This window comes from Streptomyces sp. CB02959 (genome assembly GCF_002803155.1).
Lineage (GTDB): Bacteria > Actinomycetota > Actinomycetes > Streptomycetales > Streptomycetaceae > Streptomyces.
The window spans coordinates 282,468-374,752 of the sequence record NZ_NNBP01000005.1 but is presented as its reverse complement, the minus strand read 5'-3'; the positions used below and the strand labels follow the sequence as shown (position 1 = coordinate 374,752).

Annotated in this window: 81 protein-coding genes, 1 other RNA gene and 2 pseudogenes (1 of these 84 only partly in view); 43 read left to right on the top strand and 41 right to left on the bottom strand. The window is 73.7% G+C overall.

The annotated features are described in order from the left end of the window. The 4 genes from sucB to CG747_RS11520 all read left to right on the top strand — a co-directional run. Positions 1 to 1,012: 2-oxoglutarate dehydrogenase, E2 component, dihydrolipoamide succinyltransferase (gene sucB, locus CG747_RS11535; RefSeq protein WP_180985484.1), on the top strand; the 1,012-nt coding region annotated here is incomplete at its 5' end. Between the two features lie 152 nt (positions 1,013 to 1,164). Next, positions 1,165 to 1,788 (top strand): GntR family transcriptional regulator, encoded by a 624-nt coding sequence (locus CG747_RS11530; protein ID WP_100601573.1) that lies wholly within the window; start codon positions 1,165 to 1,167, stop codon positions 1,786 to 1,788. A 378-nt stretch (positions 1,789 to 2,166) separates the two neighbouring features. Continuing rightward, complete coding sequence (gene aceE, locus CG747_RS11525) at positions 2,167 to 4,842, top strand: pyruvate dehydrogenase (acetyl-transferring), homodimeric type (protein WP_100601572.1); 2,676 nt, start codon at positions 2,167 to 2,169, stop codon at positions 4,840 to 4,842. A gap of 186 nt (positions 4,843 to 5,028) precedes the next feature. After that, complete coding sequence (locus tag CG747_RS11520; protein ID WP_100601571.1) at positions 5,029 to 6,168, top strand: YafY family protein; 1,140 nt, start codon at positions 5,029 to 5,031, stop codon at positions 6,166 to 6,168. Here CG747_RS11520 and CG747_RS11515 read toward each other — a convergent pair. Then, entirely contained in the window at positions 6,129 to 7,061 is a 933-nt protein-coding gene (locus CG747_RS11515) for an SDR family oxidoreductase (protein WP_100601605.1), read from the bottom strand. The genes CG747_RS11520 and CG747_RS11515 overlap by 40 nt on opposite strands. Before the next feature lie 241 nt (positions 7,062 to 7,302). Then, the gene (locus CG747_RS11510) at positions 7,303 to 9,213 is read right to left on the bottom strand and encodes a hypothetical protein (RefSeq protein ID WP_100601570.1); all 1,911 of its coding nucleotides are present in this window, start codon (positions 9,211 to 9,213) and stop codon (positions 7,303 to 7,305) included. 246 nt (positions 9,214 to 9,459) lie between these two features. Here CG747_RS11510 and CG747_RS11505 point away from each other — a divergent pair, with 246 nt between their 5' ends. The 3 genes from CG747_RS11505 (at position 9,460) to CG747_RS11495 (ending at position 12,439) form a co-directional block, all read left to right on the top strand. Beyond that, the gene (locus CG747_RS11505; RefSeq protein WP_100601569.1) at positions 9,460 to 9,978 is read left to right on the top strand and encodes a DUF4240 domain-containing protein; all 519 of its coding nucleotides are present in this window, start codon (positions 9,460 to 9,462) and stop codon (positions 9,976 to 9,978) included. A 136-nt stretch (positions 9,979 to 10,114) separates the two neighbouring features. Beyond that, positions 10,115 to 11,008 (top strand): TIGR01777 family oxidoreductase, encoded by an 894-nt coding sequence (locus tag CG747_RS11500; protein WP_100601568.1) that lies wholly within the window; start codon positions 10,115 to 10,117, stop codon positions 11,006 to 11,008. A 174-nt stretch (positions 11,009 to 11,182) separates the two neighbouring features. Then, entirely contained in the window at positions 11,183 to 12,439 is a 1,257-nt protein-coding gene (locus CG747_RS11495) for an FAD-dependent oxidoreductase (protein WP_100601567.1), read from the top strand. A gap of 28 nt (positions 12,440 to 12,467) precedes the next feature. Here CG747_RS11495 and CG747_RS11490 read toward each other — a convergent pair whose 3' ends face one another. Then, positions 12,468 to 13,925 carry a regulator gene (locus tag CG747_RS11490; protein WP_100601566.1) on the bottom strand — a complete coding sequence of 486 codons (1,458 nt, stop codon included), beginning with the start codon at positions 13,923 to 13,925 and terminating at the stop codon, positions 12,468 to 12,470. A gap of 311 nt (positions 13,926 to 14,236) precedes the next feature. Between CG747_RS11490 and lipB the strand changes: the two genes are divergently transcribed. The 4 genes from lipB to CG747_RS11470 all read left to right on the top strand — a co-directional run bounded on the left by lipB (position 14,237) and on the right by CG747_RS11470 (position 17,323). After that, positions 14,237 to 15,052 (top strand): lipoyl(octanoyl) transferase LipB, encoded by an 816-nt coding sequence (lipB, locus tag CG747_RS11485; RefSeq protein WP_100601565.1) that lies wholly within the window; start codon positions 14,237 to 14,239, stop codon positions 15,050 to 15,052. Between the two features lie 161 nt (positions 15,053 to 15,213). Then, positions 15,214 to 16,164: a lipoyl synthase gene (lipA, locus tag CG747_RS11480; RefSeq protein ID WP_100601564.1), complete on the top strand. Its 951-nt coding sequence runs from the start codon at positions 15,214 to 15,216 to the stop codon at positions 16,162 to 16,164. 222 nt (positions 16,165 to 16,386) lie between these two features. Beyond that, positions 16,387 to 16,602 carry a hypothetical protein gene (locus CG747_RS11475; protein WP_100601563.1) on the top strand — a complete coding sequence of 72 codons (216 nt, stop codon included), beginning with the start codon at positions 16,387 to 16,389 and terminating at the stop codon, positions 16,600 to 16,602. A gap of 10 nt (positions 16,603 to 16,612) precedes the next feature. Further along, positions 16,613 to 17,323 carry a DUF4191 domain-containing protein gene (locus CG747_RS11470; protein WP_100601562.1) on the top strand — a complete coding sequence of 237 codons (711 nt, stop codon included), beginning with the start codon at positions 16,613 to 16,615 and terminating at the stop codon, positions 17,321 to 17,323. A gap of 214 nt (positions 17,324 to 17,537) precedes the next feature. On the opposite strand, the gene CG747_RS11465 is transcribed toward CG747_RS11470, so the two are convergent. Beyond that, positions 17,538 to 18,005 (bottom strand): RDD family protein, encoded by a 468-nt coding sequence (locus tag CG747_RS11465; RefSeq protein WP_180985483.1) that lies wholly within the window; start codon positions 18,003 to 18,005, stop codon positions 17,538 to 17,540. 303 nt (positions 18,006 to 18,308) lie between these two features. Between CG747_RS11465 and glnA (CG747_RS11460) the strand changes: the two genes are divergently transcribed. After that, a complete protein-coding gene (gene glnA, locus CG747_RS11460; protein ID WP_100601560.1) occupies positions 18,309 to 19,718 on the top strand; it encodes a type I glutamate--ammonia ligase in 1,410 nt (469 codons plus the stop codon). Positions 19,719 to 19,876: 158 nt separating this feature from the next. Here the strand turns inward: glnA (CG747_RS11460) and CG747_RS11455 are convergent, their stop codons facing one another. Further along, positions 19,877 to 21,328 carry an amidase gene (locus CG747_RS11455; RefSeq protein WP_100601559.1) on the bottom strand — a complete coding sequence of 484 codons (1,452 nt, stop codon included), beginning with the start codon at positions 21,326 to 21,328 and terminating at the stop codon, positions 19,877 to 19,879. A 128-nt stretch (positions 21,329 to 21,456) separates the two neighbouring features. Here CG747_RS11455 and CG747_RS11450 point away from each other — a divergent pair, with 128 nt between their 5' ends. Next, positions 21,457 to 22,068: a TetR/AcrR family transcriptional regulator gene (locus tag CG747_RS11450; RefSeq protein WP_100601558.1), complete on the top strand. Its 612-nt coding sequence runs from the start codon at positions 21,457 to 21,459 to the stop codon at positions 22,066 to 22,068. Positions 22,069 to 22,257: 189 nt separating this feature from the next. On the opposite strand, the gene CG747_RS11445 is transcribed toward CG747_RS11450, so the two are convergent. Beyond that, positions 22,258 to 22,530 (bottom strand): hypothetical protein, encoded by a 273-nt coding sequence (locus tag CG747_RS11445; RefSeq protein ID WP_100601557.1) that lies wholly within the window; start codon positions 22,528 to 22,530, stop codon positions 22,258 to 22,260. A gap of 150 nt (positions 22,531 to 22,680) precedes the next feature. Beyond that, positions 22,681 to 24,294, bottom strand: a complete 1,614-nt coding sequence (locus tag CG747_RS11440; protein WP_257980334.1) for an AMP-binding protein — start codon at positions 24,292 to 24,294, stop codon at positions 22,681 to 22,683. 83 nt (positions 24,295 to 24,377) lie between these two features. Here CG747_RS11440 and CG747_RS11435 point away from each other — a divergent pair, with 83 nt between their 5' ends. The 5 genes from CG747_RS11435 to CG747_RS11415 all read left to right on the top strand — a co-directional run bounded on the left by CG747_RS11435 (position 24,378) and on the right by CG747_RS11415 (position 27,928). Then, complete coding sequence (locus CG747_RS11435) at positions 24,378 to 24,731, top strand: hypothetical protein (RefSeq protein ID WP_100601555.1); 354 nt, start codon at positions 24,378 to 24,380, stop codon at positions 24,729 to 24,731. Between the two features lie 137 nt (positions 24,732 to 24,868). Then, positions 24,869 to 25,891, top strand: coding sequence for a glutamine synthetase (glnII, locus tag CG747_RS11430; protein WP_100601554.1), 1,023 nt, complete (start codon positions 24,869 to 24,871; stop codon positions 25,889 to 25,891). 139 nt (positions 25,892 to 26,030) lie between these two features. Continuing rightward, positions 26,031 to 26,237: a hypothetical protein gene (locus CG747_RS11425; RefSeq protein WP_180985482.1), complete on the top strand. Its 207-nt coding sequence runs from the start codon at positions 26,031 to 26,033 to the stop codon at positions 26,235 to 26,237. Positions 26,238 to 26,263: 26 nt separating this feature from the next. Continuing rightward, positions 26,264 to 27,067, top strand: coding sequence for a rhomboid-like protein (locus tag CG747_RS11420; protein ID WP_257980333.1), 804 nt, complete (start codon positions 26,264 to 26,266; stop codon positions 27,065 to 27,067). Between the two features lie 246 nt (positions 27,068 to 27,313). After that, a complete protein-coding gene (locus tag CG747_RS11415) occupies positions 27,314 to 27,928 on the top strand; it encodes a winged helix-turn-helix domain-containing protein (RefSeq protein ID WP_100601553.1) in 615 nt (204 codons plus the stop codon). On the opposite strand, the gene CG747_RS11410 is transcribed toward CG747_RS11415, so the two are convergent. Together CG747_RS11410 and CG747_RS11405 are read right to left on the bottom strand one after the other, a co-directional pair. After that, entirely contained in the window at positions 27,904 to 28,794 is an 891-nt protein-coding gene (locus CG747_RS11410) for a 1-acyl-sn-glycerol-3-phosphate acyltransferase (protein WP_100601552.1), read from the bottom strand. The two genes, CG747_RS11415 and CG747_RS11410, sit on opposite strands and share 25 nt — an antisense overlap. Next, positions 28,791 to 29,579: a GNAT family N-acetyltransferase gene (locus tag CG747_RS11405; protein WP_100601551.1), complete on the bottom strand. Its 789-nt coding sequence runs from the start codon at positions 29,577 to 29,579 to the stop codon at positions 28,791 to 28,793. The genes CG747_RS11410 and CG747_RS11405 overlap by 4 nt, the downstream gene beginning before the upstream one ends. A 129-nt stretch (positions 29,580 to 29,708) precedes the next feature. Between CG747_RS11405 and CG747_RS11400 the strand changes: the two genes are divergently transcribed. The 8 genes from CG747_RS11400 to CG747_RS11365 all read left to right on the top strand — a co-directional run bounded on the left by CG747_RS11400 (position 29,709) and on the right by CG747_RS11365 (position 38,055). Continuing rightward, positions 29,709 to 30,980, top strand: coding sequence for a sensor histidine kinase (locus tag CG747_RS11400; RefSeq protein WP_100601550.1), 1,272 nt, complete (start codon positions 29,709 to 29,711; stop codon positions 30,978 to 30,980). Beyond that, positions 30,971 to 31,618, top strand: a complete 648-nt coding sequence (locus CG747_RS11395; RefSeq protein WP_100601549.1) for a response regulator transcription factor — start codon at positions 30,971 to 30,973, stop codon at positions 31,616 to 31,618. The genes CG747_RS11400 and CG747_RS11395 overlap by 10 nt, the downstream gene beginning before the upstream one ends. 251 nt (positions 31,619 to 31,869) lie before the next feature. Further along, positions 31,870 to 32,115, top strand: coding sequence for a DUF397 domain-containing protein (locus CG747_RS11390; protein WP_100601548.1), 246 nt, complete (start codon positions 31,870 to 31,872; stop codon positions 32,113 to 32,115). Between the two features lie 89 nt (positions 32,116 to 32,204). Then, on the top strand, positions 32,205 to 34,205 hold the full coding sequence (locus CG747_RS11385) for a hypothetical protein (RefSeq protein WP_100601547.1): 2,001 nt from the start codon (positions 32,205 to 32,207) through the stop codon (positions 34,203 to 34,205). Positions 34,206 to 34,357: 152 nt separating this feature from the next. After that, positions 34,358 to 35,266 (top strand): metal-dependent hydrolase, encoded by a 909-nt coding sequence (locus CG747_RS11380; protein WP_100601546.1) that lies wholly within the window; start codon positions 34,358 to 34,360, stop codon positions 35,264 to 35,266. 1 nt (position 35,267) lies between these two features. Beyond that, a complete protein-coding gene (locus tag CG747_RS11375; protein ID WP_100601545.1) occupies positions 35,268 to 36,599 on the top strand; it encodes a PDR/VanB family oxidoreductase in 1,332 nt (443 codons plus the stop codon). Between the two features lie 198 nt (positions 36,600 to 36,797). Further along, positions 36,798 to 37,493: a TetR/AcrR family transcriptional regulator gene (locus CG747_RS11370; protein ID WP_100601544.1), complete on the top strand. Its 696-nt coding sequence runs from the start codon at positions 36,798 to 36,800 to the stop codon at positions 37,491 to 37,493. A 49-nt stretch (positions 37,494 to 37,542) separates the two neighbouring features. Then, positions 37,543 to 38,055, top strand: coding sequence for a GNAT family N-acetyltransferase (locus CG747_RS11365; RefSeq protein ID WP_100601543.1), 513 nt, complete (start codon positions 37,543 to 37,545; stop codon positions 38,053 to 38,055). 35 nt (positions 38,056 to 38,090) lie between these two features. Here the strand turns inward: CG747_RS11365 and CG747_RS11360 are convergent. From CG747_RS11360 to CG747_RS11330, 7 genes and pseudogenes are all read right to left on the bottom strand, one after another. Continuing rightward, positions 38,091 to 38,315 (bottom strand): annotated as a pseudogene (locus CG747_RS11360) (alpha-1,6-glucosidase domain-containing protein); the annotation flags it as partial. Beyond that, positions 38,315 to 38,443: a hypothetical protein gene (locus CG747_RS49250; RefSeq protein WP_257980341.1), complete on the bottom strand. Its 129-nt coding sequence runs from the start codon at positions 38,441 to 38,443 to the stop codon at positions 38,315 to 38,317. The gene CG747_RS49250 and the pseudogene CG747_RS11360, both read right to left, overlap by 1 nt. A 171-nt stretch (positions 38,444 to 38,614) precedes the next feature. Further along, the gene (locus CG747_RS11350; RefSeq protein ID WP_374701760.1) at positions 38,615 to 39,661 is read right to left on the bottom strand and encodes a LacI family DNA-binding transcriptional regulator; all 1,047 of its coding nucleotides are present in this window, start codon (positions 39,659 to 39,661) and stop codon (positions 38,615 to 38,617) included. Continuing rightward, entirely contained in the window at positions 39,649 to 41,391 is a 1,743-nt protein-coding gene (locus tag CG747_RS11345; RefSeq protein WP_100601540.1) for a glycoside hydrolase family 13 protein, read from the bottom strand. The genes CG747_RS11350 and CG747_RS11345 overlap by 13 nt, the downstream gene beginning before the upstream one ends. Before the next feature lies 1 nt (position 41,392). Further along, entirely contained in the window at positions 41,393 to 42,229 is an 837-nt protein-coding gene (locus tag CG747_RS11340) for a sugar ABC transporter permease (RefSeq protein WP_100601604.1), read from the bottom strand. Between the two features lie 2 nt (positions 42,230 to 42,231). Next, entirely contained in the window at positions 42,232 to 43,167 is a 936-nt protein-coding gene (locus CG747_RS11335) for a carbohydrate ABC transporter permease (protein ID WP_100601539.1), read from the bottom strand. Then, a complete protein-coding gene (locus tag CG747_RS11330; RefSeq protein WP_100601538.1) occupies positions 43,164 to 44,438 on the bottom strand; it encodes an extracellular solute-binding protein in 1,275 nt (424 codons plus the stop codon). Before CG747_RS11330 ends, CG747_RS11335 begins: the two co-directional genes overlap by 4 nt. A 222-nt stretch (positions 44,439 to 44,660) precedes the next feature. Here CG747_RS11330 and CG747_RS11325 point away from each other — a divergent pair, with 222 nt between their 5' ends. From CG747_RS11325 to CG747_RS11315, 3 genes are all read left to right on the top strand, one after another. Next, complete coding sequence (locus CG747_RS11325; RefSeq protein ID WP_100601537.1) at positions 44,661 to 46,310, top strand: glycoside hydrolase family 13 protein; 1,650 nt, start codon at positions 44,661 to 44,663, stop codon at positions 46,308 to 46,310. A 24-nt stretch (positions 46,311 to 46,334) separates the two neighbouring features. Continuing rightward, positions 46,335 to 47,399 carry a LacI family DNA-binding transcriptional regulator gene (locus tag CG747_RS11320; RefSeq protein WP_100601536.1) on the top strand — a complete coding sequence of 355 codons (1,065 nt, stop codon included), beginning with the start codon at positions 46,335 to 46,337 and terminating at the stop codon, positions 47,397 to 47,399. A 150-nt stretch (positions 47,400 to 47,549) separates the two neighbouring features. After that, positions 47,550 to 48,407 carry a phosphatase PAP2 family protein gene (locus tag CG747_RS11315; RefSeq protein ID WP_100601535.1) on the top strand — a complete coding sequence of 286 codons (858 nt, stop codon included), beginning with the start codon at positions 47,550 to 47,552 and terminating at the stop codon, positions 48,405 to 48,407. A gap of 451 nt (positions 48,408 to 48,858) precedes the next feature. Here the strand turns inward: CG747_RS11315 and CG747_RS11305 are convergent, their stop codons facing one another. From CG747_RS11305 to CG747_RS11290, 4 genes are all read right to left on the bottom strand, one after another. Next, positions 48,859 to 51,882: a bifunctional [glutamine synthetase] adenylyltransferase/[glutamine synthetase]-adenylyl-L-tyrosine phosphorylase gene (locus CG747_RS11305; RefSeq protein ID WP_100601534.1), complete on the bottom strand. Its 3,024-nt coding sequence runs from the start codon at positions 51,880 to 51,882 to the stop codon at positions 48,859 to 48,861. Positions 51,883 to 51,936: 54 nt separating this feature from the next. After that, the gene (gene glnA / locus CG747_RS11300) at positions 51,937 to 53,298 is read right to left on the bottom strand and encodes a type I glutamate--ammonia ligase (protein WP_100601533.1); all 1,362 of its coding nucleotides are present in this window, start codon (positions 53,296 to 53,298) and stop codon (positions 51,937 to 51,939) included. 311 nt (positions 53,299 to 53,609) lie between these two features. Continuing rightward, positions 53,610 to 54,461, bottom strand: a complete 852-nt coding sequence (locus tag CG747_RS11295; protein ID WP_100601532.1) for an alpha/beta fold hydrolase — start codon at positions 54,459 to 54,461, stop codon at positions 53,610 to 53,612. Further along, the gene (locus CG747_RS11290) at positions 54,458 to 55,270 is read right to left on the bottom strand and encodes a DUF998 domain-containing protein (protein WP_374701759.1); all 813 of its coding nucleotides are present in this window, start codon (positions 55,268 to 55,270) and stop codon (positions 54,458 to 54,460) included. The genes CG747_RS11295 and CG747_RS11290 overlap by 4 nt, the downstream gene beginning before the upstream one ends. Positions 55,271 to 55,786: 516 nt before the next feature. On the opposite strand from CG747_RS11290, the gene CG747_RS11285 reads away from it, so the two are divergent. Both CG747_RS11285 and CG747_RS11280 read left to right on the top strand, forming a co-directional pair. Further along, entirely contained in the window at positions 55,787 to 57,859 is a 2,073-nt protein-coding gene (locus tag CG747_RS11285) for a multicopper oxidase family protein (RefSeq protein ID WP_100601530.1), read from the top strand. 146 nt (positions 57,860 to 58,005) lie between these two features. Continuing rightward, positions 58,006 to 59,760 (top strand): NAD+ synthase, encoded by a 1,755-nt coding sequence (locus CG747_RS11280; protein ID WP_100601529.1) that lies wholly within the window; start codon positions 58,006 to 58,008, stop codon positions 59,758 to 59,760. A gap of 99 nt (positions 59,761 to 59,859) precedes the next feature. On the opposite strand, the gene CG747_RS11275 is transcribed toward CG747_RS11280, so the two are convergent. The 4 genes from CG747_RS11275 to CG747_RS11260 all read right to left on the bottom strand — a co-directional run bounded on the left by CG747_RS11275 (position 59,860) and on the right by CG747_RS11260 (position 64,841). Beyond that, positions 59,860 to 61,092 carry an MFS transporter gene (locus tag CG747_RS11275; protein ID WP_100601528.1) on the bottom strand — a complete coding sequence of 411 codons (1,233 nt, stop codon included), beginning with the start codon at positions 61,090 to 61,092 and terminating at the stop codon, positions 59,860 to 59,862. 193 nt (positions 61,093 to 61,285) lie between these two features. Further along, positions 61,286 to 62,206 carry an endonuclease/exonuclease/phosphatase family protein gene (locus tag CG747_RS11270; protein ID WP_374701761.1) on the bottom strand — a complete coding sequence of 307 codons (921 nt, stop codon included), beginning with the start codon at positions 62,204 to 62,206 and terminating at the stop codon, positions 61,286 to 61,288. Between the two features lie 338 nt (positions 62,207 to 62,544). Further along, positions 62,545 to 63,213: a TetR/AcrR family transcriptional regulator gene (locus CG747_RS11265; protein ID WP_100601526.1), complete on the bottom strand. Its 669-nt coding sequence runs from the start codon at positions 63,211 to 63,213 to the stop codon at positions 62,545 to 62,547. Beyond that, entirely contained in the window at positions 63,210 to 64,841 is a 1,632-nt protein-coding gene (locus CG747_RS11260) for an MFS transporter (protein WP_100601525.1), read from the bottom strand. The genes CG747_RS11265 and CG747_RS11260 overlap by 4 nt, the downstream gene beginning before the upstream one ends. A gap of 305 nt (positions 64,842 to 65,146) precedes the next feature. Between CG747_RS11260 and panB the strand changes: the two genes are divergently transcribed. From panB to CG747_RS11240, 3 genes are all read left to right on the top strand, one after another. Next, positions 65,147 to 66,052: a 3-methyl-2-oxobutanoate hydroxymethyltransferase gene (panB, locus tag CG747_RS11250; RefSeq protein WP_100601524.1), complete on the top strand. Its 906-nt coding sequence runs from the start codon at positions 65,147 to 65,149 to the stop codon at positions 66,050 to 66,052. A gap of 91 nt (positions 66,053 to 66,143) precedes the next feature. Continuing rightward, entirely contained in the window at positions 66,144 to 67,193 is a 1,050-nt protein-coding gene (locus CG747_RS11245) for an ATP-binding cassette domain-containing protein (protein ID WP_100601523.1), read from the top strand. Next, entirely contained in the window at positions 67,190 to 68,020 is an 831-nt protein-coding gene (locus tag CG747_RS11240) for an ABC transporter permease (protein WP_100601522.1), read from the top strand. Before CG747_RS11245 ends, CG747_RS11240 begins: the two co-directional genes overlap by 4 nt. A 53-nt stretch (positions 68,021 to 68,073) precedes the next feature. On the opposite strand, the gene CG747_RS11235 is transcribed toward CG747_RS11240, so the two are convergent. Next, complete coding sequence (locus CG747_RS11235; protein WP_100601603.1) at positions 68,074 to 71,505, bottom strand: BTAD domain-containing putative transcriptional regulator; 3,432 nt, start codon at positions 71,503 to 71,505, stop codon at positions 68,074 to 68,076. 215 nt (positions 71,506 to 71,720) lie between these two features. Here CG747_RS11235 and CG747_RS11230 point away from each other — a divergent pair, with 215 nt between their 5' ends. Then, positions 71,721 to 72,527, top strand: coding sequence for a site-2 protease family protein (locus tag CG747_RS11230; protein ID WP_100601521.1), 807 nt, complete (start codon positions 71,721 to 71,723; stop codon positions 72,525 to 72,527). Between the two features lie 28 nt (positions 72,528 to 72,555). On the opposite strand, the gene CG747_RS11225 is transcribed toward CG747_RS11230, so the two are convergent. From CG747_RS11225 to CG747_RS11200, 6 genes are all read right to left on the bottom strand, one after another. After that, entirely contained in the window at positions 72,556 to 72,774 is a 219-nt protein-coding gene (locus tag CG747_RS11225) for a hypothetical protein (RefSeq protein ID WP_100601520.1), read from the bottom strand. Between the two features lie 95 nt (positions 72,775 to 72,869). Further along, entirely contained in the window at positions 72,870 to 73,616 is a 747-nt protein-coding gene (npdG, locus tag CG747_RS11220; protein ID WP_180985481.1) for an NADPH-dependent F420 reductase, read from the bottom strand. Positions 73,617 to 73,659: 43 nt separating this feature from the next. Then, positions 73,660 to 74,553, bottom strand: coding sequence for a carbohydrate ABC transporter permease (locus CG747_RS11215; protein WP_100601519.1), 894 nt, complete (start codon positions 74,551 to 74,553; stop codon positions 73,660 to 73,662). Then, positions 74,550 to 75,485: a carbohydrate ABC transporter permease gene (locus tag CG747_RS11210; protein ID WP_100601518.1), complete on the bottom strand. Its 936-nt coding sequence runs from the start codon at positions 75,483 to 75,485 to the stop codon at positions 74,550 to 74,552. The genes CG747_RS11215 and CG747_RS11210 overlap by 4 nt, the downstream gene beginning before the upstream one ends. Beyond that, positions 75,482 to 76,813 (bottom strand): ABC transporter substrate-binding protein, encoded by a 1,332-nt coding sequence (locus tag CG747_RS11205; protein WP_100601517.1) that lies wholly within the window; start codon positions 76,811 to 76,813, stop codon positions 75,482 to 75,484. The genes CG747_RS11210 and CG747_RS11205 overlap by 4 nt, the downstream gene beginning before the upstream one ends. A 367-nt stretch (positions 76,814 to 77,180) precedes the next feature. Further along, complete coding sequence (locus CG747_RS11200; RefSeq protein WP_100601601.1) at positions 77,181 to 77,864, bottom strand: FadR/GntR family transcriptional regulator; 684 nt, start codon at positions 77,862 to 77,864, stop codon at positions 77,181 to 77,183. A 171-nt stretch (positions 77,865 to 78,035) separates the two neighbouring features. Between CG747_RS11200 and CG747_RS11195 the strand changes: the two genes are divergently transcribed. After that, a complete protein-coding gene (locus tag CG747_RS11195; protein ID WP_100601516.1) occupies positions 78,036 to 78,995 on the top strand; it encodes a dihydrodipicolinate synthase family protein in 960 nt (319 codons plus the stop codon). Positions 78,996 to 79,098: 103 nt separating this feature from the next. Then, the gene (locus CG747_RS11190; protein ID WP_100601515.1) at positions 79,099 to 79,761 is read left to right on the top strand and encodes a hypothetical protein; all 663 of its coding nucleotides are present in this window, start codon (positions 79,099 to 79,101) and stop codon (positions 79,759 to 79,761) included. A gap of 17 nt (positions 79,762 to 79,778) precedes the next feature. Here CG747_RS11190 and CG747_RS11185 read toward each other — a convergent pair whose 3' ends face one another. Next, positions 79,779 to 80,036 carry a hypothetical protein gene (locus CG747_RS11185; protein ID WP_100601514.1) on the bottom strand — a complete coding sequence of 86 codons (258 nt, stop codon included), beginning with the start codon at positions 80,034 to 80,036 and terminating at the stop codon, positions 79,779 to 79,781. 68 nt (positions 80,037 to 80,104) lie between these two features. Here CG747_RS11185 and map point away from each other — a divergent pair, with 68 nt between their 5' ends. The 3 genes and pseudogenes from map to CG747_RS11165 all read left to right on the top strand — a co-directional run bounded on the left by map (position 80,105) and on the right by CG747_RS11165 (position 82,888). Then, positions 80,105 to 80,962, top strand: a complete 858-nt coding sequence (gene map, locus CG747_RS11180; RefSeq protein WP_100601513.1) for a type I methionyl aminopeptidase — start codon at positions 80,105 to 80,107, stop codon at positions 80,960 to 80,962. A 134-nt stretch (positions 80,963 to 81,096) separates the two neighbouring features. Further along, a pseudogene (locus tag CG747_RS11175) lies at positions 81,097 to 81,597 on the top strand (heme oxygenase (biliverdin-producing)); the annotation flags it as partial. Between the two features lie 301 nt (positions 81,598 to 81,898). Beyond that, entirely contained in the window at positions 81,899 to 82,888 is a 990-nt protein-coding gene (locus CG747_RS11165) for a hypothetical protein (RefSeq protein WP_257980332.1), read from the top strand. 62 nt (positions 82,889 to 82,950) lie between these two features. Here the strand turns inward: CG747_RS11165 and CG747_RS11160 are convergent, their stop codons facing one another. Both CG747_RS11160 and CG747_RS11155 read right to left on the bottom strand, forming a co-directional pair. Further along, the gene (locus CG747_RS11160; RefSeq protein WP_100601511.1) at positions 82,951 to 83,691 is read right to left on the bottom strand and encodes a bifunctional DNA primase/polymerase; all 741 of its coding nucleotides are present in this window, start codon (positions 83,689 to 83,691) and stop codon (positions 82,951 to 82,953) included. A gap of 143 nt (positions 83,692 to 83,834) precedes the next feature. After that, positions 83,835 to 84,434, bottom strand: coding sequence for a TetR/AcrR family transcriptional regulator (locus tag CG747_RS11155; RefSeq protein WP_100601510.1), 600 nt, complete (start codon positions 84,432 to 84,434; stop codon positions 83,835 to 83,837). 179 nt (positions 84,435 to 84,613) lie between these two features. Here CG747_RS11155 and CG747_RS11150 point away from each other — a divergent pair, with 179 nt between their 5' ends. Further along, positions 84,614 to 84,793: a DUF6243 family protein gene (locus tag CG747_RS11150; RefSeq protein WP_100601509.1), complete on the top strand. Its 180-nt coding sequence runs from the start codon at positions 84,614 to 84,616 to the stop codon at positions 84,791 to 84,793. 51 nt (positions 84,794 to 84,844) lie between these two features. On the opposite strand, the gene CG747_RS11145 is transcribed toward CG747_RS11150, so the two are convergent. The 3 genes from CG747_RS11145 to CG747_RS11135 all read right to left on the bottom strand — a co-directional run bounded on the left by CG747_RS11145 (position 84,845) and on the right by CG747_RS11135 (position 88,320). Then, positions 84,845 to 85,798, bottom strand: a complete 954-nt coding sequence (locus CG747_RS11145) for a small ribosomal subunit Rsm22 family protein (protein WP_100601508.1) — start codon at positions 85,796 to 85,798, stop codon at positions 84,845 to 84,847. A gap of 57 nt (positions 85,799 to 85,855) precedes the next feature. Then, the gene (locus CG747_RS11140; protein WP_257980331.1) at positions 85,856 to 86,929 is read right to left on the bottom strand and encodes a serine hydrolase; all 1,074 of its coding nucleotides are present in this window, start codon (positions 86,927 to 86,929) and stop codon (positions 85,856 to 85,858) included. Positions 86,930 to 86,994: 65 nt separating this feature from the next. Continuing rightward, positions 86,995 to 88,320, bottom strand: a complete 1,326-nt coding sequence (locus CG747_RS11135) for a multidrug effflux MFS transporter (RefSeq protein WP_100601506.1) — start codon at positions 88,318 to 88,320, stop codon at positions 86,995 to 86,997. 216 nt (positions 88,321 to 88,536) lie between these two features. Here CG747_RS11135 and CG747_RS11130 point away from each other — a divergent pair, with 216 nt between their 5' ends. Together CG747_RS11130 and CG747_RS11125 are read left to right on the top strand one after the other, a co-directional pair. Beyond that, a complete protein-coding gene (locus CG747_RS11130) occupies positions 88,537 to 89,469 on the top strand; it encodes an SDR family oxidoreductase (RefSeq protein ID WP_257980330.1) in 933 nt (310 codons plus the stop codon). Positions 89,470 to 89,522: 53 nt separating this feature from the next. Beyond that, positions 89,523 to 90,425, top strand: a complete 903-nt coding sequence (locus tag CG747_RS11125; RefSeq protein ID WP_100601505.1) for a PhzF family phenazine biosynthesis protein — start codon at positions 89,523 to 89,525, stop codon at positions 90,423 to 90,425. Positions 90,426 to 90,590: 165 nt separating this feature from the next. On the opposite strand, the gene CG747_RS11120 is transcribed toward CG747_RS11125, so the two are convergent. From CG747_RS11120 to rnpB, 4 genes are all read right to left on the bottom strand, one after another. Further along, positions 90,591 to 90,980 carry a hypothetical protein gene (locus CG747_RS11120; RefSeq protein ID WP_100601504.1) on the bottom strand — a complete coding sequence of 130 codons (390 nt, stop codon included), beginning with the start codon at positions 90,978 to 90,980 and terminating at the stop codon, positions 90,591 to 90,593. A 138-nt stretch (positions 90,981 to 91,118) separates the two neighbouring features. Further along, positions 91,119 to 91,370 (bottom strand): hypothetical protein, encoded by a 252-nt coding sequence (locus CG747_RS11115; protein WP_100601503.1) that lies wholly within the window; start codon positions 91,368 to 91,370, stop codon positions 91,119 to 91,121. A 273-nt stretch (positions 91,371 to 91,643) separates the two neighbouring features. After that, entirely contained in the window at positions 91,644 to 92,171 is a 528-nt protein-coding gene (locus CG747_RS11110; protein WP_257980329.1) for a hypothetical protein, read from the bottom strand. 106 nt (positions 92,172 to 92,277) lie between these two features. Beyond that, positions 92,278 to 92,285: RNase P RNA component class A (gene rnpB, locus CG747_RS11105), an RNA gene on the bottom strand (it continues 393 nt past the right edge of the window).

Below are 92,285 nucleotides of genomic sequence, written 5' to 3'. Positions count from 1 at the left end.
CGCCCCGGCACCGGCCCCCGCGCCGGCTCCGGCCCCGGTCGCCGCCCCCGTCACCCCCGCCCCGGCGGCCGGTGAGGCGGACGGCGCCTACGTCACCCCGCTGGTCCGCAAGCTCGCGGCGGAGAACGGCGTGAACCTCGCCACGGTCAAGGGCACCGGTGTCGGTGGCCGGATCCGCAAGCAGGACGTCATCGCCGCCGCCGAGGCCCTCAAGGCCGCCGTGCCGGCTCCGGCCGCGCCGGCCGCCGCCCCGGCCAAGGCGGGCGCCCCGGTCATCGAGGTGTCGCCGCTGCGCGGTCAGACCGTCAAGATGCCGCGGATGCGCAAGGTCATCGGCGACAACATGATGAAGGCCCTGCACGGCCAGGCGCAGCTGACCTCCGTGGTCGAGGTGGACATCACCGCGATCATGCGGATGCGCAACAAGGCCAAGGACGCCTTCGCGCAGCGTGAGGGCGTCAAGCTCTCCCCGATGCCGTTCTTCGTCAAGGCCGCTGTCCAGGCGCTGAAGGCCCACCCGGTCGTCAACGCCCGGATCAACGAGGACGAGGGCACCATCACCTACTTCGACACCGAGAACGTCGGTATCGCGGTGGACGCGGAGAAGGGCCTGATGACCCCGGTCATCAAGGGTGCGGGCGACCTGAACATCGCCGGTATCGCCCGTAAGACGGCGGAGCTGGCGGGCAAGGTCCGCGGCAACAAGATCACCCCGGACGAGCTGTCCGGCGCGACCTTCACCATCAGCAACACCGGTTCGCGCGGCGCCCTGTTCGACACCGTGATCGTGCCCCCGAACCAGGTCGGCATCCTGGGCATCGGTGCCACCGTCAAGCGCCCGGTGGTCATCAACCACCCGGACCTCGGCGAGACCATCGCGGTGCGCGACATGACCTACCTCGCGCTCTCCTACGACCACCGTCTGGTGGACGGCGCCGACGCGGCCCGTTACCTGACCACGGTCAAGCAGATCCTGGAGGCCGCGGAGTTCGAGACCGAGATCGGTCTCTGATTCCGACTCCCGTCAGGGAAGCGGTAGTTGTGCACAGGGGCCGGCCCCGACTCGTTCCGACGAGCCGGGGCCGGCCCTTTTGTCCGCCCGCCTCCGGCGATAATGGCCCCGCACCACGCCTCGCGGCCCCACCCGCTCTGAAGGAGCACCTCATGACCCCGCCCGTCGTCCACTCGCTGCGCGAACAGATCCGCGAGCACATCCTGGAGGGGATCGTCAGCGGCCGCTGGCAGCCGGGCGAGCGGATCGTGGAGCGGCGGATCGCGGTGGAGCTGGAGGTCAGCCAGACGCCGGTGCGGGAGGCGCTGCGGGAGCTGGAGTCGCTCCAACTGATCGAGTCGGCGCCGAACAAGGGCGTACGGGTGCGGAACCTCACCGCGGACGACCTCAAGGAGAGCTACCCGGTCCGGGCCGGGCTGGAGCAGGTGGCCGCGGAGCTGGCGGCGGAGCGGCTGGCGGAGGACACCGCGGCGCTGGAGCGCGAGGTGGCGGCGCTGCGGGAGGCGGACGCGGCGGGCGACGGCGAGGCGCAGGTGCGGCACACGGTGGCCTTCCATCGGGAGATCGTCCGGGCGGCCGGGAACGCCGTGCTGCTGCACACCTGGGAGTCGCTGGGCGTGGAGGTCTGGACGACGCTGTCGATCCGCTGGTTCAGCCCGGAGCCGCGGTCGCACGCCCAGGACCACCAGGAGCTGGTGGACGCGTTCCGGCGGCGCGATCCGCGGATCGGGGCGCTGCTGAAGGCGCATGTGCTGAGCTGCGCGCCGCGGGTCTAGGGCCTGGCCGGTGGATCAGGACGGGAACCGGCCATGATCCACCGGACACGACCCAGGGCCCGGCGGACGTACCGGACTGCGGTCGGGCGGCCTCGCGGAGCTTGTGCGGGGCCGCTTCGCCATGCCGGGGCGGAGGCGCGCGGAGGCACTGATTCCGGGGCGTACCGGAGGCGCTCCGGGGCGTAACGGAGGGGGACTCCGGAGCTGGCACGCGGTGCCCTGTATTGCGGCACCCCGTGCCTACCTGCGGTTTTTCCTCCGTTCAGCGTTGATCGATCATCGATCAGAGAGTTATCGTCGATGACTGGGGCGCGACACCCCTGCCTGCCGAATGCCTGCCGAACTCGCATTCCCCACCCGTCCGGAAAGGGGCCACCCATGCCCGACCCCGTGCGCCTGCCGTACAGCCAGCTCGACCAGCTCCCGGACCGCGACCCCGAGGAGACGGCCGAATGGCGCGAGTCGCTGGACGCCGTCACCAAGGCAGCGGGCCCGCATCGCGCCGCATACCTGATGCGCCGCGCCCTGGAGCACACCGCCCACACCGAGGGCACCGACCTGCCCTCGCTGCTGGAGACGGACTACGTCAACACCATCCCGACCTCCGCCGAGCCCGCGTTCCCGGGTGACGAGGCGCTGGAGGCCCGGATCACCGCCTGGAACCGCTGGAACGCCGCCGCCATGGTCACCCGCGGCTCCAAGCTCGGCCTCGGCGGCCACATCGCCACCTTCGCCTCGGCGGCCTGGCTCTACGAGACCGGCTTCCAGCACTTCTTCCGCGGCAAGGAGGGCGACGGCTCCGGCGACCAGCTCTACATCCAGGGCCACGCCTCCCCCGGTGTCTACGCCCGCGCCTTCCTCGAAGGCCGGCTCACCGAGGAACAGCTCGACCACTTCCGCCAGGAGGCCGGCGGCGAGGGCCTGCCCTCGTACCCGCACCCGCGGCGGCTGCCCTGGCTGTGGGAGTTCCCCACCGTCTCCATGGGCCTCGGCCCGCTCTCCGCGATCTACCAGGCGCGCTTCAACCGCTACCTGGAGCACCGCGGCATCAAGGACACCAGCAACTCGCACGTCTGGGCCTTCCTGGGCGACGGCGAGATGGACGAGCCGGAGTCGACCGCGGCCCTGGCCCTGGCCGGCCGCGAGGGCCTGGACAACCTGACCTTCGTCATCAACTGCAACCTGCAGCGCCTCGACGGTCCGGTCCGCCCGAACTTCAAGATCGTGCAGGAGCTGGAGGCGCAGTTCCGCGCCGCCGGCTGGAACGTCGTCAAGGCCCTGTGGGGCCAGGCGTGGGACGAGATCTTCGCGCTCGACGCCGACGGCGCGGTGATCCAGCGCCTCCGTGAGACGCCGGACGCGCAGTTCCAGACGTACGCCACCCGGGACGCCGCCTACCTGCGCGAGCACTTCTTCGGCGCCAACGACGCCCTCAAGGCGATCGGCGCGCAGCTCTCCGACGCCAAGCTGCTGGAACTGTTCCAGACCTCCCGCGCCGGCCACGAGCCGCGCAAGGTGTACGCCGCGTACAAGGCCGCCGCCGAGTACAAGGGCGCGCCGACGGTCATCCTCGCGCAGACCGTCAAGGGCTACACCCTCGGCACGGGCTTCGAGTCCCGCAACGCCAACCACCAGATGAAGAAGCTGACGATGGCGGAGTTCCGCACCATGCGGGACCTGCTCGAACTCCCCATCCCGGACAGCGCGCTGGAAGGCGACACGGTGCCGTACTGGCGCCCGGCCGAGGACTCGCCGGAGATGCAGTACCTGCGCACCCGGCGCGCCGCCCTCGACGGCCCGGCCCCGGCCCGCCAGGTCGTGGCCAAGCCGCTGCCGATCCCCGCGGACAAGGCGTTCGACGCCCTGAAGAAGGGGTCGGGCAGCCAGGAGATCGCCACCACCATGGCGTTCGTCCGGCTGATCAAGGACCTGATGCGGGACAAGGAGACCGGCAAGCGCTGGGTCCCGATCGTCCCGGACGAGGCCCGCACCTTCGGCATGGAGTCGCTCTTCCCGACCGCCGGCCTCTACTCCCCCAAGGGCGCGACCTACGACCCGGTCGACCGGGACCAGCTGCTCTGGTACAAGGAAGCCAAGAACGGCCAGATCCTCAACGAGGGCATCACCGAGGCCGGTTCGCTGGCCGACTTCACCGCCGCCGCGACGTCGTACGCGACGCACGGCGAACCGATGATCCCGTTCTACATCTTCTACTCGATGTTCGGCTGGCAGCGGACCGCCGACCAGTTCTGGGCGCTCGCCGACCAGCTGGGCCGCGGCTTCGTGATCGGCGCCACCGCCGGCCGCACGACGATGACCGGTGAGGGCCTCCAGCACGCCGACGGCCACTCGCACCTGATCGCCTCGACCAACCCGGCGGCGCTCTCGTACGACCCGGCGTTCGCCTACGAGGTGGCGGTGATCGTCAAGGAGGGTCTGCGCCGGATGTACGGTCCGGACGCCGAGGACGTCTTCTACTACCTGACGGTCTACAACGAGACCAAGGTGCAGCCGGCGATGCCGGAGGGCGTCGAGGAGGGCATCCTCAAGGGCCTCTACCGCTTCAAGGAGGCCACCGCCATCGAGGGCGCCGAGATCCCGCGGCTCCAGCTGCTGGCCTCCGGCACCGCGATCCACTGGATCCTGGAGGCGCAGCAACTGCTGGCCGCCGACTGGGGCGTGGCCGCCGACGTGTGGTCCGCGCCGTCCTGGACGGAGCTCCGCCGCGACGCCCTGGAGTGCGACGCGGCCCGCCTGGAGGGCGAGGACCGGGTGCCCTACGTCACCCGTGCGCTGGCCGGCGCGCCCGGCCCGGTCGTCGCGGTGAGCGACTGGATGCGGGCGGTTCCGGACCAGATCGCCCCGTGGGTCGAGCAGGACTGGACCTCCGTCGGGACGGACGGCTTCGGCCTGTCCGACACCCGGGACGCGGCCCGCCGCCACTTCGGGGTCGACCCGCAGTCGGTGGTCGTCCAGGCGCTGGCGGCCCTCGCCCGGCGCGGGGACGTCAAGCCGGAGACCGTCAAGGAAGCCCGGGAGCGCTACGGGCTGTGACACCGGGCCCTCGGCGGTGCGTGCACCGCGGGGCCCCTGGGACGCGGGCGGCCTCGGCCGACACCGGGCGCCGCCCGCCCGCAAACTCCCGTGCGAAGACCACCCACCGCGCCCGGGGTCTTCGCACGGGATCCTCCCGTCCCGCGTCCGCGGGGCGTTGTCAGTGCCGCCCCGCATGATGGATCCATGCGTGCCGCACGGCTGATCAAGATGGTGTTGCTGCTCCAGTCCCGGCCGTCGATGACGGCCGGCGAGCTGGCGCGGGAGCTGGAGGTCTCGGAGCGCACGGTCGCCCGGGACGTGCTGTCGCTCTCGGAGGCCGGTGTGCCGGTCTACGCCGACCGCGGCCGGTCCGGGGGCTACCGCCTGATAGGCGGGTACCGCACCCGGCTGACCGGGCTCGGCCGCAGCGAGGCGGAGGCGCTCTTCCTGTCCGGAGTGCCCTCCGCGCTGCGCGAGATGGGCCTGGCCGACGTCGCCTCCGCGGCCCGGCTGAAGGTCTCCGCCGCGCTGCTGCCCGAGCTGCGGGACGCCGCGTCGGGCGCCGCCCAGCGGTTCCACCTGGACGCGCCGCGCTGGTACCACGATCCCGAGACGCCCGAGCTGCTGCCGGTGCTCGCCGACGCGGTGTGGGACGACCGCCGGCTGACGGTCCGCTATCTCCGCCGGGACCGCGAGGTGGTCCGGGAGCTGGAGCCGTACGGTCTCGTGCTGAAGGCGGGCGTCTGGTACGTGGCGGCCCGCGCGGCACCGGAGCGGTCCGCAGCGCCGCCCGCCGCGGCGGCGGCCGATCCGGTGGGACCGGTGGGACCGGCTGCCGGCGGCGGCGAGCGGACCGGCTTCCGGGTCTACCGCGTCGACCGCTTCACCGCGGCGGAGCCCGCCGTCCCGCCCGCGGGCCTGCGGAGCGTCCCGCCCGGCGGGGCCGCGGCGGACGCCGGGCGCTTCGTCCGCGACCCGGAGTTCGACCTGCCCGCGTTCTGGGCCGAGCGGGCCGCGCAGTTCCGGCGGTCGCTGCTGCGCGAGGAGGTGGTGGTCCGGCTCTCCCCGCTCGGGGTCCGGCAGCTGCCCCACGTCACCGAGCCGGTCGCGGCCCGGGAGGCCGTCGAGCGGGCGACGGCCGCGGGCGCACCGGACGCGCAGGGCTGGTTGACGGTCACCCTGGCCGTGGAGTCCGAGGAGGTCGCCTACGCCCAGCTGCTGGCGCTCGGCCCGGAGTGCGAGGTGCGCTCGCCCTCCGGGCTGCGGGAGCGGTTCGCGGCGGCCGCCCGCCGCGCCGCCGCGCGCTATTCCCCGGCGGAGGAAGGCACCGCCGGCTCGCGGTAGTCCTCGGGACCGGCGTCCTTGCCGCCCTGCACCACGTCCGTGAAGTAGCCGAAGCAGTCGGGCCGGGTGCCGTCCGCGTCGGTGAAGTCGTACTCCTTCGCCAGCCGGCCGCTGGAGAGCGACCGGCCGGTCCAGCGCGCCTTGTCCGGATCGGTGGCCAGGGCCCGCACCGCGCGGCCGATGAGGACCGGGGATTCGGCGATGGCGAAGTGCGGTTCCCGGGCGATCGCGTCGCGCCAGGTCTCCTCGGTGACACCGAAGTGGTCCAGCATCTCCTCGGACCGCAGGAAGCCCGGGGTGAGCGAGACCGCCGTGCCGCCGTACTCCTTCAGCTCGGCGGCGAGTCCGAAGGCGATCCGGTGGGGGACGTTCTTGGTGACGTCGAAGCAGAGGCTGTCGCGGTAGACGCGGTTGAACTCCGCGGTGCCGTCGGTGACCTCGACGACCAGCCCGCCGGGCCGCCGGATCAGCAACGGCAGCGCGAAGTGGCCGGTGATGATGTGGCTGTCGATGCCGAGCCGGAACATCCGCAGCCCGCCGGCCAGGTCCAGGTCCCACAGCTTGGTGTCGAACTGGATCAGGCGGTCGCCGCCCCAGACGCTGTTCACCAGGACGTCCAGCCGTCCCTGCTCCCGGTCGATGCGCTCGACCAGCTCCTCGACCTGGTCCGGCACCAGATGGTCGGTGGGCACCGCGATCCCGGTGCCACCCGCCGCGGTCACCCGCTCCGCCGTCTCCTCGATGGTCTCCGAGGGCCGCCCGACCTCGCTGACCGAGTCCCGGGTCGTGCGGCCGGTGACGTAGACCACCGCGCCGGCCCGGCCCAGTTCCACCGCCATCGCCCGGCCCGCGCCCCGGGTGGCCCCGGCGACCAGCGCCACCCGGCCGGTCAGGTCGCCCGCGGGCGCCCGTCCGCCGGGCGCCGCGGCCGCCGTCCGCCGGTCCGTCGCCCGCCCCGCCACGTTCTCCTGCGCCGTCACGTGTCTCTCCTCGCTGCTGTCTGCCGTGCGGTCGTACACGGCGACCCTGACAGCCAATCCCGACACCTTCTGTCGGGATTTCACGGCCGGTGGATCGCGCTCCCCCGCGAGCCCGTCCGGGGGCCTTCCCACGGCGTCCCGGGGCCGCCCGCGGCTACGGCCGCAGCGCCCGCAGGCTCCGGCCGTCCCGCAGCCGCCCCTCGACCTGCGCCGGGGCGTTCTGCGCGGCCGGTACCGCCAGCGTCGCCGCCTCCGCACCGGCCCGTACCCCGCCGGCCACGTCGATCCCGGCCACCTCGCTGCTGCCCGCCGCGAGCAGGTACCACTTCCCGGACTTCGCCTGCCAGTGGACGTCGCCGAGCACATGCCGGCCGAACGGGCTGCACACCGCGGTCCCGTCGGCCCGGCCGGCGATCCGCCCCGGGTCGACGGGACCGGCGGCGGGCGGCTGGAACTGCACCACGGCCCGGCCGGGTCCGCGCCAGGTCTCGGCCCGGTTGCACACCCAGGTCGCGGTGCCGCCGCCCTCCGGGAGGTCCTGCTGGGCGTAGGCCCAGTTGTTGACGGACCGTACGCCGGTGCCGCGCAGCGACCGCAGGGAGCACGCGGTGCGCGCCCAGCTGTGCAGGGCAGGTGCACCGGTCGCCTCGACCGGGCCGCCCGGTCCGCCCGACCCGGGCGGCGGCAGGTACGTCAGGTGCGCCGGCGCCAGGTCACCGAGGTCGGCGACCAGGAAGGAGCGCCGGTCGTCGATCCGCGGCGAGGAGCGGAACGCGGTCACCGGCCAGTGCCCGCAGCCGGCGCCGTCCGCGGGCGGGATCGGGATGCGGTCGGTGACCCCGTCCGGGGCCAGGTGCAGTCCGTGCGGCGGGGCGTCGGGGGCGAGCAGGTCCCGTACGGCGACATCGGAGACCCAGGGGGCGATCAGGTACCGCAGCCAGCCGTTGCCGCGGCCGATGACCAGCCCGCCGGCGGTGGTGAGGTCGGCGTTGTCGACCCGGGCGAAGTGCAGGGTGGGCGTGGCCCCTTCGGGTTCGGCGTAGCGCACCAGCCGCTCGCCGTCGTGGAAGACCACCACCATCACGTTGTCGATCAGGCCCGCGTACAGCAACCGGGGCGGGGCGGCGGGCGGGCGGGTGGAGGTGTCCGCCGCGGCGACGATCCGGGTGCCGGCGGGCGGGGCGGCCCAGACCCGCAGCGCCCGTGCCAGCAGCTGCCGGTCGCCGGCCTGGCGGCCGCGCGGCGGCCAGGCGGTGAAGTCCACCCTGGAGGTCTCCGCCCACTGCTCGTGGGGCGTCCGCAGCAGCCGGCCGGGGTCGAGGGCCTGCTGGGCGGCGGTGGGGACGGGCCCGGCCGCCCCGTCCGGGGATCCGCCGAAGGGCAGGGCCACCGCGGCCGCCCCGAGCGCCAGCACCGCCGCCAGCACCGCCGCCGCCCGCACCCGCTGCCGGCGGCGCAGCAGGTCCGTCGGCCGGGCCTGGACGGTGCAGGGATCGAACTCCCCGGAGTTCAGCAGCGCCGCGGCGCCGGCCCCGGTCCGCCGGTCCAGCTGGCCGGCCGCCCGCTGTGGCATGTCGGGGTCGGCGACCCCGGCCCGTACCAGGACGGCGCGCGCCGCATCCGGGTCCAGCCCCTCCAGGTGCCACAGCCCCAGGGCGGCCCGCACGGTGGCCGGGACCGCCGACAGGGCCTGGTCCAGGGCGAGTTCGTCGGCGCCGCCGGCGCGCGGGAAGAGCCGCAGCCCCCAGACGAACGGGACCGTCGGCAGCAGGACCGCGGGGCGCTGCCGCTCCTCGTAGGCCAGCGCCAGCTCCACCGTGCGCTGGCGGACCAGGTCGTAGCCGGCGCCGGTGTCCGAGCCGCGCTGGGCGGGCAGCGCGCCGGCCGGCCGGCGCGGCCCGCGCCACGGCAGCGCCCGCTGCACCAGGCCGTGCGCGGTGAGGACCTTGCGGTGGCGGCCCATCGACGGGGGCAGGACGAGGTAGGCGAGGCGGACCAGCCGCGGGTAGTGCTCGACGAGGGCCGCCTCGGCGCGTTCGACCTCGGCCCGGCTTCGTTCGTCCATGGGCATGGCGGGATGCGCCCTTCACGGAGTGGGAGTGCGGCAGGGGACGCCGGGGCGTTGCGGGAGGGGGTGCGGTGGGGGATCCGCGCTGCCGTCGTTGCATGCCGCACAACGAGGGAATCCCGACGCGGTCACCCGCCGGTACGCCACCCCTGACGCCCCGGCGCACCGGCCCGGGAAGCGCGCCGCCGCATCCGGGGCACTCCGCGTGCGGGCCGCGGCGGCAGGACGGATCCTGGAGCGGTGATGGACGAGACGGAGTTCTGGGAGCTGGTCGACGGCTCCCGCGCGGCCGCCGGGGGTGACCCCGAGGAACAGGCCGACGCGCTGGTCGAGCGGCTGCTCGGGCTCGATCCGGAGCGCGTCGCCGACTTCGCCCGCCACTTCGAGGCCCGCTACAACCGGGCGTACACCTGGGACCTGTGGGCGGCCGCCGCGCTGATGCTGGACGGCGCGAGCGACGACGCCTTCGACTACTTCCGCTGCTGGCTGATCGGCCAGGGCCGGCACGTCTTCGAGGGTGCGCTGCACGACCCGGACCAGTTGGCGCGTCTGCTGCGCGACTTCGACGAGGAGACCGACGGCGACGCCGAGGAGCTGGGCTACGCGGCCGACGAGGCGTACGAGCAGCTGACCGGCGCCGTCATGCCCGACCTGGGCCTGCGCCCGGCCCCGCCGGAACCGCTCGGCACCTACCTCGACCTCGACGACGACGCGACCCTGGCCGAACGCTTCCCGCAGCTGTGGAACCGCTTCCGCGGCTAGGGCGGGTCCGCAAAGTCCCGCCTGCCGGGCGGCGGCAGGGCCCGGGGGCGGTCCGCGCGGCCGGGTCGCCGTTCTGCCGCCCGGCGCACCCGGGCCGTTCCCCGGTGGTTCCCCGGATTGCGGGCAGGATGGCCCCATGCGGATCGCGATCACCGGCTCGACCGGACTCATCGGCACGGCGCTCGTCCGGAACCTGCGCGCGGACGGCCACGACGTCGTCCGGCTCGTCCGCCGGCAGCCGGCGGCGGCCGACGAGGTGACCTGGGACCCCAAGGGGCGGCGGCTGGACCCGGCGGCCCTGGCCGGCTGCGAGGCGGTGGTGCACCTCGCCGGGGCGGGCGTCGCCGACCACCGCTGGACCCCCGCGTACAAGCAGGAGCTCCACGACAGCCGGGTGCTGGGCACCCGGACGCTGGCCACCGCGACGGCCGCGATGGACATCCCCCCGCGGGTCTTCGTCTCGGGCAGCGCGATCGGCTACTACGGCGACACCGGGGACCGGCGGACCGACGAGGACGCACCGGCCGGCGCGGGCTTCCTGCCGGAGCTGTGCGTGGCGTGGGAGGACGCCGCGACGCCCGCCCAGGACGCCGGTATCCGGACCGTCTTCGCCCGGACCGGTCTGGTCGTGGCGCGCTCCGGGGGCGCCTGGGGACGGCTCTTCCCGCTCTTCCAGCTGGGGCTGGGCGGCCGGCTCGGCGACGGCAGCCAGTACTGGAGCTTCATCTCGCTGCGGGACCACATCGCGGCGCTCCGCCACCTGCTGGCCACCGAGGAGCTGTCCGGGCCGGTCAACCTCACCGCGCCGGAGCCGGTCACCAACCGCGAGGCGACGGCGGTGATGGGCCGTGTCCTGCGCCGCCCCACGCTGTGCACCGTGCCGGCGCCGGTGCTGCGGGTCGCGCTCGGGGAGTTCGCGGGGGACGTGCTGGGCAGTCAGCGGATCGTGCCGCGGCGGCTGCTGGATTCCGGTTTCGGCTTCGCGGACCCGCGGATCGGCGACGCGGTGCGCGCCGCGCTGGCGTCGTAGCGCGCCGCGGGCCGGAGCGGGGCGCGGGGGCGCTCCGACGCGCCCCCAGGGCGCCCCTGTCGGCCGGGCCGCGGTGCTCCCTACGGTCCTCGGACACATCACTGGGCATCCCGGACGGCCGCACCGGGCATGAGAACCGTGCGCTGCCGCCGGGACCGACCTCGGGAGGGGCATGTGCTGCGCTCCGCTTCGGCCGTCGACGTCGTCATCGTGGGGGCCGGGCCGGCCGGCCTCGCCGCCGCCCGCCATCTGACCGGGGCAGGGCTCGCGGTCACCGTCCTGGAGGCCGCGTCACGGGTCGGCGGCCGGTCCGTCACGGACGAGGTGGACGGCTTCCGTCTGGACCGCTGCGGCCGCCCGCTGGCGGTCTCCCCGGCCGCACTGCGCCGCACGCCCGGCCTGGGCGAGTTGGCGCTGCGCCCGTTCGCGGCGGGGGTGAGTCTCCACAACGGGCAGCGGGCCCAGCGCATCAGTCCGCTGCGGTGCACGAGGGGCGCACTCTCCGCGGCGCGCGCCCTCACACGCGCCGACCGTCGTACGGAGCGGACCGCCGACCGTCCGGTCAGTGACGCCCTGGCCGGCCGCCCGGCGTTCCCGCCGCGCACCCACGACACCTTCCTGCGGCCGCTGTTGGGCGCGCTGCTCTGCGATCCGCACCTGCACGGCTCCAGTCGGGGCGCCGCGCAGGTGCTGCGGGCCTTCGCGGAGGGGCGGCTGGCGCTCCCGGCGGGCGGCGCCTCGGCCGTTCCCGAGCTGCTGGCGGCCGGTCTGCCGCCGGGCACGGTCCGGACGTCCGTGGAGGTCACGGCCGTCGACACCAACGGCGTAGGCACCCGCGAGCACGGCCGGATACCGTGCCGGGCGGTGCTGGTGGCGACCGGTGCGCGGGACGCCGTCGAACTGCTGCCGGGACTGCGCCGGCCCGCCTTCCACCCGGTCACCGTGCTGCACCACACCGCCGACGCCCCGGCCGGCACCCGCGGCGGCCCCGGCCGGGACACCGCCCTGGTCCTGCCGACCGAGGGCCCCGTCGGCTTCAGCTACCTCGCCGGCGCGATCGACCCGTCCCGCACCCCGCCCGGCCGCCCGCTGGTCACCACCGTCGTCCTGGGCCCCGCCGCCGCGCTGCCGGTGGACGTCCTCGACAAGACCGTCCGGCCGCAGCTGGACCGGATCTACGGGCTGCGGACCGACGACTGGCAGCTGCTGACCGGCCATCACGATCCGTACGCGGTGCCCGCGATGGCCACCCCGCACGATCCGCAGCGCACCGTACGGGTGCTGGCCGGGCTCTACGTGTGCGGCGACCACCGCGACACCGGCACGCTCCAGGGGGCGCTGCGCTCCGGCCACCGGGCCGCCCGTGCGCTGCTCCAGGACTTCGGCCTGCCGGCCCGCCCGGAACCGGACGCCGTCCGGACCGCGGCGTGACCGGGCCCGGCGCCCGACCGCCCGCCCGTCACCCCAGCGCCGCCACCCGCTCCCGGTAGCCGCGCACCGCCGCCGCGTCCCGGTACGGCTCCAGCCGCCGCTCGAAGTCCCGGACGTACTCGTGGGCGCGGACGGAGCGCATCTCGGACGCCTGGAGGGCCGCCTCGGCGCCGAGCGTGCACGCCTGCTCCAGTTCGCCCAGGCCCAGCCGCGCGGTCGCCAGCACCACCCGGCAGAACAGCCGGCTGCGGGCGAACCCGGCGGCGCGCAGCTGGAGCGAGCGCTCGGCGTGCTGGGAGGCCGCGCGGTACTGCTGGAGATCGCGGTGGCAGTGCGCGAGTTCGTCGGCGAGCTGCGCCTCGTCGAAGAAGCGCGCCCAGTACGGGGTGTCGTCCCCGGGCCGGGCGCTCTCCAGGGCGCGTTCGGCGCGGGCCAGCGCGGCCGTGCAGGCCCGGACCTCGCTCAGGATGCCGTGGCCGCGTGCCTCGGCGGCGTGCAGCAGCGCCTGCACGGTGGGCGGCACGCTGCCGCCGACGCCCTGCTGGGCGACCCGGGCCAGTTGGACGGCCTCCCTGCCGTGCCCCAGATAGACCGCCTGCCGGCTCATCGTCACCAGGACGTAGGCGCCGTAGCCCCGGTCCCCGGCGGCCTGGGAGAGCCGCAGCGCCTGCACGAAGTACCGCTGCGCCAGCCCGTGCGCGGCGATGTCGTACGAGGTCCAGCCGGCCAGCCGGGTCAGGTCGGCGGCGGCCGCGAACAGCCGGCGGCCGATCGTCTCCCCGTAGGTGCCGCGGAGCATCGGCTCGGCCTCGTGCTCCAGGTAGCGCACCAGGGCCTGGCGGGCGTGGCCGCCGCCGTAGGCGTGGTCCAGGGCGCGGAACAGCTCGCCGACCGAGCGCAGCGCCGCGATGTCACCGGAGGTGACCCGGCCGCCCTGGGTGCGGTCGACGCGCTCGGTCTGGCGCTGCCGGGGCACCGACGTCCGGCCGCCCTGGACCGGGACCCGCTCGCCGGCGTCGCCGGGGAGCTCGCCGTGCGCGACGCGTTCGTCGGGGCGGCCGATCAGCCAGTCCCGGCTGGGCACCACCAGCCCGGCCGGGGTGAAGGCGATCTTGCGGAGCTCGGCGTGGCTGCCGGAGTCCTTGCGCCAGAGCCCGCTGACGATGTCCACCGCCTCGGCGGGGGTCGAGGCGAATTCGAGCCCGGCGTACACCGGCGCACAGGCGTCCAGGCCGAGGTCCTGGGCGGACAGCCGGCGCCCCAGCCGGCGGGTGAAGACCTCCGCGATCAGTGCGGGGGTGGTGCCTCTGGGCTGCTGACCGCGCAGCCAGCGCGTCACGGACGTCTTGTCGTAGCGCAGGTCGAGGCCGTGCTCGATGCCGAGTTGATCAACCCGTCTGGCCAGCCCTGCGTTGGAGAAGCCCGCCTCGGCGATGAGCGCGGCGAGCTGGCGGTTGGGCGTGTGGTGCGGGGGTCGTTCCGTCATCAGCTTTACCGGTCTCCTGCCTTCCGGGCCGGGCCGCCGGCTCGCTGACCCTGTCCGGCTTGCTCTTCGCCCTTGTGGAACGGCGTGAATGTAACGGCCTTCAGCGCCTTTCTCGCGGCCTGCGCCCCGCGTTCATCCGATCGTGTGAGCACGTCACAGGCGCGACGGGGGCCGTGCGGCGCACCGGCCCCCTGCGGGGAGCGCGCACGGCGGCCGTACAGTGGCATGGGCGCGATGTGGCATCGGAAGTGCTTCGCGAGAGGCATCAAACGTCGCAACGAACTGCGACAAAGGTTCGAAGAGGAGCTGCCGTGACTGCGATCTCTCGGGGGGAGACCCCCGTACCCGAGGGGCTGCGTTTTGTGCACCTGGGCTTCGGGGCGGACGCCGTCGAGTACGAGTCGGCGTGGCAGGAACAGCGCCGCATCCACGCCGCCCGGTTCGCCGACGAGATCCCCGACACCTGCCTGCTCCTGGAGCACCAGGAGGTCTACACGGCGGGGCGGCGCACCTCCGACGACGAGCGCCCGCTGGACGGCACCCCGGTCGTCGACGTGGACCGCGGCGGGAAGATCACCTGGCACGGTCCCGGCCAGCTGGTCGGCTACCCGATCCAGAAGCTGCCGCGCCCGGTCGACGTGGTCGCCCACGTCCGCCGGCTGGAGGACGCCCTGATCCGGGTCTGTGCCGAGTTCGGCGTCGAGGGCACCCGGGTCGAGGGACGCAGCGGCGTGTGGGTCCTGGGCGACCCGTTGGAGCGGCGGCCGGCCCTGGGCGGCCTCCAGCTCGACTTCGACCCGCGGACCGCGGACGAGCTCTTCGACCCGCGGCTGAACGGCCCCGAGTACGCGCCGTCCAACGCCGGCCAGCGCGGCGAGGACCGCAAGCTCGCCGCGATCGGCATCCGCGTCGCCAAGGGCGTCACCATGCACGGCTTCGCGCTCAACGTGAACCCGGACACCACCTCGTTCGACAAGATCGTGCCGTGCGGCATCCGGGACGCCGGGGTCGCCTCGCTCTCCGGCGAGCTGGGCCGCGAGGTCGGCATCGCCGAGGTCCTGCCGGTGGTCGAGAAACACCTGCGGGACGTCCTGGAGCACGCCGAGCTCCTCCCCCGGGCGGTCTGAGAACCGCGCCACGGCGCACCATCCGCCCCGCGCGTCCCACCGCGCGGGAATGCCGCCCTCCCGTCCGAGGTTGGCCAGCACGACCCGCACGTGGAAATACGTGCGAATTGACGGGCGTACCCTGGTGTACGCCGAAGAATCGAAGTTGTTAGGGAGCCGACGTGTCCGCAGTCGCACCCGACGGACGCAAGATGCTGCGCCTGGAGGTCCGCAACAGCCAGACCCCCATCGAGCGCAAGCCCGAGTGGATCAAGACCCGGGCGAAAATGGGTCCCGAGTACAACCACCTGCAGAGCCTGGTCAAGAACGAGGGCCTGCACACCGTCTGCCAGGAGGCAGGCTGTCCCAACATCTTTGAATGCTGGGAGGACCGCGAGGCGACCTTCCTCATCGGCGGTGACCAGTGCACCCGCCGCTGCGACTTCTGCAATATCGACACCGGCAAGCCGCAGGCGCTGGACCGGGACGAGCCGCGCCGGGTCGCCGAATCGGTGCAGACCATGGGTCTGAAGTACGCCACGATCACCGGCGTCGCCCGCGACGACCTGGAGGACGGCGGCGCCTGGCTCTACGCCGAGACCGTCCGCCAGATCCACGCCGCGATGCCCGACACCGGCGTGGAACTGCTGATCCCCGACTTCAACGCGGTCCCCGAGCAGCTCGCCGAGGTCTTCTCCTCCCGCCCGGAGGTGCTGGCCCACAACGTCGAGACGGTCCCGCGGATCTTCAAGCGGATCCGCCCCGGCTTCCGCTACGAGCGGTCGCTGGAGGTCATCACCAAGTCCCGCGAGGCCGGCCTGGTCACCAAGTCCAACCTGATCCTGGGCATGGGCGAGACCCGCGAGGAGATCAGCCAGGCGCTGCAGGACCTGCACGACGCGGGCTGCGAGCTGATCACGATCACCCAGTACCTCCGCCCCTCCGTGCGGCACCACCCCATCGAGCGCTGGGTCAAGCCGGCCGAGTTCGTGGAGCTCAAGGAGGAGGCCGAGGAGATCGGCTACGCCGGTGTCATGTCCGGCCCGCTGGTCCGCTCCTCCTACCGCGCCGGCCGCCTCTACCAGCAGGCGATCGAGCGACGCGAGGTCGAGGCGTCCAGTCAGGCGGTTTGACACGCCCGGCGCGCCATCTTGTGAAACGTGGCACATGCTGAGAGACGCGGCCCCGCACTCCCCCAGGCTGGAGGGCGTGGGGGCCGCGTCAACGTTTCATAGGTGTTTGACCGGCAGGTCATCCGTTGGTAACACCCTTCAGTGACGATGGATGTACGCACCGCTCGACACCTCCCACCGCCACCCCCTGCTCGTTCCGTTCGTTCGAGGGAGACCACCACCATGGAGGCCGCGCCGCTCCGCGCCACCGCCCACCCCATCCCCTCCGTCACCGGTGCCCTGCGGGCCATCGAGGCAGTGCTGCTGCGCAACGGCCAGCGCACCGCCCGCCGCAACGCCTGGACGTCGGTCCTGGAGGACCGCCGCCGCGCCATGGACCGGTACGACGCCGAGTACGTCCTGGAGGCCGCGGCCACCCGACGCCCGCACGCCACGTAAACTTCGCTGTATGGCGAGGAAGGCAAACGCAACCGGCGCTGGCGGCGCTGAGAACCCCGGGCGGCTGAAGCAGATCGCCCTGACCTACAAGATGACCCGTCGGGTCGATTCCAAGGTCGGTCTTGTCGTCGCTGGCACAGGAATCGTCGTCTTCGGCGTGCTCCTCGCCATCGGCTTCCTGATCGGCCACCCCGTCTACGCGGGCGTCCTGGGCTTCGTCCTGGCGTTCCTCGCGATGGCGATCATCTTCGGCCGGCGTGCCGAGAAGGCCGCGTTCGGACAGATGGAGGGCCAGCCCGGCGCGGCGGCCGCCGTCCTGGAGAACGTCGGCCGCGGCTGGACGGTGACCCCCGCGGTCGCGATGAACCGCAGCCAGGACGTGGTGCACCGCGCCGTCGGCAAGGCCGGCATCGTGCTGGTCGGCGAGGGCAACCCGAACCGGCTGCGCGGCCTGCTGGGCGCCGAGAAGAAGCGCATGGCGCGCACCGTCGCGGACGCCCCTGTGCACGACATCGTCGTCGGCGACGGCGAGGGCCAGGTGCCGCTCAAGAAGCTGCGGACCCACCTGCTGAAGCTCCCGCGCGTCCTCCCCGGCCCCCAGGTGACGGCCGTCAACGACCGCCTGCGTGCGCTCGGCGACCTGATGAGCAACATGCCGGTGCCGAAGGGCCCGATGCCCAAGGGCATGCGGATGCCCAAGGGCGGCGGCAAGGCGCGCTGACCCGTCCACAGCCGGCCGGCGACCGCCCGGCCGGTACCCCCGACAACGTGTGACGCCCCGAGGCTCGGCCTCGGGGCGTCACACGTTTTTCGGTTGTCAGCGGCTCGTGCCGGTCCGTCCCACCTGCGCGGATCGAGCGGGTCGCGGCGGAGGGCTCACACCGCACAGGCCGCGCGCCGCGCACCGCACGGCCGCACGCCTCACGACGGACGGATCAGATCCGCACCTGGACCGAGCGGCTGAGGCGGTCGTGCAGCCCCCGGCCGTCGCGGTCCCAGATCGCCGCGGGGATGACCAGCACCAGCAGCAGCGTCCGCAGCACCACCCGCGGCAGGGTGATCCGGCCGCCGCCCTCGGCGACCACCCGCAGCCCCACCAGCCGCTTGCCGGGAGTGCAGCCGACGGTGCCGACGGTCAGCACGCTCAGCACCGCGAACACCGCCAGCGCCCAGTTGCTCGCCGACTGCGCCTTGCCGCCGCTGAGCAGCCCGTAGGCGATGAGCAGGCACAGCGCCCAGTCGATGAAGAGCGCGCCGAAGCGGCGACCGACCCGTGCGATCGAGCCCGGGCCTTCCTCGGGGAGACCGAGCTGCTGCCCTCGGTAGCCGAAGTCGACGCCCATGTCCTCGGCTGCCGCCCGGGGCCCGGAGATCCACGATCCGATTGCTTGCCTGTTGTCCACCCGTCCACGGTACTGCGACCGCATACGTTCCCCGGGTGGTGGGTTCCCGGACCCCGATTTCCGGCCGCCTCCCGCCGCCTCCCGCCGCTTGCCCGGGACTGGCGGAGGCCGGTCCCGCGCCCGCCCCCGCAGGCGCACACTGGGGGTAAGGGCGACAGCGTGCCGGTTAACCTCGGCGAAACAAATGGGTCATGCTTGGGAAATCCCGCCTGCCTATGGTCGGGCCAGCGCGCCCCGCACTTGGCCGCGCTCCGAGTCGCAACCCCGCGTCCGCCGAGCGGTGACCGGGCTAGGAGGAGTTGGATGTTCCAGAACGCCGACGACGCGAAGAAGTTCATCGCGGATGAGGACGTGAAGTTCGTCGACGTCCGTTTCTGCGACCTGCCGGGCGTGATGCAGCACTTCACGATCCCCGCCTCGGCGTTCGACCCGGACGAGGAGTTGGCGTTCGACGGTTCGTCGATCCGCGGCTTCCAGGCGATCCACGAGTCCGACATGGCCCTGCGCCCGGACCTGACGACGGCCCGCGTGGACCCGTTCCGCCAGGAGAAGCACCTCAACATCAACTTCTTCATCCACGACCCGATCACGGGCGAGCAGTACAGCCGCGACCCGCGCAACATCGCCAAGAAGGCCGAGGCCTACCTCGCCTCCACCGGCATCGCGGACACCGCGTACTTCGGTCCCGAGGCGGAGTTCTACGTCTTCGACTCGGTCCGCTTCGAGACCTCCGCGAACCAGGGCTTCTACCACATCGACTCCGAGGCCGGCGCCTGGAACACCGGTGCCGTGGAGGACAACCGCGGCTACAAGGTCCGTTACAAGGGCGGCTACTTCCCGGCCCCGCCGGTCGACCACTTCGCCGACCTGCGTGCCGAGATCTCCCTGGAGCTGGAGAAGTCCGGTCTCCAGGTCGAGCGCCAGCACCACGAGGTCGGCACCGCCGGCCAGGCGGAGATCAACTACAAGTTCAACACGCTGCTCGCCGCCGCCGACGACCTGATGCTCTTCAAGTACATCGTCAAGAACGTCGCCTGGCGCAACGGCAAGACCGCGACCTTCATGCCCAAGCCGATCTTCGGCGACAACGGCTCCGGCATGCACGTCCACCAGTCGCTGTGGCAGGGCGGCCTGCCGCTCTTCTACGACGAGCAGGGCTACGCGGGCCTCTCGGACACCGCCCGCTACTACATCGGCGGCATCCTCAAGCACGCCCCGTCGCTGCTGGCGTTCACCAACCCCACCGTGAACTCCTACCACCGCCTGGTCCCCGGCTTCGAGGCCCCGGTCAACCTGGTCTACTCGCAGCGCAACCGCTCCGCCGCCATGCGCATCCCGATCACGGGCTCCAACCCGAAGGCCAAGCGCGTCGAGTTCCGCGCCCCGGACCCGTCGTCCAACCCGTACCTCGCCTTCTCGGCCCTCCTGCTGGCCGGCCTCGACGGCGTCAAGAACAAGATCGAGCCCGCCGAGCCGATCGACAAGGACCTCTACGAGCTCGCCCCGGAGGAGCACGCCGGCGTCCCGCAGGTCCCGACGTCCCTCCCCGCGGTCCTCGAGGCCCTCGAAGACGACAACGAGTACCTCCAGCAGGGCGGCGTCTTCACCTCCGACCTGATCGAGACATGGATCGACTACAAGCGCACCAACGAGATCGCCCCGATCCAGCTCCGCCCGCACCCGCACGAGTTCGAGCTGTACTTCGACCTCTAAAGGGCGGGGTCGGCTGGGCGGGAGCCCGGACGACCGGCTGTCGGATCGACCAGTGAGGGCCGTTACCCGGATTCGGGTGACGGCCCTCGTCGGGTTGGTTACGCAGGCCGGTGGAGTTCGGCCGTTCGTCGCGTGTGGGGAGTTCCGGTGGAGGGGCCTCAGTGGGCGGTGTGGTCGCCGGCCCATACCGTGGGGGTGCGGGCCGACCACGGGCCGGCCTGTTCCAGTTGTCCGGCGAGGCGGAAGAGGCGGTCCTCGCGTCCGTAGCCGGCGGCGAAGTGCATGCCGATCGGGAGTCCCGTCTCGGCGTCGGCCGTCAGCGGTACGGACATGGCGGGCGTGCCTGCCACGTTGAACGCCGCGGTGAAGGGTGAGAGGTCGAAGAGGCGGCGGAGCCAGCCCAGGCCGTCCAGCGTCTCCGCGCCCTCGGCATGGGTGCCCAGGGGGACGGGGAGTTCCGGCAGGGTCGGGGTGAGCAGGATGTCGTGGTCGTCGAAGTACCGTGCCAGGCTTCGGGCGACACGGTTCCGGGTCGTGTGCGCGGCGACGAACCGGGCGCCGCCGACCCGCTGCCCGTAGTGGTAGGCGGCAAGGGTGACCGGCTCAAGGGTCGAGGAGTCGACGGGCCGGTCGAAGGCGGCGGCCAGCTGGTCGACCGAGGCCGTGAGATTCGCCGTCCACTGAAGGGCGTTGGCCAGGACGAACTCCTCCCAGTCGACCCCGAGCTCCACCTTGGCCTCGGCCACCTGGTGGCCGAGGGATTCGAGCAGGCGCACGGTGCGGGAGAGGGCGTCGGCCACGGGTGGGGTGGTGCGCCGGCCGCCCCATGCGTGGGTGAGGACGCCTATCCGCAACGAGCCCGGGGGGCGGGTGACTTCCTCCGCGTACGGCCGGGAGGGCTCCTGGGCGAAGTACGGGTCGCCCGGCTCCGGGCCGCGGATCTGGTCGAGCAGGGCCGCGCTGTCGCGCACGGTGCGGCTGACGCTGCCCTGCACGGCCAGGCCGCTGAAGACCTCGTCGACGTCGGGGCCCACGGAGACCCGGCCACGGGTGGGCTTCAACCCGAAGAGGCCGTTGTAGGCGGCGGGGATGCGGATCGAGCCGGCGGCGTCGGTGGCGTGCGCGATCGGGACCACCCCGGCGGCCACCGCCGCGCCCGCGCCCCCGCTGGATCCGCCCGCGCTCCGCCGGAGGTCCCACGGGTTGCGGGTCGCGCCGTACAGCTCGGGTTCCGTCGTGGTGCTGTACGCCATCTCCGGTGTGGTGGTGCGCCCGAACGTCACGAGGCCGGCGCGGCGGAAGCGCCGCATGAGGGAGGAGTCGGCGCCTGCGACGTTGCCGGCCGCGAGGCGGCTGCCCAGCTCCGTGCGCCTCCCGGCCATGGAGACTCCGATGTCCTTGATCAGGAAGGGGACTCCGGCCAGTGGTGCGCTGCCGGGGGCGGGCTCGTCGTCGGTCGGCCAGGTCTCCACGACGGCGTTGATCCGGGGGTTGACCGCCTGTGCGGCCTCGCGTGCGGCCGCTTCCAGTTCGGCGGGGGTCACCTCGCCCCCGGCCGCCAGCTCCGCGAGTCCGACCGCGTCGAAGTTCACGTACTCGGTAACTCTCACTGCCACTCCCAGCGGGAAGAACGATACCTTTGAGTTCCATGTGATACCGAACGGTATCGTGTGGAACGGACTGGTACCGTAGCAGCGGGTGAGGGGCCCTACAACGGACCGGACGTCACGGAGCAGTCATGGCATCGACCGCCGGCAGGCCGGACAGGGTGGCGAAACTGCCGCCCCGCGAGCGCATCCTCGACGCGGCGGAAGAGCTCTTCCAGAGCGAGGGGATCCAGCGGGTGGGCGTCCAGGCGATCGCCGAGCGGGCCCGGACCACCAAAATGGCCATCTACCGGCACTTCGAGACCAAGGACGCACTCGTCGCGGAGTGGCTGCGGATCGTCGCCGCCGACTACCAGGCCGCCTTCGACCGGGTCGAGGCCGCATACCCCGACCGTCCCGAGGAGCAGATCCTCGGCCTGGCGCGCTTCATCGCCGAGGGGCTGCCGACGCTCTCGCACCGGGGCTGCCCGTTCATCAACTCCCTCGCCGAACTGCCCGACCGCTCCCATCCCGCACGGCAGGTGATCGAGCGGCACAAGGCCCACCAGACCCGCCGACTGGTCGGCATGTGCGCGGGGGCCCGGCTGGCCGACCCCGAGCAGGCCGCGGCCGAGATCACCTTCGTCCTCGAAGGCGCTCAGGTGAGCACGCAGAACGGCAGCATCGATCAGGCGGGGGACCGGCTGATGAGGGCCGTGGCGGGGATCGTGGAACGGCACCGCCAGGGCGCCTCTGAGGGGTGACGGCGGCAGGGGTCGGCAGCCGTGCGGCGGGGTTGCGCGGCGGGAGTTGCGCGGCGGGAGTTGCGCGGCGGGAGTTGCGCGGCGGGAGTTGCGCGGCGCGTCGCCGCGGCTCGCGAGCCGCTCCGCGCCGATGGCCGCCCGAGGCGCCAAGCGCCTCGGGCGGCCGTCAAGTGAAGCGGGCGGTAAGCGTCAGCAGTTGTCGTAGATCAAGGCGCGGACCAGGCGGCAGGTGGTGTCGGAGGGGCAGTGGACGCCGATGGCGAGGGCGGTGGCGCGGATCGTGGCGTTGGTGGCGTGCTCGGGGCGGTAGACGCCGGTGTCGAGCAGGGCTATGGCCAGGCGCATGGCCTTCAGGCGACGGTTGTGGGATTCGTACCGCTCGCGGGGCCAGCCGGCGGGGAGCGGTTTCTTGGGCAGCGGGTGGGCCGGGAGGGGTTTGGTCATGAGTGTGGCAGCGGCCATCCGGCGGACCTCCTGGAGCTTCGGTGAACCCTCACTTACTGGTTCCCATTTTACCGCCGGGCACTGACAAAACCCCCTGGCCAGGGGGGGATTTGACGGGGTGGCACGGCTGGTTTCGAGGGGGTCTTCGGAGGGCGGCCGGACGGCCGGTCAGGAGGTGGCCGCGGTCCGGGCGCGGAGGAGCTTCTTGTCGGGTTTGCCCACGGGGGTGAGGGGGATGGCGTCGAGGACGTGGACGGCGGTGGGGGCGTAGAGGGCGCCCTTGCGGGTGGTGATGAACGCGCGGAGGGCGGTCGCGGAGACCGCGTCGGCGGGGTGGCCGGGGGCGGGGACGACGGCCACGTGCACCTCCTCGGTCTCGTCGGGGGTGCGGACGCCGTAGACGGCGGCGTGGGCGACGGCGGGGTGGGTGTGCAGGAGGTCTTCGAGCTCGGCGGGGTGGACGTGGCCGCCGACGACGATGATCACGTCCTTGAGGCGGTCGACGAGGTAGAGGCGGCCGTCGGCGTCCAGGTAGCCGACGTCGCCGGTGCGCACCCAGCCGTCCTGGAGGAGGACCTGGGCGGTGAGGTCGGGGCGCTTCCAGTAGCCGCTCATCACGCCGGCCGAGTGGACGTGGATCTCGCCGCTCTCCCCCGGCGGCAGGTCGCGGCCCTCGGTGTCGCGGATGGCGACGGTGACACCGGGCGCCGGGCGGCCGACGGTCATCGGGCCGTCGGTGCGGATGTCGGCGTGGTCCGCGGGACCGGCCTCGGTGATCGACATCGCCTCGGACTGGCCGTACAAGCCGTAGAGGATCGGGCCGAGGGCCTCGGCCGCCTGGCGCATCCGGGGCGCGGAGGCGGTGCAGCCCCCGTAGGAGATGCGGGTGAGGGAGCCGAGGTCGGTGGTGGGGAGGGTGGGGTCGTCCAGGAGGCGGTAGAGGAGCGGCGGCAGCAGCCAGAGGTGGGTGATGCGTTCGCGGGCGACGGTGGCCAGGACGGCGGTGGGGTCGAAGTCCTGGTGGAGGACGACGCTGCCGCCGGCCACGAGGGTGGCGTCGGCCACGATGCCCGCCAGGTGGGCCAGTGAGGTGCAGGCCAGGAGGCGGGGCGGGTCGCCGGCGGCCTCGAAGCGGGCGTTGCCGATCATCGCGGCTATCGGGCCGTGCGCCATCCGTACGCCCTTGGGGACACCGGTCGTTCCACCGGTGTGACGGATGCACCAGTCGTCCTCGGGGCGGGCCGCGCCGGTGACGACCGGGGTGGCGGGGAGGGCGGCGCAGTCGGCCAGCAGGTCGGGGCCGAGGGGGGCGGCGCCGGCGGTGAGCGGGCCGAAGGTCATGGTCCGGGGGTGGGGGCCGGTGAGGCCGTCGAGCAGGGCGCGGGCGGTGTCGTGCAGCTCGGGATCGACGAGGAGGACGGCGGTCTCCGCGCTCTCGGCCACCACGGACAGCGTTTCGGCGGCCATCCCGTCGTAGAGGAGCACCACCCGCGCGCCCAGGAGGTTGACGGCGTAGCGGGCGGCGAGCGCTTCGGGGCGGTTGCGGCTGAGGACGGAGACGGTCCGGTCGCGGCCGACGCCGTGCGCGCGGAGGACGGCGGCCATGCGGTGGACGGTGGCGTACAGGGCGCCGGCGGTGACCTCGTGGCCGTCGGCCGCGGTGACGGCGGGGCGGTCGGGGTCGCGGGCGAGGGCGTCGAGGACGAGGTCGACGTAGCTGGTGAAGGGCGGGCTGTCGGGGGAAACGGGCGGGACGGGGGTGGTGGACGGGCGGGTGGCCACGACGGGCTCCTTCGGGAGGGGGGGTGGGGACATCCGGGTCGGTTGCGACGTTAGGCGGGGTTGGTCATGCATTCCATGACCAAATGCGCCATGTGGTCATGCAGTTGGCGCTATCAGGGCAGGTGGCGCCGGGAAACCGCGGGCGGCGGCCGAGCGGACCCGGCGGGTGGGAGGCGCGGCACATCGGCGGGGTCGTCACGGATGAATGGTGCGAGATGGCGCATCTCGTGATGTTTCACCTCTCCGGCAAGCAGGCGCGGGGCGGCCTCGTGCCGCATCGGCTCGCCGCCCGCGAAGGGCGCGTCCGCACTGCCGCGGCCGCCCCGGGCATCGCCGCCGACGAACTGACGCGCCGGGTCCGGCACTTGAGGTTCGCGGGGTTGCCGCGGGAGCGCGACTGGGCGCCGTACGGCAGAATGCCAGGCGTTTTGCGGTGAATCGTCGCAGAATCAGAGGATGTCCGACTGGGTAACCTGCGGTTCACATACGGGCAACGGATGGGAAACGGCCTGTTGCGAGAGTGCTCCAGTACGCCCGCACGCGTACCCGCACCGACCCGTATAAGAGGACCCCCGTGACCATCAAGGCCGAGTACATCTGGATCGACGGCACCCAGCCGACCGCCAAGCTCCGCTCCAAGACCAGGATCCTGACGGACGCGAGCTCGCTGCCGCGCTGGGGCTTCGACGGGTCCAGCACCAACCAGGCCGAAGGTCACTCCTCGGACCTCGTGCTCGACCCGGTGTTCAGCTGCCCGGACCCGATCCGCGGCGGCGACCACCTGCTGGTGCTGTGCGAGGTCCTCAACACCGACCTCACCCCGCACTCCTCCAACACCCGGGCCCTGCTGCGCCCGGTGGCGGAGCGCTTCGCCGAGCAGGAGCCGATCTTCGGCATCGAGCAGGAGTACACCTTCCTCAAGGGCGACCGTCCGCTGGGCTTCCCCGAGGGCGGTGGCTTCCCCGCTCCGCAGGGCGGCTACTACTGCGGGGTCGGCGCCGGTGAGATCTTCGGCCGGGAGATCGTCGAGGAGCACCTCGACCGCTGCCTGGCGGCCGGCCTCGGCCTGTCCGGCATCAACGCCGAGGTGATGCCCGGCCAGTGGGAGTTCCAGGTCGGCGCGCTGGCGCCGCTGGTCGTCTCCGACCACATGTGGGTGGCGCGCTGGCTGCTGCACCGCACGGCGGAGGAGTACGGCGTCACCGCCTCCCTGGACGCCAAGCCGGCCCAGGGCGACTGGAACGGCGCGGGCGCGCACACCAACTTCTCCACCCGCGCGATGCGCGAGGGCTACGACGCGATCATCAGCGCCTGTGAGGCGCTGGGCGAGGGCGACAAGCCGCTGGAGCACGTCCGCCAGTACGGCACCGGCATCGAGGAGCGGCTGACCGGCGCCCACGAGACCGCGCCCTGGCACGAGTACTCCTACGGGGCCTCCGACCGCGGCGCCTCGGTGCGCATCCCGTGGCAGGTCGAGGTCGAGAAGAAGGGCTACATCGAGGACCGGCGGCCCAACGCCAACGTGGACCCCTACGTGGTGACGCGGCTGATCGTGGACACCTGCTGCACGGAGCTGGAGCGGCGCGCGCAGGTGTGACCCACAGCCCGCCGGAGTGCGGGCCGAACGGGGCCGGACCGGCGGGTCCGGCCCCTTCCGCATGTCCGGACGGCACCGGCGGTGGCCGCGGACCGCACGATCGGCGCCGGTTGTCGGTGCCGGATGGCACGCTGGACCCATGCTTGCGATCACCGTTGCGACCGAGTCCGGACCGGCCCCGACCCGCCCGTCCGCGGACGAACTCGCCACGCTGCTGCGGCGGATCGGCGCCGACGGCGACCACTTCGCCGTCGCCGAGCGGATCCCGGGCGCGGACCAGGTCTTCCTGCAGACCTGGCGGGAGGGCGACGGACCGTTCGCCGAGCGGCTGCCGTCCGGGGCGTGAGGCGACGACGAGGAGGGGGCACGGGGATGTACGGGACCACAGGGGGACGCGGGGTGCAAAGCGGGCCGCGGCGCGGACTGCCGCCCTGGGTGACGCCGTTGTACGTGGGGGCGCTGCACCTCGGGGCGTGTGCCACCGCCCGGCTGCCGGGGCCGCGCCGTACGGAGCTGCTCCGGGCGCACTCCACCAACGAGGCCAATCTGCGCGCCGGCCGGTGGGGCACGCTGGCCACCAGCGCGGCCTTCGTGGAGGAGCCGCTGCCGGTGGCGTACGGGGCCGCGCTGCTGGCGACGCTCGGGACGGCCGAGGCGCGGTGGGGCGCCGGGCGCGCGGCGGCGGTGTTCGCGGCCGGGCACGTCGGCGCCAGCCTGCTGGTGTACGCCGGTCTGCGGGTGCGCCCGGGGGCCCGGCGGGCCGCCACCGCGGAGCGGACACCCAAGACGCCCGGCGGCACCGCGCACGCCATCGACGTCGGGGCGAGCTACGGCTTCTACGCCACCCTCGGCGCGCTGGCCGGGTCGCTGCGGCACCGGGGCGCGCGGGCGGCGGTGACCGGCGGGCTGCTGGCGCTGGGCGCGGTGCCGGTGGTCCGCCGCGGCCGGACGTTCACCGATGCCGGGCATCTGACGGCGCTGGCGCTCGGGGTGGCCATGGGGGCCGCCGGGATACCGGTCCGAGGGCGAATTCCGGCCACCGGACGGCAGGCCGCCGGACCGGCCCCGTCCACAACTCCGGTACCGGCAGCGGCAGTCGGAGGCGGCCCGTCACCGGCGCGGCGGACCGGGGGACCGGCGCACGGCGGGATCGCGTCGCCACGGGGGGCAGTGTGAAAGACAGATCTATGGCTGTCTGGTTCAATAGGGCCATGGCCAGCCTTACTGACACCGCGACGGGTCGCAGCGACCTTGAGCCGTTCTGGCCGTCCCGGCAGGCGCACGCCTTCGACCGTCTGTGTTGCCGCGCGCACTGAGCGCGGGCCCGCACCTCCTTCTCCGACACCGCTGACCGGTGTCCCCAGCCCTGCCCGCGCGCACGACGTCCCCCGACGATCCCCTGCGCGAAAGAGCTGACGTTCGATGACCAATCTCCGTACTGTGCCCGCCGGTTCCGCCACCGCCGCCGTTCCGCATCCGCTCCACCGCCACCGACTGCGCGCCGTCACACCCGACGAAGCCCGGTCCGCACCCGCCACCGCCCCGGGCGGCGGCGCTCCGCGCCACAGCGCCCAGCAGGTCGCCGAGTTGCTCCACTCCGGCGCGACCTGGCTCCCGGCGCCGCAGCACAGCCTGCCCGCTCTGCCCGGGCAGCCGCCGATGGTCGGCTACCTCGTCCTGGTGCCGGCCGAGCAGGCCCCCGCCGCGCCGCAGCCGCCCGCCGGGCCCGCCCCGGAGGCGCGGACCGGCGACCAGATCGTCCGGATCGACCCCGAGCAGCGCACCGTGCACGTCCACGGGCGGCAACTGGACCTGACGTACCTCGAATTCGAGCTGCTGGCCCATCTGGTCGCGCATCCGCACCGGGTGCATACCCGCGACCAGTTGGTGACCACGGTGTGGGGGTACGGGCACGTCGGCGACGGCCGAACGGTCGACGTCCACGTCGCCCGGCTGCGCCGGAAGCTGGGCGCCGAGCACCGCGGATCGATCGTCACCGTCCGCCGGGTCGGCTACAAGTACGTGCCGAGCGCCTGACCGGTCCGGCCGGGCACCCGGCCGCCGTCGAACGCCACCCGCCCGCCGCCGAGCACCACCCGCTCGGCGGCGGCCGCCAGGGCTCGGCGGTCCAGGCCGCGGCCGGCCGTCGGCAGCGCCGGATGGACGGTGACCCGTACGGCCAGCCCGCGGGCGCCGAGTACCCGGCGCAGCGACGCGGCGAAGGTGTCGGCGCCGCAGAAGGCGGCCACCGTGGTGGGGCGGCCCTGCTGCGCGTAGTCGACGGTGACCGGGCGGACGGGGGCGCCCGCGTCCAGTGCGGCCTGGAAGGTGGCCCGGCGGAAGCCGCCCTGGTCGGCGGTGCACCAGGTGGTGGCCTGGGGGAAGACCGCCACCGAGCGGCCGGCGAGCAGGAGCGCGGACAGCTCCCGTACGGTGCGCGGGAGTTGGCGGGGGCTGGTGCGGTCGATGAAGTGCGTACCGGCGCGCCGGGCCAGGCCGCCGACCAGCGGCCAGTGGCCGACCTCGCGCTTGGCGACCAGGACGGCGGGTTCGACGGCGAGCAGCGCGACGATGTCCAGCCACGAGACGTGGTTGAGGGCGATCAGGGTGCCCGGGGCGCGGGCCGCGGCAGGGGCGCGTCCCCCCGGCCCGGGCACCGACAGCGGGCCCGCCGCGCCCGCCCCGCGGACCTCCAGCCCGACCGCCAGCGCCGCCAGCAGCCCCCGGGCGTGCGCGCCGAGCCGTACCGGGTCCGCCAGGTGCGGGCCGGCCGCCAGGGCGCGGCCCACCGCGCCGGTGAACGCGGCGGCGCGGCGGGCCGCTTCGGGGAGCGGGACGGGCGGGGCGGAGTGCGCGGCGCACTGCGGGGTGCAGACCGCGGGGACGTCGAAGGGGCCGTTCACCGCTCCCCCAGGAAGAAGCGGCGGTAGCGGTCGCCGAGCCGCTCGATGTCCAGGACGGTGAAGAAGTCGGCGACGCCGAAGTCCGGGTCGTGGGCGGGCGCGCCGCAGATCCAGGCGCCGATGCGGAGGTAGCCGCGGAGCAGCGGGGGCAGTTGGGCGAGGGCGGGGCGCTCGGGCAGCGGGGCGGTGGGGTGCCAGGGGCGGCGCGGGGCGACCAGGAACGCGGGCGGCGCGGCGTAGCGGGTGCGGGCCAGCTCCCAGGCGTGGGCGGCGGCGGTGCCGCCGTCGGCGAGCGGTACGGAGGCGCAACCGGCGAGGTAGCGGTGGCCGGAGAGCAGGGTGTAGCGGGCCAGGGCCGCCCACATCTGGTTGATGACGGCGCCGTTGCGGTGGTCGGGGTGGACGCAGGAGCGGCCGGCCTCGATCAGCGCGGGGCGCACCGCGTCGAGGGCGGTGAGGTCGAACTCGCCGTCGGAGTAGAGGTGTCGGCTGCGGCCCGGGGGCAGCAGCCGGTAGGTGCCGACGACGGCGCCGGTGGCGGTGTGGGTGACGACGAGGTGGTCGGCGAGGGCGTCGACCGGGTCGATGTCGTGGCCGGGGAGCGGGCTGTCGAGGGTGGCGCCCAGCTCGTCGCCGAAGACCTGGTGGCGCAGCCGCTGGGCGGCCCTGACCAGGGCGGGGGTGTCGGCGATCAGTGCGGTGTATTCGGGGGCTGCGGCCGGGGCGGAATCGGCGGGGGTGTCCGGGGTGCCCGCTGCGCGCGTCGTGGTGGGTGCCGTGCTCATCAGAGCCTCCGTAGGTGGTGCTGGGTACACCCCCTATGGGGTGTGCAACCCGATGACCTGGCGTTCTCCTACGCGGCAGACTGTCCCCGCGCCCGAGGTCCGGTCGCGTGAAGCCCAGGGAGCGTACGGATGAGGGTCCGCAGAACACTGGTCGCCGCGGCGCGGGGGCTGGTGCTGGCGGTGGCGGTGGAGGCGGGATCGGTCGTCCTGCTGGTGCTGGTCCTGCTGTCGCTGGCGTTCATGGTCGTCGGCGTGGGGATCCTGACCACGCCGCTGGTGCTGTCCTGGGCCCGCGGCTACGCCGATCTGCGGCGGGTGTGGGCGTACGAGCAGACCGGGGTGCGGATCCCGGCCGGATACCGCCCGTTCCCTCCGAGGCTGCGACGCGGGCCGGCGGGCCGGTGGCAGCGCTGCGCGGTGCTGCTCCGGGACCCGGCGACCTGGCGTGAACTGCTGTGGCTGCCGGTCGATCTGACGGCCGGTCTGGCGCTGGCGCTGCTGCCGTCGACGCTGCTGGTCTACGGCGCCGGGTTCGTGCTGCTGCCGGTGGCGCAGGGGCTGACCGGAGTGGGCGGCGAGCTGCTCGGGTTCGGGACGCTGACGAGCGACCACCCGGTGCTGTCGGTGGTCGCGCCGCCGCTCGGCGCGGGGCTGCTGGTGCTGGCGTGGTACGCCAACCCGGCGCTGCTGCGGGCGCACTTCCAGTTGGCGGCGGCGTTCCTGACCCCGCCGAAGGCGGAGCTGGCGGCCCGGGTGGCGCGGCTGACCGAGACCCGGCACGACGCGGTGGACACCTCCGCGGCCGAACTGCGCCGGATCGAACGCGATCTGCACGACGGGGCGCAGGCCCGCCTGGTGGCGATGGGGATGAGCCTGGGCGCGATCGAGGCGCTGATCGAGAAGGATCCGGCGCGCGCCAAGGAGATGGTGGGCCGGGCCCGGGAGTCGTCCGCGGAGGCCCTCACCGAACTCCGCGACCTGGTACGCGGGATCCACCCGCCGGTGCTGGCCGAGCGCGGCCTGGGGGACGCGGTACGGGCACTGGCCCTGCGGACGGAGCTCCCGGTGGAGGTGACGGTGGAGCTGCCGCGGCGGCTGGCGGCGCCGGTGGAGTCGGCGGCGTACTTCGCGGTCGCCGAGCTGCTGACGAACGCCGCCAAGCACTCCGGGGCCGACCGGGTCGAGGTGGACGTCCGGCACGTCGACGGGCGGCTGCTGGTCACGGTGTGCGACAACGGGCGGGGCGGCGCCGGGGTGCGTCCCGCGGCGGCCGGTGGCGGCACGGAAGGGTCCGGGCTGCGGGGTGTGGAGCGCCGGCTCGGTACATTCGACGGCGTCCTCGCCGTCAGCTCTCCCGCGGGCGGCCCGACGCTGGTGACGATGGAGATCCCGTGCGCGTAGTGATCGCCGAAGACCTCTTCCTGCTGCGGGACGGGCTGGTCCGGATGCTGGAGGCGTTCGGCTTCGAGATCGTGGCGGCGGTGGCGTCGGGGCCCGAGCTGAGCCGGGCGCTGGCCGAACTGGCGCCGGATGTCGCGGTGGTGGACGTCCGGCTGCCGCCGTCGTTCACCGACGAGGGGCTGCAGTGCGCGCTGGAAGCCCGCAAGGCCCGACCGGGGCTGCCGGTGCTGGTGCTGTCGCAGCACGTGGAGCAGTTGTACGCCCGGGAGCTGCTGGCGGACGGCAGCGGCGGGGTGGGCTATCTGCTCAAGGACCGGGTCTTCGACGCGGAGCAGTTCGTCGACGCGGTGCGCCGGGTGGCGTCCGGGGGGACCGCGATGGATCCCCAGGTCATCGCGCAGCTGCTGTCGCGGCGCGCCCGGGACCGGCCGATGGCGAAGCTGACGCCGCGCGAGGTGGAGGTGATGGAGCTGGTGGCGCAGGGCCGGTCCAACGCGGCGATCGCGACCCGGCTGGTGATCACGGAACGGGCGGTCGCCAAGCACACCTCCAACATCTTCGGCAAGCTGGCGCTGCCGCCGTCGGACGACGACAACCGCCGGGTGCTGGCCGTACTGGCCTATCTGGATCGCGGCTGACCGGGGGCGGGGGCGTCTCGCTCGGGGATCCGATACGCGCCGCCGGGCGGACGCCGCGTGCGGTCGCCGCCGGTGTGGCGAGTTTCGGCCAATCGGCGCGGTGAACCGGCGGGCGCACCTCCCCCCGTAATGGCCGTCGCGCGTCGCCAACTCCGTTGCCGGGCACCGCGGACCGCCGGGTTCCGCCGCTGGAAGGTCGTGGGAGCGCCGCGTACGCTGACCGGCACCGCACGCGAGCAAGGGGAGCAGACATGGGCACCGCAGCCGACAAGGAATGGCTCTACGGCCTCGACATCTCCGACGCCACCTGGCAGCGCCCGCCCGGTGACCCCGACGCGGAGGCGGTGGAGATCGCCTTCCTGGAGCGCGGCGCGGTGGCGATGCGCAACTCCACCGATCCCGACGTCGTCCTGCGCTACACCGAGGCGGAGTGGCGGGCGTTCGTCCTGGGCGCCCGGGACGGGGAGTTCGACCTGGACCGCCACCAGTCGGCCTGAGCCCGCCGCGGGGCCCGCGGGGTGCGGTCACCCGTCCGGGTCGACCGGCCACCCGGTGACCATCACAGGATTCACTCGTTCCACGGAATGTGGAGCAGCAGCAGGCGGCAACCCCGCGCCCGGACCGCACCTCCCCCGTCGGGCACGCCGACGGGGGTGAGCCCATCGATGTCGAGCAGGCCGAGGCGGCCCTGGTCGAGCACTACCCCCGGCTGGCCCGGCTGGCCTATCTGGTGCTGCCGCCGGGCCCCAGCCGCGGCCGGCGGGTGCTGGCCGCCCACGCCGTGGTGCAGCGGGCCCTGCCCCGGCGGGCCGGCCCCGGGGCCGTACTGCCCGCGCAGCGCGGTGGGGATCCGGCCGTCGACCCCGGTTACGCCCTGATGCGGCTGCGGGTGCTGCGAGCGGCACTGACCGCCGGGCGGCGCCGCTGGCAGCCGCCGGCACCACTCCCCCAGGTCTGGGGCCTGCGGTTGTTCCCGCGCTCCGGCGGTGCCGACGAACTCGCCCTGGACCAGGCCCTGTCGTCGCTGTCCGGCCCGGCGCGGGCGGCGTTCGTTCTGCGCGACCTGGAGCGGCTGTCGCTCCAGGAGACCCGGCGGGTGCTGGAGGCCGCGGGGGTCGCCGACGGCCAGCAGGCACTGGCCGAGGCGGACCGGGCGACGCTGCCGGCCGGGAGCCGGGACCGGGCGCTGCTGGAGTCGGTGGAGTTCGACCCGTGCGCCCTCCAGGCCCGCCCGACGGACCTGATCCGGCGCCGCCAGCACGGCCGGGCGGCGCTGGCGGCCGGCGCTGCGGTACTGGTGTGCGGGGCGCTGCTGGGCCTGCCGGGCGAGGGGTGGGGACCGGACGGCGCCGCGGCCCCGCCGTACGCCCGCAACGCCGCGGCCGAGGCGGCCCTGGACCCGGGCCGGCTGACGGTGTCCTCGGCGACCGCCTGGAAGACCGCGGCCCGGCCGGACTTCTCGGCCTGGCCGGCCCGCGGCGACCGGACCGGTGACAGGGCGCTGCTCCGACGGGCGTTGGCGGTGTGGGCCCGACCCGGCGCCCGGGTGCCGGCCACCGCGACGCCCGGCACGCCGACCGGCCCCGCGGCCGGGCCGCCCCAACTCCTCTTCGCGGGCGTGGTGGACCACGCCGTGGTGGCGCTCTTCCACGACGGGCTGCGAGTGGTGCGGTACGCCGAGCCCACCGACGGCCGGGGGCGGGCCGACGGCTCGGGGGCGACCCTGGACTTCGCCCGGACGGACGGCGCGGCCGCGGACGAGGCGAGCGTCCTGGTGGTGGGCCGCACGGAGGGCAACATCCGCTATCTGACCGCGCCTTGGGTGACGTCGGTACGGCTGGTGGACCTGCTGAAGCCGGACACGGCGGGCCAGCCGGTCACCGTCGGTTCCGGCGGCCTGACCGCGCCCGTTCCCATGCCGCGCGCCGAGGAGAACTGCACCGGCTGGCCCGCCCTCCGGGTCGGCGGCCGCCTGGACGGGCAGCCCGGCGGGGTGCCGGGCGGGCGGTCCGACGGCGAGCTGCTGACCGACCTCGGAGAGCTGTCCCCCGCCCGGCTCACCTACGGGCCGCCGGATGCGCCGGGCGCGGTGTCCGGGCCGGAGGGCCGGACGGCCTGGGCGCGGACCGCCTGCCAGTTGCCCGCGGTCCGTTCGCAGGGCGTGCGGACGGTGAACACCTGGCGGTTCGCCCAGCAACCGCTCCCCGGGGGCGGGGGCGTCGCGGCCTGGCTGTGCACCCGGGCGGAGACCTGGCGCGGGGCGGGCAGCCGGACGATGGCGCAGTTCCAGGCACCGCCGCCGAGCGAGCAGCCGTACGCGACGGGTGCGGTGACCGCCCGCGTGGACGGCGGTACCGCCTGCGGCCCGCGGGCGCCCCGGGTGCTGTCGGGCGTGCTGTGGAAGAGCGCCGGCGGCCAGTGGTGGCTGCTGGCGGCGGGCAGCGAACAGGTCACGTCGATCACCGCGAGCGGCGGGGTGCAGGGGCGGACGCCCGGCCGGCTGCTGACGGTCCCCGCGACGGCGGGCGCCCATGCCGACCTGAAGGGCGAACTGACCGGCGGCAAGAAGCTGCGCGCGCTGCGCTGAGCCCGGGGGCGGGACCGGGTTCTTCGTTGCGGTGGTTCTTGCTCCCGCCCTTGCCCGCGCCGGTTTCCTCGTCTTTCGGTGTCCGGGGGGGTACCGGCATTTTCGGTGTCCGGGGGGTACCGGCATTCCTTACTCGCCAGTACATTGACGCCATGTCTAATACGGCCTCGTTGCGGCCCCAGCCGGTCGCGTCCGAGCACACCCCGCTGAAGGCCCGCAACGTGGCCTTCGACTGGGCGGACACCCCTCTGCACTGGATCCCCGGCGATCCGTCCAGCACCCACACGATCAACGTCCTGCACCTGCTGCTGCCGGCCGGCGAACGCTGGTTCGTGCACGTCTACAAGCAGGCGCTGCCCTATATCCGCGACCCCGAACTGCGCGCGGACGTCATCGGGTTCATCGGGCAGGAGGCCATGCACTCGCAGGCGCACGACGACGTCCTGCCGCACCTCAAGGAGCAGGGCCTGGACCCGACCCCGTACACCGCGCAGGTCGACTGGCTCTTCGAGAAGCTGCTGGGCGACCGGACGCTGCCGCCGGGGCGGGCCCGGGAGTGGTGGCTGCGGGAGCGGGTGGCGATGATCGCCGCCATCGAGCACTACACGGCCTTCTTGGGCGACTGGGTGCTCAACGCCCAGGAGCTCGACGCCAAGGGAGCCGATCCGACCATGCTCGACCTGCTGCGCTGGCACGGCGCGGAGGAGGTCGAGCACCGCTCGGTGGCGTTCGACCTCTTCATGCACCTGGACGGCGGGTACCGGCGGCGGGTGCGCACCTGGGCAACGGCCTTCTCCGCGCTGGTGTTCCTGTGGCAGCGCGGCACCCGGTTCTTCATGGAGAACGACCCGACGCTCGTGGGCGGGAAGGCCGCCGTGAAGGACTTCGTCCGGGGTGGACGGCAGGGTGTCCTGCCCACCACCGGGGCGATAGCGCGCTCCATCCCCCAGTACCTGAGCCGCGCCTACCACCCGTCGCAGCACGGCAGCACCGAGCAGGCCCTCGCCTACCTCGACCGTTCACCCGCCGCGACCGCCGCCGCCACCTCCGGAGGAGCCTGAGATGTCCGCGCCTGCCCGTGTCCCCCAGCCCCCCGGCCGTGGCCCGTCCCTCACGGGCGTGCCGCGGCTCCGTACCGTGCTGGCGGTCGCCGGGACCGCCCTGGTGGTCCGGCGGGCGCTGCGGCGACGGATCCGGCGGTCGCCGCTGTGGCCGCTGCCCACGCTGGAGCAGCCGATATCCGGAAGGGGCCGGGTGGCGGCCCGGGCAACGGCCTGGGCGGCCAGCCGTGAACGCGACCTGACGCAACCGGCGCCGGGCCCGGAGCAGGGGCGCCCGGCCCCGTTGCGGCTGCGGGTGGCCGAGCGGACGGAGGTCGCCGAAGGGGTGGTGGCCCTCCGCCTGGAGGGCGAGCGGCTCCCCGACTGGGAACCAGGCGCGCACCTCGATCTCGTACTGCCCTCGGGCACCGTGCGGCAGTACTCGCTGTGCGGCGAACCGGCCGACGCCCTACGGGCGGACGGCGGGTCGTACACCCTCGCGGTCCGGTTGATCGAGGACGGCCGGGGCGGTTCGCGGGAGGTGCACGAGGCGCTGGGCGTGGGCATGACCGTCGAGGTGCGCGGTCCCCGTAACCGCTTCCCCCTGGAGGACTGCCACGCGTACCTCTTCATCGCGGGGGGCATCGGCATCACCCCGATCCTCCCGATGGTGCGGCAGGCCGAGGCGGAGGGGGTGCCGTGGCGGCTGCTGTACGCGGGGCGTTCGCGCGCTTCGATGCCGTTCCTGGAGGAGGTCGAGAAGCTGGCCGGGGGCGAGGGCGGAGGCGGCGTCCGGCGCGGCGGCGGTACGCCTGGAGTTGGGGCGGGACGGCTGACCGTGGTCGCGGAGGACGAGGACGGGCGGCCCGATCTGGCCGCGGCGCTCGCCGACGCGCCCCCGCACGCCGCCGTGTACTGCTGCGGTCCCGAGCCCCTGATGAACGCCGTGGCCGACCTGCTGCCCGACGGGCCGGAGGGTCTGGCCCTGTACACCGAGCGGTTCGCACCGGCGGGGGGCGCGACGGGGGCGGGGGAGGTCCACGAGTCGGGGGAGCTGCACGAGTCGGGGAAGGTGCCGGCCGAGGACGTGGCGTTCGAGGTGGAACTGCGCCGGACCGGCCGTACGGTGACGGTCCCGGCCGGCACCAGCGTGCTGCGCGCCCTCCGCGAACAGGCCCTGCCCGACCTCGCGTACTCCTGCGAGGAGGGCTTCTGCGGCACCTGCCAGCAGCGGGTCCTGGCCGGTGAGGTGGAACACCGCGACGAACTCCTGACGGACGCCGAACGCGAGGACTCGCTGCTGATCTGCGTGTCCCGGGCGAAGCGGGGGACGGGGCTGGTGCTGGACCTTTGAGTCCGGGGCGGATGGCGAGGGGGTGGCGTTCGCCCCTGGGTTTTTCCCCGCCGCCCACCCCCCTTCGGGGGGTGGGCGGGTGAGGAGGCGAGGTACGAGGCGAAGCGGAACGCGGGGCGGGAGCCCGGGCAGGAAGCGGAGCAGGACGGGAGGTTTGGGCGGTGGTGCCGCCGTGCGGCCGGTCGTTAGGGTGGACGCATGACCACCGGGGCACGCCGCAGGATGGGGGTCGAGGAGCGACGGGAGCAGTTGATCGCCGTTGCGCTCGATCTCTTCAGCCACCGCTCCCCCGAAGACGTCTCCATCGACGAGATCGCCGAGGCGGCCGGCATATCGCGGCCGCTGGTCTACCACTACTTCCCGGGCAAGCAGCAGCTCTACGAGGCGGCGCTGCGGCGCGCCGCGGACGAGCTGACGGCCCGGTTCGTCGAGCCGCACGAAGGACCGCTCGGCGCCCGGCTGTTGCGCGTCATGCAGCGGTACTTCGACTTCGTGGACGAGCACGGGCCGGGATTCTCGGCGCTGATGCGCGGCGGACCGGCGATCGGCTCGACCCGTACCAGCGCGCTGATCGACGGCGTGCGGCAGGCCGCGTTCACGCAGATCATCGCCCATCTGGATGTCCAGGACCCCTCGCCGCGGCTGGAGTTGGTGGTCCGTTCCTGGGTCTCGCTCGCCGAGACCACGGCGCTGCTGTGGCTGGACGGACGGCGGGTACCCCGCGCCGAGCTGGAACGACAGCTGGTGCACGACTTCGCGGCCCTGGCGGCGGTCAGCGCCGCGTACGACGAGCGGATGGCGCAGGTGGTGCGCCGGATGCTGGCCGACGAGCCCGCGGACGGGATGTTCGCGGATCTGGTGGGGCGGTTGCTGGAGCTCCCGCAGCCGGTGTGACGCCGGGCGGCCGACCGGGCCGGGCCCGGGCTGCGGCACAATCCCAGGCATGGACGAGATCACGTACCGGCTGGCCGAGGCGGGGGACGACCCGGCCGTTCTGGTCGGCCTCTATGACGCGGCGGCCCGTTGGATGGTGGAGCACGGCATAGACCAGTGGAAGCCCGGTGGCAAGGACGAGGAGCACTTCCGGCGGCGGATCGCGCAGGGCGAGGTCTGGCTGGCGGAGGCCGTCGGCCGGGTCGTCGGCGGCTTCGAGCTGTGGTGGGACGACGAGCCGGCGTGGGGTCCGCAGCCGCCGGTGGCGGGATATGTGCACCGGCTGATGGTGGACCGCTCGTGCGCACCGGCGGGGACCGGGCGGGCGATGCTGGCCCGGGCCGAGCGGCGGATCGCGGAGTCGGGGCGGGCCTGGTCGCGGCTGGACTGCATGACGAGCAATCCGCGGCTGCGGCCGTACTACGAGGGCGCGGGCTATGCGGTCGTGGGCGAGCAGTCGTCCAAGGACGGGGGCGGGGGGAGCCGGTACGCGGTGACCCTGTTCGAGAAGCGGGTGGAGTAGCGACCGCTCCCGCCCCCATCGGCTCCCCCTCCGCGTCAGCCCTGGCGGAAGACCGCGACGGTGCGGGGCGGGACGGTGAAGGTGCCGGCGGCGCGGTCGTAGGTCGCAGTGGCCGTGGTGCGGTCGGCGCCGTGGGCCTACAGGGGGTGGAGGGCGTAGGGCCGTCCGGCGAGGGCCGGGACGGTCTGGGCCTGTCGTCGGGGCGTGGCGTTGAAGACGACGACGAGGTCGACCAGGCGCATGGTGAGGACGCCGGGGGTCAGGCGTTGGGGCCGGTGAACAGGCCCAGGGCGAAGCCCTGGACACGCGGATCCGCGTCGAACGGGCCGCCGCCGCGGACCGCGTCCCGCGAGCAATCGGTGAAGGTGGCGATGCCGGTGCCGACCATGCTCGCCTGCGCAGCCTTGCTGCAAGACCTTTCGCAAGAGATTGCAAGGGTGTTACGTTCCCAGGCGAGTCGGTCCGGCCGGCCGGAGGGCCACCGTGCGGTGGTCCCTACGCGCCCGGCCGGCCGGACCGGCCGCCAAGTGGAGCTCCCCACAGGCCGATCGACACGGCGTCAGCCGCGGACCGGCCCCGTGGAACCGCGCACCACCAGCTCGGGCTGGAAGACGAACTCGGTGCGCTGGACGGGGTTCCCCTGGATCTCCTCGATCAGCGCGCCCACCGCTGCGGTCGCCATCGCCTGCACCGGCTGCCGCACCGTGGTCAGCGGCGGGGCGGTGAAGGCGATCAGCGGCGAGTCGTCGAAGCCGACGACGGAGAGCCGGCCGGGGACGTCGACCCCCCGCTGCCGGGCCGCGCGCACCACCCCCAGCGCCATCAGGTCGCTGCCGCAGACGATGCCCGTACAGCCGTCGTCGAGCAGCGCGGCGGCCGCGGCGTGGCCGCCCTCGACGCTGAACAGGGTGTGCTGGACGCGCCGTTCGGCCTGCCCCCTCGACAGGCCGAACGACTCCTTGAGGGCCGCCGTGAAGCCCTCCGCCTTGCGCCGGGACGGCACGTAGCGGGCGGGTCCGACGGCCAGTCCGATGTGCTCGTGGCCCAGTTCGGCGAGGTGCCGCACGGCCATCCGGGCCGCGGCGCGGTCGTCGGGCGAGACGCAGGGCGCGTCGACCCGGTCGTTGTAGCCGTTGATCAGGACGTAGGGCACGCCCCGGGAGGTGAGGCGGGTGTAGCGGGAGGGGTCGGCGGCGGTGTCGGCGTGCAGGCCGGACAGGAAGACGATGCCGGTGACGCCGCGCTCCTCCAACTGCTCGACGAGTTCGTCCTCGGTGGCGCCGCCCGGCATCTGGGTGCACAGGACCGGCGTGTAGCCGTGGCCGGCCAGGGACTGCTCGATGATCTGGGCGAAGGCCGGGAAGATCGGATTGGTCAGCTCCGGGATGACCAGGCCGACCAGGCCCGCGCTCCGCCGTCGCAGCCGGACCGGGCGCTCGTAGCCGAGGAGGTCGAGCGCGGCGAGCACCCGCTGGCGGGTACCAGCCGCCACGCCCGCCCGGCCGTTGAGGACGCGGCTGGCGGTCGCCTCGCTGACCTGCGCCTGGGCGGCGATGTCGGAGAGGCGCGGGGTGGGCCGGGATGCCTGCCGGGTCACTCCGCCCACCAGATCGCGGTGTCGGCCGGGATTTCACAAACTTCGGAAACTTCGCGATTTTCGGGAACAGTCTCGTCGCGCGGGGCGTTGGACGATTGACGGGCGGCGGAGAGGGACGGAGAGACCGCAGGGGAGGAGGACGCGACGAACGGGACGCGGGAGGAGAGGAGTTGACGCACCGGCGGCAGGGCCAGTCGCACGGTCTCCGCCGTGGTGTTCACCGTGCAGAGCAGACCGCCGGGCCGCCGGAAGACCAGCACGCCGTCGGGGGCGGCCAGCCACTCGACCGCGTCCCCCGCACCGAGGCCGGGGTGCGCGCGGCGTATCGCCAGGGCGCCGCGGTACAGCTCCAGGGTGGAGGCCGGGTCGCCGGTCTGGGCCTCGACGGTGAGCGCGGCCCAGTCGTCGGGCTGGGGCAGCCAGGTGTCGCCGGCGCCGAAGCCGTACGGGGGTTCCGTGCCGCTCCAGGGAAGCGGTACGCGGCAGCCGTCGCGGAGACCTTCCTGGCCGCTGGCGCGGAAGAAGGACGGGTCCTGGCGGACCTCGTCGGGGAGGTCGGTGACCTCGGGGAGGCCCAGCTCCTCGCCCTGGTAGAGGTAGGCCGAGCCGGGCAGCGCCAGCATCAGCAGGGTGGCGGCGCGGGCGCGGTCCAGGCCGCCGCCGAGGCGGGTGCGGTGGCGTACGAGGTCGTGGTTGGAGAGGACCCAGGTGGCCGGTGCGCCGACGGCGCCCAGGGCGGTGAGGGAGGTGTCGATGGCGGTGCGGAGCTCGTCGGCGTCCCACCGGGTGTTCAGGTAGTGGAAGTTGAAGCCCTGGTGGAGTTCGTCGGGGCGGACGTAGCGGGCGAGCCGCTCGATGGTGGGGGCCCAGGCTTCGGCGACGCCGATCCGCTCCCCCGGGTACTCGTCGAGGATCGTCCGCCAGGAGCGGTAGATGGCGTGCACGCCGTCCTGGTCGAAGAAGGGGAGGACCTGTGAGCCGATCAGGCGGGCCTGTTCGCCGTGGCCGATGTCGGGGAGGCCGGGGGCCTTGACCATGCCGTGGGCGACGTCGACGCGGAAGCCGTCGATGCCCAGGTCGAGCCAGAAGCGGAGGATCGAGCGGAACTCGTCCTGGACGGCGGGGTGGTCCCAGTTGAAGTCGGGCTGTTCGGGGGCGAAGAGGTGGAGGTACCACTCGCCGTCGGGGAGGCGGGTCCAGGCGGGGCCGCCGAAGACGGACTCCCAGTCGTTGGGCGGGAGTTCGCCATTGTCGCCCCGGCCCTTGCGGAAGTGGAAGCGGTCGCGCAGGACCGATCCGGGCCCCTCGGCCACCGCGCGGCGGAACCACGCGTGCTGGTCGGAGCAGTGGTTGGGGACGATGTCGATGATGACGCGCAGACCCTGGTGGTGGGCCTCGCGGATCACCGCCTCGGCGTCCGCGAGGGTGCCGAAGAGGGGGTCGGTGGCGCGGTAGTCGGCGACGTCGTAGCCGGCGTCGGCCTGCGGGGAGGCGTAGAAGGGGCTCAGCCAGACGGCGTCCACGCCCAGGTCGCGCAGGTGGCCGAGTCGGCCGCGGATGCCCGGCAGGTCGCCCATGCCGTCGCCGTTTCCGTCGGCGAAGCTGCGGGGGTAGATCTGGTAGATCACGGCGTCGCGCCACCATTCGGTGGCCGAAGTGCCCTTTCCGGCAGGGGTGTTGCCCGGGTGGGAGTGCCCGGGAGGGGCGGCGTCGGGCGTGGGGCTGTGCTGTCGGGTCATGTCATCCCTTGGTGGTGCCGGCGGTCAGTCCGGAGACGAGGTGGCGCTGGGCGAAGGCGAAGACGAGCGCGGCCGGTACGGCGATGATCACGGCGGCGGCGGTCATCGAACCCCAGTCGTTGGTGTACTGGTTGACGAAGGTCTGCAGCCCGCCGGCGAGGGTGAGGTTCTCCTCGCCGGTCATGAAGGCGGAGGCGTAGGCGACCTCGGCCCAGGCCGTGACGAAGGTGTAGAAGCCGGTGACGGCGAGGCCGGGGCGGGCGAGCGGGAGGACCAGCCGCCAGAAGGTGCCGAAGGGGTTGAGGCCGTCGACCCGGCCCGCTTCGTCGATCTCCACCGGGATGGTGTCGAAGAAGCCCTTCATCATCCAGGCGCAGAACGGGACGGCGATGGTGAGGTAGGTGAGGACCAGACCGAGGGGCTGGTTGAGCAGCCCGAGGGAGGCGAGCAGGTTGTAGAGCGGGACGATCAGCACCGCGACCGGGAACATCTGGGTGATCAGCAGCAGCCACATCAGCGGCCGCATGCCGGGGAAGCGGAAGCGGCTGACGGCGTAGCCGGTGGTGGCGGCGGTGAAGACCCCGATGACGGTGGTCAGGCCGACGACGACCACGGAGTTCCCGAACCAGGTCAGGAAGGAGGTGCCGGTCAGGACGTGGGTGTAGTTGTCGAGGGTGAAGTGGGTGACGAGGCTGGTGGTGAAGGCGTCGTTCTTGGGTTTGAAGGAGGTCACCAGCAGCCACAGCGGCGGGAAGACCGCGATGACGGCGGCGAGCGAGAGGGTCAGATGCAGCCCGACCGAAGCCAGCCGGTGCCGTTCGGAGCGTTTGCGCGCCATGGTCACCACACCTCTCCCTGCTTACGTAGCGCCCGGCGGTAGCCGATCGCGACGAGTGCGAGGAGGGCGAGGATGACCACGCCCCAGGTGGCGGAGGCGGAGAAGTTGCGGGGGCTGTCGACGAAGGAGAGCCGGTAGGCGTAGGTCACCAGGATCTCGGTGGCGTCGCCGGGGCCGCCCCTGGTGAGCAGGAAGATCACCGGGAACATGTTGAACGTCCAGATGGTGGAGAGCAGGAGGACGGTGCCGCTGACCGCGCGCAGGCCGGGCACGGTGATGTGGCGGAAGCGCTGCCAGGCGCCCGCGCCGTCCATCTCGGCGGCCTCGTAGAGCTCGCCCGGGATGGACTGCAACCCGCCGAGCAGCGCGACGAGCATGAAGGGCACGCCCAGCCAGACGTTGACCGCGATGACCGAGAGCTTGGCCCAGGTCGGGTCGTTGAGCCAGGGCACGGCGTCGATGCCGCCGCCGGTCAGCAGCTTGTTGAGGATGCCGTTCTTCTCGTTGTAGAGCATCCGCCAGGTGAAGACGGAGATGAAGGCGGGGATGGCCCAGGGCAGGATCAGCGCCAGGCGGTAGAAGGTGCGGCCGCGCAACTGGCGGTTGAGCAGGGTGGCCAGGCCGAGGCCGGTGAGGAAGGTGAGGGAGACGCACCCGACGGTCCACAGCACGGTCCAGCCGAGGCGGTCCCAGAAGACGCCGTCGGTCAGCACCGCCCGGTAGTTGTCCAGGCCGGTGAAGTGGTAAGTGGCGGGGATGTGGTTCATGCCGATCGAGCGCTCGACATTGGCCTCGTTGGCGTCGGTGAGCGAGAGGTAGACGCCGCGGACGAGGGGGATGCCGATGACGACGCCGATGACGAGGACGACCGGGGCGGCCATCGTCCAGGCGTACCAGTGGGTGCCGAACGCCCGGCGGATCCGGGCGGTGAGCGTCACCTGTAGTCCTTGAGCAGCTTCCGGTAGGCGTCCCCGACGGTCTTGGCGGCCTGTTCGGGGGTGGCGGCGCCCGTGAGCACCTTGTTCATCTGGACCTTGAGCGGTTCGAAGAGCGAGTTGCCCTCGGCGATCCAGGGGCGCTGGACGGCGCCGTCGACGGCGGGCTTGAAGAAGGTGACCATCTCGTTCCGCTTGACCGCCGGCACGTCGTAGACGGACTTGCGGGTGGGCAGCAGGCTGAGCTCGTCGGTGGTCTGCTGCTGGACCTTCGCGGAGCTCATGTACTTCACGAAGGCGTAGGCGGCCTGGAGGTTCTTGCTGCCGGCGTAGACCGAGAGGTCCCAGCCGCCCTGCGGGGAGCCCTGGGCGGCGGATCCGCCGGGGACGGGGGCGACACCGAGGTTGCCCTTGTCCTGGAACGCCTTGCCGGCGCGGGCGCCCTCGATGTCCCAGGGGCCGTCGATCGCCATCGCGGCGGTGCCGTCCTTGAGGGCCTTGAGCTGGTTCTCCTGGCCGTCGGTGGCGTCGGTGACGGCGGCCTTGGAGTCGACGAGCTGCTTGAGGGTGCGGAAGGCGCGGACCCCGGCGGCGTTGTCGATGGTGACCTTCTTGTGGGCCGCGTCGACCATGTCGCCGCCCTCGCCGTAGAGGTAGGGCAGGAACCAGTAGGGGTCGTCGCCGCGCAGGTAGAGGGCGGTGGCGCCGGTCTTGGCCTTGATCTTCTGGGCGGCGGCGGTGAGTTCGGCGACGGTCTTGGGGACGGGGACGCCGGCGTCCTTGAGGAGCTTCTTGTTGTAGAAGAGCGCGAGGGTGTCGATGACCTGCGGCGCGGCGTAGGTCTTGCCGCCGAACCTGGTCGAGCCGACGGCCTGCGGGAGGTAGTCGCCGGTGTTGTCCAGGGCCGGGGTGCCGTCCAGCGGGGCGAGGTAGCCGAGGTTGGCGAAGTCGGCGACCCAGGCGACCTCGGTGCGCATCACGTCGGGGGCGCCCGCGCCGCCGCCCGCGGCGTTCTTGAACTTGGCGTTGGCGTCGCCGAACGGGACGTTCACATAGGCGACATGGACCTTGGGGTGCTCCTTCTGGAAGCCCTCGGCAAGTTTCCGGTAGGTGGCCTTCTCGGCGTCGTTGGAGGTGTCCCAGAAGGTAACGGTTCCGGACAGTTCACCGCCCGCCGCACTGCCGCCGTCACCCCCGCTCCCGCATCCCGTCGCCGCCAGTGCCAGGCCCGCTACCAGCGCGGTGGCGAGAGCGCCACGTATGCCACGCCGCATGTGAACTCCTTAGGGAAAGCCTCGGTTGGCGGTCTGGAACGTAACAGCGCCGAAAACAAACCGAAAGATGTTGCGAGATTTTTCTGCAAGAATTCTGGAAGAGGTTGCGGTGGGATGGCCGGAACGGGACCCACCGAGCCCCTGGCGCACCGTCACCCGCCGCCCGCCCGAGCGTTGACTCCGTGGAAGCACCTTCGCCTCATGACCTGACAGGGACGGCAGATGACCCAGGAGCTCACTTCCCCCAGCCCCGCCCCCCAGGCCGCCGGACCGGACCGAGGTCGGGGATGGTGGCGCGACGCCGTCATCTACCAGGTCTACGTCCGCTCCTTCGCCGACAGCGACGGCGACGGCATCGGCGATCTGCGCGGGGTGCGCGACCGGCTCCCCTACCTCGCGGAGCTGGGCGTGGACGCCGTCTGGCTCACCCCGTTCTACGCCTCGCCGCAGGCCGACGGCGGGTACGACGTCGCCGACTACCGCGCCGTCGACCCGCTCTTCGGCGACCTCCAGGACGCCGACGAACTGATCCGCACCGCGCACACGCTGGGCCTGCGGGTGATCGTGGACGTCGTCCCCAACCACACCTCCGACCGGCACCCGTGGTTCCAGGACCCGGACCTGGCCCGGCAGCGCTACGTCTTCCGCCCCGGCAAGGGCGAGCACGGCGAACTCCCGCCCAACGACTGGGAGTCGGTCTTCGGCGGCCCGGCCTGGACCCGCACCGACCGCGGCGACTGGTACCTCCACCTCTTCGCGCCCGAGCAGCCCGACCTGGACTGGGAGCGGCCCGAGGTGCACGAGGAGTTCGCCGCCATCCTGCGCTTCTGGCTGGACCTGGGCGTGGACGGCTTCCGGGTCGACGTGGCGCACGGCATGGTCAAGGCGCCCGGCCTGCCCGACATCGGCCAGGGCGAACAGGCCCGGCTGATCGGCAGTCAGGTGCTGCCCTTCTTCGACCAGGACGGTGTGCACGCCATCCACCGCGCCTGGCGCCGGCTGCTGGACGGCTACGGCGAGAGCTGCGGCAGGGAGGTCATCGGGGTCGCCGAGGCATGGGCGCCGAGCATCGAGCGGCTGGCCCTCTACGTCCGCCCGGACGAGCTCCACCAGGCGTTCAACTTCCAGTTCCTGACCACCGCGTGGGACGACGAGGCGCTGCGCGGGGTCATCGACTCCTCGCTGGCCGCCACCGTCGCCGTCGGCGCGCCCACCACCTGGGTGCTCTCCAACCACGACGTCGTCCGGCACACCACCCGCCTCGGCGGCGGCCTGGCCCGGGCCCGCGCCGCCACCCTGCTGATGCTCGCGCTGCCCGGGTCCGCGTACCTCTACCAGGGCGAGGAACTGGGGCTGCCGGAGGTCACCGACCTGCCCGCGGAGGTGCGCCAGGACCCGGCGTTCTTCCGCGGCCGCGTCGGCGGCGACGGGCAGGCGGCCGACGGTTGTTCGGGCGCCAGTGGCCAGGACGGCTTCCGGGACGGCTGCCGGGTGCCGCTCCCCTGGTCCGGCGAGCTGTCGCCGTACGGCTTCGGACCAGGTGGCAGTTGGCTGCCGCAGCCCGCCGACTGGGGCCGGCTGAGCGTCGCGGCGCAGACCGGCGACCCGGCCTCCACCCTGGAGCTGTACCGCGGCGCGCTGGACCTGCGCCGTCGCCTGCCGGGCCTGGGCGACGGGGAGATGACGTGGCAGCCGGCCCCCGAGGGGGTCCTGGCGTTCCGCCGTCCCGGGGTGCTGTGCACCGTCAACACCCGCGCCCGGGACGCCGAGATCCCGCTGCCCGGGGAACTGCTGCTGGCCAGCGCGCCGGTGCCGGTCGGCGACGCATCGGCGGTGCTGCCCGGGGACAGCTGCACCTGGTGGGCAATCTGACATGCGACCGGTACAGTCCATTTCATGACCGCCCGGCTTGCCGATATCGCAGCGCAGGCGGGTGTCAGCGAGGCCACCGTCAGCCGGGTTCTCAACGGGAAGCCCGGTGTCTCCGCCACCACCCGCCAGTCCGTGCTTGCCGCCCTCGACGTGCTGGGCTACGAGCGGCCGGTGCGGCTGCGGCGGCGCAGCGCGGGCCTGGTCGGACTGATCACCCCCGAGTTGGAGAACCCGATCTTCCCGGCGTTCGCCCAGGTCATCGGGCAGGCGCTGACCCGCCAGGGCTACACCCCGGTGCTGGCCACCCAGACCCCGGGCGGCTCCACCGAGGACGAGCTCACCGAGATGCTGGTGGACCGCGGGGTGGCCGGCATCATCTTCGTCTCCGGGCTCCACGCCGACACGTCCGCCGACATGGGGCGCTACGAGCAGCTGCGCGGCCAGGGGGTGCCGTTCGTCCTCATCAACGGCTTCTCCGACAAGGTGCAGGCGCCGTTCGTCTCCCCCGACGACCGGGCCGCGGTGGAGCTGGCGGTGACCCACCTCACCGCGCTGGGGCACCGGCGGATCGGGCTGGCGCTCGGGCCGAAGCGGTTCGTTCCGGTGCAGCGGAAGATCGAGGGGTTCCTGCGCTGCGTCCAGGAGCGGCTGGGCCTGGACGCGGCGGCCGCCGAGCCGCTCGTCCAGCACTCCCTCTACACCCTGGAGGGCGGCCAGGCCGCAGCGGCCGCGCTGATCGAGCAGGGCGTGACGGCCATCGTGTGCGCCAGCGACATGATGGCGCTGGGCGCGATCCGGGCGGCCCGGCAGCGCGGACTGGACGTACCGCGCGAGGTGTCCGTGGTGGGCTTCGACGACTCCCCGCTGATCGCGTTCACCGATCCGCCGCTGACGACGATCCGGCAGCCGGTGCAGGCCATGGGGCAGGCGGCGGTGCGGGCGCTGCTGGAGGAGATCGGCGGCACCCCGGCGCCGCACAGCGAGTTCGTCTTCCATCCGGAGCTGGTGGTGCGGGGTTCGACGGCATCGGCGCCGAAGGCCGCGCCCGGGACGGCGAAGGTACCCCGGCCGCTGCGCGCCTCGCGGTGACGGACGTCCCCGGCCCGTAGGGGGTGTGAGGGCGGTTTTCCGGGGCAGCCCCTAGGGGGAGACCCCTCCTCCCGCGGGTCGATCCAGGGTGCCTTTAACCCGACTGGAGGATGATCGGTCGCACGTCGCTTTCTGGCAGACTGTCTGCCTATGGGTGATGCGCGTGTGAGGACTCTGGACGACCTGTCAGCCACCCCGCCAGCCAGTGGGGAGCCCTCGGACCGTCCGGCGGACAAGGGGCGGCTGGCCCGGTTGAGAACCCCGCGCGCACCCCGTCTCTGGTTCGAGATCCTGCTGATCGCGCTCAGCTACTGGACGTACTCGGTGATCCGCAACGCGGTGCCCGAGCAGAAGGTGCAGGCGCTGCGGAACGCCGACTGGATCTGGCGGGCCGAGCACGCCCTGGGCATCGCCGTCGAGCACACCGTCAACCACGCCGTGAACTCCGTGACCTGGCTGATCGTCTCGATGAACTACTACTACGCGACGCTGCACTTCATCGTGACGATCTGCGTGCTGATCTGGCTCTACCGCTGGCATCCCGGGCGGTACGCGGCGGCCCGGCTGGCGCTCTTCGCCACCACCGGCGTCGCCCTGGTCGGCTACTACTTCTTCCCGCTGGCGCCGCCCCGGCTGATGCCGGACGGCGGCTTCGTGGACACCGTCATCCAGCACGGCACCTGGGGCTCGATGGCGTCCGGGAACCTCGCGTCGATGTCCAACCAGTACGCCGCGATGCCGTCGATGCACATCGGCTGGTCGCTGTGGTGCGGCCTCACCATCGCGCTGCTGGCGAAGCCGCTGTGGGCCAGGGTGCTGGGCCTGCTCTACCCGGCCACGACGCTCACCGTGATCGTCTCGACCGCCAACCACTTCTGGCTGGACGCGCTGGGCGGGGTGCTGTGCCTGGCGTTCGGCTACGCGCTGGCCTGCGCGTGGTTCGGGCGGCTGCCGCACCGGCTGGCGCAGTACGCGGGGGCGATGGAGCTCGCGCCGCTCAAGGCGTGACCCCCCTGAAGGCATGACTCCCCTCAAGGCATGACCCCGCGCGGGGTGCGACCCCGCACACGGTGCGGCGGCGGGCCGCGGGCGGCGGTGGCCCGCCGGGACCAGGCGTCGGTGTGGTCGGCGCGAGGTGTCCGCCACCGAGGCACCTCGTCGCCCTGACCGCGATGCGGCCCTTCCTGCCCCGCCGCGCCGGAGCGCGCGTTCCCCCCGACAGGCTCGCTGAAGCCCTGGGGCCGTGGCGCGCGCCGCCTGGGCCCGCCCCTACGGCGCCGCGGCTGGCGGCGGCCCAGGACGCGACCGGTCCGGACCGCGCCGACGCCGCGTTCGAACTGACCCTGGCCGGGTACCTGGCGCACCTGCGGGAGCTGCGGGCCGGCGCGACGGCCCCGGCGCCCGGTAGCCGGCCCCGGACCGCGGCGGTCCCGCACCGAGACCCGCGCCGCGGCCCGCATCAGGCCCCGTAGAACAGCTCCTCGACGACGGCGCGCGCCCGCCGGGTGATCCGCCGGTAGTCGTCGACCATGTCCCCGACGTGCCCTTCCTCGTAGCCGAGGTAGCGGCCGACCGCCGCCAGCTCCCGGCCGTCCGCCGGGAAGGTGTCCCCCGGGCGGCCGCGCACCAGCATCACCGCGTTGCGCACCCGCGCCGCCAGCACCCACGCCTCGTCCAGGGTCCGGGCGTCGTCGGTGCCGATCAGCCCGGCGGCGTGCGCGGCGGCCAGCGCGTCCCGGGTGCGGGTGGTGCGCAGCCCGGGCAGCTCCCAGCCGTGCCGCATCTGCATCAGCTGGACCGTCCACTCCACGTCGCTCAGGCCGCCGCGGCCCAACTTGGCGTGCGTGGTGGGATCCGCGCCGCGGGGCAGCCGCTCGGACTCCATCCGGGCCTTGAGCCGGCGGATCTCGCGGACCGCGTCCTCGCCCAGGCCCTCGGCCGGATAGCGCAGCGGATCGATCAGCTCGACGAACCGCTCCCCCAGCTCCGGATCGCCGGCCACCGGTTCGGCGCGCAGCAGCGCCTGCGCCTCCCACACCAGCGACCAGCGCCGGTAGTACGCCGCGTACGAGGCGAGGGAGCGCACCAGCGGACCCGACCGGCCCTCCGGGCGCAGGTCCGCGTCGATGAGCAACGGCGGGTCCGCGGAAGGGAGTTGGAGCAGCCGCCGCATCTCGTTGGCGATCGCGTGGGCGGCCTTGGCGGCCTCCTGCTCGTCGGCGCCCTCGCGCGGTTCGTGGACGAACAGCACATCGGCGTCCGAGCCGTAGCTCAGCTCGTGGCCGCCGAAGCGGCCCATGCCGATCACCGTGAACCGGGTGGGCAGGGTGTCGCCCCAGCGTTCGCGGACCGCGGCCCGCAGGGCGCCGGCGAGGGTGGCCGCGTTGACGTCGGAGACCGCCGAGCCGACCGTGTCCACCGCGTGGCCGTGATCGGTGTCGGCCGGACTGGACTCGGTGCCGTACGCGCCGATGACGTCGGCCGCGGCGGTCCGGAACAGCTCCCGGCGGCGCACCCCGCGGGCCACCGCCACGGCCGCCTCGGCGCCGTCCGCGCGGCCGACCGCGGCCAGCACCTCCTGCTCCAGGGCGGCCCGGCCGCGCGGCTGGAGCCCGTCGGCGGCGCCCAGCAGGGCGACCGCCTCGGGGGCGCGCAGCAGCAGGTCGGGGGCGAGCCGGCCGGCCGACAGCACCCGGGCGAGGTTCTCCGCGGCGGCGCCCTCGTCACGCAGCAACCGCAGGTACCAGGGGGTCTTGCCGAGCGCGTCGGAGACCTTGCGGAAGCCCAGCAGGCCGGCGTCCGGGTCGGCGGAGTCCGCGAACCAGCCGAGCAGCACCGGCAGCAGCGTCCGCTGGATCGCCGCCTTGCGGCTCACCCCGGACGCCAGTGCCTCCAGGTGCCGCAGCGCGGCGACCGGGTCGGCGTAGCCGAGGGCCTCCAGGCGGTGCCCGGCGGCCTTCGCGGACAGCCGGGCCTCGCCGGGCTCCAGGTGGGCGACGGCGTCCAGCAGCGGCCGGTAGAACAGCTTCTCGTGCAGTCGGCGCACCTCGCGGGCGTGCCACTTCCACTCCCGGCGCAGCGATTCGACCGGCTCGGTGCGCAGCCCCAACGACCGTGCCAGGCGCCGGAGTTCGGACTCGGCCTCGGGCATCAGATGGGTGCGGCGCAGCCGGAACAACTGGATCCGGTGCTCCAGGGTGCGCAGGAAGCGGTAGGCGGCGTCGAGCGCGGCGGTGTCCTGGCGGCCCACGTAGCCGCCGGCCGCGAGCGCCGCCAGGGCGTCCAGGGTGGTGGCGCTGCGCAGCGTGGCGTCCGTGCGGCCGTGCACCAACTGGAGCAGCTGGACGGCGAACTCGACGTCCCGCAGCCCGCCGGGGCCCAGCTTGAGCTCCCGGTCGACCTGGGCGGCGGGGATGTTCTCCACCACCCGGCGGCGCATCTGGCGGACGTCGGCGACGAAGTTCTCCCGCTCGGCGACGTCCCACACCATCGGGGACAGCGCGTCGACGTACTCCTGCCCCAGCGCCAGGTCGCCGGCCATCGGGCGGGCCTTGAGCAGCGCCTGGAACTCCCAGGTCTTGGCCCATCGCTGGTAGTAGGCGAGGTGGCTGGACAGGGTGCGCACCAGCGGCCCGTTGCGGCCCTCGGGGCGCAGATTGGCGTCCACCGGCCAGATGGTGCCCTCGACGGTGCTGTCCGAGCACAGCCGCATCATCCGCGAGGCGAGCCGGGTCGCGGCCTGCAGCGCCTTGGCCTCCTCGGCGCCCTCCCGGGGCTCGGCGACGTAGATGACGTCCACGTCGGAGACGTAGTTCAGCTCCCGGCCGCCGCACTTGCCCATCCCGATGACCGCCAGCCGGCACTGCGCGGCGTCGCCGGGCTGCTCCTCGTAGGCGATCTCCAGGGCGGCGCGGACGGTGGCGGTGGCCAGGTCCGCGAGCTCCGCCGCGGCCTCCGCGACGTCGGTGGTGCCGCACACGTCGCGGGCCGCGATGCCCAGCAGGCAGCGGCGGTACGCGGCGCGCAGCGCGTCCGCCCGCGGCCGGTCCGCGCCCCGCTCGCCCCACACGCCCTCGGCGAGCGCCTGCTCGAACTCCGGGGTGGTGGGGTGCAGATCGACCGACTCGTAGGTGACCAGCGACCGCCAGTCCCCCGGGTGCCGGACCAGGTGGTCGCCGAGCGCCTCGGACGCGCCCAGCACGCCGAGCAGCCGGTCGCGCAGCGGTTTGGCGGCGGCGACGGTGGCCAGCAGCTCCTGCCGCTCCGCCGGCTCCTGCGCCTCCACCAACCGGACCAGGCCGCGCAGCGCCAGGTCCGGGTCGGGCGTGCCACCGAGCGCTTCGAGAAGCACCGAATCGTCGCGTACGGGGGCGAGTTCGGGAGTGTCGAGCAGCGTGCCGGCCGCGGAGGGGTCGGTGAAACCGTGCCTCAGCAGCCGGGTGAAGGTGCTGCTCCGCCGTCCCTGCGGAGCGGGTAGTGCCATGGGGCGGCCTCTCGGTGGCTGGTCGGCTCGGACACGGGCGCGCGGGTCCGCCGCTCAGAGCACCGGCAGCATCTTCCGCAGCTCGAAGGCGGTGACCTCGGAGCGGTACTCCTCCCACTCCTGCTTCTTGTTGCGCAGGAAGAAGTCGAAGACGTGCTCGCCGAGGGTCTCGGCGAGCAGTTCGCTGCGCTCCATCAGGTCGATGGCCTCGCCGAGGTTCTGCGGCAGCGGCTCGATGCCCATCGCCCGGCGCTCGGAGTCGGACAGCGCCCACACGTCGTCGTCGGCGCCGGCCGGGAGTTCGTAGCCCTCCTCGATGCCCTTGAGGCCGGCCGCGAGCAGGACCGCGTAGGCGAGGTAGGGGTTGGCGCCGGAGTCGACGGAGCGTACCTCGACGCGGGTGGAGCCCATCTTGCCGGGCTTGTACATCGGGACGCGGATCAGCGCGGAGCGGTTGTTGTGGCCCCAGCAGATGTACGAGGGGGCCTCGCCGCCGGCGCCCGCGGTGCGGTTGGCGCCGCCCCAGATGCGCTTGTAGGAGTTGACCCACTGGTTGGTGACGGCGGAGATCTCGCCGGCGTGCTTGAGCAGGCCGGCGATGAAGGAGCGCCCCACCTTGGAGAGCTGGTACTCGGCGCCCGACTCGTGGAAGGCGTTGCGGTCGCCCTCGAAGAGGGAGAGGTGGGTGTGCATGCCCGAACCCGGGTACTCCGAGAACGGCTTGGGCATGAAGGTGGCCTGGACGCCCTGCTCCAGCGCGACCTGCTTCATCACCAGCCGGAAGGTCATGATGTTGTCGGCGGTGGAGAGCGCGTCGGCGTAGCGCAGGTCGATCTCCTGCTGGCCGGGGGCGCCCTCGTGGTGGCTGAACTCCACCGAGATGCCCATCGACTCCAGCATCGTGATCGCCTGGCGGCGGAAGTCCATCCCCACGTTCTGCGGGGTGTGGTCGAAGTAGCCGGAGGAGTCGCCGGGGATCGGCCGGGAGCCGTCCACCGGCTTGTCCTTGAGCAGGAAGAACTCGATCTCGGGGTGGGTGTAGAAGGTGAACCCGAGGTCGGAGGTCTTGGCCAGGATGCGCTTGAGGACGAACCGCGGGTCGGCGTACGAGGGCGACCCGTCCGGCATCAGGATGTCGCAGAACATCCGGGCGGTGCCCGGGGCCTCGGCGCGCCACGGCAGGATCTGGAAGGTGCCCGGGTCGGGCTTGGCGATCATGTCGGACTCGTAGACGCGGGCGAAGCCCTCGATCGCGGAGCCGTCGAAGCCGATGCCCTCGTCGAAGGCCTGCTCCAGCTCGGCCGGGGCCACCGCCACCGACTTCAGGAACCCGAGCACGTCAGTGAACCACAGCCGGACGAAGCGAATGTCGCGCTCTTCCAGCGTCCGGAGCACAAACTCCTGCTGCTTGTCCATGGTTCACCAATCCTTGCAGGTCATATGGCCTGTCCACGCGCGGGGATCATCGCGTTTTGGCCCACCAGTATCACGTCGGCGGGTTACCGTCACATTACGCACCCTTGGCCTGAATCAGAACCGCCGACCCGTGACCCCCTCCCCGGTCGCCTCCCGCATCCTTCCCGCCGCGACCAGGGTCGGCGCCCGGCGACGCTCGGGGCGAGGGCCTTGGCCCAGTCTTGGACGCTCCGTGAACCCCTGTTGACCCGGCATTGAGCGCTCCGGGTGGCGGTGTTCGGCCGGTATGCGCCGCCGCCAAAGGGGTGCCTTCACCGCAGGTCCAGCACCGCCCGCGCGACCGCCGCCGGCGCGTCGGCCATGACCAGGTGGCCGGCCGGGGCGGCGACCGTGAAGCGGCCGCCGAGCGTGCCGGCGAGCGCCCGCTGCCGTTCCAGCCAGCGCAGCTCGCGCGCCGACTCGCTGCCGTCGTACGCCGCCAGGACGGCGACCGGGACGGCCGGCATCGGGCGGTGGCGGCGCAGCGCGACCAGGTCCGCGGCCTGGTAGGGGTAGCCGGCGTTCTCCAGGGCGCAGGCCCGCAGCACCCGGCTGGTGCGGTAGCCCGCGCGTACCCAGCGGTGGTGCGGGTGGCGGCGCACCGTCCCGGCGCGGGTGATCAGGCGGCGGGCGGCGGGGCCGAGGAGCCGCGGCAGCCCGGCCGCGGAGAGCACGCCGGCCGCCCCCTGCGCCCAGGCGGCGCGGACCGCCCGCGGCAGCCGGGGCCGGGGGTCCTCCTCGATGCTGCCGTCGACGAGCACCAGACCGGCGCAGCGGGCGGGGTGCAGTCGGGCGAACGCCTCGGCGTGGAAGCCGGCGAGGGAGTGGCCGACGACGGTGGCCGGCGCCCGGTGGCCGAGGGCCTCCAGAAGGGCGGCGATCCGGTCCGCCTCGCCGGCGAGGCCGGCCGGCGCCCCGACCGGCGCGCTCAGGCCCAGGCCGGGGCGGTCGAAGCGGACGACGGTGCGGTGCGGGACGAGCAGGGCGGCGACCGCGTCCCAGTCGAACCAGGCCATGCCGAGGCCGCCGCTGAGCACCACGACCGGGCCGCGGCCCTCGCTCAGCACGTGCAGCGGCAGCCCGCCGACGCGCACCATCCGGCCGGGGGCGGGGCGGGGGTTCATGGGTCTCCTCGTGGTGGGTCCGGGGGAGCCGGTGCTTGCGCCGGGGGGTCCTGGGCCGTGACCGGGGTGCCGTTCCGGGTGTCCTGGCGGGCGTTTCGGGCCATGCAGCCGGCGAGCAGGCCGACGTAGAGCGCGACCAGCAGCACCTGGAGGCGCTGGCCGACGCCGAGCGCCCAGGTGTCCCGGCCCGCGGTGAGGACGGCGACCTCGGCCAGCGTCCAGACGGTCGCCGCGAGTTCGGCCAGCACCAGCGGCGGGCCGAGGCGGGCGAGCGCGGGCCAGTGGCCGTACCGGCGGGCCGCGACGGTCAGCAGGACCAGCGCGGCCAGCGCCCCGAGCATGGCCAGCGTGCTGCTGACGGCGTGCGCGGTGTGGGTGGCCGGGACCAGTCCGGCGGTCTCCCGGGCGGCGCACACCGGGTCGCTGGTGGGTGCGCAGCTCAGCGGCAGTCGGGAGTCCAGCGCGGTGGCGGCGCCGAAGAGGGCCAGGGCGCAGAAGCCGGCCACCGTCCAGGGCCGGCGTTCCGTGGTGGCGAGCGCGATCAGCGCGCCGACCAGCACCAGCAGCCCGGCAACCAGGTCGGTGGCGCGGAACAGCCCGCCCAGCGGCTGGTCGGCGGCGGCCAGCTCGCTGACGTACGCCCGCACCGGGTCCAGGCCCGTGGCGAGCACCAGCTCCAGCACCCAGGCGGTGTAGGCGAGCGCGCCGAGCAGCAGCACGACCCAGGCCGCGGCGGCGGCCGCTCCGGTGGAGCCGGTGCGGGCGCCGGAGGGGGCCGCGGTGCCGGGAGCGGGTCGGATCGGGCGCACGGACATCCTGGTGTTCGGGTGGTCCCGACGGCGCGTCCGGAATGCCGGATACGCCGGGGGCGCGGGAACGCCAAGAATAGGCAGACGGTCCACCGGACGCGGCGAGCGCGGCGCGATGGGCCACCTACGGGGTCGGTGCCCCGGGAGCGAGGGTGCGTCCTGGGGCCTGTCCGGCGGATCGGGGTCGGCCCCGGCCATGATCCACCGGACAGGCCCCAGGTCTCCGGTCGTCGAGAGGTCCGCGATGGGTGATCACCGCAAGGCCGCCGCGCGGCGCGGCCGCCCGTTGCACGGGCCCTGGCCGATAGCCCCGGCCGCCACGTCGGCCACACCCCGCCCGACCGCCGGCTGAGTGCGCAGGAGCACACCCGGCCGCCCACCCGGCACCCCCGGCCCCACCTCCGTCCGTCCGACGTTCGAGGTGCCCCCATCGGGCCAGGGGGATCCCCACAGCCGCCGGAGTCCGCGGTCGCTCCCGCTTCCCCGTCCCCGACATCGCCACGAGGTGCCCAACCCATGGATTCCCTTCCCACACATTCCCGCCGCGCCCTACTGGGCGCGGGAGTCGCGGTCGCCGGCGGCAGCCTGCTGGCCTCGTCCGCCGGCGCCGCCGGCGCGGCCTCCCGCCCCGACACCCGGCACGACGACAACCGCTCCGGGAGCGGCCGCTACGTCGACCCGCACGGCCCGCAGGTCGCCGAGTGCGAGGACCGGCGCAACTCCTCCGGGCAGGTGCGCCGACTGCACGTCGAGGCTCGGAAGGCCCGGATCGACATCGGCGGCGAGACCGTCGACACCTGGGTGTACGGGGACCGGCTGCCGGGCGATGTGATTCGGCTCACCACGGGCGACACGCTGTCGATGACCTTCGTCAACAGCCTGCCGCAGTCGACCACGCTGCACTGGCACGGGCTGCCGCTGCGCAACGACATGGACGGCGTCCCCGACGTCACCCAGCGCGCGATCAGGCCCGGCGGCTCCTTCCACTACCGCTTCCGGGTCACCCAGCCCGGCACCTACTGGATGCATCCGCACGTCGGCGTCCAGCAGGACCACGGCCTCTACGCGCCACTGATCGTCGACGACCCCAGGGAGCCGCTGGAGTACGACCACGAGTGGGTCGTCGTGCTGGACGACTGGCTCGACGGGGTGGACGGCGGCAACCCGGACGCCGTGCTGAACGAGTTGAACCACGGCCGGGGCTCGATGCACGGGAACACCGCCTCGGACGACGGGGACGGGCACGGCTCCGACCACGGACACGACGACAACCATGGCCAGGGGCCGGGCCATGGCGGCCACGGCGCCGACAGCAGCAACGACAACGGCCACAGCAGCGACAGCAGCGACAGCAGTCACAGCAAGAGCCACAGCGACAGCAGCAGCAGTCACAGTAAGAGCGACAGCAGTAACAACAGTCACAGCAAGAGCGGCAACAACACCGGCAACAGCAACGCCATCCACCGCGACGACAACAGCCGCAGCGAGGGCGGCAGCAGGTTGGCGGAGCCCGGTCTGGTGCCCCCGGTCTTCCCGGACCTCGACGGGATCCTCCCCGACATGAACGGTTCGGACCTGGGCCGCCTGGGGCTGAACCTGGCGGACCAGAGCCTGAACTCCGCCGGCCTGGGCAACCTGCCCCTGCACGGCATGACCGCCGGTGCGGCGGTCGGCGCGGCGTCCATGGCCACGGCACGGGCGAGTCGCGGCGCGCGCCGCGACAACGGCCCCAAGCATGGCCACAAAGGGTCCTCCCTGCTCCTGGGGAACAGCAGCCACAGCGGTGCACTGGGCAGCATGCCCGGCAACGTGAACTACCCCTACCACCTCATCAACGGCCGCACGAGGAGGGACCCCGAGACCTTCCGGGCCCGGCCCGGCGACCGGATCCGGATCCGCTTCATCAACGCCGGCGGTGACACCGCCTACCGGGTGGCGCTGGGCGGCCACCACATGACGGTGACGCACACCGACGGCAACCCGGTGGAGCACGCCCGCGCCGAGCAGCTGCTCATCGGCATGGCCGAGCGCTACGACGTCCTGGTCACCGCCGGGTCCGGGGTCTTCCCGCTGGTCGCCGTCGCCGACGGCAAGGGCCGGGACAAGACCGCGCTGGCCCTGCTCCGCACCGCGAGCGGCCGGGCGCCGGAGCCCTCGACCCACCCCAAGGAGCTGGACGGGCGGCTGACGACCGCGGACCTGCTCCGGGCGGACGAGAGCGTACGGGCCCGGACCCGGCAGCCGGACCGCATCCTGAGCATGAAGCTCACCGGCGACATGAAGCGCTTCGACTGGGCGATCAACGGACGCCCGTACACCCCGGCGCAGCGCTATCCGATCCGGGAGGGTGAGCGGGTGCGGATGGTGTTCCGCAACCGCACCACGATGTGGCACCCGATGCACCTGCACGGGCACAGCTTCACGCTCCCCGGCGGCGGGCCGCGCAAGGACACCACGATCATGCGGCCCGGTCGGCGCCTCGCGGTCGACTTCGACGCCGACAACCCGGGGCTGTGGATGCTGCACTGCCACAACATCTACCACTCGGAGTCGGGGATGATGACGGTCCTCGGCTACCTGCGGAAGTGACCCTCGCTCCGGTCGGCCCGGTGTGCTCCACCGGGCCGACCGGAGGCGTCCCCGCCCCCTCGCGGCCCCCGGTAACGGTGTTACAGGGGGCCGCCGCGCGCCGTCGCACACCCCCATTGCGTCAGAAAGACGATTAGACTGGCGGGGTGCCTCAACTTCGTCTCGCCCTCAACCAGATCGATTCCTGCGTCGGCGACATCACCCGGAACACCGAGACGCTCGTGCACTGGACCCGGCACGCCGCCGGCCAGGGCGCGCACCTCGTCGCGTTCCCCGAGATGGCACTGACCGGCTACCCCGTCGAAGACCTCGCACTGCGCCCGTCGTTCGTCGAGGCGAGCCGGGCGGCACTGACCGCGCTGGCCGCCCGGCTGGCCGCGGAGGGGCTGGGCGACGTCCCGGTCGTCGTCGGCTACCTCGACCGCTGCGCGCAGGCGCTGCCCCGCTACGGCCGACCGGCCGGCGCCCCGCAGAACGCCGCGGCGGTGCTGCACCGCGGCACGGTCGCGCTCACCTTCGCCAAGCACCACCTGCCCAACTACGGCGTCTTCGACGAGTTCCGCTACTTCGTCCCCGGCGACACCCTGCCGGTCGTCCGGGTCCACGGCGTCGACGTGGCGCTGGCCATCTGCGAGGACCTGTGGCAAGAGGGCGGCCGGGTGCCCGCCGCGCGCAGCGCCGGCGCCGGACTGCTGCTGTCCGTCAACGCCTCCCCGTACGAGCGGGACAAGGACGACACCCGGCTGGAGCTGGTCCGCAAGCGGGCCCAGGAGGCCGGCTGCACCACCGCCTACCTCGCGATGATGGGCGGGCAGGACGAGCTGGTCTTCGACGGCGACTCGATCGTCGTCGACAAGGACGGCGGGGTGATCGCGCGGGCCCCGCAGTTCGCCGAGGGGTGCGTGCTGGTCGACCTGGAGTTGCCCGCCGCCGCGCCGGAACCGCCGTCCGGGGTGCTGGACGACGGACTGCGGGTGGACCACGTCGTGCTCTCCGCCGACCCCCTGCCGCCGTACCCGCCGCAGACCCTCGGCGGGCAGGCCGAACGCCTCGGCGACCTGGAGGAGATCTACACCGCCCTGGTCGTCGGGCTGCGCGCCTACGTCGCCAAGAACGGCTTCCGCAGCGTGCTGCTCGGGCTGTCCGGCGGCATCGACTCCGCGCTGGTCGCCGCGCTGGCCTGCGACGCGGTCGGCGCCGAGCAGGTGCACGCGGTCGCGATGCCCTCGCGCTACTCCACCGACCACTCCCTCGGCGACGCCGCCGAACTCGCCCGCCGCACCGGGCTGCACTTCCGCACGGTGCCGATCGGCCCGATGTTCGACGCCTACATGGAGGCGCTGGGACTGACCGGGCTCGCCGAGGAGAACCTCCAGGCGCGGCTGCGCGGCACGACCCTGATGGCGCTCTCCAACCAGGAGGGGCACCTGGTCCTCGCGCCGGGCAACAAGTCCGAGCTGGCGTGCGGCTATTCGACGCTCTACGGCGACTCGGTCGGCGGCTACGGCCCGATCAAGGACGTCTACAAGAGCGTCATCTACGAGCTGGCGCGCTGGCGCAACGAAGCCGCCGCCGAACGCGGCCAGACCCCGCCGATCCCCGAGCACTCGATCAGCAAGCCGCCCAGCGCCGAGCTGCGGCCCGGCCAGGTCGACACCGACTCCCTGCCGGACTACGCGGTGCTGGACCGGATCCTGGAGCTGTACGTCGACCGCGACCGGGGCCGCGAGGAGATCGTGGCGCTGGGCTTCGACCCGGCGCTGGTGACCCGGGTGCTGCGGATGGTGGACCACGCCGAGTACAAGCGCCGCCAGTACCCGCCGGGCACCAAGATCTCCGCCAAGGGCTTCGGGAAGGACCGGCGGCTGCCGATCACCAACCACTGGCGCGAGGGGGCCTAGCCAGGGCGCGTCGTCACCTTCCCGTCCGCGGGCGACGACGGGGAAGATGACGACGGGACCTGGCCGGGGTCTGTCCGGCTCCGGTCCGCCGGGCCGGTCCTAACGGCCGACGGAGTCCGCCACCGCGGGCCCGTCCGCCGGCGCCGGTTCGCCGTCCCCGCCGCGCGCCACGATCCGGGAGGCGTCGTGGGCCCCGCGGTCCAGCAGGCCGGCCACCAGCGCCACCACCAGGCCGGCGGCGGCCAGTACGGCGCCGGCCAGGGTGGGCGAGGTCCAGCCCCAGCCCGCCGAGAGGACCAGCCCGCCGATCCAGGCGCCGCCCGCGTTGGCCAGGTTGAACGCGGACTGGTTGGAGGCGGCGGCCAGGGTGGGCGCCTGCTGCGCCTTGTTCATCACAAGCATCTGCAGGGGTGTGGTGGTCAGGAAGCCGGTGGCGCCGATGAGGACGACGCCGACCAGCGCCGCCCACTTCACCGGGGCCGCGAAGTGGAAGGCCGCCAGGACCAGCGCGAGCGCGCCGAGGGACCCGTAGAGAGTGGGGCGCAGGGCCCGGTCGGTGAGCGGTCCGGCGGCCAGCGCGCCGAGCGTCATGCCGATGCCGAAGAGGGCGAGGACCAGCGGGACCGAGCCGGCGGCGAAGCCGGTGACCGCGGTCGTCATCGAGGCCAGGTAGCTGTAGACGGCGAAGACCCCGGCGAAGCCGAAGACGGTGGTGAGCAGGCCGAGCAGCACCTGGCGGTCGCCGAGGGCGCGCAGTTCGCGGCCCAGTCCGGTGTGCGCCTCGGCCGGCAGCGGCGGGATCAGCCGGGCCAGGGAGGCCATCGCGACCAGGCCGATGGCGGCCACGACGAGGAAGGTGGCGCGCCAGCCGAGGTGCTGGCCGAGCAGGGTGGCCGCGGGCACGCCGACGATGTTGGCGATGGTCAGGCCGAGGAACATGGTGGCCACCGCGCGGGCCTGGCGGCCCTCGCGCACCAGTCGGGCGGCGACCACCGCACCGACGCCGAAGAACGCACCGTGCGGGAGGCCGGCCAGCAGCCGGCCGGCGATCAGCAGGCCGAAGGTGGGGGCCAGGGCGGAGGCGAGGTTGCCGACCGTGAAGACCGCCATCAGCGCGACCAGCATCCGCTTGCGGGGGACGCGGGAGCCGAGGGCGGTCAGGAGGGGTGCGCCGATGACGACGCCGAGGGCGTAGGCGGAGACGAGGTAGCCGGCGGTGGGCACCGAGGTGCCCAGATCGTTCGCGACGTCGGGCAGCAGGCCCATCATCACGAATTCGGTGGTGCCGATACCGAAGGCCGAGATCGCGAGCGCGAGCAGAGCCAAGGGCATGGAGAGCCTTTCGGGGTGGGGGTGCGCGGTGCGGAGCGCGGAGGCCTAAGTTCGCTTTCGGAACAAAGTCTCCCAGCCCCGGTATTCCGACGTGAAAACGGGACGTGAAAAGCCCGCGTCGACCGGACGGCCGGTGTGGCCGCCCGCCCGGACGCGGGCTCTTCCCTGCGGGGCGCGGGCGCGCCGGCCGCTCTCAGACCTTCACGGTGGCCGCCACCGGCCGGTGGTCGCTGCCGGTCGCCGGCAGCACCCACGCCTTGACCGGGTCGATCCCCTTCACCAGGATCTGGTCGATCCGGGCCATCGGGAAGCTCGCCGGCCAGCTGAAGCCGAGGCCGTCGCCCGCCGCGCCCTGGGCGGAGCGCAGCTGCGAGGTCAGCGGGGCCAGCGAGCGGTCGTTCATGGTGCCGTTGAGGTCGCCGAGGAGCATGACCTGCTGCACCGGGTCGGCGGAGATCGCCTCGCCGAGGGCGCGGGCGCTGCCGTCGCGCTGGTTGGCGGTGAAGCCCTTGTCGACGTTGACCCGTACCGACGGCATGTGGGCGACGTAGACCGCGATCTGCCGGCCGTCGGGGGCGGTGATGGTGGCGCGCAGCGCCCGGACCCAGCCGATCTTGATGTCGACCGGCCGGACGTCGGTCAGCGGGCGCTTGCTCCACAGCCCGACGGTGCCCTGCACGGTGTGGTACGGGTACGTCTCGGCCAGGCCCTTGCGGTACGAGGGCAGTGCGCTGCCGGTCAGCTCCTCCAGGGCGACCACGTCGGCGCCGGACGCCACGATGTCGCGGGCGGTGCCCGCCGGGTCGGGGTTGCCCGCGTCGACGTTGTGGGTGAGCACGGTGAGGTTGCCGCCGGTGCCGGACTTGTCGGTGAGCTGCCCGCCGAAGAGGCCGACCCAGGCGACGACCGGCAGCAGCAGCGCCACCAGCGCGGTCGCCGAGCGGCGCAGCAGGGCGCAGACCAGCAGCAGCAGGACGCCCAGCCCCAGCCACGGCAGGAAGGTCTCCAGCAGACTGCCGAAGTTCCCCACGGTGTTGGGGATCCGGGCATGCAGCACCATCGCCAGCCCGAGGAGGACCGCGAGCACCGCGAGGACGATGCCGCGCCGCCACATCCCTTCGCGGCGCCACCAGTTCCGCAGGCGCCCGGACCGGGCACCGGCCCGCTCGGACCCCTGACCCTGCCCCGGCTCCGTCATGTACGCCTGCGCCATACCGCTGTCCTCACTGCCTGCCGCGCTGCTCCGGTGCGCCTCACCTGTGATCATCGACCCTAGGTGATGGCCGTGAAACGCTTTCTTAGATCCGCGTTCCGCCTGACCCGTCTTTGCGTTCCCGCAGGAGAGGACGGCATGCCCGCGGCCCGGGGTTCCGGTCCGGCGGTTCGTGACAGCGGCTGTGACAGAACGGGCATGGTCCGGTCATACGGAGTCCGGCGCGGGTCGTCGCGCCGTCATGCCGGGTCGGCGCCGGGCGCGTCCGGCCGCGGCCGGACGCCCTCCAGCACCGTGTCGACGATGTCCTCGGCGAGCCCCTCGGGGAGCTGCTTCCACTCGTGGAGGAGGGCGCGCGCCAGCATCGGGCCGACGAAGAGGTCGGCGAGGGTCTCCAGGTCCCGGTCGGCGCGGATCTCGCCGGTGGCCACCCCGCGCCGGAGCACCGCGACCAGCGCCTCGTGCCGGGCCCGGACAACCGTCTCGTGGTACTCCGCCCACAGTTCGGGCTGGGTCCGGACGTGGCTGACGACGGTGCGCAGCATGGCCGAACTGCGCTTGGCCAGACCCCGGCGGCGCAGGAACTCCAGCAGCCGCACCAGGTCGTCGCGGACCGAGCCACCTTCCAGCGGCGGGCAGGGCGCCTCCAGCGACCGCATCACGTCGAGCAGCAGCGCGCTCTTGCCGGACCAGCGGCGGTACAGCGTGGCCTTGCCCACGCCGGCCTCGCGGGCGATCCGCTCCATGGACAGCTCGGCTATCGGGACGCCGTCCTCGATCAGGTGGAGCACCGCCTCGACGATGGCGGAGTCGGCCGCCGCGCTGCGCGGACGGCCCCGGCGCCGGGGGACCGCCCCGCCCGTGCGCGCTCCGGCCGTCCGCCCGCGGTCTTCCGCCACCCGGCTCATCGTGCTGCGCCCGCCTTCCGTCCGCCCCTCGGCTCCGCCGCATGCGGGGCCGGGCCCATTTTGCCCGGCAGGAACGCCGCGACCACCACGGCCCCGACCATCGAGACGACCGCCGAGCCCAGCGCCGTGACGTGCATGGCGTGCAGGAAGGCGTCGTCGGCCTTGGCGGTCAGCGCGCGGGCGGCGAGCGGGCGGAGCCGGGCGGCGAGGCCGAGAGTGGCCTCGATGGACTCGCCGGCCGCGGTCCGCACCGGGCCGGGCACGCCGGGCAGCGCGTTGAGGGTGCCCTGGATGCCGTCGCGGTAGCTGGTGGAGAGCAGCGAGCCCAGGACGGCGACGCCGAGGGTGCCGCCGACCTGCCGGAAGATGTTGTTGAGCGCCGAGCCGGAACCGGCCTTCTCGCGCGGCAGCGACTGCATGATCGCGACGGTGACCGGCGGCATGATGTGCGCCATCCCGGTGCCCTGGAGGAAGAACAGCACCTCCAGCACCCAGATCGGGGTGTCGGTGCGCAGCAGCAGCATCCCGGCCATCGTGACGGCCACCACCAGCATGCCGACGGTACAGACCGCGCGGGCCCCGAAGCGGTCCACCGCGAGCCGGGCCCGGGGCGCGAAGATCAGCTGGGCGGCGGCCAGCGGCAGGATCAGCACCCCGGACTCCAGCGGGGTGTAGCCGCGCACGCTCTGGACGTAGAAGACGATGAAGAACGTGACGCCCATCAGCGCGAAGAAGACCAGCGCGATGGCGGCGACGGCGGCCGAGAAGGCGGGTTTGCGGAAGTAGCCGATGTCGATGGACGGGTGGTCGCTGCGCTTCTGGTGGACCACGAAACCGGCCAGCACCGCCAGGCCGCCGAGGACCGTGACCAGCACCTCGGGGTCGGAGAAGTCGGCAAGCTGGCCGCCCTTGATGATCCCGTAGACCAGCAGGACCAGGCCGACCACGGAGAGCAGCACACCGACCGGGTCCAGCTTCCCGGGGGCGGGGTCCCTGGAGTCGGGCACCAGGATCACCATCGTGACCAGCGCGAACAGCACGATCGGGACGTTGATCAGGAAGACCGAACCCCACCAGTAGTGGTCCAGCAGCAGCCCGCCGGCGATCGGGCCGACGGCGATGGCCAACCCCACGCCGCCGGCCCACACGCCGATCGCCCTGGGCTGCTCGTCGCGTTCGAAGACGTTCATCAGGATGGCGAGGGTGGCCGGCATGACGAAGGCGCCGCCCAGGCCCATCAGGGCGCGGAAGGCGATGAGCTGGGCGGGCGAGGCGGAGGCCGCGGCGAGCACCGAGCCGGTGCCGAAGACCGCCAGGCCGAAGAGGAGGACCTTCTTCCGGCCGAGCCGGTCGCCGAGCAGGCCCGAGGTGAACAGCAGCCCGGCGAAGACCAGCGTGTAGGAGTTGATCGCCCACTCCAGCTCGCTCTGGGTGGCGCCGATGCCGATGGGGGACGGGGTCGCGATGGTCTTCATCGCCACGTTGAGGATGGAGTTGTCCAGCACCACGATCAGCAGGCTGAGCATCAGGACGGAGAGGATCACCCAGCGACGGCGGTGGATGTGCGCCGGGATGCGCGGGGCGGCGGGAGCGCCGGATGCGCCCGGTGGGGGCGGTGAGGTGGCCATGGCGCCACCATACGCTCATTGCGATACGGAACCGTTCCGTATTGATGGAGCGCCGGGCCGATTCCCTCCACCGCCCCCTTCTGTGTTTCTCCCACCACCCCATCCGTGTCTCTCCCACCGCCCCCGGATTCCTCCCACCCACCCGGATTCCTCCCACCACCCGCCCGCGTTTCTCCCACCACCCCGCCCGGATTCCTCCCACCGCCCCCGCCCCCTTTTGCTCCCCGGGCACGCCGTGCCAGCATGGATGGGAGTCCGGGGACACCGTCAGGGTGCTTCGAGATGAAGAAACAGGAGCCGTCACCATGACGCAGCTTTCGCCTGCCCAGAAGCCGGCCGCGGGGGCCACCGAGGAGCCCACCGCCAAGCCCGCCAAGGAGAACACCAAGACCCTCTACGGGGGCACCGGTTCGCGCCGGGTCACGGTCCGCGACATCGCCGCCGCCAAGGGGCGCGGCGAGAAGTGGCCGATGCTCACCGCCTACGACGCGATGACCGCCTCGGTCTTCGACGAGTCCGGGATCCCGGTCCTCCTCGTCGGCGACTCGATGGGCAACTGCCACCTCGGCTACGAGTCCACCGTGCCGGTCACGATGGACGAGATCACCATCCTGTCCGCCGCGGTCGTACGCGGCACCAAGCGCGCCCTGGTCGTCGCCGACCTGCCGTTCGGCGCGTACCAGGAAGGGCCGGTCCAGGCACTGCGGAACGCCACCCGGCTGGTCAAGGAGGCCGGGGTGGGCGCCGTCAAGCTGGAGGGCGGTGAGCGCTCGGCGCACCAGGTGGAGCTGCTGGTCTCGTCCGGCATCCCGGTGATGGCGCACGTCGGGCTGACCCCGCAGTCGGTCCACGCCTACGGCGGCTACCCGGTCCAGGGCCGCGGCGAGGAGGCCGCCCAGCAGCTGCTGCGGGACGCCAAGGCGGTGCAGGATGCCGGGGCGTTCTCGGTCGTCCTGGAGGCCGTACCGGCCGAACTGGCCGCCGAGGTGACCCGCTCACTGCACATCCCGACCGTCGGCATCGGCGCGGGCCTGGACTGCGACGCCCAGGTGCTGGTGTGGACCGACATGGCGGGTCTCAACGCCGGCCGGGTGCCGCGGTTCGTCAAGCAGTACCTGCAGATGCGGGAGCTGCTGGGCGGCGCGGCCAAGGCGTTCGCCGAGGACGTGGTCGGCGGGGCCTTCCCCGCCGAGGAGCACACCTTCCACTGAGCCCGGGCCGACGGGCCGCCGACCACCGGTCCTCCCGGGCTGTCGGCGGCCTGTCGGTGCGTTGTCGGTGGCGGCTGGCACCTTTCCAGGCATGACGCGACAGACGATAACCACCAAGGGCGGCAACGCCGTGGAGGTGCGCGGCCTGGTCAAGCACTTCGGCGACGTGAAGGCCGTCGACGGGGTGGACCTGGACGTGCGGGAGGGCACCGTGCTCGGTGTCCTCGGCCCCAACGGCGCGGGCAAGACCACCCTCGTCCGCTGCCTGTCCACCCTCCTGGTGCCGGACGCCGGCCGCGCCGTGGTCGCCGGCTGCGACGTGGTGCGCCAGCCCCGCGCGCTGCGCCGCAGGATCGGCCTGACCGGCCAGTACGCCTCGGTCGACGAGAAGCTCTCCGGCTGGGAGAACCTCTATCTGATCGGGCGGCTGCTGGACCTCTCCCGCAAGGACGCCCGGACCCGCGCCGACGAGCTGCTGGAACGGTTCTCGCTGACCGAGGCCGCCAAGCGGCCGGCCGGGAAGTACTCCGGCGGCATGCGGCGCCGGCTCGACCTGGCCGCCTCGATGATCGGCCGCCCGGCGGTCCTCTATCTGGACGAACCGACCACCGGACTCGATCCGCGCACCCGCAACGAGGTGTGGGCGGAGGTCCAGCGGATGGTCCGCGAGGGCGCCACGGTCCTGCTGACCACCCAGTACATGGAGGAGGCCGAGCAGCTCGCCGACGAGCTGGCGGTCATCGACCGCGGCCGGGTGATCGCCGAGGGCCGGGTCGAGGAGCTGAAGGCCAAGGTCGGCGGGCGGACCCTGCAGGTCCGGCCGGCCGACCCGGGCGAGCTGGACCGGATGGTGGGCGCCCTCGCCCAGGCCGGGCTGGACGGCCTCGGCGGCGCCACCGCCGACCACGAGGGGGGCGTGGTCAACGTGCCCATCGTCAGCGACGAGCAGCTGACCGCGGTGGTCGGGATGCTGGGTGCCCGGGGCTTCTCGCTGGCCGGGATCAGCACCCACCTGCCCAGCCTGGACGAGGTGTTCCTGGCCATCACCGGCCAGAAGAGCTCCGGGACGGACGGCCAGGAGGCCGTTCCGGTCCCGCACGACGACACGCACGACGAGCAGTACGCGGAGGTGGGGGCATGAGTGCCGCGACGATCACGGCACCGGTCGGGAAGGCCGGCAACGACGAGGGCCGGATCGGCATCCGGGCCAACCTGCGGCACATCGGCGCGCTGGTGCGGCGGAATCTCGTGCAGATCAAGCACGACCCGGAGACGCTGTTCGACGCGGTGCTGATGCCGGTCATCTTCATCCTGCTGTTCGTCTACGTCTTCGGCGGCGCCATCGCCGGCAAGGGCAACCAGCAGGAGTACGTGCAGTACCTGGTCCCCGGCATGATGGCGATGATGGGCATGAACATCGCCATGGCGGTCGGCACCGGCGTCAACGAGGACTTCCGCAAGGGCGTGATGGACCGCTTCCGGACGATGCCCATCGCCCGGTCCTCGGTCCTGATCGCCAAGATCGTGGTCGAGATCGGCCGGATGCTGCTCGCCACCGCGATCCTGCTCGGGATGGGCTTCCTGCTGGGCCTCGAAATCCGCGGCTCCCTGGCGGAGTTCGCCGCCGCGGTGGTGCTGTCCACGGTGTTCGGCGCCGCCCTGATGTGGATCTTCATCCTGCTGGGGCTCAGCGTGAAGACCCCGCAGGCCGTGCAGGGCATGGCGATGCTGGTCCTGATGCCGCTCCAGTTCGGCTCGTCGATCTTCGCGCCGACGAAGCAGATGCCCGGCTGGCTGGAGGCGTTCACCAAGGTCAACCCGCTCTCCAACCTCGCCGACGCGGCCCGCGCACTGCTCAACGGCCATGGCCCGGTGGCCCATCCGACGCTGGTCACGCTGGGCTGGGCGGTGGCCATCACGGTGATCACCATGTCGCTCGCGGTCCGGAAGTTCCGCACCAAGACCTGACGCACCGCCCCGCGGGGGCTTGCCCGCGGGGCGGCCCGGTGGCCCGGCTCGCGTCAGAGGAGGGCGGCGGCCTCGTCCAGCGACAGGCCGCCGCCCTCGTCGTGGGCGGCGGCGTAGTCGGAAGCGTCCAGCAGGGCCCGGGCGGCCGCTTCGGTGCGCTCCCGGTCCGTGCGGACGGCCAGCGGCACCATGTGCGGGCTGGTCCGCAGCGCGTCGTAGGCACCGATCAGCCGGGCCGCGTCCCGGGCCCCGGCCGCGCCGCGGACCGCCAGCAGCACCCGGGCGCCGGTCAGCAGCTGCACCACCGGCAGGTCCGGCGCGACCAACTGCGCCAACGGGTCCCGGACGAGCTCCACGGCCCGCCGGACCCTCGGGAGGAGCTCCGCCCCGTGCTCCCCCTCGTCCACGTCCAGCGAGACCAGCGAGGCTTCCAGCAGCCCCAGGAAGACGTCCGAGCCCTCCACGGTGAGCCCGTCGTGGATCGCGAGGAGTTCCCGGCGGGCCTCGCGGGTGCGCCCGTCCATCGCCAGCAGCATGGCCAGCGTCATCCGGGCGAACCACACCGCGTCCCGGCCGCTGTTGCGTTCCTCCGCCTCGGCCAGCACCTCCGTCAGCATCCGCTCGCCGTCCGCCGGTCGACCGTCCTCGATCATCACGGCGGCCAGCCGGGCCCGCAGCACCAGCGTCTGGCTGTGCGCGCCCAGCTCCTCCGCGTGCACCATCGCCGCCTGGTAGTCGCGTACCGCGGTGTCGTAGTCGCCGCTCTTCTCGGCGGACTCGCCGCGCCCGGCCAGCGCCTCGGCCGCGCCCCAGGCGTCGCCCAGCCGGACGAAGATCCGCAGCGCCTCGTCGGCGTCCTCGATCGCCTGGGCCAGCTCGCCGGGGCGGTCGTTGAGGATCTTGGAGCGCAGCTGGAGGAGGTACGCCAGCTCCCAGTCGTAGCCGAAGCCGCGGCAGGCCGCGACGGCCTGGTCGACGGTGGCGACCAGGTCCTGCCACTGTCCGGTCATCAGCACCGCGAAGTACCACAGCATGCCGGGCACCTTGCAGGTCTGCGGCATACCGCCCCGGTAGGCGGCGATGATCCCGGACAGCTCCTCCTGCATCTTCGGGTCGCGCAGCGACTCCAGGTTGCTGTCGATGCTGGAGAGCGCCACCAACCGGACCTCGCGGCGGGCCTCCATGAGCTGCTCGGGGGGCATCGGCGGGGGTGCGTCGATGGGCCGCTCGTAGAGGTCGGGGGCGGGTTCGACGGGCGGGGCGAAGGGGTTGGGGCCCAGTTCGGCGGCGGCCGCCGCCCAGGTGCAGGAGTCGCCGCGGTGATCGCGCAGCGACCAGAACCACTGGAGGGAGAGCACCAGGCACAGGGCCTCCTGCTCGTCGCCGGCGGCGATGGCCCGGCGCAGCGCGGTGCGCAGGTTGTCGTGCTCCAGCTCCAGCCGGTGGATCACGGCACGCTGCCGGGGGCCGCGCAGCAACGGGTCGCCGGTGCGGGCCAGTTCACGGAAGGCGACCAGGTGGCGGCGCTCGACGTCGGCCCGCTCCCCGGCCTCGTCCAGCCGCTCCCCGGCGTATTCGGCCACCGTCTCCAGCAGCCGGTAGCGCATCTGCCCCCCGGTGCCCGCCGCCCCGTCGGCGGGCCAGGCGCCGTCCTGCCCGCCGTCCCAGGCGGCCACCACCAGCGACTTGTCGATCAGCGAGCCGAGCAGCCCGGCGACCTCGTAGACGGGGACGTCGGCGCCCGCGCAGACCTCCTCGGCGGCGGCCAGGTCGCAGCCTCCGGCGAAGACCGACAGCCGCCGCAGCACCGCCCGTTCGGGCTCGTCGGTGAGGTCCCAGGACCAGTCCACCACCGCGCGCAGGGTCTGCTGGCGGGGCAGGAGCGTGCGGCTGCCGCTGGTCAGCAGCCGGAAGCGGTCGTCGAGCCGGTCCGCGAGCTGACGAGGCGTCATCATGCGCAGGCGGGCGGCGGCGAGTTCGATCGCCAGCGGCAGGCCGTCCAGCCGGCGGCAGATCTCCGCGCAGGCCGCGGCGGTCTCCTCGTCGGCGTCGACGCGGAAGCCGGGGCGGGCAGCGGCCCCCCGGTCGGCGAGCAGCCGCAGCGCGACCGGGTCGGGCAGCGGCTCCACCGGCCGCACCACCTCGCCCGGTACGGCCAGCGGCTCCCGGCTGGTGGCCAGCACGGTCACGCCCGGACAGGCGATCAGCAGCCGCTCGGCGAGCTCCGCGGCGGCGCCGATCACATGCTCGCAGTTGTCCAGCACCAGCAGCATCCGACGGCCGGCGCAGTGCTCGGCGAGCCGGGCGTGCGGGTCCCCGGCGGTGGGGTCGGAGGCGGCCCGCAGCCCCTCTGCGGTGGTGCCGCGGACGACGGTCTCGCGGGCCCCGAGCGCGGTCAGCACCGCCTCCGGCACGGTCCGCGGATCGTCCACCGGCGCCAGCTCGGCCAGCCAGACGCCGTGCGGCCAGGCGTCCGGCAGCGCGGCCGCGGCGGTCTCGGCGCCCTCCTGGGAGAGCCGGGTCTTGCCGGCGCCGCCCGGACCCAGCAGCGTCACCAGCCGGTGCCCGGCCAGGTCGGCGCGGAGCGCGGCCAGGTCGTGCTCCCGGCCGACGAAGGAGGTGAGGCGGGCGCGGAGGTTGCCGGGCCGGGCAGCCGGCGGCACCGCGGGGGCGGCCGGGGCGGCACTCGCCGGGCGGGCCGTATCGATCGGGCCGGTCGCCGCTGCCGGCACCGGGCCCCCCGGGGCCGCGGGCGCCGTCGCGAGGTCCGGCTGGAGCAGCGCGACGTGCAGGGCGCGCAGCTCCGGGCCGGGGTCGGCGCCCAGGCGGTCGGCGAGGCCGGAGCGTATCTCCTCGTACGCGGCGAGCGCCTCGGCGGTCCGGCCCACGTCGCGCAGGGCGCGCAGCCGCAGCACCTGCAGGGGCTCGTCCAGAGGGTGGTCCTGGCAGAGCGCGGTCAGGGCGGGCAGCGCCTGGGCGGCCCGGCCCAGGGCCAGGTCGGCGGCGAGGCGGGTGCGCCGGGCGTCCAGCCGGCGGCTCTCGGCGCGGGCCGCCTCCACGGCCGCGTCGGGCAGGTCGGCGAGGGCCGGGCCGCGCCACAGGGCCAGCGCCTCGTCGAGCAGGGTGGCGGCGCGGCCCGGGTCGGCGGCGTCCAGCGCCCGGCCGCCCTCCGCCGTCAGCCGCTCGAAGCGGTGCAGGTCGACCGCGTCCGGCTCGGCGCACAGCAGGTAGCCGCCGTCGACGGAGGCGATCGCCGCGCGGCCCAGGGCCCGGCGCAGCCGGCCGACCAGCGCCTGGAGGGCGCCGGGTGCGTCGGCCGGCGGGTCCATGCCCCACACGTCGGCGATCAGGGCGTCGGCGGGCAGCGCCCGGCCGGGGCGCAGCGCGAACGCGGCGAGCAGGGCCCGCAGCCGGGCGCCGCCGAGGACGACGGGGGTACCGTCGGCGCGGCCGGCCTGGGTGGTGCCGAGGATTCCGTAGCGCACCGGGCCATTGTCGGTCACCGGCGGAACTCCCCGCGTACCGAGCGACGTTTCCGGGAGCAGGGCGCACCCGGCACGGTCCGCGCCCGGCAGGTGCGCCCGCCGCCGCGCGGAGGGCGTGCGCCGCCGACCGCGGCGCGGATACGGTCGGGGCGGCCCGCCCGTGGCCCGTGCCCCGGATCCCCGCCCGCGACCCACCCCCTGGGAGCCCCGTACCGATGACCACCGCAATCCCGCGCGCCGACCACCGCGTCAGTCCGGTCTTCCTCGCGCTCGTCGCCGTCCTGGCGGTCTCCGCCTGGGCCGTCTGGAGCGGGACGCTCGCGGCCAGTACCGGCTTCGCGGTCTTCCTGTTCGTGACCGCCGGCTGGGTGGTGTCGCTGTGCCTGCACGAGTACGCGCACGCCCGCACCGCCCTGCACGGCGGCGACATCACGGTGGGCGCGAAGGGCTACCTCACTCTGAACCCGCTGGTCTACTCCCACGCACTGCTGAGCATCGTGCTGCCGGTGCTCTTCGTGATCATGGGCGGGATCGGGCTGCCGGGCGGGGCGGTGTTCATCGAGCGCGGCCGGATCCGGGGGCGCTGGCGGCACAGCCTGATCTCGGCGGCCGGGCCGCTGACCAACATCGCGTTCGCCGCCGTGGTCAGCGCGCCGTTCTGGCTGCACGCCCTGGACGGGGTCCCGGACGCCTTCCGCTACGCACTGGCGTTCCTGGCGCTGCTCCAGGTCACCGCGGCGATCCTGAACTTCCTCCCGGTGCCCGGACTGGACGGCTACGGCGTGCTCGAACCGTGGCTGTCGGACCGGGTGCGGCGGCAGGTCGCGCCGATCGCGCCGTTCGGGATGCTGGCGGTCTTCGGGCTGCTGTGGGTGCCGGAGATCAACCAGGTCTTCTTCGACCTGGTGCACACGGTCCTGCGGGGGCTGGGCGTGTCGGCCTGGGACACCTACTGGGGCCAGGAGTTCTTCCGCTTCTGGCAGGGCGAGCCGCAGGTGCCGCAGATCGGCGGGGCCGCGTAGCCGGGCCGGGCCGAGCGGGCCGGGCGGGTCAGCCGGCGGCCTCGGCCCGGCGGGCCTGCTCCAGCTTCGCCTTGCGGAGGTAGAACCACGCCATGTTGCTGGAGACACCGGCCAGCAGGACCCACACGATGCCGACGAAGCTGCCCTCGACGAAGGAGACGACCGCCGCGGCGACGGCGAGCACGCACACGGCGAGGGCGAGGACGGCGAGGCGCCGGTCCGGTCCGGGCGGGGGCAGGGAGGGCATGGGGTCGGCTCCTGTCGGTTCGTGCGGTCCGTTCCAGTGTCCCCCATGGCCCGCGGCGCCCCCGCCGCCCCCTCCCCCGCTCCGGTGTGTCCGGCTCAGACGTCGGTGACCCGGAGCCCGGCGTGCGCCTTGTAGCGGCGGTTGACCGAGATCAGGTTGGCGACCAGCGACTCGACCTGGTGGGCGTTGCGCAGCCGGCCGGCGAAGACGCCGCGCATCCCGGGGATGCGGGCGGCCAGCGCCTGCACCAGGTCGGTGTCGGCGCGGCGCTCGCCGAGCACCATCACGTCGGTGTCGATCTCGGCGACCTCCGGGTCCTGGAGCAGGACGGCGGAGAGGTGGTGGAAGGCGGCGGTGACCCGGGAGTCCGGCAGCAGCGCGGCGGCCTGCTCGGCGGCGCTGCCCTCCTCCGGCTTGAGCGCGTAGGCGCCCTTCTTGTCGAAGCCGAGCGGGTTGACGCAGTCGATCACCAGCTTCCCGGCCAGCTCCTCGCGGAGCGCCTGGAGGGTCTTGGCGTGGCCCTCCCAGGGCACCGCGACGATCACCACGTCGCTGCGCCGGGCGCAGTCGGCGTTGGCGGCGCCCTCGACGCCGAGGCCGCCCAGCTGGGGGTCCTCGACGGCGGCCTGCGCCCGCTCGGCGGCGCGGGAGCCGATGATCACCTTGTGGCCGGCCTTGGCGAACCGGTAGGCCAGGCCGCGGCCCTGGTCACCGGTGCCGCCGAGGACGCCGATCACCAGGCCGGACACGTCGGGCAGGTCCCAGGGGTCGCGGGCGGCCGGCTTGGCGCCGGTGTCGGACGAGGTCGCGGGCGGGGTCGCAGCAGCGTCGGAAGTAGTCATGACAGCGATACTGTCACGCCCCGGACGGGTGTCGGCGGCTCGGTCACGCCTTGACGCCCCCCTCGGTCAATCCGGTGCGCCAGTACCGCTGGAGCACCGTCATCAGGACCATCAGCGGCAGCACCGCCAGCAGTGCGCCGCCCACCGTGTACTGGTAGAGCACCGGCTGCCGGTCGGCGTACCCGATCCAGGTCGTCAGCCCCAGTTGGACCGGGTAGAGGCCGGAGTCGGAGAGCATCACCAGGGGCAGGAAGTAGTTGTTCCAGATGTGCACGAACTGGAACAGGAAGACGGTGACCAGCGCCGGGCCCATCAGCCGCAACCCCAGCCCGGCGAAGATCCGCGCCTCCCCCGCGCCGTCGATCCGGGCCGCCTCCAGGAGCGCGTCCGGCACCGCCGCGGCCGCGTAGATCCGGCACAGGTAGACCCCGAACGGGCTGACCACACTGGGGATCAGCACCGCCCCGTAGGTGTCGGCCAGGCCCAGCGCGCTGAAGAGGAAGTACAGCGGCAGGGCCAGCGCGGTGCTCGGGATCAGCACCCCGGCCAGCACCAGGCCGAAGACCGTCTCGCGCCCCCGGAACGGGAATTTGGCCAGCGCGTAGCCCGCCGCGGCGGACAGCAGGGTGGCGCAGACCGCGCCGACCCCGGCGTAGAGCAGGGAGTTGGCGAACCAGCGGGCGTAGACGCCGTGGTCGTAGGTGAGCACGTCGGCGAGGTACCGGAGGGGCCTCGGGTGGCCGGAGAACCAGAAGCCGAAGGTGCCGAAGAGGTCGGCGCTGCTCTTGGTGGCGGAGACGACCAGCCAGTAGACGGGCGCGAGGAAGTAGAGGGCGGCGACGGCCAGCAGCGAACTGGTGATGATCCGTTGGCGGACGGGGGCCCGGGTTCTGCTCGCGGTCCCCTTCCCTCGCCCGCCGGGCGCCCGAGTCCTCATCCGCGGTCCTTCCCGCGCTCGCCGGCCAGCCGCAGGAAGCCGAACGAGGCCGCGCACGCCACCAGCGCCAGCAGCACCGCCTCGGCCGCCGCCCGGTGCTGGTTGTTGCCGACGAACGCCTCGCTGTAGGCATGCAGGTTGGGGGTGTAGCCGGAGTCGATGGAGGAGGCGAGCGGGCGCAGCACCATCGGCTCGGCGAACAGCTGGAGGGTGCCGATGATGCTGAAGACGGTGGTGAGCACCAGCGCCGGGCGGAGCAGCGGGAGCTTGACGTACCGGGCCACCTGCCAGCCGCTCGCGCCGTCGATCCGCGCGGCCTCGTACAGCTCGCCGGGGACCGACTTCAGCTGGGCGATCAGCACCAGCATGGTGTAGCCGGTGAACTGCCAGGTGACGATGTTGGCGACGGACCACAGCACATTGCCGTGGGAGAGGAAGTCGACGTTCCAGCCGACCGCTTGGGCGATCCGCACCAACGGGGAGAGGCCGGGGACGTAGAGGAAGCCCCACAGGATCGAGGCGATCACCCCGGGCACCCCGTAGGGCAGGAAGAAGGCGCTGCGGAAGAAGGCGACCCAGCGGGCGGCGGCGCTCTCCAGGAGCAGCGCCAGCACGGTGGCGAACACGGTCATCAGCGGGATCTGCACGACGCCGAAGAGCAGCACCCGGCCGAAGCCGGCCAGGAACCGGTCGTCGGCGAGCGCCTGCGCGTAGTTGGCGAGGCCGGCGAAGGTCTCGTGCTCCGTCCCGAGGCCGAGCGGCCCGGTGCGGCGGGTGCGCCGGAGGCTGGTCCACACGGCGTAGCAGACCGGGGCGAGGTAGCAGAGGGCGAAGACGGCGAGGAAGGGCAGGACGAAACCGGCCGCGGCCCGGGTGTTGCGGACGCCGCGGCGCCCGGTTCGGCGCGGGCGCCGGCCAGCCGCCGCGGTCATGTGCCGCTCTCCGCCTTCAGGCCCTTGTCCCGCAGGTCGGCGACGGTCTGGCGCTGCACCTTCGTCAGCACCGACCGGAACGAACCGCCGTCGGCGAGCGCGTCGGTGAAGGCGTCCCCGAGCCGCTGGAAGAGGGTGTCGACGCCCGGCCCCCACTGCCAGCTGGTGTCCACGTGCGCCCCGGCGTCGGCGAAGACCCTGCTGTACGGCTGGCCGCCGAAGAAGTCCTTGTCGGTGTCGAGGGCGGTGGTGGCGTAGCCGGTCCTGGCGCTGGGGAAGCCGTAGCCGCCCTTGAGGAGCAGCGCGATCGACTCCGGGGCGGTGTTGAGCCAGACGGCGAAGTCCAGGGCGTCCTTGGGGTAGCTCGCCTTGGCGAAGACGGCGGTGGTGGAGCCGCCCCAGTTGGCGTACGCGCGGCCGCCGGGCTGCCACTGGGGCAGCGGCGCGGCCCGCCACTTCCCCTTGGTGCCGGGTGCGTTGCCGGCCAGCAGGGCGTCGCCCCAACTGGCGCCCACCCAGGCCGGGATGGCGCCGGTCTGGAGGTCCTTGTACCAGGCGTCCCGGCGGTCCGGGATGGTCTTGACGAGCTTGCGCCGGACCAGCCGCTCCCAGTAGTCGGCGACCCGGCGGGTGGGGGCGTCGTCGAGGTGCACGATCCAGGTGTCGCCGCGGGTGGCGTACCACTTGGCGCCGGCCTGCCAGGCCAGGCCGGCGAAGCGGTTGCCGTTGGTCGGGGCGAAGGTCTCGATCCAGGCGCCGTGCCGGCGGACCTCCTCGGCCGCGGTCTCGTACGCGTCCCACGTCCGCGGCACCTGGATGCCCCACCGGTCGAAGAGGTCCTGCCGGACGAACAGCCCCATCGGCCCGCTGGCCTGCGGGATGGCGTAGATCCCGGAGCCGAAGACGGACTGCCGCCACTGCCAGGCGAAGAACGCGTCGCGGTGCCGGGCGGCGCCGAGCGGGGCGAGGTCGCGCAGCCCGCCGTCCAGCAGGAAGCCGGGGATCACCGGGAACTCGATCTGGCCCAGGTCCGGCGGGTTGCCGGCCTTGATCGCGGCGTGCATCTTGGCGTACTGCTCGCCGTTGACCGCCGACACCTTCTCGACCTTGACCTGGACCTCGGGGTGCTTGCGGTTCCACAGGTCCACGGGCCGGTCGATGCCCGGTACCCAGGACCAGAAGGTGAGGGTGATCTTCTGGCCCTTCTTCCGCTCCCGGGGCGCGCCGTCGGCGGCGCAGCCGGCGAGCGCGATGCCGGCGGCGGCCGCGGCCGCCCCGCCCAGGACCGTTCTCCGGCGGACGCCGCCGGGGGTGTCTGTGCTGGTCATGCCGGCTCCTTGAGGGGGATGCGGGCGCCGCCTGCGGCGGAGGGTGCGGTGGGGTGGGGTCCCTGGTGAGTGGCGAGGTCGGGGCGGGGGTCGGAATCGCTTGGCTCACGGGTCCCCCCGGCCGGGCCAGGACGTAGGACGTCCCCTGTCCTGCGGACGATAAGAAGGCCCCAACTAGCCGTCAAGGCACGCAACATGACGCTTTTTCGTGTCGGCAACGACACCGCCGACGCGGGGTGAAATCCCGGTGAACGGGACGAACGCGATAAACCCGGCACCAGGGGCGGCCGGGTACAGCCGGGCCCGGCCGGCGGCGATCGCCCGGCCGGCAGGGATCGCCCGTCTGCGGGGAACCCGGCGACAGGCGCTACGCGGTCAGCCGGCGCCGGATGCCGTCGAAGTGCCGGTGCATCGCCGCCACCGCCCGCTCCCCGTCACCCGCCTCCAAGGCGTCGACGATCTCCTTGTGCTGACGGTAGGTCACCTCGGGGTCCGGCCGGACGTCGGCGAGGTCCTCGCGGACCCGGCGCAGCGCCGCCCAGAACGCGTCCAGCACCTCGCTCAGCAGGTGGTTACCGAGCGAGCGGTACAGTGCGAGGTGGAAGGCCCGGTCGGTGGCGCTGAGCACCTCCCCGCCGCGCGCCTCCTCCGCCATCCGCTGCACCAGCGCCTTGAGGACGGCGAGGTCCTCGTCCGGCAGCCCGCGCGCCACGGTGCCGATCAGCCCCGCCTCCAGGGCCTCCCGGACCTCCATCAGCTCATACAGGCTGGGCTCCCCCTGGTGGTGGCGGACCGCGGCCCGGAAGGCGACGCCCTCGACGAACGGTTCGAGGGTGAGCGCGCCGACGTAGGTGCCGAAGCCGTGCCGGATCTCGACGATCCGCATGGCCTGCAGCGCCTTGAGCGCCTCCCGCACCGAGTTGCGGCTGACGTCGAGCATGGCGACCAGCTCGGCCTCGGTGGGCAGCGGATCGCCCGACGTCAGCCCGCGGTCCAGGATCAGCTGCTTGATCCGCGCCTGGACGTCCTCGGACATCGTGCCTCGCGCCATCCCCATCGCCCTCTTCCCTCTCCCGCGCCTCATCTGCCGCGCGCCGCCGCCCGTTTGGCCCGCGTCGGGGCGGAGCTCCTTGACCGGGCACCTGCGCGCATGCCTATTGTGACCGCGAGATCGGACATCCCATGTCCGATGTGCCAGCTCAGAGCCGCCCTTGGAGCCCCCATGGCACTCACCGTCCCGCTGCACGGCGTCATCCCCCCGGTCTGCACCCCGCTCGACCCGCACGGCGAGGTCGACACCGCCTCCCTGACCCGCCTGGTCTGCCACCTCCTCGACTCCGGCGTCCACGGCCTGTTCGCCCTGGGATCCACCAGCGAGGCCGTGTACCTGACCAACCATCAACGGGCCACCGTCCTGGAGACGGTGGTCACCGCCGCCGCCGGCCGGGTCCCGGTGCTGGCCGGCGTCATCGACACCACCACCGCCCGCGTCCTGGAGCACGCCCGGACCGCCGCCGCGCTCGGCGCCGACGGCCTGGTGGCCACCGCCCCCTTCTACACCCGCACCCACCCCCGCGAGGTCGCCGCCCACTTCCGGCACCTGCGCACCGCCACCGGCCTGCCGCTGATCGCGTACGACATCCCGGTCTCGGTGCACCACAAGCTCCCCCCCGCCCTGGTCCGCGAACTGGCCGAGGACGGCACCCTCGCCGGGCTCAAGGACTCCAGCGGCGACGACGGGGCGCTGCGCCGCCTGCTGGTCGCGCTCGGCGGCCGCACCGCCCGGCGCACCGGCCCCGCACCCGCCTTCGCCGTCCTCACCGGCTCCGAACTCACCGCCGACGCCGCCCTGTTGGCGGGCGCCGACGGCATCGTCCCGGGCCTGGGCAACGTGGACCCGGCGGGCTACGTGCGGCTCTACGACGCCGCCCGCGCCGGCGACTGGCCCCAAGCGGCCGCCGAACAGGAGCGGCTGGTCTCCCTCTTCGACCTCACCGACACCGGCCCGGAGGCCGAGATGGGCCGCAGCTCCTCCGCCCTCGGCGGCTTCAAGGCGGCCCTCCAGCTGCTCGGCGTGATCGCCCGCCGCGACACGGCGGTACCGCAGCTCCCGCTGAGCGAGGAGTCGGTCGCGGAGGTAGGACGTCGGCTGACCGAGGCCGGTCTGCACCCCGCCCCCTGAAGCCCCCGGACACGCCCCGCGGCCCCCTGCCCGGCACCCCGTACGGGTGACACCACCCGCACCCGGCCCCACAGGACCGGCCAGTGCGGCACCATGCCGCGCCATGGATGCCGTACGCGTCGCCCTGCTGCGTGAGGTCCTCGCAGGGACCGAGTGGATCGAGGCCACCCGCCGCTTCGCCGATTCCCTGCGGGCCGCCGTCGCCCCGCACGGCGGCGGTCTGCTGCTGGTCGGCAGCGCCGCCTACGAGCCCTGGCACCTGGCCGCCCACCTCGACGACGAGGCCGCCTGGTCGGGCCTGCCGGAGCTGTCGCCGACCCTGGTCCGCCACCGGGTGCCCACCGGGGCGCCGCCGCACCTCGCGGTGGGGCCGGGACGGCTGGCGGCGGCCGGACGCGGCGCGACGCTGCTGGTGGTGACGCCCGAGCGGCCGGACGCCGGACTGCTGGAGCGGGTCCACGACGCCCGCCGCAACGGCGCCACGGTGCTCGCCCTGGACTCCGGCGACCGCGATCTCCACGCCCTGGCCCACGACGCGCTGGCCACCGCCCCGCCGCCACCGGAGGTCGCCGCGGCACCCCCGGACCTCCCCGACCTCCCGGACCTCCCGGACACCGCGGACCTCGACCTGGACACCGTCCAGCACCTGGTCAGCGCCGCGGCCGGCGAGAACGGCCGGCCCGCGCCGCGCCGGCACCGCCGCCTCCGCGACCGCCTCGCCCGCCTCGCCGAGGGCCTGGCGACCCCGCCGCCCCCGCGCTGGTGACCGGACCCGGCCGGCGCCTACGCGCCGTCCGCGTCCCCCCTGCCGCCCTCGCCGCCCTTACCGCCCTTACCCATGTCGTGCCACTTGGGGTCGGTCTCCCACTCCAGGTTCCGCTCGCGGGCGGTGTCCATGGCGTGCGCGGCCTCCTCGCGGGTGGCGTACGGGCCGAACCGGTCGGCGGCGCGGCACTGGGGGCCCTCCTCGACCGTCTTGTGCTCAAGGCAGTAGAACCACTCGCCCGGCTTGCCGACCGTCCGCCGTTTGAACAGCGCCATTGCCGCCTCCTGTGCTTGGCTCCCGTTGCCACCATCCTGCCCGACAGCCCGCGGATACACTCGCTGGCATGTCTGGCCAGTCGCTTCTTGTCCCCGGGGAGATCTCCCCCACCCGCCCCGTCCCCGCCTCGATCCCGCGCCCCGAGTACGTCGGCAAGGACGGCCCGACCCCGTACGCCGGGTCCGAGGTGCAGGACGCCGAAACCATCGAGCGGATGCGGATCGCCGGCCGGATCGCCGCCCAGGCGATGGCGGAGGCCGCCAAGCTGATCGCGCCCGGCGTGACCACCGACGAACTGGACCGGGTCGCCCACGAGTTCATGTGCGACCACGGCGCCTACCCCTCCACGCTCGGCTACCGCGGCTTCCCCAAGTCCCTGTGCTCCTCGCTCAACGAGGTCATCTGCCACGGCATCCCGGACTCGACCGTCCTGAAGGACGGCGACATCGTGAACCTGGACGTGACCGCGTACATCAACGGCGTGCACGGCGACAACAACGCCACCTACCTGTGCGGTGAGGTGGGCGAGGAGTCGCGGCTGCTGGTGGAGCGCACCCGGGAGGCGCTCAACCGCGCGATCAAGGCCGTCAAGCCGGGCCGCCAGATCAACATCATCGGCCGGGTCATCGAGTCCTACGCCAAGCGCTTCGGCTACGGCGTGGTCCGCGACTTCACCGGCCACGGCATCAACTCGTCGTTCCACTCCGGTCTGATCGTCCCGCACTACGACAGCCCGCACCACACCACCGACATCAAGCCCGGCATGACCTTCACGATCGAGCCGATGCTGACGCTGGGCACGCACGAGTACGACATGTGGGAGGACGGCTGGACCGTGGTCACCAAGGACCGCAAGCGGACCGCGCAGTTCGAGCACACGCTGGTGGTCACCGAGACCGGGGCGGAGATCCTTACGCTGCCCTGATCCGGGCCGGAGTAGCGTTTTTACCGACAGGTTGTCGGGAACAGGTTGACCAGGGCGCGCACCGCGTAGTTAGGTAACCCTAATCTGGCGGCTGCGCGCAGTCGTCGGCCTGTTCCCGACATGCCATCCCTGTCCGCGCGCTGGAGGACGTCCCCCAGGGCCTCGCCGCGGACCCGGTCGCGGGCCCCTTCATCCGCCCGGAGCTGGCCCGCACCGCCGAGCTGGCGCGCGACCTCGCCCACCTCGGCGGCCCCGACTGGCGCACCGGCCTGGAGCCGCTGCCGGCCACCGTCGCGTACGCCGACCGGATAGCCGCCTGCGCCCGCGACTGGCCGGCCGGGTACGTCGCCCACCACTACACCCGCTACCTCGGCGACCTCTCCGGCGGCCAGATCATCCGCGGCACCGCCGAGAAGACCTGGGGCTTCGCGCGCAAGGGCGACGGCGTCCGCTTCTACGTCTTCGAGGCCATCGGCAACCCCGCCGCCTTCAAGCGCGACTACCGCGAACTCCTCGACGGGCTGCCGCTCGACGACCTGGAGAAGCAGCGCGTCATCGACGAGTGCAAGCGCGCCTTCGCCCTGAACAGCGCCGTCTTCCGGGAGTTGGGCAACGCGTTCCCGCTGACCGCCTGAGCGCCTGAGCGCCTGACCGCTCGACCGCCCACGGCGCGCACCCGCCCCGCGTACGCCCGTGCGCACACCTCCGAGCCGCCCCCCGGCATCCGCCAGGGGGCGCACCCGTGCGGCCGGCCGGCACCGAGACGGCGCGAAAGCCGACAAGGTGGGCGCCCGCGAACACCCGGCGGCCCGGCGGAAAACAAACGCCACCCCGACCGCCGCGCCCGCCGTCGGCCACCGGGTATGGTTGCCGCCGAATCGTGCCACCCCGGCGGCCTCCCGTCCGCCCCGGTCGCCCCGAAGGAGCCCGAGCCCCATGACACGCAGGTCGCCGTTCCGGGTGCCCGCAGCGCTGACGTCGGCAGCAGCCGCGCTGGCGGTACTGAGCGGATGCATGACGGTGCACGGCGAGCGCGAGGTGCTGCCCGCGGTGTCGCAGGCTGACGCCGCCAAGGCCCTCAAGCACTTCGCCAACGGCTTCAACAAGGCCAACCGCACGCTGGACTCGACGGTGAACGCCTCGTACGAATCCGGTGCGCTGCTCGCCATCGACCAGGCGGGGATAAAGGCCGCGCACGGCGTCCGCCCCGACGGCAACCCGAACTTCACCCCGCTGGCGTTCACGGACACCCACTTCACGGTGCCCCAGCAGAAGGGTTGGCCGAAGTTCTTCGTCGCGGACGGGCTCAGCAACCGCCAGGGCCAGGGCGGCCAGAACACCCGCTGGTTCCTGGTGTTCAGCCGGGACAGCGTCACCGCGAAGTGGCGGGCGACGTACCTCGCGACGTTCCCCGGCAACAAGGCCCCGGAGTTGAAGGTCACCGACGGCTTCGCCGAAGCGGTGCCCGCGGACGGTTCGTCGGGGCTCGCGGTCGACCCGGGCAAGCTGAGCCAGGCGTACGCGGACTACCTCAACACCGGTAAGGGCGACGCGTTCGCGCCCGGCCAGGAGACCGACAGGCTGCGGGCCTGGCGCGCCTCCCAGGCCAACCAGCCGGGGGCCCGGATCCAGTGGCAGGACCAGGCGTCGGAGCTGCCGCCGGTGGCGCTGCGGACGACGGACGGCGGGGCCCTGGTGTTCTTCTCGACCGTCTACCACCAGCAGAAGACGGTCTCCAAGGGCCTGATGATCACCGTGCCGGCGGAGCTGCGCGGGATCATGGAAGGTCCGGCGAAGAAGAACACCTCGCGGATGGCGTTCACGACGGTGTCGGGCCAGACGGTGCTGGTGCCGGCGAAGAGCGCCGGCGGCAAGGTCGCGGTGCTGAACCGGATCGAGGCGAAGACCTCGGCGAAGGCGCTGTAGCCGGCGGGGCCACCGGCGGATCGGCGGCCCCGAGGTGCGGGAACGGAACCGGCGCGGGCCGGTCAGCGGCCGATCGGCCAGGCCGCCGTCTCGTGGTCCGGTTCGCGGCCGATGAACTCCGCGCAGGCGTCGGTGAGGGTCTCCAGCAGCGTCAGCGGGTCGGGCAGCGGGAGCTCGGGGCCGCGCAGCCAGGTCACCGCGGGCTGGTCACCGAGGAGGGCGGACGGCGGCAGGAGGACGTAGCTGCCGCGGCAGTGCCAGCGCAGGCCGGGGTGCTCGTCGAGGGTCTCGGGATGGCAGTCCAGCTCGCACGGCCACCACTCGTCCTCGTCGTCGGGGGTGCCGCGGGTGGCGGTGAAGAAGAGCATCCGGCCGTCGCCGATACCGGCGCCGCTGAGGCTGACCGGGCCGACGTCGATGCCGGCCGCGTCCAGTCGGTCGAGGGCGCTGCGGCCGGCCTCGACGGGGACGTCGAGGACGTCGTGGGCCATGCCGGTGGCGGTGATGAAGTTGGCCTGCGGGAGGGTGCGGACCCAGGCGGCGACCTTGTCGCGGTCGGTGGTGGCGACGGTCTGCCAGCCGAAGGAGATGGGGTGGCGGCCGGGGGTGGGACAGCCGATGCGTTCGCAGGAACAGCCGTAGCCGGCCGGATGGGCGGCGGGGGCGACCGGGAAGCCCGCGTCGACCGCCGCCATCAGCAGGTCCTCGCGGCCGCGTGCGGCGGCCGATCCCGTGTCCGTATCGGCGCCCGATCCGCTCCTCGGCCGGCGCAGCCACTGGGAGAACCTGCTCTTGCGTTCCATCAATCCCCTCACTTCGAGCGGTGGTCTGGGGTCAATGCTGCCACCATCCTGGGCCCCAGGTGACCGGTGTGCGGATCCGGGGTGAACGCGGCACGGGCGAAGGTGGGCATTTCACGCCAATGCCGCCCGGCCGCCCTGGCGGGTCAGTCGCGCCGGCCCAGACCGCGGATCACCTGGTCGACGAGGGTGTCGACGAAGGCGTAGGTGAGTTCCCCGGTACGCATCAGCCAGCGCTGCGAGAAGGGACTCAGCAGCATCTCGGCGCCGATCCGGACGTCGGCGTCCGGGTCCAGGTCGCCGGCTTCCTGGGCGGCGCGGAGCCGGTCGACGTAGACCCGGATACCGGGCTCCATGAGGCGGCCGACGAAGGTGCGGGAGAGCTCCTCGTCGTTGGCGCCGGCCGCCGCGAGGGCCCGGTAGGGGGCCTGCCAGGCGGCGTCGTTGAACTCGTCGGCGGTGGCGCGCAGGACGGTCTTGAGGTCGGCGGCGAGGTCGCCGGTGTCGGGCAGCCCCACCTGGCCGTACTCGTCGACGACGGAACCGAAGGCGTCGAGCAGGACGGCGGCCTTGGAGGGCCACCAGCGGTAGATGGTCTGCTTGCCGACGCCGGCGCGGGCGGCGATGCCCTCGATGGTGAGTTTGTCGTAGCCGACCTCGCCGACGAGGGCGAGGGCGGCCTCGAAGATCGCCTGGCGGGAGCGCTCGCTGCGGCGGGAGGCGTCGGGGGCTGGTTTGTTGGCCATGGCCGGAAGTGTATCGAGCAGGAGGCGAGACGTATCGTCTTGACAATACGGAACGTCTCGCCCGATGATGAGCGGGATGCGAGCGAGACGAACCGTCTCGGTCGGGGCGCGGGGGCCTGTTCCGGCAAAGCCCGCGCCGTTCGCCCCTCCTACTGGCCCTACGGGAAGGAACTCACCTCATGAGCAAGGGAAATGCCGCCGGCATGCTGGGCGTCGGGGGAACCCGCAGCAAGCTCTCGCGGGGCGCCCTGCGCGGCGGCGCGGGCGGGCGCACCCAGGACACACCGGGGCCGCACGACCCGCAGGAACGGCGGCGCGAGCTGCTACGGAAGATGCAGGAGCGGACCCGGAGCACCTGACGCGGCGCGGGGTACGGGGGCGACGGGCGGGCCGCCGCCGGGCGACCGGCCTCAGCGCGGCCAGGTGTCGCCCCAGGCCGCGTCGCGCGCCTCGCGGTAGGCGGCACCGTGCCGCTTGGTGACGGTGTCCCGCCGCAGGGCGTCGTCCGCGGTGCACAGGTCCAGCAGCACCTGGCCCTTGCGGATCTGCGGCTTGCGGACGATCCGGGCGGCGGCCGGCCCGGCCGGGAGGCGGGTGGCGGCGACGTAGCTGAACTTCTCGTCCTCGTAGGCCAGGGAGCCGCCCTTGACCTGGCGGTGCAGGGAGGACCGGCTGACCCGGACCGAGAAGTGGCACCAGTCCTCGCCCGGGACGATCGGGCAGGCGGCGCTGTGCGGGCACGGCGCGACGATCCGCAGCCCGGCGGCGACCAACTGCTCGCGGGCCTCGCGGATCCGCAGATAGCCCTCGGGGGTGCCCGGTTCGATCAGGACCACGGCCCGCGCGGCGGCCGCCGCGGCCACCACCGCGCGGCGGTCCTCGGGGCGCAGCTCGCCCAGCACGTAGGAGACGGTGACCAGGTCGGTGTCGTCGGGGAGGGTGAGGCCGTCGCCGAGCGCCTGCCGCCGCCAGGTGACGTCCGGCAGGATCCCCGCGGCCAGGTCGCGGCCCAGGTCGAGCGCGGGCTGCGCCCAGTCCAGGACCGTGCTGCGCGGGCCGTCCCAGGTGGCGGCGGTGGCCCAGGTGGCCGCGCCGGTACCGCCGCCGACGTCGACGTGGGTGGCCGGGGACCAGTCCGGGACGCGGGCGGCGAAGGCGGCGAGCGCGGCCCGCACCGCCTCGAAGGTGGCCGGCATCCGGTAGGCGGCGTACGCGGCGACGTCGCCGCGGTCCCGGAGCACCGGGGCGTCGGTGGGGGTGCGGCCCCGGTAGTTGGCGATCAGTCGCTCGACGGCCTGCGCGGCCTGCTTGGGCGGCAGGCCGTCGAGCAGGCCCGCCAGGGCGGTGCGCAGTTCGTCGTGCATTCGGGAAAGTTTACGGGGGTCCCGGCCGGCGCCGTGCCGGGCCGGGACGGGGCGGGTTCAGGCGGCGGCCACCGCGCGGGCGAGGTGGGTGGCGGCCGCCGCCCGCGGGGCGCTGCCGCCCGTGCGGCGCCGGGGGTGGACGGTGTTGGCGAGCAGCACCAGGAAGGTGTCGGTGGCGCGGTCCAGGACCAGGCTGGTGCCGGTGAACCCGGTGTGGCCGGCCGCGCCCCGCCCGGCCAGCTCGCCCATGAAGTAGGGCTGGTCGACGGCGAAGCCGAGGCCGGGCGGGTCGAGCAGGGCGGCGACCGCGGCCGGGCCGAGGATCCGGGCGGTGCCGTACGCGCCGCCGTTGAGCAGCGTCCGGCACAGCACGGCCAGGTCCTGGGCGGTGGAGAACAGGCCCGCGTGGCCGGCCACACCGCCCAGCGCCCAGGCGTTCTCGTCGTGCACCTCGCCGCGCAGCGGGCCCCGGTCCGCCTTGGCCCACGGCCGCCGCTGGTCCTCGGTGGCGGCCACGCCCTGCGGCGCCAGCGGCCCGTAGCAGGTGCTGGTCAGGCCCAGCGGACCGGTGATGCCGTCGCGGACCAGGGCGTCCAGGGGGCGGCCGGTGAGCCGTTCCAGGAGCAGTTGGAGGGCGATGAGGTTGAGGTCGGAGTAGCGGTGCGCGCCGTACCGGCCGCCGGAGGGGGCGGCCGCCTCGGCCCACAGCAGCGCCAGTTGGTCGGCGCGGTCCCGGTGGTCGTGGAAGGGCAGCTCGGGGGCGAGGCCGGAGGTGTGCCGGAGCAGGTCGCGGACGGTGATGCCGGGGGCGAACGCCGGCAGGTGGGCGGCGACCGGCGCGTCGAGGGCGAGATCGCCGCGCTCGGCCTGCTGGACCGCGGCGATTGCGGTGAAGAGTTTGCTGAGCGAGGCGAGGTCGAAGACGGTGCCGACCCGCATCGGCTCCCACAGGTCGCGGGGGAGGTCCAGGCCCCGGTCGCGTTCGGGGTCGTACGCGCGGTAGCGGACCGCCCAGCCGGCGGCCGCCTCGGCGGCGACCACCGGGCCCCGGCCGGCCAGCACCACCGCGCCGGGGCACCACGGTGCACGGCTCTCGGGCAGTGCGCGCACGCCACTGACCAGCCGTGCCATCCAGGCGGGGTCCAGCCCCGCCTCGGCCGGTGTGCCGGGCTTCAGTCTCGGTGCGTTCGGTGCGTTCAGAGCCCAGTCCTCTCGCCGCCGGTGCGTTCCCCCTTACGCTGCCACGGACGGCACATTCCCAGGAAGCTCACGAGCGCGAGAACGGCACACGACAGTTGGACGACGGCCATCGGTACGGCCGTCCGCTCGCCCGCGATGCCCACCAGCGGCGAGGCCACCGCGCCGAGCAGGAACGTCGAGGTGCCCAGCAGCGCGGAGGCGGAGCCGGCCGCGTGCGGGGTGCGCAGCAGCGCCTGGGTGTTGGTGCTCGGCATGACCAGGCCCATCGCGGACATCAGCACGAACAGCCCGGCCGCCACCGGGACCAGCCCGGCCTTGCCGAAGACCCCGGACGACAGCAGCAGCAGGGCCGCGCCGGCCAGCGCGACCAGCACCAGGCCGATGCCCAGCACCTTGTCCAGGCCGACCCGGCCGACCAGCAGCTTGCCGTTGACCTGGCCGACCGCGACCAGCCCGATGGAGTTCAGGCCGAAGAGCAGGCTGAAGGTCTGCGGGGAGGCGCCGTAGATCTCCTGGATGACGAACGGCGAGGCCGAGATGTACGCGAAGAGCGCGGCGAAGGCGAACGCGCCGACCAGGAGGTAGCCGGAGAAGACCCGGTCGGCGAGGAGGTCGCGCATGGTGCGCAGGGCCGGGCCGAGGCCGCCGGGCTGCCGGCGCTCCGGGGGCAGCGTCTCGTCCAGCCGCCGCCAGACGAGGAGGGTGAGCAGCACACCGACCACGGTGAGCACCACGAAGACCCCGCGCCAGTCGGTGACCCGGAGGATCTGGCCGCCGATGAGCGGGGCGACCACCGGCGCCACTCCGGAGATCAGCATCAGCGTGGCGAAGAACCGGGCCATCGCCACCCCGTCGTACAGGTCGCGCACCACCGCCCGCGCGATGACGATGCCGGCCGCGCCCGCCAGCCCCTGGAGCAGGCGGAAGGCGATCAGGATCTCGGCGTTGGTGGCGACCGCGCACAGGGCGGTGGCCAGCACGTAGACGACCATGCCGACGAGCAGTGGGCGGCGGCGGCCCCACTTGTCGCTCATCGGGCCGACGATCATCTGCCCCAGGGCCATGCCCGCCAGGCAGGTGGTGAGGGTCAGTTGGACGGTGGCGGCCGGGCTGTTCAGGGCGGTGGTGACCTGCGGCAGGGCCGGCAGGTACATGTCCATGGAGAGCGGCGGGACCGCGGTGAGGCCGCCGAGGACGAGGGTGACGAGCAGGCTGGTGCGGCGGGACGCGACGGGTGCGGCGGGCGCGTCCCGCCCGGATATGGCGGGCTGCCCGGGTGTCTCGTCCCGGGTCTCGGCGGCGGGAGCGCCGGACTCTGTCATGAGTGTCTCCATGAGTCGGTGATGGCAGCATCATGGTGGCACGCGGCGGACACCTGCCAGGGCGCGTGGACGCAGTCCTTTGGTCCTACGCCCGCCCCGGGGCCGGCGCCGGGGCGGGCCGCCAACTACCGCCCGGCCCGCGGCTCCTGGCGGCACCGCCCGGGTCGCACCCGGTTCGCGCCCGGTTCCCGCCCGGTCCGCCGTTACCCTGCCGACATGGCATATGACGCAGAGCGGGTAGCGGCGGCACAGGCGACACCGGTGGCACGGGCCGGGCAGGTGGGCGGTGCCGCGACCGCGGCCCGCCCGACGCTCCCGGCACCCGCCTCGCGGGGCCGCACCCCGCGCACGGCGCCGACGCCCCAGGAGACCCGGGAGGACCGCGCGGCGGGCCGGAAGGTGGCCCTGGTCACCGGCGCGGGTTCGGGCATCGGGCGGGCGGTCGCCCTGGCGCTGGTCGCCGACAACTGGACGGTGGTCCTGGCCGGCCGGCGCTCCGACGCCCTGGAGGAGACCGCCCGGCAGGTGGGGTACGCGGGCATCGAGGGCCCCGCGGTGCTGCCCGTCCCCACCGACGTCACCCGCCCCGACGAGGTCGACGCCCTCTTCAGCACGATCCGCGACCGGTTCGGCCGGCTGGACCTGCTCTTCAACAACGCGGGCGCCTTCGGCCCGCCGGTCCCGCTGGAGGAGCTCTCCTACGACGACTGGCGGGCGGTGGTCGACGTCAACCTCAACGGCGCCTTCCTGTGCGCCCAGGCCGCGTTCCGCACGATGCGCGGCCAGGACCCGCAGGGCGGCCGGATCATCAACAACGGCTCCATCTCCGCCCACGTGCCGCGGCCGCACTCGATCGCCTACACGGCCACCAAGCACGCGATGACCGGACTCACCAAGTCGCTGTCCCTGGACGGCCGTCCGCACCGGATCGCCTGCGGCCAGATCGACATCGGCAACGCGGCCACCGAGATGACCGGCCGGATGCAGACCGGGATCCTCCAGGCCAACGGCCGCACCGAGGTCGAACCGGTCATGGACGCGGCCGACGTCGCCCGTACGGTCGTGCACATGGCGGCGCTCCCGTTGGAGGCCAATGTGCAGTTCGCGACGGTGATGGCGACCGCGATGCCGTACATCGGGCGGGGTTGAGGCACCACGGGCCGCCCGGGAATAGCCGGGCGGCGGTGGGTGGTTCCCTGGCCATGACACTCGACACCCCCGCCGGGGACACCGCCCGCACACCGGAGATCCTGCGCTACACCGCGTTCTCCACCGACCCCGCGGGCGGCAACCCGGCCGGCGTCGTCCTGGACGCCGCCGGACTGGACGACGCCGCGCAGCTCGCCATCGCCGCCGAACTCGGCTACTCCGAGACCGCGTTCCTCACCGCGCCGCCCGAGGGGCTGGGCGAGCCCGGCCGAGCGTTCACCATCCGGTACTTCAGCCCGCTCGCCGAGGTCGCCTTCTGCGGCCACGCCACGGTCGCCACCGCGGTCGCGTTCGCCGAGCGGCACGGCCCCGGCGACCTGGTCTTCGCCACCCAGGCGGGCCCGGTCCCGGTGACCGTCGCCCGGCACGACGGCGCCCTGCGGGCCACCCTGACCAGCGTCGAACCGCGCATCGAGCCGATCACCCCGGCCGACCTCGACGAGGCGCTGGCCGCACTGGACTGGCCGGCCGCCGACCTCGACCCGGCGCTGCCGCCCCGCATCGCCTACGCCGGCAACCGCCACCTGGTCCTCGGCGCCGCCACCCGCTCGCGGCTGGCCAAGCTCGACTACGACTTCGACCGGCTGGCCGCCCTGATGCACCGCCTGGACCTGACGACGCTTCAGCTGGTCTGGCGGGAGAGCGACACCGTCTTCCACGTCCGCGACCCGTTCCCGATCGGCGGCGTGGTGGAGGACCCGGCGACCGGCGCCGCGGCCGCCGCCTTCGGCGCGTACACCCGCGCCCTGGGACTGGTCACCGCCCCGACGACGCTCACCCTCCACCAGGGGCACGACCTGGGCCGCCCCGGCCTGCTGACCGTCGACCTGCGGTCCGGCGACCCGCGCTCACACGTCAGCGGAACCGCCACCCGGATCACGGCAACGGACGCCTGAGACCTCGGGCGGGACCCCGGTCCCGCCCCCTCCTTGACCATCGGTCGGCCACGCCGCGCCACCGCCCCGACGGCATCCGGGCCCCGGCCGCCTTCCGGACCGCGGACCGTATCGGGGGGGCGCCCGCCGGAGCCGATCCGGCCCCCGGCTCACCCCGACCCCGGCTCATCCCGCCCCCGGAACGCCCTCTCCCGGCACCGCGCACACCGCTCCCCGCGGCGCGCAGGACACCGTGACCACTCCCCGTCCGGCGCCCCCGGACGGCTGGACGGTCGCGCCGCCCTCCCGATGCCCCGCCCCGAAGGTGTCGTCCCGCCACCCGAGCAGCGCCGACGCCACCACCGCTATCAGCACCAGCACGGCGAAGATCAGCAACGGCCGGGCCCGTACCAGCAGTTGACGCACCCGCCCGGTCCGCCGTCCGGGCCCGCGGTACGCCCCTCGACCCCCCGGGCCGACGCCCGGCCCCCGCACCGTCGCCGGACGGCGGTGCCAGCCCAGCGCCCGCCCGATCCGTCTCTTCCAATACACCAGCCGGTAGTAGTGCTTCAGCACCTCGGCGCCCCCTCGTGTGACTGCCCGGGAAGCCACGAGGGTACTGCCCGACGGCTTCCGCGACGCCCGCCCGCCCCGGGCGACGGGCCCGCCGCACGTCCCCGAAGGACACCCGACGGGCCCGACGGCCGACGCCGCTCAGCCCCAGAGGCCGCCGCCGTTCCCCTCGTCCGGTTCGACCCACCAGCCGTTACGGCAGATCCGGCCCTCCGGATCCCGGTCGCCCTCGGCGTACTCGCCGGACCCGGTGGTCTCACCGTGCGGACCGCGCCCCCAACTCGTGTAGTAGTAGCGGCACCCCTGCCCCTGGGCCGAGGCGGCCGGCGCCGCCACCATTCCCGCACTCAGCACGCACAGCCCCACCAGCACGATCCGCGTCAGCTTCCCCATCAGCCCATCCTCCCCCGCGCCCAACGGCGCACGGATATACCCGACTTCTCCCGATCATCCGAGAGCGGCGCAACAGTAGCCCGCGCCGCACTCGCCCCTGTATTCCCCGAACTGACGAGTTTGCGAAGCGAGAAGGGAATGCAGAGCGGCGAGAAGGCCCTTCGGAGCGGGCGCCCCCACAGAAAAGACCCCACTCCAACCCCCTGAGCAGGCGGGGGCGGAGTGGGGCCGGGGCGGCGTCCGCGCGACGCGGACGCCGGGCGGGGACCGCCGTCAGCCCAGACCGGGCAGGCCGCCCTGGAGCGGAAGCCGGCCCGTGACGGGCGCCCCCTGCGCAGGCAGCGCGCCGGTCACCGCCTTCCCGGACAGCGTGTCCGTCAGCGCCTTGGCCGGCACGGCGTCGCCCAGGCCCTTCCCGGGCAGCCCGTCGGCCGGCAGCCCACCGAGCAGTCCACCGTCGGCGGTGGCCGCCTGCGCCGTGTCGCCCAGCAGCTCCCCGGCCGCACCGGCGGTCGCACCGGTCGCCTGCGCCGCCGGCGGCGCCACCTTCGCCGCGGCCCCGCCGACCGCCCTGGTCTCCGCGGGCACCACCTTGTCGACGACCTTCCCCTGGGCACCACCGGCGACATGCGTCGCCTGCTGCGCGACACCGCCCACCGTGTCCCCCACGCTGCCGGGGTCCACGTTGGTCAGCCCGCCCAGGTCGGGGGTCTTCGGTCCGTCGGCGGCGTGGGCGCCGGCAGCCGACCCCAGCGTCATCGCGGCCGCGGCCATACCCACTGCCGTCAGAACTCGTCGCATCAAGGCTCCTAGATGAATGGAGATGTGCTTGTGTGATGAGAACGATGAGCTGCGCACCCGGACACGCCCGGTCAACGCCGGCACGGCGCGGAGAGCGGGGAGGGGGCGGACGAG

Excerpts from the sequence above, each read along its gene's own strand:
- CG747_RS11125 (WP_100601505.1), top strand. The coding sequence starts at position 89,523 with ATGACACTCGACACCCCCGCCGGGGACACCGCCCGCACACCGGAGATC.
- CG747_RS11210 (WP_100601518.1), bottom strand. The coding sequence starts at position 75,485 with ATGACCGCGGCGGCTGGCCGGCGCCCGCGCCGAACCGGGCGCCGCGGC.
- CG747_RS11265 (WP_100601526.1), bottom strand. The coding sequence starts at position 63,213 with ATGAGCCGGGTGGCGGAAGACCGCGGGCGGACGGCCGGAGCGCGCACG.
- CG747_RS11520 (WP_100601571.1), top strand. The coding sequence starts at position 5,029 with ATGCGTGCCGCACGGCTGATCAAGATGGTGTTGCTGCTCCAGTCCCGG.
- CG747_RS11380 (WP_100601546.1), top strand. The coding sequence starts at position 34,358 with ATGTCTAATACGGCCTCGTTGCGGCCCCAGCCGGTCGCGTCCGAGCAC.
- CG747_RS11510 (WP_100601570.1), bottom strand. The coding sequence starts at position 9,213 with ATGGACGAACGAAGCCGGGCCGAGGTCGAACGCGCCGAGGCGGCCCTC.
- CG747_RS11445 (WP_100601557.1), bottom strand. The coding sequence starts at position 22,530 with ATGGCCGCTGCCACACTCATGACCAAACCCCTCCCGGCCCACCCGCTG.
- CG747_RS11135 (WP_100601506.1), bottom strand. The coding sequence starts at position 88,320 with ATGACAGAGTCCGGCGCTCCCGCCGCCGAGACCCGGGACGAGACACCC.
- aceE (WP_100601572.1), top strand. The coding sequence starts at position 2,167 with ATGCCCGACCCCGTGCGCCTGCCGTACAGCCAGCTCGACCAGCTCCCG.
- glnA (WP_100601560.1), top strand. The coding sequence starts at position 18,309 with ATGTTCCAGAACGCCGACGACGCGAAGAAGTTCATCGCGGATGAGGAC.
- CG747_RS11330 (WP_100601538.1), bottom strand. The coding sequence starts at position 44,438 with ATGCGGCGTGGCATACGTGGCGCTCTCGCCACCGCGCTGGTAGCGGGC.
- CG747_RS11295 (WP_100601532.1), bottom strand. The coding sequence starts at position 54,461 with ATGAACCCCCGCCCCGCCCCCGGCCGGATGGTGCGCGTCGGCGGGCTG.
- CG747_RS11375 (WP_100601545.1), top strand. The coding sequence starts at position 35,268 with ATGTCCGCGCCTGCCCGTGTCCCCCAGCCCCCCGGCCGTGGCCCGTCC.
- npdG (WP_180985481.1), bottom strand. The coding sequence starts at position 73,616 with ATGACTACTTCCGACGCTGCTGCGACCCCGCCCGCGACCTCGTCCGAC.
- CG747_RS11505 (WP_100601569.1), top strand. The coding sequence starts at position 9,460 with ATGGACGAGACGGAGTTCTGGGAGCTGGTCGACGGCTCCCGCGCGGCC.
- CG747_RS11225 (WP_100601520.1), bottom strand. The coding sequence starts at position 72,774 with ATGCCCTCCCTGCCCCCGCCCGGACCGGACCGGCGCCTCGCCGTCCTC.
- CG747_RS11155 (WP_100601510.1), bottom strand. The coding sequence starts at position 84,434 with ATGGCCAACAAACCAGCCCCCGACGCCTCCCGCCGCAGCGAGCGCTCC.
- CG747_RS11435 (WP_100601555.1), top strand. The coding sequence starts at position 24,378 with ATGCGCCATGTGGTCATGCAGTTGGCGCTATCAGGGCAGGTGGCGCCG.
- CG747_RS11165 (WP_257980332.1), top strand. The coding sequence starts at position 81,899 with ATGACACGCAGGTCGCCGTTCCGGGTGCCCGCAGCGCTGACGTCGGCA.
- CG747_RS11245 (WP_100601523.1), top strand. The coding sequence starts at position 66,144 with ATGACGCGACAGACGATAACCACCAAGGGCGGCAACGCCGTGGAGGTG.
- CG747_RS11190 (WP_100601515.1), top strand. The coding sequence starts at position 79,099 with ATGGATGCCGTACGCGTCGCCCTGCTGCGTGAGGTCCTCGCAGGGACC.
- CG747_RS11240 (WP_100601522.1), top strand. The coding sequence starts at position 67,190 with ATGAGTGCCGCGACGATCACGGCACCGGTCGGGAAGGCCGGCAACGAC.
- CG747_RS11340 (WP_100601604.1), bottom strand. The coding sequence starts at position 42,229 with ATGGCGCGCAAACGCTCCGAACGGCACCGGCTGGCTTCGGTCGGGCTG.
- CG747_RS11305 (WP_100601534.1), bottom strand. The coding sequence starts at position 51,882 with ATGGCACTACCCGCTCCGCAGGGACGGCGGAGCAGCACCTTCACCCGG.
- CG747_RS11260 (WP_100601525.1), bottom strand. The coding sequence starts at position 64,841 with ATGGCCACCTCACCGCCCCCACCGGGCGCATCCGGCGCTCCCGCCGCC.
- CG747_RS11470 (WP_100601562.1), top strand. The coding sequence starts at position 16,613 with ATGGCGAGGAAGGCAAACGCAACCGGCGCTGGCGGCGCTGAGAACCCC.
- CG747_RS11400 (WP_100601550.1), top strand. The coding sequence starts at position 29,709 with ATGAGGGTCCGCAGAACACTGGTCGCCGCGGCGCGGGGGCTGGTGCTG.
- panB (WP_100601524.1), top strand. The coding sequence starts at position 65,147 with ATGACGCAGCTTTCGCCTGCCCAGAAGCCGGCCGCGGGGGCCACCGAG.
- CG747_RS11315 (WP_100601535.1), top strand. The coding sequence starts at position 47,550 with ATGGGTGATGCGCGTGTGAGGACTCTGGACGACCTGTCAGCCACCCCG.
- CG747_RS11370 (WP_100601544.1), top strand. The coding sequence starts at position 36,798 with ATGACCACCGGGGCACGCCGCAGGATGGGGGTCGAGGAGCGACGGGAG.
- CG747_RS11115 (WP_100601503.1), bottom strand. The coding sequence starts at position 91,370 with ATGGGGAAGCTGACGCGGATCGTGCTGGTGGGGCTGTGCGTGCTGAGT.
- CG747_RS11130 (WP_257980330.1), top strand. The coding sequence starts at position 88,537 with ATGGCATATGACGCAGAGCGGGTAGCGGCGGCACAGGCGACACCGGTG.
- CG747_RS11230 (WP_100601521.1), top strand. The coding sequence starts at position 71,721 with ATGACCACCGCAATCCCGCGCGCCGACCACCGCGTCAGTCCGGTCTTC.
- CG747_RS11500 (WP_100601568.1), top strand. The coding sequence starts at position 10,115 with ATGCGGATCGCGATCACCGGCTCGACCGGACTCATCGGCACGGCGCTC.
- CG747_RS11145 (WP_100601508.1), bottom strand. The coding sequence starts at position 85,798 with ATGCACGACGAACTGCGCACCGCCCTGGCGGGCCTGCTCGACGGCCTG.
- CG747_RS11195 (WP_100601516.1), top strand. The coding sequence starts at position 78,036 with ATGGCACTCACCGTCCCGCTGCACGGCGTCATCCCCCCGGTCTGCACC.
- CG747_RS11420 (WP_257980333.1), top strand. The coding sequence starts at position 26,264 with ATGTACGGGACCACAGGGGGACGCGGGGTGCAAAGCGGGCCGCGGCGC.
- CG747_RS11215 (WP_100601519.1), bottom strand. The coding sequence starts at position 74,553 with ATGAGGACTCGGGCGCCCGGCGGGCGAGGGAAGGGGACCGCGAGCAGA.
- CG747_RS11365 (WP_100601543.1), top strand. The coding sequence starts at position 37,543 with ATGGACGAGATCACGTACCGGCTGGCCGAGGCGGGGGACGACCCGGCC.
- CG747_RS11150 (WP_100601509.1), top strand. The coding sequence starts at position 84,614 with ATGAGCAAGGGAAATGCCGCCGGCATGCTGGGCGTCGGGGGAACCCGC.
- CG747_RS11270 (WP_374701761.1), bottom strand. The coding sequence starts at position 62,206 with ATGTGGCGGCGCGGCATCGTCCTCGCGGTGCTCGCGGTCCTCCTCGGG.
- CG747_RS11425 (WP_180985482.1), top strand. The coding sequence starts at position 26,031 with ATGCTTGCGATCACCGTTGCGACCGAGTCCGGACCGGCCCCGACCCGC.
- CG747_RS11390 (WP_100601548.1), top strand. The coding sequence starts at position 31,870 with ATGGGCACCGCAGCCGACAAGGAATGGCTCTACGGCCTCGACATCTCC.
- CG747_RS11490 (WP_100601566.1), bottom strand. The coding sequence starts at position 13,925 with ATGACGGAACGACCCCCGCACCACACGCCCAACCGCCAGCTCGCCGCG.
- map (WP_100601513.1), top strand. The coding sequence starts at position 80,105 with ATGTCTGGCCAGTCGCTTCTTGTCCCCGGGGAGATCTCCCCCACCCGC.
- glnA (WP_100601533.1), bottom strand. The coding sequence starts at position 53,298 with ATGGACAAGCAGCAGGAGTTTGTGCTCCGGACGCTGGAAGAGCGCGAC.
- CG747_RS11530 (WP_100601573.1), top strand. The coding sequence starts at position 1,165 with ATGACCCCGCCCGTCGTCCACTCGCTGCGCGAACAGATCCGCGAGCAC.
- CG747_RS11185 (WP_100601514.1), bottom strand. The coding sequence starts at position 80,036 with ATGGCGCTGTTCAAACGGCGGACGGTCGGCAAGCCGGGCGAGTGGTTC.
- CG747_RS11450 (WP_100601558.1), top strand. The coding sequence starts at position 21,457 with ATGGCATCGACCGCCGGCAGGCCGGACAGGGTGGCGAAACTGCCGCCC.
- CG747_RS11405 (WP_100601551.1), bottom strand. The coding sequence starts at position 29,579 with ATGAGCACGGCACCCACCACGACGCGCGCAGCGGGCACCCCGGACACC.
- CG747_RS11110 (WP_257980329.1), bottom strand. The coding sequence starts at position 92,171 with ATGCGACGAGTTCTGACGGCAGTGGGTATGGCCGCGGCCGCGATGACG.
- CG747_RS11285 (WP_100601530.1), top strand. The coding sequence starts at position 55,787 with ATGGATTCCCTTCCCACACATTCCCGCCGCGCCCTACTGGGCGCGGGA.
- CG747_RS11320 (WP_100601536.1), top strand. The coding sequence starts at position 46,335 with ATGACCGCCCGGCTTGCCGATATCGCAGCGCAGGCGGGTGTCAGCGAG.
- CG747_RS11415 (WP_100601553.1), top strand. The coding sequence starts at position 27,314 with ATGACCAATCTCCGTACTGTGCCCGCCGGTTCCGCCACCGCCGCCGTT.
- CG747_RS49250 (WP_257980341.1), bottom strand. The coding sequence starts at position 38,443 with ATGGTCGGCACCGGCATCGCCACCTTCACCGATTGCTCGCGGGACGCG.
- CG747_RS11205 (WP_100601517.1), bottom strand. The coding sequence starts at position 76,813 with ATGACCAGCACAGACACCCCCGGCGGCGTCCGCCGGAGAACGGTCCTG.
- CG747_RS11345 (WP_100601540.1), bottom strand. The coding sequence starts at position 41,391 with ATGACCCGACAGCACAGCCCCACGCCCGACGCCGCCCCTCCCGGGCAC.
- CG747_RS11200 (WP_100601601.1), bottom strand. The coding sequence starts at position 77,864 with ATGGCGCGAGGCACGATGTCCGAGGACGTCCAGGCGCGGATCAAGCAG.
- CG747_RS11160 (WP_100601511.1), bottom strand. The coding sequence starts at position 83,691 with ATGGAACGCAAGAGCAGGTTCTCCCAGTGGCTGCGCCGGCCGAGGAGC.
- CG747_RS11475 (WP_100601563.1), top strand. The coding sequence starts at position 16,387 with ATGGAGGCCGCGCCGCTCCGCGCCACCGCCCACCCCATCCCCTCCGTC.
- CG747_RS11140 (WP_257980331.1), bottom strand. The coding sequence starts at position 86,929 with ATGGCACGGCTGGTCAGTGGCGTGCGCGCACTGCCCGAGAGCCGTGCA.
- CG747_RS11275 (WP_100601528.1), bottom strand. The coding sequence starts at position 61,092 with ATGCCCTTGGCTCTGCTCGCGCTCGCGATCTCGGCCTTCGGTATCGGC.
- CG747_RS11325 (WP_100601537.1), top strand. The coding sequence starts at position 44,661 with ATGACCCAGGAGCTCACTTCCCCCAGCCCCGCCCCCCAGGCCGCCGGA.